This window comes from Pseudomonas sp. UF-293, assembly GCF_058245595.1.
Window position 1 is genome coordinate 1 of record NZ_JBSICA010000014.1, and the last position, 115,343, is coordinate 115,343.

The 115,343-nt window shown below is 58.7% G+C and carries 90 protein-coding genes and 3 pseudogenes (1 of these 93 running past the window's edge); 47 read left to right on the top strand and 46 right to left on the bottom strand.

Features of this window, described 5'->3' with window-relative positions; genetic code table 11:
• Positions 1 to 143 precede the first annotated feature (143 nt).
• The 7 genes from AC4IHP_RS16210 (at position 144) to AC4IHP_RS16240 (ending at position 8,191) form a co-directional block, all read left to right on the top strand.
• Positions 144 to 1,160: an AraC family transcriptional regulator gene (locus AC4IHP_RS16210; RefSeq protein WP_460119300.1), complete on the top strand. Its 1,017-nt coding sequence runs from the start codon at positions 144 to 146 to the stop codon at positions 1,158 to 1,160.
• Between the two features lie 285 nt (positions 1,161 to 1,445).
• Positions 1,446 to 3,110: an AMP-binding protein gene (locus tag AC4IHP_RS16215; protein ID WP_490832156.1), complete on the top strand. Its 1,665-nt coding sequence runs from the start codon at positions 1,446 to 1,448 to the stop codon at positions 3,108 to 3,110.
• A gap of 18 nt (positions 3,111 to 3,128) precedes the next feature.
• Positions 3,129 to 3,890, top strand: coding sequence for an SDR family NAD(P)-dependent oxidoreductase (locus AC4IHP_RS16220; protein WP_460119296.1), 762 nt, complete (start codon positions 3,129 to 3,131; stop codon positions 3,888 to 3,890).
• A 12-nt stretch (positions 3,891 to 3,902) separates the two neighbouring features.
• Entirely contained in the window at positions 3,903 to 5,096 is a 1,194-nt protein-coding gene (locus tag AC4IHP_RS16225) for an acetyl-CoA C-acyltransferase (RefSeq protein WP_490832157.1), read from the top strand.
• A 148-nt stretch (positions 5,097 to 5,244) separates the two neighbouring features.
• Positions 5,245 to 6,372 (top strand): acyl-CoA dehydrogenase, encoded by a 1,128-nt coding sequence (locus tag AC4IHP_RS16230; protein WP_217848704.1) that lies wholly within the window; start codon positions 5,245 to 5,247, stop codon positions 6,370 to 6,372.
• A gap of 15 nt (positions 6,373 to 6,387) precedes the next feature.
• A complete protein-coding gene (locus tag AC4IHP_RS16235; protein WP_460119291.1) occupies positions 6,388 to 7,161 on the top strand; it encodes an enoyl-CoA hydratase in 774 nt (257 codons plus the stop codon).
• A gap of 154 nt (positions 7,162 to 7,315) precedes the next feature.
• Positions 7,316 to 8,191, top strand: coding sequence for an NAD(P)-dependent oxidoreductase (locus AC4IHP_RS16240; protein ID WP_490832158.1), 876 nt, complete (start codon positions 7,316 to 7,318; stop codon positions 8,189 to 8,191).
• A 124-nt stretch (positions 8,192 to 8,315) separates the two neighbouring features.
• Here the strand turns inward: AC4IHP_RS16240 and AC4IHP_RS16245 are convergent, their stop codons facing one another.
• The 5 genes from AC4IHP_RS16245 to AC4IHP_RS16265 form a co-directional block, all read right to left on the bottom strand.
• Positions 8,316 to 9,467: an acyl-CoA dehydrogenase family protein gene (locus AC4IHP_RS16245; RefSeq protein WP_490832159.1), complete on the bottom strand. Its 1,152-nt coding sequence runs from the start codon at positions 9,465 to 9,467 to the stop codon at positions 8,316 to 8,318.
• Positions 9,468 to 9,470: 3 nt separating this feature from the next.
• Positions 9,471 to 10,577 carry an enoyl-CoA hydratase/isomerase family protein gene (locus AC4IHP_RS16250; RefSeq protein ID WP_490832160.1) on the bottom strand — a complete coding sequence of 369 codons (1,107 nt, stop codon included), beginning with the start codon at positions 10,575 to 10,577 and terminating at the stop codon, positions 9,471 to 9,473.
• Positions 10,578 to 10,821: 244 nt separating this feature from the next.
• On the bottom strand, positions 10,822 to 11,508 hold the full coding sequence (locus AC4IHP_RS16255; RefSeq protein WP_460119283.1) for an HPP family protein: 687 nt from the start codon (positions 11,506 to 11,508) through the stop codon (positions 10,822 to 10,824).
• Positions 11,509 to 11,664: 156 nt separating this feature from the next.
• A complete protein-coding gene (locus tag AC4IHP_RS16260) occupies positions 11,665 to 12,843 on the bottom strand; it encodes an MFS transporter (RefSeq protein ID WP_490832161.1) in 1,179 nt (392 codons plus the stop codon).
• Positions 12,844 to 13,086: 243 nt separating this feature from the next.
• On the bottom strand, positions 13,087 to 14,466 hold the full coding sequence (locus AC4IHP_RS16265) for a UDP-glucose dehydrogenase family protein (protein WP_490832162.1): 1,380 nt from the start codon (positions 14,464 to 14,466) through the stop codon (positions 13,087 to 13,089).
• Positions 14,467 to 14,709: 243 nt separating this feature from the next.
• Here AC4IHP_RS16265 and AC4IHP_RS16270 point away from each other — a divergent pair, with 243 nt between their 5' ends.
• Positions 14,710 to 15,648: a site-specific integrase gene (locus AC4IHP_RS16270; RefSeq protein WP_460119277.1), complete on the top strand. Its 939-nt coding sequence runs from the start codon at positions 14,710 to 14,712 to the stop codon at positions 15,646 to 15,648.
• Between the two features lie 6 nt (positions 15,649 to 15,654).
• On the opposite strand, the gene AC4IHP_RS16275 is transcribed toward AC4IHP_RS16270, so the two are convergent.
• From AC4IHP_RS16275 to AC4IHP_RS16295, 5 genes are all read right to left on the bottom strand, one after another.
• Positions 15,655 to 16,203 (bottom strand): PqiC family protein, encoded by a 549-nt coding sequence (locus AC4IHP_RS16275; protein WP_460119275.1) that lies wholly within the window; start codon positions 16,201 to 16,203, stop codon positions 15,655 to 15,657.
• Between the two features lie 17 nt (positions 16,204 to 16,220).
• Positions 16,221 to 17,876, bottom strand: a complete 1,656-nt coding sequence (locus tag AC4IHP_RS16280) for a PqiB family protein (RefSeq protein WP_252884214.1) — start codon at positions 17,874 to 17,876, stop codon at positions 16,221 to 16,223.
• A gap of 125 nt (positions 17,877 to 18,001) precedes the next feature.
• Positions 18,002 to 19,303, bottom strand: a complete 1,302-nt coding sequence (locus tag AC4IHP_RS16285) for an NAD(P)/FAD-dependent oxidoreductase (RefSeq protein ID WP_490832163.1) — start codon at positions 19,301 to 19,303, stop codon at positions 18,002 to 18,004.
• Positions 19,300 to 20,388, bottom strand: coding sequence for a polyamine ABC transporter substrate-binding protein (locus AC4IHP_RS16290; RefSeq protein ID WP_490832164.1), 1,089 nt, complete (start codon positions 20,386 to 20,388; stop codon positions 19,300 to 19,302). The genes AC4IHP_RS16285 and AC4IHP_RS16290 overlap by 4 nt, the downstream gene beginning before the upstream one ends.
• Positions 20,389 to 20,720: 332 nt before the next feature.
• The gene (locus AC4IHP_RS16295; protein ID WP_460119269.1) at positions 20,721 to 22,079 is read right to left on the bottom strand and encodes a glutamine synthetase family protein; all 1,359 of its coding nucleotides are present in this window, start codon (positions 22,077 to 22,079) and stop codon (positions 20,721 to 20,723) included.
• A 162-nt stretch (positions 22,080 to 22,241) separates the two neighbouring features.
• Here AC4IHP_RS16295 and AC4IHP_RS16300 point away from each other — a divergent pair, with 162 nt between their 5' ends.
• The 4 genes from AC4IHP_RS16300 to AC4IHP_RS16315 all read left to right on the top strand — a co-directional run bounded on the left by AC4IHP_RS16300 (position 22,242) and on the right by AC4IHP_RS16315 (position 27,149).
• On the top strand, positions 22,242 to 23,138 hold the full coding sequence (locus AC4IHP_RS16300; protein ID WP_490832165.1) for a helix-turn-helix domain-containing protein: 897 nt from the start codon (positions 22,242 to 22,244) through the stop codon (positions 23,136 to 23,138).
• An 81-nt stretch (positions 23,139 to 23,219) separates the two neighbouring features.
• A complete protein-coding gene (locus tag AC4IHP_RS16305; protein ID WP_490832166.1) occupies positions 23,220 to 23,729 on the top strand; it encodes a sigma-70 family RNA polymerase sigma factor in 510 nt (169 codons plus the stop codon).
• Positions 23,729 to 24,679: a DUF4880 domain-containing protein gene (locus AC4IHP_RS16310; protein WP_490832167.1), complete on the top strand. Its 951-nt coding sequence runs from the start codon at positions 23,729 to 23,731 to the stop codon at positions 24,677 to 24,679. The genes AC4IHP_RS16305 and AC4IHP_RS16310 overlap by 1 nt, the downstream gene beginning before the upstream one ends.
• A 67-nt stretch (positions 24,680 to 24,746) precedes the next feature.
• Positions 24,747 to 27,149: a TonB-dependent siderophore receptor gene (locus AC4IHP_RS16315; RefSeq protein ID WP_490832168.1), complete on the top strand. Its 2,403-nt coding sequence runs from the start codon at positions 24,747 to 24,749 to the stop codon at positions 27,147 to 27,149.
• Between the two features lie 69 nt (positions 27,150 to 27,218).
• Here the strand turns inward: AC4IHP_RS16315 and AC4IHP_RS16320 are convergent, their stop codons facing one another.
• From AC4IHP_RS16320 to AC4IHP_RS16330, 3 genes are all read right to left on the bottom strand, one after another.
• Positions 27,219 to 28,016 carry a SphA family protein gene (locus AC4IHP_RS16320; protein ID WP_460119259.1) on the bottom strand — a complete coding sequence of 266 codons (798 nt, stop codon included), beginning with the start codon at positions 28,014 to 28,016 and terminating at the stop codon, positions 27,219 to 27,221.
• Positions 28,017 to 28,268: 252 nt separating this feature from the next.
• The gene (locus AC4IHP_RS16325) at positions 28,269 to 29,843 is read right to left on the bottom strand and encodes an arylsulfatase (protein WP_490832169.1); all 1,575 of its coding nucleotides are present in this window, start codon (positions 29,841 to 29,843) and stop codon (positions 28,269 to 28,271) included.
• A 203-nt stretch (positions 29,844 to 30,046) separates the two neighbouring features.
• Positions 30,047 to 30,859 (bottom strand): transporter, encoded by an 813-nt coding sequence (locus AC4IHP_RS16330; protein WP_490832170.1) that lies wholly within the window; start codon positions 30,857 to 30,859, stop codon positions 30,047 to 30,049.
• 218 nt (positions 30,860 to 31,077) lie between these two features.
• Between AC4IHP_RS16330 and AC4IHP_RS16335 the strand changes: the two genes are divergently transcribed.
• A complete protein-coding gene (locus AC4IHP_RS16335) occupies positions 31,078 to 32,691 on the top strand; it encodes a mechanosensitive ion channel family protein (RefSeq protein WP_490832171.1) in 1,614 nt (537 codons plus the stop codon).
• Positions 32,692 to 32,715: 24 nt separating this feature from the next.
• Positions 32,716 to 34,407, top strand: coding sequence for an aspartate-alanine antiporter (aspT, locus tag AC4IHP_RS16340; protein ID WP_490832172.1), 1,692 nt, complete (start codon positions 32,716 to 32,718; stop codon positions 34,405 to 34,407).
• 9 nt (positions 34,408 to 34,416) lie between these two features.
• On the opposite strand, the gene AC4IHP_RS16345 is transcribed toward aspT, so the two are convergent.
• The 9 genes and pseudogenes from AC4IHP_RS16345 to AC4IHP_RS16385 all read right to left on the bottom strand — a co-directional run bounded on the left by AC4IHP_RS16345 (position 34,417) and on the right by AC4IHP_RS16385 (position 54,472).
• Positions 34,417 to 36,513 carry a site-2 protease family protein gene (locus AC4IHP_RS16345; protein WP_490832173.1) on the bottom strand — a complete coding sequence of 699 codons (2,097 nt, stop codon included), beginning with the start codon at positions 36,511 to 36,513 and terminating at the stop codon, positions 34,417 to 34,419.
• Entirely contained in the window at positions 36,513 to 37,859 is a 1,347-nt protein-coding gene (locus AC4IHP_RS16350) for an efflux RND transporter periplasmic adaptor subunit (protein ID WP_490832174.1), read from the bottom strand. Before AC4IHP_RS16350 ends, AC4IHP_RS16345 begins: the two co-directional genes overlap by 1 nt.
• On the bottom strand, positions 37,856 to 38,629 hold the full coding sequence (locus AC4IHP_RS16355; RefSeq protein ID WP_490832175.1) for an efflux RND transporter periplasmic adaptor subunit: 774 nt from the start codon (positions 38,627 to 38,629) through the stop codon (positions 37,856 to 37,858). The genes AC4IHP_RS16350 and AC4IHP_RS16355 overlap by 4 nt, the downstream gene beginning before the upstream one ends.
• The gene (locus AC4IHP_RS16360) at positions 38,610 to 40,148 is read right to left on the bottom strand and encodes a TolC family protein (protein ID WP_490832176.1); all 1,539 of its coding nucleotides are present in this window, start codon (positions 40,146 to 40,148) and stop codon (positions 38,610 to 38,612) included. The genes AC4IHP_RS16355 and AC4IHP_RS16360 overlap by 20 nt, the downstream gene beginning before the upstream one ends.
• A gap of 25 nt (positions 40,149 to 40,173) precedes the next feature.
• Complete coding sequence (locus AC4IHP_RS16365; protein ID WP_490832177.1) at positions 40,174 to 51,516, bottom strand: cadherin-like domain-containing protein; 11,343 nt, start codon at positions 51,514 to 51,516, stop codon at positions 40,174 to 40,176.
• 156 nt (positions 51,517 to 51,672) lie between these two features.
• A complete protein-coding gene (locus AC4IHP_RS16370; protein ID WP_490832178.1) occupies positions 51,673 to 53,067 on the bottom strand; it encodes an OmpP1/FadL family transporter in 1,395 nt (464 codons plus the stop codon).
• Positions 53,045 to 53,248, bottom strand: a pseudogene (locus tag AC4IHP_RS16375) (mammalian cell entry protein); the annotation flags it as partial. The gene AC4IHP_RS16370 and the pseudogene AC4IHP_RS16375, both read right to left, overlap by 23 nt.
• The gene (locus AC4IHP_RS16380; protein ID WP_460119257.1) at positions 53,229 to 53,879 is read right to left on the bottom strand and encodes a paraquat-inducible protein A; all 651 of its coding nucleotides are present in this window, start codon (positions 53,877 to 53,879) and stop codon (positions 53,229 to 53,231) included. The gene AC4IHP_RS16380 and the pseudogene AC4IHP_RS16375, both read right to left, overlap by 20 nt.
• Positions 53,876 to 54,472: a paraquat-inducible protein A gene (locus AC4IHP_RS16385; RefSeq protein ID WP_460119255.1), complete on the bottom strand. Its 597-nt coding sequence runs from the start codon at positions 54,470 to 54,472 to the stop codon at positions 53,876 to 53,878. The genes AC4IHP_RS16380 and AC4IHP_RS16385 overlap by 4 nt, the downstream gene beginning before the upstream one ends.
• A 249-nt stretch (positions 54,473 to 54,721) precedes the next feature.
• Between AC4IHP_RS16385 and AC4IHP_RS16390 the strand changes: the two genes are divergently transcribed.
• Entirely contained in the window at positions 54,722 to 55,393 is a 672-nt protein-coding gene (locus tag AC4IHP_RS16390) for a DUF3313 domain-containing protein (RefSeq protein ID WP_490832179.1), read from the top strand.
• An 82-nt stretch (positions 55,394 to 55,475) separates the two neighbouring features.
• On the opposite strand, the gene AC4IHP_RS16395 is transcribed toward AC4IHP_RS16390, so the two are convergent.
• The 12 genes from AC4IHP_RS16395 to AC4IHP_RS16450 form a co-directional block, all read right to left on the bottom strand.
• A complete protein-coding gene (locus tag AC4IHP_RS16395; protein WP_490832180.1) occupies positions 55,476 to 56,069 on the bottom strand; it encodes a DUF502 domain-containing protein in 594 nt (197 codons plus the stop codon).
• 90 nt (positions 56,070 to 56,159) lie between these two features.
• Positions 56,160 to 58,517, bottom strand: a complete 2,358-nt coding sequence (locus tag AC4IHP_RS16400) for a tetratricopeptide repeat protein (RefSeq protein WP_490832181.1) — start codon at positions 58,515 to 58,517, stop codon at positions 56,160 to 56,162.
• Between the two features lie 101 nt (positions 58,518 to 58,618).
• Entirely contained in the window at positions 58,619 to 61,123 is a 2,505-nt protein-coding gene (locus AC4IHP_RS16405) for a fused MFS/spermidine synthase (protein WP_490832182.1), read from the bottom strand.
• Between the two features lie 80 nt (positions 61,124 to 61,203).
• Complete coding sequence (locus tag AC4IHP_RS16410) at positions 61,204 to 62,220, bottom strand: HAD family hydrolase (protein ID WP_490832183.1); 1,017 nt, start codon at positions 62,218 to 62,220, stop codon at positions 61,204 to 61,206.
• Positions 62,217 to 63,533, bottom strand: a complete 1,317-nt coding sequence (locus AC4IHP_RS16415) for a BatD family protein (protein ID WP_490832184.1) — start codon at positions 63,531 to 63,533, stop codon at positions 62,217 to 62,219. Before AC4IHP_RS16415 ends, AC4IHP_RS16410 begins: the two co-directional genes overlap by 4 nt.
• Positions 63,530 to 65,110, bottom strand: coding sequence for a VWA domain-containing protein (locus AC4IHP_RS16420; RefSeq protein ID WP_490832185.1), 1,581 nt, complete (start codon positions 65,108 to 65,110; stop codon positions 63,530 to 63,532). Before AC4IHP_RS16420 ends, AC4IHP_RS16415 begins: the two co-directional genes overlap by 4 nt.
• A 1-nt stretch (position 65,111) precedes the next feature.
• Positions 65,112 to 66,104: a vWA domain-containing protein gene (locus tag AC4IHP_RS16425; protein ID WP_490832186.1), complete on the bottom strand. Its 993-nt coding sequence runs from the start codon at positions 66,102 to 66,104 to the stop codon at positions 65,112 to 65,114.
• Positions 66,091 to 66,597: a DUF4381 domain-containing protein gene (locus AC4IHP_RS16430; protein WP_490832187.1), complete on the bottom strand. Its 507-nt coding sequence runs from the start codon at positions 66,595 to 66,597 to the stop codon at positions 66,091 to 66,093. The genes AC4IHP_RS16425 and AC4IHP_RS16430 overlap by 14 nt, the downstream gene beginning before the upstream one ends.
• The gene (locus AC4IHP_RS16435) at positions 66,594 to 67,529 is read right to left on the bottom strand and encodes a DUF58 domain-containing protein (RefSeq protein WP_490832188.1); all 936 of its coding nucleotides are present in this window, start codon (positions 67,527 to 67,529) and stop codon (positions 66,594 to 66,596) included. The genes AC4IHP_RS16430 and AC4IHP_RS16435 overlap by 4 nt, the downstream gene beginning before the upstream one ends.
• On the bottom strand, positions 67,526 to 68,506 hold the full coding sequence (locus tag AC4IHP_RS16440) for an AAA family ATPase (protein WP_490832189.1): 981 nt from the start codon (positions 68,504 to 68,506) through the stop codon (positions 67,526 to 67,528). The genes AC4IHP_RS16435 and AC4IHP_RS16440 overlap by 4 nt, the downstream gene beginning before the upstream one ends.
• Positions 68,507 to 69,636: 1,130 nt before the next feature.
• Complete coding sequence (locus AC4IHP_RS16445; RefSeq protein WP_490832190.1) at positions 69,637 to 71,958, bottom strand: hypothetical protein; 2,322 nt, start codon at positions 71,956 to 71,958, stop codon at positions 69,637 to 69,639.
• Positions 71,959 to 72,226: 268 nt separating this feature from the next.
• On the bottom strand, positions 72,227 to 72,583 hold the full coding sequence (locus AC4IHP_RS16450; RefSeq protein WP_490832191.1) for a hypothetical protein: 357 nt from the start codon (positions 72,581 to 72,583) through the stop codon (positions 72,227 to 72,229).
• Between the two features lie 559 nt (positions 72,584 to 73,142).
• Here AC4IHP_RS16450 and AC4IHP_RS16455 point away from each other — a divergent pair.
• Both AC4IHP_RS16455 and AC4IHP_RS16460 read left to right on the top strand, forming a co-directional pair.
• Complete coding sequence (locus AC4IHP_RS16455) at positions 73,143 to 73,442, top strand: MafI family immunity protein (protein WP_016984859.1); 300 nt, start codon at positions 73,143 to 73,145, stop codon at positions 73,440 to 73,442.
• An 80-nt stretch (positions 73,443 to 73,522) separates the two neighbouring features.
• Entirely contained in the window at positions 73,523 to 73,990 is a 468-nt protein-coding gene (locus AC4IHP_RS16460; protein ID WP_490832192.1) for a metallophosphoesterase family protein, read from the top strand.
• Between the two features lie 142 nt (positions 73,991 to 74,132).
• On the opposite strand, the gene AC4IHP_RS16465 is transcribed toward AC4IHP_RS16460, so the two are convergent.
• A complete protein-coding gene (locus AC4IHP_RS16465; RefSeq protein WP_490832193.1) occupies positions 74,133 to 74,777 on the bottom strand; it encodes a dTMP kinase in 645 nt (214 codons plus the stop codon).
• A gap of 104 nt (positions 74,778 to 74,881) precedes the next feature.
• Here AC4IHP_RS16465 and AC4IHP_RS16470 point away from each other — a divergent pair, with 104 nt between their 5' ends.
• The 9 genes from AC4IHP_RS16470 (at position 74,882) to AC4IHP_RS16510 (ending at position 81,590) form a co-directional block, all read left to right on the top strand.
• On the top strand, positions 74,882 to 75,943 hold the full coding sequence (locus AC4IHP_RS16470) for an SDR family oxidoreductase (RefSeq protein ID WP_490832194.1): 1,062 nt from the start codon (positions 74,882 to 74,884) through the stop codon (positions 75,941 to 75,943).
• 377 nt (positions 75,944 to 76,320) lie between these two features.
• Entirely contained in the window at positions 76,321 to 76,836 is a 516-nt protein-coding gene (locus AC4IHP_RS16475; RefSeq protein WP_490832195.1) for an HvfX family Cu-binding RiPP maturation protein, read from the top strand.
• Between the two features lie 57 nt (positions 76,837 to 76,893).
• Entirely contained in the window at positions 76,894 to 77,313 is a 420-nt protein-coding gene (locus AC4IHP_RS16480) for an organic hydroperoxide resistance protein (RefSeq protein ID WP_016774739.1), read from the top strand.
• 111 nt (positions 77,314 to 77,424) lie between these two features.
• Positions 77,425 to 78,309: an HvfB family MNIO-type RiPP peptide maturase gene (locus AC4IHP_RS16485; protein WP_490832196.1), complete on the top strand. Its 885-nt coding sequence runs from the start codon at positions 77,425 to 77,427 to the stop codon at positions 78,307 to 78,309.
• The gene (locus tag AC4IHP_RS16490; protein ID WP_490832197.1) at positions 78,302 to 79,093 is read left to right on the top strand and encodes an HvfC family RiPP maturation protein; all 792 of its coding nucleotides are present in this window, start codon (positions 78,302 to 78,304) and stop codon (positions 79,091 to 79,093) included. The genes AC4IHP_RS16485 and AC4IHP_RS16490 overlap by 8 nt, the downstream gene beginning before the upstream one ends.
• A 252-nt stretch (positions 79,094 to 79,345) precedes the next feature.
• Positions 79,346 to 79,813, top strand: coding sequence for an HvfA family oxazolone/thioamide-modified RiPP metallophore (locus AC4IHP_RS16495; protein WP_336463989.1), 468 nt, complete (start codon positions 79,346 to 79,348; stop codon positions 79,811 to 79,813).
• A gap of 204 nt (positions 79,814 to 80,017) precedes the next feature.
• On the top strand, positions 80,018 to 80,233 hold the full coding sequence (locus AC4IHP_RS16500) for a tautomerase family protein (RefSeq protein ID WP_016774741.1): 216 nt from the start codon (positions 80,018 to 80,020) through the stop codon (positions 80,231 to 80,233).
• On the top strand, positions 80,230 to 80,886 hold the full coding sequence (locus AC4IHP_RS16505; protein ID WP_490832198.1) for a DsbA family oxidoreductase: 657 nt from the start codon (positions 80,230 to 80,232) through the stop codon (positions 80,884 to 80,886). Before AC4IHP_RS16500 ends, AC4IHP_RS16505 begins: the two co-directional genes overlap by 4 nt.
• Before the next feature lie 74 nt (positions 80,887 to 80,960).
• Positions 80,961 to 81,590, top strand: coding sequence for a cysteine hydrolase family protein (locus AC4IHP_RS16510; RefSeq protein ID WP_460119228.1), 630 nt, complete (start codon positions 80,961 to 80,963; stop codon positions 81,588 to 81,590).
• 183 nt (positions 81,591 to 81,773) lie between these two features.
• Here the strand turns inward: AC4IHP_RS16510 and AC4IHP_RS16515 are convergent, their stop codons facing one another.
• Positions 81,774 to 82,595, bottom strand: coding sequence for an outer membrane protein OmpK (locus AC4IHP_RS16515; protein ID WP_460119226.1), 822 nt, complete (start codon positions 82,593 to 82,595; stop codon positions 81,774 to 81,776).
• Between the two features lie 666 nt (positions 82,596 to 83,261).
• Here AC4IHP_RS16515 and AC4IHP_RS16520 point away from each other — a divergent pair.
• The 5 genes from AC4IHP_RS16520 (at position 83,262) to AC4IHP_RS16540 (ending at position 88,581) form a co-directional block, all read left to right on the top strand.
• Positions 83,262 to 84,284, top strand: coding sequence for an ABC transporter substrate-binding protein (locus AC4IHP_RS16520; protein ID WP_490832199.1), 1,023 nt, complete (start codon positions 83,262 to 83,264; stop codon positions 84,282 to 84,284).
• Positions 84,285 to 84,359: 75 nt separating this feature from the next.
• A complete protein-coding gene (locus tag AC4IHP_RS16525; protein ID WP_490832200.1) occupies positions 84,360 to 85,385 on the top strand; it encodes an aromatic ring-hydroxylating dioxygenase subunit alpha in 1,026 nt (341 codons plus the stop codon).
• Between the two features lie 60 nt (positions 85,386 to 85,445).
• Positions 85,446 to 86,288: an ABC transporter ATP-binding protein gene (locus tag AC4IHP_RS16530; RefSeq protein ID WP_122881105.1), complete on the top strand. Its 843-nt coding sequence runs from the start codon at positions 85,446 to 85,448 to the stop codon at positions 86,286 to 86,288.
• 19 nt (positions 86,289 to 86,307) lie between these two features.
• The gene (locus AC4IHP_RS16535; protein ID WP_490832201.1) at positions 86,308 to 87,111 is read left to right on the top strand and encodes an ABC transporter permease; all 804 of its coding nucleotides are present in this window, start codon (positions 86,308 to 86,310) and stop codon (positions 87,109 to 87,111) included.
• Between the two features lie 39 nt (positions 87,112 to 87,150).
• Positions 87,151 to 88,581, top strand: coding sequence for an amidohydrolase family protein (locus AC4IHP_RS16540; RefSeq protein ID WP_490832202.1), 1,431 nt, complete (start codon positions 87,151 to 87,153; stop codon positions 88,579 to 88,581).
• A gap of 152 nt (positions 88,582 to 88,733) precedes the next feature.
• Here the strand turns inward: AC4IHP_RS16540 and AC4IHP_RS16545 are convergent, their stop codons facing one another.
• On the bottom strand, positions 88,734 to 89,615 hold the full coding sequence (locus AC4IHP_RS16545) for a LysR family transcriptional regulator (RefSeq protein WP_490832203.1): 882 nt from the start codon (positions 89,613 to 89,615) through the stop codon (positions 88,734 to 88,736).
• Between the two features lie 108 nt (positions 89,616 to 89,723).
• Between AC4IHP_RS16545 and AC4IHP_RS16550 the strand changes: the two genes are divergently transcribed.
• Together AC4IHP_RS16550 and AC4IHP_RS16555 are read left to right on the top strand one after the other, a co-directional pair.
• Positions 89,724 to 90,725, top strand: a complete 1,002-nt coding sequence (locus AC4IHP_RS16550; protein ID WP_490832204.1) for a zinc-dependent alcohol dehydrogenase family protein — start codon at positions 89,724 to 89,726, stop codon at positions 90,723 to 90,725.
• A gap of 45 nt (positions 90,726 to 90,770) precedes the next feature.
• Positions 90,771 to 90,911: pseudogene (locus tag AC4IHP_RS16555) on the top strand (cysteine hydrolase); the annotation flags it as partial.
• 46 nt (positions 90,912 to 90,957) lie between these two features.
• On the opposite strand, the gene AC4IHP_RS16560 reads toward AC4IHP_RS16555, so the two are convergent.
• The 5 genes and pseudogenes from AC4IHP_RS16560 to AC4IHP_RS16580 form a co-directional block, all read right to left on the bottom strand.
• Positions 90,958 to 92,958, bottom strand: coding sequence for an amidohydrolase (locus tag AC4IHP_RS16560; RefSeq protein WP_490832205.1), 2,001 nt, complete (start codon positions 92,956 to 92,958; stop codon positions 90,958 to 90,960).
• Positions 92,959 to 93,153: 195 nt separating this feature from the next.
• Positions 93,154 to 93,771 (bottom strand): annotated as a pseudogene (locus AC4IHP_RS16565) (hydrolase); the annotation flags it as partial.
• Between the two features lie 169 nt (positions 93,772 to 93,940).
• Positions 93,941 to 94,519 (bottom strand): nuclear transport factor 2 family protein, encoded by a 579-nt coding sequence (locus AC4IHP_RS16570; protein ID WP_016774755.1) that lies wholly within the window; start codon positions 94,517 to 94,519, stop codon positions 93,941 to 93,943.
• 298 nt (positions 94,520 to 94,817) lie between these two features.
• Entirely contained in the window at positions 94,818 to 96,530 is a 1,713-nt protein-coding gene (locus AC4IHP_RS16575) for a sigma-54-dependent Fis family transcriptional regulator (RefSeq protein WP_256809819.1), read from the bottom strand.
• 382 nt (positions 96,531 to 96,912) lie between these two features.
• Positions 96,913 to 97,563: a hydrolase gene (locus AC4IHP_RS16580; protein ID WP_071172471.1), complete on the bottom strand. Its 651-nt coding sequence runs from the start codon at positions 97,561 to 97,563 to the stop codon at positions 96,913 to 96,915.
• A 503-nt stretch (positions 97,564 to 98,066) separates the two neighbouring features.
• Here AC4IHP_RS16580 and AC4IHP_RS16585 point away from each other — a divergent pair.
• The 7 genes from AC4IHP_RS16585 to AC4IHP_RS16615 all read left to right on the top strand — a co-directional run bounded on the left by AC4IHP_RS16585 (position 98,067) and on the right by AC4IHP_RS16615 (position 105,807).
• Positions 98,067 to 98,963 (top strand): LysR family transcriptional regulator, encoded by an 897-nt coding sequence (locus tag AC4IHP_RS16585; protein WP_490832206.1) that lies wholly within the window; start codon positions 98,067 to 98,069, stop codon positions 98,961 to 98,963.
• Positions 98,964 to 99,286: 323 nt separating this feature from the next.
• Positions 99,287 to 100,027, top strand: a complete 741-nt coding sequence (locus tag AC4IHP_RS16590) for an SDR family NAD(P)-dependent oxidoreductase (RefSeq protein WP_460119210.1) — start codon at positions 99,287 to 99,289, stop codon at positions 100,025 to 100,027.
• Between the two features lie 95 nt (positions 100,028 to 100,122).
• Positions 100,123 to 101,016, top strand: coding sequence for a LysR family transcriptional regulator (locus AC4IHP_RS16595; protein ID WP_490832207.1), 894 nt, complete (start codon positions 100,123 to 100,125; stop codon positions 101,014 to 101,016).
• Positions 101,017 to 101,201: 185 nt separating this feature from the next.
• On the top strand, positions 101,202 to 101,720 hold the full coding sequence (locus tag AC4IHP_RS16600) for a sigma-70 family RNA polymerase sigma factor (protein WP_051600722.1): 519 nt from the start codon (positions 101,202 to 101,204) through the stop codon (positions 101,718 to 101,720).
• Complete coding sequence (locus AC4IHP_RS16605; protein ID WP_490832208.1) at positions 101,707 to 102,687, top strand: DUF4880 domain-containing protein; 981 nt, start codon at positions 101,707 to 101,709, stop codon at positions 102,685 to 102,687. The genes AC4IHP_RS16600 and AC4IHP_RS16605 overlap by 14 nt, the downstream gene beginning before the upstream one ends.
• 121 nt (positions 102,688 to 102,808) lie before the next feature.
• Complete coding sequence (locus tag AC4IHP_RS16610) at positions 102,809 to 105,199, top strand: TonB-dependent siderophore receptor (RefSeq protein WP_490832209.1); 2,391 nt, start codon at positions 102,809 to 102,811, stop codon at positions 105,197 to 105,199.
• A gap of 122 nt (positions 105,200 to 105,321) precedes the next feature.
• Positions 105,322 to 105,807: a DUF6130 family protein gene (locus AC4IHP_RS16615; RefSeq protein ID WP_490832210.1), complete on the top strand. Its 486-nt coding sequence runs from the start codon at positions 105,322 to 105,324 to the stop codon at positions 105,805 to 105,807.
• 59 nt (positions 105,808 to 105,866) lie between these two features.
• Here the strand turns inward: AC4IHP_RS16615 and AC4IHP_RS16620 are convergent, their stop codons facing one another.
• Positions 105,867 to 107,321: a TrkH family potassium uptake protein gene (locus AC4IHP_RS16620; RefSeq protein ID WP_490832211.1), complete on the bottom strand. Its 1,455-nt coding sequence runs from the start codon at positions 107,319 to 107,321 to the stop codon at positions 105,867 to 105,869.
• Positions 107,322 to 107,553: 232 nt separating this feature from the next.
• Positions 107,554 to 108,309: a bestrophin-like domain gene (locus AC4IHP_RS16625; protein WP_490832212.1), complete on the bottom strand. Its 756-nt coding sequence runs from the start codon at positions 108,307 to 108,309 to the stop codon at positions 107,554 to 107,556.
• A gap of 311 nt (positions 108,310 to 108,620) precedes the next feature.
• Here AC4IHP_RS16625 and AC4IHP_RS16630 point away from each other — a divergent pair, with 311 nt between their 5' ends.
• On the top strand, positions 108,621 to 109,457 hold the full coding sequence (locus tag AC4IHP_RS16630) for an MliC family protein (RefSeq protein ID WP_490832213.1): 837 nt from the start codon (positions 108,621 to 108,623) through the stop codon (positions 109,455 to 109,457).
• Between the two features lie 168 nt (positions 109,458 to 109,625).
• Here the strand turns inward: AC4IHP_RS16630 and AC4IHP_RS16635 are convergent, their stop codons facing one another.
• The gene (locus AC4IHP_RS16635) at positions 109,626 to 109,883 is read right to left on the bottom strand and encodes a DUF3630 family protein (RefSeq protein WP_460119194.1); all 258 of its coding nucleotides are present in this window, start codon (positions 109,881 to 109,883) and stop codon (positions 109,626 to 109,628) included.
• 614 nt (positions 109,884 to 110,497) lie between these two features.
• On the opposite strand from AC4IHP_RS16635, the gene folE reads away from it, so the two are divergent.
• The 5 genes from folE to AC4IHP_RS16660 all read left to right on the top strand — a co-directional run bounded on the left by folE (position 110,498) and on the right by AC4IHP_RS16660 (position 113,600).
• Positions 110,498 to 111,055 (top strand): GTP cyclohydrolase I FolE, encoded by a 558-nt coding sequence (gene folE, locus AC4IHP_RS16640; RefSeq protein ID WP_460119192.1) that lies wholly within the window; start codon positions 110,498 to 110,500, stop codon positions 111,053 to 111,055.
• A gap of 45 nt (positions 111,056 to 111,100) precedes the next feature.
• Positions 111,101 to 111,643: a DUF3833 domain-containing protein gene (locus tag AC4IHP_RS16645; protein ID WP_460119190.1), complete on the top strand. Its 543-nt coding sequence runs from the start codon at positions 111,101 to 111,103 to the stop codon at positions 111,641 to 111,643.
• Positions 111,640 to 112,350, top strand: a complete 711-nt coding sequence (locus AC4IHP_RS16650; RefSeq protein WP_490832214.1) for an SDR family oxidoreductase — start codon at positions 111,640 to 111,642, stop codon at positions 112,348 to 112,350. Before AC4IHP_RS16645 ends, AC4IHP_RS16650 begins: the two co-directional genes overlap by 4 nt.
• Before the next feature lie 14 nt (positions 112,351 to 112,364).
• The gene (locus AC4IHP_RS16655) at positions 112,365 to 112,670 is read left to right on the top strand and encodes a DUF6482 family protein (RefSeq protein ID WP_016774774.1); all 306 of its coding nucleotides are present in this window, start codon (positions 112,365 to 112,367) and stop codon (positions 112,668 to 112,670) included.
• Between the two features lie 126 nt (positions 112,671 to 112,796).
• Positions 112,797 to 113,600 (top strand): DUF1206 domain-containing protein, encoded by an 804-nt coding sequence (locus AC4IHP_RS16660; RefSeq protein WP_460119186.1) that lies wholly within the window; start codon positions 112,797 to 112,799, stop codon positions 113,598 to 113,600.
• 42 nt (positions 113,601 to 113,642) lie between these two features.
• Here the strand turns inward: AC4IHP_RS16660 and AC4IHP_RS16665 are convergent, their stop codons facing one another.
• Entirely contained in the window at positions 113,643 to 114,935 is a 1,293-nt protein-coding gene (locus AC4IHP_RS16665) for an Nramp family divalent metal transporter (protein WP_370695140.1), read from the bottom strand.
• Positions 114,936 to 115,209: 274 nt separating this feature from the next.
• On the opposite strand from AC4IHP_RS16665, the gene AC4IHP_RS16670 reads away from it, so the two are divergent.
• Positions 115,210 to 115,343, top strand: the start of a protein-coding gene (locus AC4IHP_RS16670; RefSeq protein WP_490832215.1) for a lactonase family protein. It continues 1,000 nt past the right edge of the window; the window shows 134 of its 1,134 coding nt (coding positions 1–134); the start codon lies at positions 115,210 to 115,212; the stop codon falls past the right edge of the window.

Consider the following 115,343-nt stretch of genomic DNA (forward strand, 5'->3'; position numbering starts at 1 on the left):
CGCGAACGCGGTGTGCCTGTGAGGCATCTTCATCTGACACACCGCGTTCGCGAGCAGGCTCGCTCCCACATTGGCCCTGCGGTGAATTCAGCAGCTGGGTTAAGATGCCCACCACCCAAAAACAACAAGGCTTACCTCGCTCCATGGCGGAAAAAGACACCATTGCCATTCAACTGGTGCGCGAAGCGCTGCTGCAAAGTTGTGCCCCGGGCGCGGCGACCGATGAGGCGCTGAGCAAGGTCGGTATTGATCCGGCCCTGTTAACGGCCGACGAGGGCAGGGTGCCGGCCTCGCAATACGCCAAACTCTGGCGCCTGTTGGCACGGCGCTGTGATGACGAGTTCTTCGGCATGGACCCGCGCAAGCTCAAGTCCGGCAGTCTGGCGTTTCTGTGTCACAGCGCCATGGCACAGCCGACGCTGACGGCGGCGCTGGATAGCGGTCTGACGTTCCTGTCGCTGATGCTCGAAAAGCTGCCGGCGCAACTGGTGCGTCAGCAGAGTTTGGCCGAAATCGTCCTGCTCGAAGACGACGCCGAGCCGCGCCGCGCCTTCACCTATTTCACCTACTGGATGATCGTGCACGGCGTGGCGTGCTGGCTGGCCGGGCGGCGGATTCCGATTCTGGCGATTGAACTGCGCTGCGCGGAGCCGGATTTCACTGACGATTATCGGGTGATGTTTTCGGAAAACCTGCGTTTCGAGCGAGCACGGACACGGATGATTTTTTCCGCCGATTGCCTCGATCTGCCGATCAAGCGCAGCGCCGAAGAGCTGAAGCGTTTTCTCGCCCAGGCGCCGGCCAACATTCTGGTCAAGTACCGCGACCCCGACAGCCTCGCCAGCCGGATCAAGCAGGATCTGCGACAACTGCCCGCCGAGCAATGGCCGGAAACCGAAGCGCTGGCCCAGCAACTGTGCATGTCCGCCTCGACCCTGCGCCGGCGTCTGGCCGAGGAAGGGCAGACTTATCAGGGGCTCAAAGACAGCGTGCGAAAAGAGCTGGCGATCACCTGGCTGGCGGAACCTTCGATCAGTTTCGTCGAGATTGCTGCGCGGCTGGGCTTTGCTGATGCCAGTTCGTTCTACAAAGCGTTTCGCAAGTGGTCGGGGTCGAACCCGGGGCATTACCGCACACTGATCCTCAATGAGGTCGTCTGACCCGACGCCTTCGCGAGCAGGCTCGCTCCCACATTTTTGAAATGCGTTCCCCTGTAGGAGCTGCCGAAGGCTGCGATCTTTTGATCTGGATGGTGAAAGTCAAGATCAACAGATCGCAGCCTCGTTGCACTCGTCAGCTCCTACAGGGCATGCGGCTCCAACCTCTTGGCCAAACCAGTCAGCTACGTTGATAACTTTGACCATTGCCCCAGACCCCGCGCGGCGCGACTATCCCTGTGTTGTTTACGGTTCCCAGCCTAATAAAAACACCGAGGGATTCTGGCAATGCGCGATTACTTGTCTGCCACCGAACAGTTCGATTATCAGCACACCGTCGACGCGTCGCTCAGCGGCACGCTCGCTGCGCTCAACGCTTGCGTCGAATGCTGCGACCGCCATGCCTTGCCGGGGCGCATTGCGTTGTTCTGGGAAGGTCGCGACGGCTCAAGTGCGACTTACACCTTCACTGATCTGCAAGACAAAGCCGCGCGTTTCGCCAATTTCCTCCTCGCTCAAGGCGTGCAAAAGGGCGACAAGGTCGCCGGCCTGCTGCCGCGCAACGTCGAATTACTCATCACCGTGCTCGCCACCTGGCGCATCGGCGCGGTGTATCAGCCGCTATTCACCGCGTTCGGCCCCAAAGCCCTCGAACATCGCCTGAACAGTTCCGGGGCGAAAGTCGTGGTCACCGATGCGGTCAATCGCCCCAAGCTCAGTGAAGTCAGCGCCTGCCCGACCATCGTCACTGTTGGCGGTGTGAAAGGTCAGGGCATTGTCCGTGGTGATTTCAGCTTCTGGGCTGAGCTGGCCAACCATTCCAATGTTTGCGAACCGACGTTACTGACTGGCGAAGACCCGTTCCTGCTGATGTTCACCTCGGGCACCACGGGGCCTGCGAAAGCGCTGTCGGTGCCGCTCAAAGCCATCGTCGCCTTCCAGAGCTACACCCGCGATGCGGTAGACTTGCGCCCTGAAGATGCGTTCTGGAACGTCGCCGATCCGGGCTGGGCCTACGGCATTTATTTCGGCGTGACCGGGCCGTTGGCGCTGGGCCACCCGATTACCTTCTACGATGGCCCTTTCACCCTCGAAAGCACCTGCCGGGTGATCAACAAATACGGCATTACCAATCTCACCGGCTCACCCACGGCCTATCGACTGCTGATTGCAGGGGGAGAGGAATTTGCCAGATCGATCAAGGGCAAGCTGCGTATCGTCAGCAGCGCCGGTGAGCCACTCAATCCGGAAGTAATCCGCTGGTTCGCCGACAACCTCGATGTGGCCATCCATGATCACTACGGCCAGACCGAACTGGGCATGGTGCTGTGTAACCACCACGGCCTCGAGCACCCGGTGCATGTCGGCGCCGCCGGTTTCGCTTCGCCGGGCCATCGCATCGTCGTGCTCGATGAGCAATACAACGAACTTGGCATCGGCCAGCCGGGCATTCTTGCCATCGACCGCCCGCAGTCGCCGATGTGCTGGTTCGGCGGCTACGAAGGCGCGCCGACCAAGGCCTTCGTCGGCAACTACTACCTGAGCGGCGACACCGTGGAGTGGAACCCGGACGGCAGCATCAGCTTCGTCGGTCGTAGCGATGATGTGATTACCACTTCGGGCTACCGCGTCGGCCCGTTCGACGTGGAGAGCGCCCTGATCGAACACCCGGCCGTGGTCGAAGCGGCGGTCGTCGGCAAGCCCGACCCGGAGCGCACCGAACTGGTCAAAGCCTTCGTTGTGCTGAGTGCGCAGTACCGCGCTGCGCCGGAGTTGGCCGAAGAACTGCGCCAACACGTGCGCAAGCGTCTGGCCGCGCACTCGTACCCGCGTGAAATCGAATTTGTCAGCGAATTGCCCAAGACCCCGAGTGGCAAATTGCAGCGCTTTATCTTGCGCAACCAGGAAATCGCCAAGGCTCAAGAGGCCGCGGCGCACAACGTTTCAGCTTGAATCCAAGGAAACACCGTCATGCAGATCGAGAACAAGGTTTTTATCGTCACCGGCGGCGCGTCAGGCCTCGGTGCCGCCAGCGCTGAATTGCTGGTCAGTGCCGGCGCCAAAGTCATGCTGGTCGACATGAACGCCGAAGCCGTCGCCGCTCAGGCCCAGCGCCTCGGCGCGCAAAGTGTGGTTGCCGACATCAGCAATGAGGCGGCTGCCGAAGCGGCGGTGCAAGCCACGATCGCCGCGTTTGGCAGCCTCAATGGCCTGGTCAACTGCGCCGGTATCGTGCGTGGCGAGAAGATCCTCGGCAAGAACGGCCCGCACGCACTCAGCAGCTTCGCGCAGGTGATCAACGTCAACCTGATCGGCAGTTTCAACATGCTGCGTCTGGCCGCTGCGGCGATTGCCGAGAGCGAGGCCAATGCTGACGGTGAGCGTGGCGTGATCATCAACACAGCCTCGGTCGCAGCGTTCGACGGTCAGATCGGCCAGGCTGCGTACTCCGCATCCAAAGGCGCGATCGCCAGCCTGACCCTGCCGGCCGCCCGCGAACTGGCGCGCTTCGGCATCCGCGTGATGACCATCGCACCGGGCATCTTCGAAACGCCGATGATGGCCGGCATGACCCCGGAAGTGCGCGACTCGCTGGCCGCCGGCGTGCCATTCCCGCCGCGCCTGGGCAAGCCCGCCGAATACGCCGCGCTGGTGCGCCACATCATCGAAAACAGCATGCTCAACGGCGAGGTGATCCGTCTCGACGGCGCCTTGCGCATGGCCGCCAAGTAAAGAGGATTAGTCATGACTACTGCCAACGATCCGATTGTTATCGTCAGCGCCGTCCGCACCCCGATGGGCGGTTTTCAAGGTGAACTGAAAAGCCTCACCGCACCGCAACTCGGCGCGGCGGCGATCAAGGCTGCGGTCGAACGCGCCGGTGTCGCCAGCGACGCGGTTGATGAAGTGCTGTTTGGCTGCGTACTGCCCGCCGGCCTCGGCCAGGCGCCGGCACGCCAAGCTGCGCTGGGTGCCGGGCTGGATAAATCGACCCGCTGCACCACGGTCAACAAGATGTGCGGCTCGGGCATGCAGACCACCATCATGGCCCACGACATGCTGCTCGCCGGCAGTGCCGACGTGGTGATCGCCGGCGGCATGGAAAGCATGTCCAACTCGCCGTATCTGCTCGATCGTGCCCGCGCCGGCTATCGCATGGGCCATGGCCGCGTGCTCGACTCGATGTTCCTCGACGGCCTCGAAGACGCCTACGACAAGGGCCGCCTGATGGGCACCTTCGCCGAAGATTGCGCCGAGGCCAACGGCTTCAGCCGCGAAGCGCAGGACGCTTTCGCCATCGCTTCGACCACCCGCGCGCAACAGGCGATCAAGGACGGCAGCTTCAAGGACGAAATCGTCCCGCTGACGGTGACCGTCGGCAAAGAGCAGGTGGTTATCAGCAACGATGAACAGCCGCCAAAAGCCAAACTCGACAAGGTTGCCTCGCTGAAACCGGCGTTCCGCGAGGGCGGCACGGTCACGGCGGCCAACTCCAGCTCGATCTCCGACGGCGCGGCGGCGCTGGTGCTGATGCGCCAGTCCCACGCCCAGCAACTGGGCCTCAAGCCGCTGGCGGTGATTCATGGCCACGCGGCGTTCGCTGATACCCCTGGCCTGTTTCCCACCGCACCGATTGGCGCGATCAAGAAACTGGTGAAGAAGACCGGTTGGACGCTGGATCAGGTGGATCTGTTTGAAGTGAACGAAGCGTTTGCCGTAGTAGGCATGGCGGCGATGACGCACCTGGAGATTCCCCACGACAAGCTCAACGTGCACGGCGGCGCCTGCGCGCTGGGCCATCCGATCGGCGCCTCGGGGGCGCGGATTCTGGTGACGTTGCTCGCGGCTTTGCGGCAGAAACAGCTCAAGTGCGGCATTGCAGCGATCTGCATTGGCGGCGGCGAAGCCACGGCCATGGCTGTGGAATGCGTTTACTGACCGACACCGCCCCCTGTAGGAGCTGACGAGTGCAACGAGGCTGCGATCTCTTGATCTTGCTTTCACAATCAGGATCAAGATCAAAAGATCGCAGCCTTCGGCAGCTCCTACAGGGGACTGTTGTGCGACTGACATTCAAGGACTCACCATGATCCCCAATGAAGACCAAACCCAGATCCGCGACATGGCCCGGCAGTTTGCCGAGGAGCGGCTCAAGCCGTTCGCCGCCGAGTGGGATCGCGAGCACCGTTTCCCCAGGGAAGCCATCGCCGAGATGGCCGAGCTGGGCTTTTTCGGCATGCTCGTGCCGGAGCAGTGGGGCGGCTGTGACACCGGCTACCTCGCGTACGCCATGGCCCTGGAAGAAATCGCCGCCGGCGACGGTGCGTGCTCGACGATCATGAGCGTGCACAACTCGGTCGGCTGTGTGCCGATTCTCAAGTTCGGCAATGACGACCAGCGCGAGCGCTTCCTCAAACCATTGGCCAGCGGCGCCATGCTCGGCGCCTTCGCGCTGACCGAACCGCAGGCCGGTTCCGATGCCAGCAGCCTGAAAACCCGCGCGCGGCTGGACGGCGATCACTACGTGCTCAACGGCTGCAAACAGTTCATCACCTCCGGGCAGAACGCCGGCATCGTGATCGTGTTTGCCGTGACCGACCCGAGTGCGGGCAAGCGCGGGATCAGCGCGTTTATCGTGCCGACCGACTCGCCAGGCTACAAAGTCGCGCGGGTCGAAGACAAACTCGGCCAGCATGCCTCCGACACCTGCCAGATCCTCTTCGAAGATGTGAAAGTGCCGGTTGCCAACCGCCTTGGCGAGGAGGGCGAGGGCTACAAGATTGCCTTGGCCAACCTCGAAGGCGGCCGCGTCGGTATCGCCTCGCAAGCCGTCGGCATGGCCCGCGCCGCGTTCGAAGCCGCCCGTGATTACGCCCGTGAGCGTGACACCTTCGGCAAGCCGATCATCGAGCATCAGGCCGTGGCGTTCCGCCTGGCGGACATGGCCACGCAAATCGCCGTCGCCCGGCAGATGGTGCACTACGCCGCAGCCTTGCGTGACAGCGGCCAACCGGCGCTGGTCGAGGCGTCGATGGCCAAGCTGTTCGCCTCGGAAATGGCCGAGAAGGTCTGTTCCATGGCCTTGCAAACCCTCGGCGGTTACGGTTACCTCAACGACTTCCCGCTGGAACGCATCTACCGCGACGTGCGCGTCTGCCAGATCTACGAAGGCACCAGCGACATTCAGCGCATGGTCATTTCGCGCAATCTCTGACAAGGAATTTTATTCATGACTTACGAAACGATTCTGCTGGAAACCCGCGACCGCGTCGGCCTGATCACCCTCAACCGGCCGCAGGCGCTGAACGCGCTGAATGCGCAACTGGTCAGCGAAGTGAACCACGCGCTGGATACGCTGGAAGCCGATGCGCACATTGGTTGCATCGTCCTCACCGGTTCGAAAAAAGCCTTCGCCGCTGGCGCCGACATCAAGGAAATGGCCGAGCTGACCTATCCGCAGATCTATATGGACGATCTGTTCAGCGACAGCGATCGCGTCGCCAACCGGCGCAAACCGATCATCGCAGCGGTCAATGGTTTTGCCCTTGGCGGCGGTTGTGAACTGGCGCTGATGTGCGACTTCATCCTGGCTGGCGACAACGCCAGATTCGGCCAGCCGGAAATCAACCTCGGCGTGCTGCCGGGCATGGGCGGCACCCAGCGCCTGACCCGCGCCGTGGGCAAAGCCAAAGCCATGGAAATGTGCCTGAGCGGGCGCATGATCGATGCGCTGGAAGCCGAGCGCTGCGGCATCGTCGCGCGGATCGTGCCGAGTGATGAATTGCTTGATGAGGCGCTGAAAGTTGCAGCAGTGATCGCCGGCAAGTCGCTGCCAATTGCGATGATGATCAAGGAGAGCGTGAATCGTGCGTTCGAGGTGAACCTGACCGAAGGCGTGCGCTTTGAGCGGCGGGTGTTTCATGCCGCGTTTGCGACGCAGGATCAGAAGGAAGGGATGGCGGCGTTTATTGCCAAGCGTGAGGCTGCATTTCAGGGTAAATGATGCGGCGTCCGGGCGGACGCATTCGCGAGCAGGCCCGCTCCCACATTGGACGGTGGAGATCCCTGTGGGAGCGAGCCTGCTCGCGAAGCTTTTAAAGGCCCACTCACTAGCGCTAGTCTGTTGACCTTCTTGCACATCGAGAGCAGAGGTCAACATGCGTATCGGATTTATCGGGCTGGGTTCCATGGGCAAGGGCATGGCTGCCAACCTGCTCAAGGCCGGCCATGAACTGCGGGTGTGGAACCGCAGCCAGCCTGCTGTCGAACAACTGGTCAGGCAGGGCGCAACGGCCGCCAGCGATCCCGGCGAAGCCTTCGCTGCCGACGTGGTGATCAGCATGCTCGCCGACGACGCGGTGACGCGCGCCGTGCTGATCGACAGCGGCGCGTTGGCCTCAAGCAAACCGGGGCTGATTCACCTGAGCATGGCCACGCTGTCGGTCGAGTTCATCAAGGAACTGGCGCCGCTGCATGAAAGCGTCGGCGCCAGCTTGATTGCCGCCCCGGTGTTCGGGCGCAATGATCTGGCCGAGGCCGGCAAGCTCAACATCGCCGTCGGCGGCCCGGCCAGCGCGATTGCCCGGGTTCAGCCGCTGCTGGATGTGATGGGTCAGAAAACCTGGCCGATGGGCGAAGATCCGGTCAACGCCGCCATCCTCAAGATCGCCACCAACATGATGTTGATCAGCGCCATCGAAGCCACCGGCGAAGCGATGGCGTTGACCCAGAGTTATGGCGTGGGCAATCGCGATTTTGTCGAGTTCATCACCAACACCCTGTTCGCCGCGCCGGCTTATAAGGTCTATGGGCCGAAGATTGCCGAGCGTGAAACTGAAGGGGCAGGGTTTACCTTGCGTCTGGGTTTGAAGGATGTCGGCTTGGCGCTGAAAGCAGGCGAGCCGAATCATGTGCCGTTGCCGGTGGCCAGTGTGTTGCGCGACAACTTGCTCGATGCGGTGGCGTTGGGCGAGGGGGAGAGTGATCTGGCGGCGTTGGGAGTGAGGGCGATCAGGCGTTCTGGGCAGAATTGAAAAGGATCTAAAGATCGCAGCCGTCGGCAGCTCCTTGAAATGCGCTGTCCTGTAGGAGCTGCTGAAGGCTGCGATCTTTTGCACTGCAAGGCGCTATCCCCAGCCTGCCAGGGAAACTCTACCTTTAGAACTGATAGTTCTTCAAATCGCGCGCAATCACCATCCGCTGTATCTCGCTCGACCCTTCATAGATCTGCGTGATCCGCGCATCGCGGTAGTACTTCTCGACCGGGTAATCCTCCAGATAGCCATAGCCGCCATGGATCTGGATTGCCGACGAACAGACCTTCTCGGCCATTTCCGAAGCGAACAGCTTGGCCTGCGAAGCCTCGGACAAGCATGGTTTGCCCGCCGTCTTCAGACGCGCTGCATGCAGGATCAGCAACCGCGCGGCGTTGATCTGCAGGTGCATGTCCGCGAGCAGATTGGCGATGCTCTGGTGCTCAATGATCGGCTTGTCGAATTGCACGCGATCCTTGGAATACGCCAGTGCCGCTTCAAACGCCGCCCGAGCGATACCCAACGCCTGCGCCGCGATGCCGATGCGACCGCCCTCAAGGTTGGACAGGGCAATCGCCAGACCTTTGCCGCGCTCGCCGAGCAGGTTGGCTTCGGGAATGCTGCAGTTGTTCAGCGTCACCGCGCAGGTGTCGGAAGCGCGGATGCCCATTTTGTGTTCGGTGCGATCGACGATGAAACCCGGTGTATCGGTCGGTACCAGAAACGCCGAAAGGCCTTTCTTGCCCAGCTCCGGGTCGGTCACCGCAAAGACGATCGCCAGTTTCGCCCGTTTGCCATTGCTGACGAATTGCTTGGCGCCGTTGATCACCCACTGGCCGTCGCGCAGTTCGGCGCGGGTGCGCAGGTTGTGCGCTTCGGAACCGGCCTGCGGTTCGGTCAGACAGAAGCAACCGATGGTTTGCCCACTGGCCAGATCGGCGAGCCAGGTTTGTTTCTGCTCATTGCTGCCGTAGTTGAGCACCGGGCCGCAGCCGACCGAGTTGTGGATGCTCATGAACGCACCGGTGGCGCCATCGCCGGCGGAGATTTCCTCAACGGCCAGCGCATAGGCGACGTAATCGACGTAAGTGCCGCCCCATTCCTCAGGTACGACCATGCCGAGCAAGCCCAGCTCACCCATCTTCGCCACCAGAGCATCGTCGATCCAGCCGGCCTTTTCCCAGGCCTGGGCGTGCGGGGCGATTTCGCCACGGGCAAAGTCCCGGGCCATGTCGCGGATCATCACTTGTTCTTCAGTCAGTTCGAGATCGTGCATGGCTCAGCTCCCGCTCTCATCAAAACCATGGAAGAAACTTGCGACCTGCGCAGCGTCCAGCTCAGCGACGGTCGGCGGGTTCCAGCGCGGTGACTTGTCCTTGTCGATCAACAGGGCGCGAACGCCCTCGATCAGGTCGCCACGGGCAAACCACTGGCGATCCAGATGCAGCTCCAGAGCAAAGCAATTCTCCAGACTCAGGTGCCTGCCACGACGGAGCATTTCCAGGGTCACGGCCATGGCCAGCGGCGAGCGGGTTTCCAGCAGATCTGCCGTGGTGAGCGCCCATTCGTGGCTGTCGGCAACGGTGACGGCGCGCAATTGCTCGATCATGCTCGGCACATCGGGCAGGGCGAAGAAGTGGTCAATGGCCGGACGCAGCGCCTCGAGTGGCGCATCCGACAGGGTTTGCACGGCATGCTTGGCCAGCAGATTCTGCAGCGACTTGAGCGGCGTGTCCTGCCATTCCATCTGATCGAGTTTCTCATCGAGCAGGGCCAGTTTGCTGCTGTCCAGGTACCAGTCGGCGAGGCCGCAGTACAGCGCATCGGCCGCGCGAATCTGCACGCCGCTGACGCCCAGATAAATCCCCAGCTCACCGGGAATGCGCGGCAGGAAGTAGCTGCCGCCGACATCGGGAAAATAGCCGATGGCCACTTCCGGCATCGCCAGACGGCTCTTTTCGGTGATCACGCGCAGATCGGCGCCTTGCACCAGGCCCATGCCACCGCCGAGGACGAAACCATCCATCAAGGCCAGCACCGGTTTGCGGTAGTGATGAATGGTCAGGTCGAGGGCGTATTCCTCGACGAAGAAATCTTCGTGCAGCGTGTCGCCGCTTTTGTAGCTGTCGTACAGCGAACGGATATCACCGCCGGCGCAGAAAGCCTTTTCACCGGCACCGCGCAACACCACGGCGTGCACATCGGCGTCAGACGCCCAGGCATCGAGCTGCTGTTGCAGCAGACGCACCATGTCGAGGGTGATTGCATTGAGGCCCGCAGGGCGGTTGAGGGTCAGGTGGCCGATATGGTTGCGCACCTCGGCCAGCACGTCGTTTTGCATGGCATCCATGGACGGGGTCCGCCGGGATGAAGCCTGAGCTGTCATCAGTAACTCCCTGCTTTTATTGTCTTTATTCGAGAAGCCCGGGTGGGGGCGTTAGCGGATCGTAACAGTGCAAATTTGTCGTGTACAACGGGGATATGTGCAGGGGGAATCTGCGTTTTTCTCTCAGGGCCGCTTTCTGTGCGCGTAGGAGCTGACGAGTACAACGAGGCTGCGATCTCTGGATTTCAAGAAACAAGATCAAAAGATCGCAGCCTCGTTGCACTCGTCAGCTCCTACAAGGCGATCATCGGAAGGTTTCGGTAATGCTGCGGCGTTTGGCGTGCAGCTCGCTGGCATGGATCAGGCGTTCGAGGTCTTCGGGGGTGACGTCGATGAAGGCTTCCATGTCGGCGAGCGCCAGTTTCAGGTCTTCGACAGTAATCGCCTGGCTGTCGACCGGGACCACGGGCGGCGCAGGATCGGCAGGGCGTTTCGGGTAGCGGATGCGGGTCAGATTATTGTAGGCCAGCGCGCTGGCGAGCATGCACAGGGCGCCGAGCATCACCGGCTCCATGGCTTTCCAGTCCATGGCGATGGTCGCAGGGTCGGCCAGTACCAGCGTCAATGCCAAGGCACCGGCCGGTGGATGCAGGCAACGCAGCCAGCACATCAGAATCACCGCCATTCCGGCGGCGAGGCAGGCGCTGCCCAGCGTTCGCCCGAGCACATGGGCGACAAGCAAAGCGACCACGCCGGCGCATAAGTACCCGCCCAGAATCGACCATGGCTGAGCGAGGGCGCCGGACGACACGGCGAACAACAGCACCGCCGAAGCACCCAGCGGGCCGATCAGGTGAAAGGCAACGTCATGCCCGAATACCTGCGCGCACATCCACACGCTGAACAGCGTGCCCAGGCTCATGCCGATCGCGGCACGGCTCCATTCGGTGGGGCGAGTGTTGATGGCGGCGGGCAACCAGCGAGCAAGCATGTAGAACTGATCCTGTGCAAAATCCGGGGCAAAAAAAAGGACTTGTCCGGCATATCCGGAAAGCCCTCGAAACGTTCCAACATTGGGGGAGGAACGCGCGTAGTTTGCCGATCAAAATCGATGCTGACAAATTCATATAAATGCAGTTTTAGTGCACTATTTTTGCACTGAAGCGGTGCGGCGTGCGCTGACGAAACATAGATAACCGCCCAGTGCTGCCAGTCCGCTCAGGGCATAGAACATGCTCGGCGCGGGCGTATGCATCAGAAGAAACCCGCAAATCACCGGGCTCGCGCCGCCGCCGAGTGCCGCCAGGTTCTGCGCGCCGTAGTAGCTGCCGCGCAGTGTCTCCGGGGCGAGGGTGTCGACGAAGAGGAAGTCTGCCGGGTAAATGATCATTTCGCCCAAGGTGAAAATGAACATCGCCACGCACCAGCCAATCAGGTTGTCGGCCAGACTGAAACCGATCAGCCCGACGATGAACAGCGCGGTGCCGCCGGCAATCCAGTGACGCAGGTGTTCGCGGCTGAGCCAGCGACCGACCTGGTACTGCAGCAGAATCACCGTGATTGCGTTGCAGGCGAGCAGGGCGGCCATGGTGTCGAGCATTTGTTGCTGATTGTGGGTGACCAGCAGGTATTGCGACAGGTACAGGGTGAAACGTCCGTGCACCAATGTACTGAGCAGGCAGCCAAGGGTGAACAGCACCATGGTGCGATCGCTTTTCAGGATCATCAGCGTATTGAGGAAACTTTGCGGCGCACTGCCGGACGTTATCGGACTGGCATCCCTGGTCGCGCCGAGCAGCAGGAAAATACTGCCAATGGCGATCGCGCCGGCAACGATGAAAGGCGCGGCCGGCTGTACGCCGGCAATCACCACGCCAATCATCGGGCCAATCGCGTAACCGATGTTGGTCAGGGTGTAGTTGAGGGAAAACGCCTTCACCCGCTGGCCCACCGGCAGGTGTTCACTGAGGATTGCCTTGCTGGCGATGAGAAACAGCGCCGAGGCAGTTTCGCTGATGATCAGCACGACGGTCACCAGATATAGATTCTGCGCAAAGGTCAGCAGGATCAGGCCGATACCGCTGGAGAGCATGCTCAGGATCAGCAATCGGCGCTTGTCCAGCTTGTCGATGATGTAGCCGCCGTACAGCGACAGCAGCGTGGCGCTGAACACGGCGATGCCCAGCAGCAAGCCGACATCCTGCGGATTGAGGCCGAGCTTGTTGCTGAGGAACAGCGTCAGCAGCGGACTGACCAGGGCGCGGCTGATGACCACGGTCAGCGAGCTGAGCATCAACCGGCGGATGAAAGGCGAATAGATGGCCACGGAAGAGGAATGTCCTTATTCGGGAAGCCTGGGGCGAACGCCATCCTCTCTGGGCAGCCGCCACCGGTCAAGCTGATACACCAGCGTCCCTGGGAGCACATGATTTCCCTGTGGGAGCGAGCCTGCTCGCGAAGGCGGCGGATCAGTCACCTGCGATGTCGCTGACATACCGTATTCGCGAGCAGGCTCGCTCCCACAGGGTCTGTGTGCCTCACAATTACCAATGACTCCCACAGGGGCAGATCAAGCCACATCAGACGCCGCCGGCCTCTGCCGCATTGTGATCGGCAACCTGCACGATTCACCGCGCCCCATCGGGAAATACTGAAAGCCATTGCGCGCCAGACGCTCGGCGTCGTACAGGTTGCGCCCGTCAAAGATCACCGGGCTGTTGAGCCGTTGTTTGATCAGCTCGAAATCCGGGGCCTTGAACTGTTGCCATTCGGTGCAGATGATCAGCGCATCGGCGCCGGCCAGTACCGATTCCGGCGTGCCCATCAGCATCAGTTTTGATTCGTCCGGATAGAGACTCTGGGTTTGCAGCATGGCTTCCGGATCGAACGCACGCACGCTGGCGCCGGCAGCCCACAACGCGTCGAGCAGCACCCGACTCGGCGCGTCGCGCATGTCGTCGGTGTTGGGCTTGAAGGCCAGTCCCCACAGGGCAAAGGTCCTGCCGCGCAAGTCACCACGGTAGAACGCGTTGATGCGCGCAAAGAGCTTGTGCTTCTGCCGCTGGTTGATCGCCTCGACCGCTTGCAGCAGATCACTGGAGCAATGGGCCTGCTCGGCACTATGGATCAGCGCGCGCATGTCCTTGGGAAAACACGAGCCGCCGTAGCCGCAACCCGGATAGATGAAGTGATAGCCGATTCGCGTATCGGCACCGATGCCTTGGCGCACTGCTTCAATGTCCGCGCCCAGGTGTTCAGCGAGTTCGGCGATCTGGTTGATGAAACTGATCTTGGTCGCCAGCATGCAGTTGGCGGCGTATTTGGTCAGCTCGGCGCTGCGCAGGTCCATGAACAGGATGCGGTCGTGGTTGCGGTTGAACGGCGCGTACAGATCGCGCATGACATCGCGCACTTCAGTGCCTTCGCACCCGATAACAATGCGATCCGGCCGCCGACAATCGGCAACCGCCGAACCTTCCTTGAGAAATTCCGGGTTGGAAACAACATCGAATTGCAGCAGGCGGCCGACCTTGATCAGGGCCTTTTCGATGTGGCTGCGCAAGGCGTCACCTGTGCCCACCGGGACCGTGGATTTTTCCACCACGATCAACGGCTGCTCGCGATGCCGCGCGATCGCGTCGCCAACCGCCAACACGTAGCGCAGATCGGCCGAACCGTCCTCCCGTGACGGCGTGCCCACCGCGATGAACGCCACACGCCCGTGCACCACCGCGAGTCGTTCATCAGTGGTGAATTGCAGGCGTTGCGAATCCAGGCCCTCACGCACCAGACTGGCCAGCCCCGGTTCGAAAATACTGACGTGGCCCTGGCGTAACTGCTCGACCTTCTGTGCGTCGACATCCATGCACACGACCTCGTGACCGACCTCGGCCAGCACCGCCGCTTGCACCAGACCAACATAACCACTGCCAAACACCGTGATCTTCATGCCGCACTCCTGCTTGCAGTTCCCTGCATTGAACATAAGAGCGCGATGTTTCAGTTCGCCTACCGTGCTGATGAAGCAGCAAACAGACCGTTCGGGGAAAGCCCGATTGACTTTTACTGCCTCGAACGGCAGGTTGTCGGCCTTTCGCGGCAACCCCTGTCATCGAGTCATGCCGTTTTTTGCGTTTCAGTTCATGCATTTATTGTTTTTGTTGAATCGTTTTTTATTTCAAGGCCGTTTCGTTTGAGTGATTTGTCGAGTACCCATCCCGCACCGTCCAACACCAATCCGCTGACCGTTTACCTCGCGCGACTGGCGCCTTCCAGCCAGTTGACCATGCGCTATGTGCTGCAAGACGCCGCCGACCGCCTCGGTTTCGAGGACGTCGATATCGAAGACATCCCTTGGCACGGCCTGCAACCGGAAGACGTGGTAGCGCTGGTCGCCGCTTTGCGTGCCGACGGCTATGCACCGAACACCTCATCGCTGTACGTGAATGCCGTGCGCGGTGTGATGAACGAAGCGTGGCGCATGAGCCTGATCAGCCAGGATCACCTGCTGAAGATGCGCTCGGTCAAGGGCATCGCCGGCACACGGTTGTCCCAGGGACGCAATCTCAAGCGCACGCTGATTCACGAACTGATGGAAGTCTGCGCTGCCGACCCACGCCCGCAGGGCTTGCGTGATGCGGCGGTGATTGCGCTGCTGTACGGCACCGGCATGCGCAAGTCGGAATCGGTGGATCTGGATCTGAGTCAGGTCGATTTTCGCGAACGCAGCCTGACCGTGACTGGCAAGGGCAACAAGCAGTTGATCAAATACGCGCCGGCCTGGGCCTTTGCCAAGCTCGATGCCTGGCTGGAACTGCGTCGTTCACAGCTCAAGGAAGGCGAGAGCGACGATGCGTTTCTGTTCAACCGCATTCGCCGGGGCAGCCATATCACTCGCGAGCGCATTACCAAACACGCGATTTACTACATCGCCCGCCAGCGCGGTACGCAGGTTGGGGTGAAGATCATGCCCCATGATTTTCGGCGTTCGTTCATCACTCGGGTGATCGAAGAGCACGACCTGTCGATCGCACAGAAACTCGCGCATCACAGCAATATCCAGACGACCGCCAACTACGACGTGCGCGATGACAACGAGCGGCGGCGGGCGGTGGATCGCTTCGATTTGTAAACGGTGTCAGGTCTGCGGCGGGCAGCGCGACCCGCTGGCACCCTGCGCGATGTGCGCAGCGAGGCGTTTGATGTTGTTCTGTTGCGCGGTCACCAGTTCGTCGATGCTCGGCCCCGAAGGCGTCTGCAACACCGAGCGACAGTTCAGCAGCGCGGCGTCCGTCGCACCCAGCGGGCGCACTCGCCATTTCACGTCGATCAAGGCGTACTGCCCGGGGATCGAATCGAAGCGCTGTACATCGACGCGCACGGAGGCTCGCTGCTGACCGACGCCGCTGCTCAGCTGATCAGCCAGTGCACCGCGTAACTCATCGGCAAGGGTGGCGCTCCACCAATCGGTTTCCAGAATAGCCACGCCGCTGTTGCCTTGGCGGATGACAATTTGCGCGCGATCGACCTGCGGCGGCACGCTGATGCTTTCGATGGCGATATCGGCGCCGTTGCGACTGACACCCGGTTGCGCCGGGGTCAGCGTATGGAAGCTGATCGGGTCGCTCCGGCAGGCGGTCAGCAGCACGAGCGCAGCGAGCACGGTGATCTTCAACGGTAAAGCCATGGATTCAGCTCCTGTGCTCAATTGCGTGGCGGTCCTTTGAGGTCCAGCGGCGCGGCGTTGTCCGGCCGCCCGCGAATCAGCGACTCAGGGTGGCGACCGAGGTAATCCGACAATTCACGCAACGAGCGCGACATGCGTCCGAGCTCGTCGAGAGTCTCGGTCAGTTGCTCGCGTTGCGGTGAGTCCTCGGCCAAAGTCGAATTGGCGGACTGCAACGTCTTGCTGACGTCGGCGAGGGTGCTCTGTACGCTCGGCAGGGTCCTGGCATTGAACTGCTTCAGGCCTTTGCGTAGCTCGACCAGATTGCCGTCGAGGTTGCTGGCGATGCGTTCCACCGGCAGCGCGTTGATCTTGTTGACCATCGCCTCGAGTTTTTCCTGCAACTGTTCGAGGCTGCCAGGGACGGTCGGAATGGTGACCGGCCGCGCCGTAGGGTCGAACGCGACTTTCGGCGCTTTAGGGTAGAAATCCAGCGAGATATACAACTGACCGGTGAGCAGGTTGCCATTGCGGGCCTGGGCGCGCAGGCCGTTTTCGATGAACGTGCCGATCAGGCGCGCGCCGGTGGCCTCGTCGTTTTCGTCGCCATGGTAGGTCTTGAGAATCTTCGCGTGGGCACGGCCGAGTCGCTGCGGATAAATGACGATGCCGACATTCACCGGAAAGGTGCGCTTGACCTCGTCGAAGTCGAGATTGACCGCCACCACCCGGCCGATTTCGATACCGAGAAACTCCACAGGCGCATCAACCTTGAGCCCGCGCAAGGCCTGATCAAACCGCAGCGCCAGATACTGCGCCTTGCCGTCAGGCGGGGCGAGGGCGGCGGTCTGGTTGGCGAACAGCTCGAAACTCTTGTCGTCGCTGGCCGGCGTGTCGTTGGGGCTGTAGTCCGGGGCGCGAAAAGCGATGCCGCCCACCAGCAGGGTCGACAGCGATTCGGTTTTCACCGCAAAGCCGTTGGCGCCGACATTGATGTCGATGCCACTGGCGTTCCAGAAGCGGGTGTTTTCGGTAACGTAGGCATCATTGGGCGAATGCACGAAGACTTCGATATTGACGCCTTTGCCGTCCGGGTCCAGCGCGTAGGACACGACTTGGCCAACGGGAATCTTGCGGTAGTAGACGGGGGAACCGATGTCCAGCGAGCCGAGGTCGGCGGTGTGCAGAGTGAAGCGCTTGCCCGGCTCGCCGTAGGTGATCGGCGGCGGGTTCTCCAGGCCTTTGAAGGTTTTTGCCCGGGTGTTGGCCTGGCCGATGTCGGCACCGATATAGTCGCCTGACAGCAGCGTATCGATGCCCGAGACACCGCCGGCACCGATGCGCGGTCGCACCACCCAGAATTGCGAGTCCTCGCGGGTGAAGGCTTCGGCTTGCTTGGCCAGTTTGATCGTGGCGTTGACGTGTCTATGGTCGCTGGCCAGTTCGACCTCCGAGACATGGCCGATGACCACGTTGCGGTACCTGACTTCGGTCTTGTTGGCGGTCAGGCCATCACCGGTCTTGAAAGTGACGGTGATGACCGGGCCTTCTTGAAGGATGTTGTGAATCACCAGCGAAATGCCCACCAGCACCGCCACGATCGGCACGATCCATACCAGTGAAATACCGAAACGGCGGGTTTTGATCGGCGCTTGACCGGGTGCTCGCGGCTCGTCGCTGGTTGACGACTTCATCCATGTCCTCCTCAATTAATCGGGCACTGAGCGTCAGGAACGCAAAAGCACTTCATCAATATAGAAGTGCCTTGCGATAGAGCAAATCCGCAGCCGTTTTAACTTCATGAATGTGTAAGCGCCTGTTAACCGAGCATTTCGCGCAGGCGATACCAGAACATGCCCAGCGCCAGCAGCGGCGAACGCAACGCAGGGCCGCCGGGGAAGGTCATGTGGGGCACGCTGCTGAACACGTCCATGCCTTGGCTGTGCCCGGCGTGAATGGCTTCGCCCAACAATTTCGCGCACCAATGAGTAACGTTGAGGCCATGACCGGAATAGCCCTGCGCGTAAAACACGTTCGGGTGTTGTTGAAGCCGGCCAACCTGGGGAAAGCGATTGGCGGTGATGCCGATCTTGCCACCCCATTGGTAGTCGATGCGCACATCGGCCAGTTGCGGGAACACCTTGAGCATTTTCGGCCGCATATAGGCGCAGATATCCGCCGGATCGCGCCCCGAATAATGACAAGCGCCGCCGAACAGCAGACGTCGATCAGCCGAAAGCCGGTAATAATCCAGACCGACTTTTTGATCGCACAGCGCCAGGTTTTGTGGAATCAACTGCGCCGCGCGGCTTTCGTCCAGCGGCTCGGTGGCGATGATGTAACTGCCGGCGGGCAGCACCTTGCCGCTGAGTTTCGGCTCCAGGTCATCCAGATGCGCGTTGCAGCCGAGCACCAGGCTGCCAGCGCGTACTGAACCCGTGGCGCAGCGTACCTCGACGGTAGGGCCGTGGAGGATTTCCAGCACCGGGCTGTGCTCGAAGACACGCACGCCCAGCGATGCGGCAAGACGCGCCTCACCTTGCACCAGGTCCAGCGGATGCAAATGCCCCGAACCCATGTCGATCAATCCGCCGGCGTACACACCGGCGTCAACCACTTGCTGGCGGACCTGCTGCGGGCCGACCAGCCTGGTTTCGTGGGCATAGTCGAGTTCGGCGAGACTGTCCTGTTCCTGCTGGAACGCGGCGAATTGCGCGGCAGTGTTGGCCAGTTCGCAAAAGCCCCAGCGCAGATCACAGTCGATGGCGTTGTCAGTGATGCGCTGGCGCACCAGCTCCACCGAGTCGATGCCGGCACGCTGCAGATAACGCACGCCGTCCTGGCCAACGTAGCGAGTGAAACCCTCGACTTCATGGCCTATGCCGCGAATCAGCTGACCACCATTGCGCCCGCTGGCGCCCCAGCCGATGCGTCGCGCCTCGAGTAACACCACCGATAAACCGCGCTGCGCCAGTTCAATCGCCGTATTGACGCCGGTAAAGCCGCCCCCGATCACGCAGACGTCGGCAATCAGATCGCCGTCAAGCGACGGGTAGGGCGTGCTCGCCCGTGCAGAAGCTGCGTAATAGGAACGGGCGTGTTGTGGGCTGTGCTGAGTCATTTGTTCGACTTCACTTTGCTCCAAGACCGGGTCATCAGGCGCATGATCGCTTGGGGCGGGGTCGAGGAAATGTAGAGTTTGTCGAGTACCGACTGCGGCGGATAAACCTCAGGGTTGTTGACCAGCTCCTGATCCATGAATGGCTTGGCCGCCGGGTTCGGGTTGGCGTAGCCGACGGTGGCGCTGACCTTGGCGATCACCTGCGGATCGAGCAGGTAATTGATGAAGGCGTGGGCCTCTTTGGCGTTGCTCGCGTCGGCCGGAATCGCCAGCAGATCGAACCACAGGTTGGCGCCTTCCTTGGGAATGGCGTAGGCGATATTCACACCGTTCTTGGCTTCCCGGGCGCGATTGGCGGCCTGGAACACATCGCCGGAGTAACCGAACGCGACGCAGATGTCGCCATTGGCCAGGTCCGACACGTATTTGGATGAATGGAAATAGGTGATGTATGGGCGGATGCTCAGCAGCTTGGCTTCGGCTTTTTTGTAGTCCTCAGGGTTTTCACTGCGTGGGTCCATGCCCATGTAGTTGAGGATGGCGGGGAAGACTTCGTCAGCGGAGTCCATCATCGACACACCGCACTGGCTCAGCTTCTTCAGATTCTCGGGTTCGAACAGCACGGCCCAGGAATCGATGTGGTCGATGCCGAGCACTTGCTTGACCTTGTCGACGTTATAACCGATGCCGTTGGTGCCCCACAGGTAAGGCACCGAGTGCGCATTGCCGGGATCATTTTTCTCAAGTAATTCAAGCAGTTTCGGGTCCAAGTTCTTCCAGTTTGGTAACTGTGAACGATCGAGCTTCATGAACGCGCCGGCCTTTACCTGGCGGGCGAGGAAATGGTTGGACGGCACTACCACGTCGTATCCAGTGCGCCCGGCGAGGAGTTTGCCTTCCAGAGTTTCGTTGGAGTCGAAGACGTCGTAGATCACCTTGATCCCGGTCTTGCTCTGGAAGTCGGCGAGGGTGGTTTCGCCGATGTAGTCGGTCCAGTTGTAGACACTGACCTGGGGCTCGGCGTGGGCTGCTGCGCTGAACAGCACGCTCAGCGCGACCGGGAGTATGGATTTCAATGGACGCATATCGACACCTCTTGGACTTATTGGAATTCTCAAGCGCTGCACATTCTTCTGTGGTGTTTATCACTTCTGGGGTACATCACAGATCCCACAGGGTTCTGTGGTGGTATCACTTCTTGGGTACATCACAGATCCCAATGTGGGAGCGGGCTTGCTCGCGAAAGCGGTGTTTCAGTCGACATCCATGTTGAATCTGCCGGCGTCTTCGCGAGCAAGCCCGCTCCCACAGGGTTCTGTGGTGGTATCACCTCTTGGGTACATCACAGATCCCACAGGGTTCTGTGGTGTTATCACTTCTTGGGTACATCACAGATCCCACAGGGACAGGTACGCCGTCAGACGCTGAGCAGCAGGAACTCGCGCTCCCACGAGCTGATCACGCGCTTGAAGTTTTCGTGCTCGGCGCGCTTCACGGCGACGTACCCGCGAACGAATTTGCTGCCCAGGTATTCAGCGACTTTCGGGCACTCTTCCATCTGCGTCAGGGCTTCTTCGATGGTGATGGGCAGGCGCAGATTGCGCCGTTCGTAGGCCCGGCCTTCGACCGCCGCGCTTGGCTCGATCTTCTCGACCATGCCGATGTAGCCGCACAGCAGGCTCGCGGCAATCGCCAGATAAGGGTTGGCGTCGGCGCCGGGCAAGCGGTTCTCCACACGCATCGATTCCGGCCCCGATGTCGGCACACGCAGGCCCACCGTGCGGTTCTCTTCGCCCCATTCGACGTTGACCGGTGCCGAGGTGTCCGGCAGGAAGCGGCGGAACGAATTGACGTTCGGCGCGAACATCGGCAGGACTTTCGGGATGTACTTCTGCAGGCCACCGATGTGATGACGGAACAGCTCACTCATGCTGCCCTCGGCATCAGCAAAGATCGGCTTGCCGGTGGCGATCTCGACCACACTCTGGTGCAGGTGCATGGCGCTGCCGGGCTCGTCGCCGATCGGCTTGGCCATGAACGTCGCCGTCACGTTGTGCTTGAGCGCCGCTTCGCGCAGGGTGCGTTTGAACACGGTGATCTGGTCAGCCAGATCCAGCGCATCGCCGTGGCGGAAGTTGATTTCCATCTGCGCCGGGCCGTCTTCATGGATCAGTGTGTCGAGATCCAGGCCTTGCAGTTCGCACCAATCGTAGACGTCTTCGAACAGCGGATCGAATTCGTTGGCGGCATCGATCGAGAACGACTGGCGACCGCTTTCCGCGCGCCCGGAACGACCCAGTGGTGCCTTGAGCGGCAGGTCCGGATCTTCACAACGCTGGGTCAGGTAGAACTCCATTTCCGGCGCGACAATCGGCTTCCAGCCCTTGTCGGTGTAGAGCTGCAGGACTTTCTTCAGCACGTTGCGCGGCGACAGTTCGATCGGGTTGCCGAACTTGTCGAAGGTGTCGTGGATGACGATGGCGGTCGGCTCGATCGCCCACGGAATGACGTAGACGGCATCGGAAACCGGTTTGCAGACCATGTCGATGTCGGCCGGGTCGAGCAGGTCGTAGTAGATGTCGTCGTCGACAAAATCCCCGGTTACCGTTTGCAGCAGCACGCTCTCCGGCAGGCGCATGCCGCGCTCATGCAAGAACTTGTTGGTCGGTGCAATCTTGCCGCGGGCGATGCCGGTCAGGTCGCTGACCACGCATTCGACTTCGGTAATCTTGTGATCTTTCAGCCAGGTGAACAGCTGATCGAAAGGGGCGTTCATAAAGACCTCGTTATTGGTTTTGTAGACGCCGGGGAGGGCGGGTTTCATCTTCCGCCCCTTCCCCTATGGCGTGTTGGCGACTATCTTGGGCGCGGCTTGCGATTCCATCTATCCACTTTCAGCAGCACCAAAGCGCACCAAAAGAGTGCGCAAGGTCACCCCATGACAACGTGCAATCCGCTCCAGGTTCAAGCATTCAACACCGCCGATGTGGCCGAGCAAATCCGCGCCACACCGGGCTGGATCCAGCATTACCAGCAGATGTCGCCGGGACATTTTGCCGGGCAGATTCGTTATCTCGATCTGCAGGGCGTCGAGGTCTACGAAGAGCAGATGAACACCCGGGTCGAACAGAATTTCAGCGCGCCATCCGGGGCTCTGGCGTTCTGTTTCGATCGCAGTGACAACGCGCTGTATCTGCTCAACGAAGACAGCCGCAACATCTGGATCACCCCGGAGAACTACCGGGAAATTGCCGTGGTGTTCGGCCCGGATTTCGTCCGCGAGCACGGCCTGCAAGTGGCGAAACTCGAAGGTTTGTTCATGGCGCCGCTGAACTGCGGACAGAACGCCTTGTTCAGCGGCTGGTTAAGCTCGATTCTCACGAAGTTGTCGCAAACTGCTGATCCACTTGATAAAAATCGCCTGACGCAGCAGTTGCTTGAGGATTGCCTGTTCATCCTTGATAACGCTCACACCGGTCTGGATCGTGGCGGATTGCAGCGGCGCAACGACGAACGCCAAATCATGAAACGAGTCGGGGAGTGGGCGGCTGATTCGCCGGAAGACACGGTCAATCTGCTCGAACTTTCCCACGTTGCCGGCGTACCGCTGCGCCAGTTGCAACAGGCTTTCAAGGCCTACACCGGGATGACCCCGAGCCACTGGTTGCGCCTGAGGCGGCTGAACAGTGCGCACCGTGAGTTGCTCAAGCGCAGGCCCACAGAAACCACCGTTGCCGAAGTGGCGATGCGCTGGTCTTTCTGGCATCTGGGGCGGTTTTCCAGCAGTTACCGCGCACTGTTCAAGGAGCTGCCGAGCGAAACGCTCAAGCGCTGAACAGAAAAAGGCTTTGTGTCCTCGCTAAAGTTAAATAGAATCAGTCTCATTTGAATCTACCTTCGCGCAGGGTCTCTTGAGATGTTTGAAGCCACGTCACCGTCGGAGCAGAGCCTGCAACAGTTGTATCGCGAGCACCGTGGCTGGCTGGAAACCTGGCTGCGCCGGCGCATGGGCAATGCGTGGGATGCGGCGGACCTCAGCCAGGACACCTTTCTACGCGTCCTTTGCAATGCGCCGCCACTGGCCGAGTTGCGCGAGCCGCGCGCGTATTTACTCACTGTCGGCAAACGACTGCTGAGCAATTTCCACACGCGACGCCATCTGGAAAAAGCCTACCTCGACGCCTTGGCGCAATTGCCTGAAGCATGCGCAACGTCGCCGGAACAGCGCTGGTTGCTGCTGGAAACCTTGCAGGCGCTGGATGAATTGCTCGATGGCTTGCCGCGAGCGGTGCGTCGGGCATTTCTCTGGAGTCAACTCGAGGGCCTTGGCTATCGCGAGATCGCCGAGCGTCTACAGGTTTCTGAGCGCACGGTGAAACGTTACATGGCCCAGGCGTACGAGCATTGTTTGCTGGTGGAGCTGTGATGCGCGTTGTCCCGAGCGAGGAAACGCGGGAAGTAGCACGGGCAGCGGCGCAATGGCTGGCCTTGCTTGAATCCGGCGGTGCCAGCGATGAAGATCACGCGCGATTGCAGCATTGGCGCAACAGTGACAGTCGCCACGAGAACGCGTGGCAGAAAATCCAACAACTTCGCCAGCGTTTCGCAGGTCTGCCGCCGACGCTGGCCATGGCCACGCTGGACCGGCCGGATCCGGCGCGGCGGGCGGCGCTCAAGCGTGCCTTGGGGGTGGCAGCGCTGGTGCCGGCGGCGTGGTTGATCGGACGCGAACTGCCGCTGGAAGTCTGGCGCGCCGATTTGCACACCAGTACCGGTGAGCGGCGCAAAGTGCAGCTGGCGCAGGATTGTTCATTGCAGCTCAACACCGACAGCGCGGTGAATGTCGATCTGCCGGCACGTCAGTTGACGCTGATTCGTGGCGAACTGGGACTCAGCGTGGCGGGCGATGCAGCCTTTATCGTCAACGCGCCTTATGGGCGGATGATCGTTAGTCACAGCGACATCTCGGTGCGCCTGAATGCGCGCGATTGCCAAGTCTGCGTGCTGCGTGGTTCGGTGCAATTGCAGCCGCTGCACGGCTCGGCGCTGGTATTGAAGCAGGGCCAGCAAGTCAGCCTGCAAGCTTCAGGCGCGGGGGCGGTGACGGCGTTCGATACGTTGATGCCCGGTTGGCGCGACGGCGTGTTGATGGCGCAAAACCAGCCTCTGGGTGATTTCCTCCGCGAATTGAGTCGCTATCGCTCGGGCGTATTGCGCTGGGAACCGACGCTGGAATCGCTGCGCGTCACCGGCAGTTTCCGCCTCGACGACACCGATCAGGTGCTGTCACTGCTGGCAGCCAGTTTGCCCGTCGACGTGCATACGCGAACGCGATTTTGGGTGTCATTGGTGCCGCGCACAGAAAAAACTGGCTGAAGCCTGTCCCTTTTTTTCGCCTCGCTGGTCATTCCAGGCAAGTGAACAAAATCGAGAGCTTCTACCAATGCCCGCAGTATTCCCAGGTCGTTTGCGTCCGTTGTTGCAGTTGAGCCTTTTGCTGAGCCTGAGTGCGAGCCCCATGTTGATCCAATCGAGCTGGGCCGACGATGGCAGCCGCCGCAGTTATCAGGTGCCGTCCGGTAGTCTGAGTGCAGCGCTGACGCGTTTCGCCGGTCTCGCGGGCGTCAATCTGTCGGTGGATCCGGCACTGGTCAGCGGCCGCAACAGCAATGGTTTGTCCGGTGAATATGGCGTGGAGGAGGGGTTCAGCCGGTTGTTGCTGGGCTCTGGTTTGCAGCTGCAACCGGTCGGCGATCAGGCTTATACGCTGGTACCCGCAGCACAAGGCAGCACCTTGCAACTTGCGCCTACCTCCATTCTTGGCGCGAGCGGCTCGGCGGATGCCGACGTGTTTGCCGGCGGCCAGGTTGCACGGCGTGGCTCGCAAGGGCTGTTGGGCTCCAGGGATTTCATGGAAACCCCGTTCAGCATGACCACCTACACCAGCGAAACAGTGAAAAACCAACAGGCGCGCACGCTCGGCGATCTGATCGGCAGCGACCCTTCGGTACGCGCCACCAACCCGGCCGGTGGCCGCTATGAGCAATTCACCATTCGTGGTTTCAGCCTGTTCAACAGCGACGTTTCCTACAATGGCCTCTACGGAATCCTGCCGACGTACACCATCGACATGGAAATGGCTGATCGCGTCGACATCCTCAAGGGCCCAAGCCAGTTGATCAACGGTATTTCGCCACGGGGCAGTGTAGGAGGGGGGATCAACGTCGTGCCGAAACGTGCGACCGACAAGCCGATTACCTCGCTGACAGCCAATTACGCCTCGAACAACCAAGTCGGCGGCGCGGTGGATGTCGGACGGCGCTTTGGCGAAGACAATCAATTCGGGGTGCGCTTCAACGGGGTCAAACAGTCCGGCGATACCGAATGGGATCATCAGAGCGTCGATCGCGACATGGCGGTATTTGGCCTGGATTTCCGTGGCGAACGCTTGCGACTGTCCACTGATATCGGCCACACCGAACGCGACACCGACGCACCGCAGGAACGCGTGCAAGTCGCCGCCAATGCCAAGGTCCCGAACGCCAGTGATGTGCGCGATAACTACGCGCAACCCTGGAGCCAGGCGCGCACCAAAGACACTTTCGGCACGGTGAACGGCGAGTTCGATGTCAGTGATTCGGTGATGCTGTATGGCGCCGTCGGCGCCCGAAAAAGCAATCACGACTTTTTGCGTCATGCCGTTTCGGTGACCAACGACGCCGGTGACTTCAGCGTCCAGCCCCGAGATTTCACCCGCGACGAAAACGTCCGCACGGCTACCGCTGGGGTGCGCAACTGGTTCCAGACCGGACCGGTCAGCCATGAAGTGAACCTGGCGGCCAACTACTTTTATATGGACTTCGAAAACGGCGGCGCCCGATATGCCGCCGGGCGTAGCAATCTCTATGACCCGGTGGAAATCGCCAAGCCCGGCACGCCGACCCGCAATGACGCCAAGGTCTACACCGAAAATCGCTTCAGCGGCGTGGCGTTGTCCGACACGCTCGGTTTCTTCGATGATCGCCTGTTGCTGACTTTGGGGGCGCGCTGGCAGCGGGTCAAAGTCGATGACTGGAGCGATGGCATCAAGGGCGACACCGCCTACGATGAAGAAAAGGTCTCGCCGTCCGGCGGGATTCTGTTCAAGGCAACCGACAAACTCTCGCTGTACGCCAACTACATGGAAGGCCTCAGCCAAGGCAAGATCGCGCCATCAACGTCAATTAACGAAGACGAAATCTTCCCACCGTTCATCAGCCGCCAGATCGAAGTCGGCGCCAAGTACGACGCGGGCGCGTACGCGCTGACGGCAGCGGTGTTCCGCATCAAACAACCGGCGTACGAAACCAACGCCACCACGCGAGTCTTCGGCCCGAACGGCAAGCGCGAAAACAACGGCGCAGAACTGAGCGTATTTGGCGAACCGCTCAAGGGCTTCCGATTGCTCGGCGGTGTGATGTATATCGACAGCGAACTGACCCACACCACCAACGGCACATTCGACGGCAACCGTGCGCCGGCAACACCGAAATACAACGTCAACCTCGGCGCGGAGTGGGACGTGCCGACTGTGCAGGGCCTGACATTGACCAGCCGTGGAATCTATTCGAGTTCGCAGTATCTGGACCAGTCCAACGATAAGGAAATCGACTCCTGGGAACGGTTCGACGTCGGCACACGCTATGCTTTCAAGTTGGACGAGAAGACGATTACCTTGCGCGCAAATGTCGAAAACGTGCTGGATAAACGCTACTGGAGTTCAGCGGGCGCTTCGGATGACAGCGAGCCGGGATTGACGCTTTCGACTCCGCGAACGTATCTGCTGTCGGCGACGATGGACTTTTAGTAGAGCAGGATAAACTCGTCGAACGCGCGTAGTGTTCAGGTCGGATGAATTGGTTGGTGAGTCGGATGCTCAAAAGAAAGCCAGCGTCAAACTGACCGCCAAACCGCTACCTTCCGGCCTGTTTTTAGTATCGAACTCCGGCACCCAGCGAGCGCTGACATTCGCTTGAGCATCACTGAATTTACCCGCCCAGCCGACCACCGGACCGGCTCCCACGGAGCGACCGCGATAGCCGCCGAATGAATCAGCAGTCTGGCCTTTGTCGTCGGTAATCTGCTGCACATACCCACCGACGATGCCTGCGCTCCACCCGTTTCCGAACCCGTGCGTCCAGAGCGCATCAAAGGTGAAAATGTTGCCATTGCGATAATCGGTGGCTTCGTTCTCGGTATAGAACTCTAAGCCGGAGGACAGCGTCATTTCGCCACCCGAGCCGTCCAGGTGGGTGAAGGCGACGGTCGGCATGAACGTATAGTTGTTCTGGCCAGGGTTGGCCAGGCGATTATCGTTGTAGGCACCTGTCGGGAGGTAAACCGGAAGGGAAAAGGATATGTGGTTCTGCGCGTCGAAGTGATAACCGGCAGCGATGGGTGTGACCAGAATATCCGCAAACTGGGTACCCGTGTCTTCTGCCCCCAGCACGCGGCCCCGAGGTTGGGTAAGATCCACTGTTACATCGGTATATTGCACCGGCACGCCAATAGCCGATGCATAGTTCCATCGACCTTTGCCGGTATCCCAGACATGAGTGAAGTTGGCGATGGTATAGGACACTTTCATATCCAGATCTCCACCAACTCTACCGACAATGGGCACGCCCTTATTGCCCTTTAGATCACCGTCGTACCAGATGCTGGTCAGTGACATGATCCAGCCAGGTTCTGGTGGTACTACCCCTGCGTTGGAATATACCTGTTGGCCTGTAATCGGACGCCCAACGCCACCCTCGGCCGCAAGTAACACGGGACTCACTCCGAGCGCAGTGATGGATAACAAGAAGCTGGCGACTGAAGTCTTTCTTTCCACTGCTTTGCTTTCCTTTCATCCAGGATCAGTAGTGCAACTCGGTCCCAAAAGCAAAACGTCCGCCCTCGGGCGGACGCTTGGCAGCAGCTCCTGTTATTTTTGCTGTTTCATTTTCTCCTCGATTTTTTTGTCTACGTCAGCCCGAATCTGATCAATGCTGAAGCTGGCTGGACGTTGGCTAGGCGGGTAGTCGACAAAAGTCTGCAGGAACGCTGCTGCTTTGCGAATGCCATTGAATACCAGGAAGTCGTTCTTGGTCAGCCAGTCGTAATACTGGTCGGACACTACGTCGGCGCGCTCGTAAGGGTCCATGCGCAAGTTGAAAAGCTTTGGTACCCGCAGGCATGTGAAGGGTTCACTCCAGACCTTCAAGCCTCCTGGTGCGCGTTGTTCGCAGAACACCAGTTTCCAGTCGCCGTAACGCATGCTCACCAAGTCGCCGTCATCGCTGAAATAGTAGAACTCATCACGAGCACTCTTTTCGGTTTTCCCGGTGAGGTAATCGAGCTGGTTGAAGCCATCCAGATGGACTTTGAAGTTTTTGCCACCAACGTCGGCCCCCTTCAGCAGGCGTTCCTTGATATCGGTGTCGCCCGTAGCGGCAAGCAGTGTTGGAAACCAGTCAAGACCGGAGAGCATTTGCGTTGAAACCGAATCGGCCTTGATCTTGCCAGGCCAACGGATCATCGCCGGTACGCGGAAAGCACCTTCCCAGTTCGAGTTCTTCTCGTTGCGGAACGGGGTTGTTGCAGCGTCAGGCCAAGACCATTGGTTCGGACCGTTGTCGGTGGTGTAGACCACGATGGTGTTGTCGGCAATTTTCAGGTCATCAACGGCTTTGAGCAATTTGCCTACATCACCGTCGTGTTCCAGCATGCCGTCTGCATATTCATTACCCGGCATCCCGCTCTGGCCTTTCATCGATTCGCGCACATGAGTAAATGCGTGCATGCGCGTAGTGTTCATCCACACAAAAAACGGTTTGTCAGCCTTCGCTTGTTTATCCATGAAGTTGATGGCGGCCTGAGTGGTCTCGTCATCAATGGTTTCCATTCGTTTTTTGTTCAGCGGCCCGGTGTCTTCGATCTTGCCGTCGGCGAAGCTGTGGATCACGCCGCGAGGCGAGGCTGCCTTGACGAAACTCGCATCGTCTTTCGGCCACAGCTCGCGCTCGGGTTCTTCTTCGGCATTGAGGTGATAGAGGTTACCGAAGAATTCATCAAAGCCGTGGTTGGTGGGAAGGTATTCATCCTTGTCGCCCAAGTGGTTCTTGCCAAATTGTCCGGTCGCATAACCCTTGGATTTCAGCGCTTGGGCGATCGTCACATCCCTTGCTTGCAGACCGACTGGCACCCCCGGCATACCGACTTTAGAGAGCCCGGTACGCAGTGGTGATTGACCGGTGATGAATGTCGAACGCCCGGCGGTGCAGCTGTTCTCCGCATAGTAGTCGGTAAACATCATGCCTTCTTTGGCAATTCGATCGATGTTTGGCGTCTTATAGCCAACGACCCCATGTGAGTACGCACTGATGTTGGTCTGCCCAACGTCATCACCGAAGATCACAAGGATGTTGGGTTTGTCGGCGGCTGAAACGGTTGTCGATAAAGCAATGAGCGACGTCGCCAGGATGGCGAATTTGGGTAACCACTTGCGTACGCTAGTCATAAGACTGGCTCCTTGGCCGGTGGGTCGCACAAATGCGACTTCTATGTCAGATGCGGTCCTGTTAATGCTGCGAATGCGTTGAAAAAGTACGACTGTGCTCCGAAATGAACAGCGCAATTCGACAACCCTAAGGACGATAGACCACCACTGGATTTCTGCCCGGACTTGATGCTCGCTTTGGGATAAGCGGCACAAAGCAACAGTTAACGCGGAAACAAAAAGGTAATTGCCGCACGAAACCCCCAACCCTCAGGACCATTCCTGGCACTGTCAGCCCAGTAACGTGGTCCGGCCTGGACGGTAATCGGGTGTCCCCCAATCTTCATCAACTGGGTAACAGTAATGTTTATCGGGACAGACCACTCACTTGACCGCCAGTTATAGCTCGACTCGCTGTTAACTCCATATGTCGTCAATTGACTGGTCGTGTAGGAGAGGAACGGTTGCAGGAAGGTTTGATTGACCTTGTCCTTGTCATCTGGCGGGCTACCTTCAAGCCCCCAGAGATGATTGGCGAGAATGCCGTGCGTCCAGCCGTTGGCTTGCTTGAGCGCGACGATCGTGGGCCCGGCCGCCCATTGCTCGCTGCTCAGCAGTTCATCACTGCCGGTTGGAATCAGCAGAGCAGGGCCTGCGCCCACTATCCATCCGCTGTCGGTAGCTTTTTTTGGTGAAAAGAAAAAGCTTTGGGTGACGTCTCCCATGCCGGACTTGTCGGCCGCGCCACCTGCAGCAAAGCCGTGTTGATCGATCACTGGCAGGATTGTTCGGGAGATCAGATTCCAGTTTTCGTTCAGTGTGAACGGCAGCACCGGCTGAATGTTGGTGACGCTTTGTATTCCGTTTCGGCTGGGTCCTGCATGTTGATCCCAGTTGTATTGCACGGGCAGGCTATACATTGCGGCGACGGGGTTAAGCGCTTGTTTGGCAAGTTCGGCGGAGTCTGCTGCGTAGGTCACACCGCTGTGTAGTAACGCCAAGGTCAGCGGCAAAATCAATTGAGGCGGCTTGGACATTACGGTCTCCCTGGTAGGTGAAGTATCGACTTGTTTGCCCGATGTTTTTTATCTTCAGCCAGCATAGTGAGCGAATTCTTATTCGTCGCTTTTCACCGCATGTTGCGGGCGCTCCAAAGTTTTAAAGAGCTCGATCTTCTGATCTGACAACCTTTCATCGCTGAACTACGCTGGCTAACGAATCCACCTTCGACACTTGGGCGTAAGGAAACAGGCGCATGCGAAACAGGCTGCTGGCGGTATCGATGGTGGTGTGTTCAGCGCTATGGAGCGGGCTCGGCTGGGCCGCCGAAGAAGCGACAAAGTCTACCGACGAGGCGGTTGAGCTTAAGATTGCCAACCGCAGCATCATGCTGTTTCGCGCGACGATACTGGGTGAGGCGCCAGCCTCGCGGGTCAAGCGAGCGAAGATGGTCATCAATGAAGCGCTGGATGAGGCAGATGATCTGACGGTCACCGTTGACCCGATCCAGGACAGCTATTTGGTGCTGGTCGGCGCCAAACGTGCGTTTATCGTTGCCCCCAAGGATATTGACGCGCTGGCCTATTCCTCGGTGCAACAAGCCGCCGAAGGTGCCGCCGAGAAGTTGCGCCAGGTGGTCTACGAAACCCACGAGGCGCGTAGTCTCGACTTGATTCTGCGCTCGTTGGCACTGGCAGCTCTCGCCACGCTGATTTACCTCGCGCTGCTTTGGTGCCTGGCGTATTTGCGTCGAAAACTGCTGGCAAAACTGCCTGAACTGATGGATCGCCACACCCAGGCCCTGAAGGTCGGCCGGGTGCAACTGATCGACTCTAACTTCCTTTATCCACTGGTCAGCCGTTTCCTGTTGCTGCTGCGCTGGCTGGTGATTCTGCTGCTGACCTATGAGTGGCTGGGCTTTGTCCTGTCGCGGTTTCCCTACACCCGGCCATGGGGTGAAAGCCTCAACAACTACCTGTTCGAACTGGCCGGTTACTTACTGCAAGGCATTGTCGGGGCAATTCCCGGGCTGGGCGTGGCACTGGCGATTTTCTTTATCGCCCGTGGCGTCATCGCGTTTACCCGACGCATCCTGCGGCGCATGGCGATGCCGGGCACGTTCAGCTGGCTCACTCATGAAACCCTGCAACCGACCCAACGGCTGACGGCGCTGGCGGTCTGGCTGTTTGCCCTGGCGATGGCCTATCCGTATCTGCCAGGGGCCGGCACCGATGCATTCAAAGGCTTGTCGGTGCTGATCGGCCTGATGATTTCCCTCGGCGCGACCAGCGTTGTCGGACAGGCAGCCGCCGGCTTGATCCTGACCTACACGCGCACTTTGCGCCCCGGCGAGTTCGTCAGGATCGGCGAGTACGAAGGCACCGTCACCGATCTGGGCATGTTCACAACCCGGATTCGCACCGGCCTGGGTGAAGTGCTGACACTGCCCAATTCAATGATCACCGGTACCGTCACCAAAAACTACTCGCGCACCGTACAAGGCCCGGGTTATGTCGTCGACACGGTGGTGACGATCGGCTACGACACACCCTGGCGTCAGGTCGAAGCAATGCTGCTGGAAGCCGCGAAGCGCACACCGGGCATTCTCGAAGAGCCGCCGGCGCAGGTGTTCCAGACTGCTCTGTCGGATTTCTATCCCGAATACCGCCTGGTCGCCCAAGCGATCCCGAGCCAGCCACGTCCGCGCGCGGTGCTGCTGAGCATGCTTCACGCCAATATTCAGGACGTGTTCAACGAGTACGGCGTGCAGATCATGTCGCCGCACTATTTGGGCGATCCACAGAGCGAGAAAAGGGTGCCAAGGGAAAATTGGTACACGGCACCCGCGCAAAAACCGAAGGATCAGTGAACGCCGCTCAAAGGAGTCCGCCCCATGCTCGAATTCATCCTGCACGCCTTGCGCACCGATCCGGAAATCGCAGTGTTCCTGGCCATTGCCCTAGGCGTTTTTGTCGGTCGGATTCACATCGGCAGTTTTCACCTCGGCTCAGTGGCCGGCGCGTTGCTGATGGGCTTGCTGATCGGGCAGATCGGTCTGGAAGTGCCGGCGGGCCTGAAATCGGTGTTTTTCGTGATGTTCATCTATGCCGTCGGTTTCAAGAGTGGCCCGGAGTTTTTCGGCAGCCTCAATCGCGGCACTCTGAAACTGGTGCTGCTCTCGGTGGTGCTGTGTGCCACCGCGTTGGGGGCGATTCTGCTGATGTACTCGGTGTTCGATTTCGACGCCGGGTTTACCGCAGGCCTCGGTGCCGGTGCGCTGACCGACACGGCGATCATGGGCACCGCGACCAGCGCGATTAACCAACTGACGATTGATCCCGCAGCCAAGGCCGAACTCAACAGCCACATGGCAATTGCCTACGCCATTACCTATTTGTTCGGCACCATTGGCCTGATCGTGTTTGTCGGCAGTATTGCGCCGAAGCTGCTCGGGGTGAATCTGCGCGAATCGGCGCGTGAACTGGAGCTGGAACTGGGCATCGCCAAGGAAGAAGAGGCGATCACCGTGCCCTACACGCGCATGGTCGTGCGGGCTCACCAAGTGGCGAGCAATGGTCAGGCGGATGGCCAGCGCATCATCGATTTTGAAAAACTGCATGACTCATTGACCGTTGAGCGCGTGGTTCGGGCCGGGCAGATCATCGAACGCGATGAAAACCTGGTACTCATGGCCGGCGATATCCTTGGCGTATACGCGTTGCGCGATGCCGTGGGCACACTGAGCCATTGGGTCGGCCCGGAAATCGATCACCCCGAGTCGCTGTCATTCCCCACGCGGGAAGTGGACGTCGTCCTGACGTCGGCAGAGTTTGCCGGCAAGACCATCCATGAAGCGAAAACCCGGCTGGCCAGCGATGGACGCCTGGGCTGTTTCGTCAACACCATCTGCCGCCAGGGCTACGAACTGCCCCTGCTGCCCAACACCGTGCTGCGCCGGGGCGACGTATTGACGCTGACCGGGCGCACTGCCAGTGTCGAGGCGATTGCCAAACGCTTGGGGCGGATCCGCAAGAACAACTACAAAAGCGATATCGCCATGCACACGCTGGGCATGGTGCTTGGCTCACTGCTGGGATTGCTCTCGACCCATGTCGGCATGATTCCGGTGGAGCTGGGCATCGGCGGCGGGGTGCTGGTCGCCGCGCTGGTGATTGGCTGGTACAACTCGCGCCACCCGGAAATCGGCGCGTTGCCGCCGGCAGCGCAATGGGCGTTTTCCGAGTTTGGCCTGACGGCGTTTGGCGCCGTGGTCGGTTTGCTCGCCGGGCCGGCGGCGTTTGCCGCAATGAAAGAGCAGGGCCTGGCACTGTTGCTGTCCGGGGCCGTGGTGACGATTGTGCCGCCACTGGTGGCGCTGTACTTCGGTCGCTATGTGCTGCGCTTGCACCCGATGATCCTGTTTGGCGCCTTGGCGGGTGCGCAGACCGAGGCAGCGTCGATGAACAAGATCATCGAGCAGTCCGGGAGTAACACCCCGGTGATCGGGTTCACTGTGTGCTATGCGATTTCCAATGTGCTGCTGGCCGTGTGCGGGCCGATTATCGTATTTGTCGTTGCTGGCTAGACGGTATTGTCAGAAGCCGCTTTCGCGCATCAATACCGCCAGTACGTGCGTCGCACCGTCGGCGAGCACGCTGCGGCGCTCCCCCTCAATCTTCAGATGCCCACGGGTTTCGCGCAGGCTCGGTAGCGGCTCATCGAGCTGAATCAGCACCTGAAACAGCGCGTTGCTCGGAATCAGCGCAGGTTCGGCACTGGTCGTCGGCACGGGTCCGCCAAAACGTGATGACAACATGCGATGCGACAGCTGACTGGCGCGGGTGCTGCCGATCTGCACGACACGGCCGGACAGTGGCGTGGTCTGGCCATCCGCATAGAAACGAACGTGATCGCCGGTGGCCATGCGGTGCACCTGGTCCTGGGCGACATAAGCGTCGACCTGCCAACTGCGCGGATCAATCAGCATACCCAATGCCTCCTGACGGCCGACCCATTGCCCGGCTTTCCAGTCTGGATTGACGTCGAGCCATACCCCGGCAAACGGTGTCTGCAGGTTGAGTCGGGCGATCTCCGAGCGGGCAGCGCGAGCTTCTTCGAATTGCACGTTGAGGCGCTGGCGAGTCACGGCGTCTTCCGCCAGGCCGCCGGGATCGGCGATCAGCCCGGACAGCCGCGCCTCATAGCTGCGCGCACTGGCTTCGCTGGTATGCAGACGCGAGGCGATATCCGGCTCGTCCAGGGTGATCAGCGTTTCCCCAGCCTTGACCGGGCCCTGCGGGTGAATCGATTGCAGGCGCGCCGGGTAGGGCGCATACACGCGCAACTGGTGCTCGGCCCGGGCCACGCCGACTGCATCGATCTGTGTGCGCCATGGCATCGCCAGCCCCAGCAGTATCAACAGCAGCAGCGCGTAAAACGTCACCTTGCGCCGGCTGGGAATTGCCGCGCGGTTTTTCCACCAGTGTCCCAGTTCGCGCATCACCGGCATTGCGATAAACCACGACAGTTCGACCATGAACAGGAAAATCCCCAGCACCTTGAAAAAGAACAGATAGACCGCCAGCGCGATCCCCAGAAACAATACCAAGCGATATAACCAGGTGATGATCGCGAAAGTCACCAGCAAACGCCGCTGGCCGGTTGGAAACTCCTCCGGCCACTCCTCCTGCAAGCCCAGCAGATTGCGCCGCAGGGTTACGCGAGCCAGTGCCGAGGCGCGTTCGTGCAGGTTGGGGAAATCGAGCAGGTCGGAAAGAATGAAGTACCCGTCGAAGCGCATGAACGGGCTGGCATTCAGCGCCAGTGACAGCAACCAACTGGTGGTCGCCAGATAGAGCAGGGCGTTGCGCAAAGCACCGGGATCACACAAGGCCCAACCCAGCGTGGAGATTCCGGCCAGCGACAGTTCGGTCACAATCCCTGCCGAGGCAATCGCCAAGCGTTGCCGCGAGCGGCTGAGTTTCCAGCTCTCACCGGTGTCGGTGTAGAGCATCGGCCACATCACTACGAACGCAATGCCCATGTGCCCGACGCGCAAGCCCAAACGCGTGGCGACCAGTGCATGGCCAAGTTCATGCAGAGTTTTGGCGACGATCAACGCGAGGGCGAAACTGAACAGGCCTTCGGTGGAAAACGACTCGACCACGGCGCTGGTGAAAACGTCCCACTGCTGCAAGACCAGAATAATACCCAGCACGCTGAGACTCAGTACCAGCATCCCTGTCAGTGGATGAAACAACCAGCCCAATGCGCGCGCGAGATGCTGCAGTGGCTTCTGCGGGCGCAGCAACGGTATACGGAAAAACAGGTAGTGATGCAGCCACCAGCGCCAGGTCAGCCAGCCACCTTCTTCGCCTTTGGCTTTGAGGCGTTCCAGTGCCGCCGGGCCTGAGCGCAATAATTGATGCTGTTCGAGAAACTGGCGAAAATCCAGTACCTGCTCGACATCAGGCCGCAGCGCCGTGCCTTCGGCAATCTGCTCGCTGATCTTGCGCGGTGACTGGCCCCAGCGCAGCAGGCACTCGAACTCGAGCCAGCCGATGCGGTAAAAGCGGTTTATTACCGTGTCTTGAATCACCCACGCCGGTTCACCATTGCTGCCGTGGGCTGCTTCGCTCAGGCGCAAGTCTTCGCGCAGTGGCGGGACGGGCAGATCGGCCGGGTCGAGCATTACCAACCGCTCCAGGCGCGCAGCGTCGCCAAAGGCCGGCGCAGCAGGTAATAACCGAGCATGACTCGCCCGCCGTAGATTTTCGCCGTGCCGTGCAGGCCGAGGCGCGCGTGTTCCGGGGCGCCTTCGATGCTGGCGAGCAAGCGATAGGCGACCACGCCGTCATCGCCGGGACGCGCCTGATAACTGGTTTCGAGGATTTCGCCTTTGAGCGGCGTCAGCGGATACGCGGTCAGGAACAGCGTGACTTCGGCGCCCGGCTCCAGCGCGATAGCATCGGCCACCGCCAGTTGGATCAGCATCGCCGGTTGTGTCGGATCAGCCACTTGCATGATGCGTTCGCCAGTCACCACTGGTTTGCCCAGCCAGTCGTTGGGGTCGCTGAACACTGCGACGCCGCTGCGCGGAGACAAAACCTGTGTGCGCTTGAGCTGCGCCTGCACGGCGGCCAATTCCGCCCGGCGTTGCTGCGCGCGACCGGCCAGCAAGGTCAGTTCGCTTTTGCTTTGCGAGTTATCGAACGCCCGCTGACTGGCGGCCTGCAACTCGGCATCGGCCACCGCGACTTCCTTGCCGAGTACTTCGGCGCGGCTGCGCAGGGTGGTTTCGTCGAGCGAGAACAGCGGCGTGCCAGCGTCGACCGGTTGATTCGGCCGGACTTGAATTTTTTCAATTACACCGTCGATCGGCGAACTGATGATCTGCGCCTGGCGCGAGACGATTTCGGTTGGCGCCAACGCGGTTTGCCGCACCGGCAACAACAGCAGGGCGCCCATCACGATCAACGCCAGCAACAGCTGTTTGCGATTCGGCCGCCAGCGACTGAAACGCTTGCGCCGGGTCAGCGCCGACCAGCAATACGCCCAAGTGCTGACCAGCCCCTTGAGGTGTTGCCACAACACGGTCGGCGGTTCCTGCTCCAGCAAAATGATCAGCATTCCCAGCCGCTGGTCATCGCGATCCTGCACCGGCACGCACCATAGCCCGGCCGGCCACCATTCGTTCCAGCCTTCGGCGATATCGGCCGGTGGCTTAGCTGCTTCCTGCGAGAGCCAGACCGGTTCACCATCAGGCACCTGCGCCGCCACCCAGCGACTGGCGCGGCGTAACCACACCAGATACGGCGAGTCCTCGCTGGGCCGCGACAGGCCCGAGACGTTCAACAGTTCCAGTGATGATTCACGCTGGGCAAATACCAGTGCCTGATGAAACTGCAGCAACGGGTACAAGTCGTTGGCCATGCTGAACGCCAGCGCATTCAGCGAGTCGGCGGCCATGGCTTTGTCGCGCAGTGCATCAAGCTCCAGCAGCAGGTGAGGGTGAGGCAGCGGCTCGTTCATTGTCATGGGTGAGCAGCTTGATCGAACTGTGCAGTGCCGCTCATGCCGGCCATCAGATCCGGGTATTTGTTGTCGAGTCGCGCTTCCAGTTCGACGGTTTGCGCCACCGCATCGACGCGTGAGTTGATACCGCTGACGTGGGCCGGATAGGTCTTGCCGGTTTCATGGATGCTGACTTGCAGTGGCAGGCCAGGCTTGAGGTCTTTCAACAAATTGGACGGCACGTTGAGGCGCACTTTGAGCGCGCCGTCACTGACCAGATCAAATAGTGGAGTGCCCGCCGCTACGGTCTGGTAAGGCTTCACATACACTTTGGCGACGCGCCCGGAAAACGGCGCAAGTACCTGACAATAACTGCTCTGCGCCGCGCCCATCGCCCGCGCACCGTCAGCCTTCTGCACCTCGGTATTGGCCATCGATACTTCGATATCGCCAACGGCATTGAGCTGACGCAATTGTTGTTTCGCTTGCAGATTCTGTTTGGCCATCGCCAGTTCGGCGGCGGCGACTTTGGCGCGGGCTTCGGCTTCATTGCAGTTGAAGCGGGCGAGCACGGCGGACTTGGCGACCTGTTCACCAAAACCCGTTTTCAGTTCGCCCAACGTACCGGCCATCTGGCTGGACAGGGTGGTTTCAAGTTCGGCGGCGAGTAATACGCGTATTGCGCTGGCACTTTCCAGTATGGGAGCAGAAGGACTCTCTTCGGCGTGGACCGGCAGGATCAGACAGGCCAACAGCAGGGCCCCGAAACGGGACTCAAGGGCGATTTTGCGCATTCGGCGTTCCTTGCGAAGTGGCGGCGAGCAGGCGTTGCTGTTCTTGTTCATTCAAGGTGCGCTGGATTTCCCGGGCCAGGGTTTTGATGTCGTGTTGTTGAATTTCTTTGGGCAATACGTCGAGGCCCACCGAGTTGTACATCCGCCCCCATGCTGCCTGGGCGCTGGAAAACGCCGCTTCACGCTGATAACGCGAGAGCAGATAACGTCCCTCGGAGCGGATCACTTCCAGTTCCGAACCCAGCGCACCGGTCTTGGCGGCTTGCGCGTAGTCGAGCAGACTGCGGTCGACGCGCAGGCTGTCTTCGGCGAACTCGACTTCCTGACGCGCGAGTTGATAGCGCAGGGTGCCGACCCGCACTTGCGTGAGAATCGCCATCGACAGCGCCACGCGACGGGTGTCGTCGGTTTCGCTCTGGGATTTCTCGGCGGCGTTCAGCGAAGGCAATTGCAGCAGGCGGATCAGGTTCATCGACACTTGCAGGCCGGTGCTCATCCAGTCGTTGTTGTAGAGGTATTTGTTGGAGTCGTATTTGTAGCCGAAATCGACGCTGACATTCGGCCACAGCTGCGCTTTGGCGATCTCCAGATCCTTTTGGTTAACCCGTTTGCGATACCACTCTTCCATGATTTCCGGGCGGTTCTCCAGCGACAACTGTTCCAGTCGCGCCATGCTTTGCCGCACCTCTGGCAAAGCTGGATCAGCCGTGTCGGCGAGAATCATTTTCGAACCTGGCGGCAGCGACATCAGCGCCGACAGTTCGGCCTGGGCGAATTCCAGATCCTGGCGGCGCACGGTCAGCAGGTAGATCGAGTCGAGGAGGGCGCGTTGGTAAGCGAGGATTTCCTGACGCGGCAGCAGGCCACGGGTTTCGGCCTCACGAGCCGAAGTCAGCGCGGTGTGGGTGCGCATCAGCAATTTGTCGACTTCGGGCATCAGACGTTGGGCGCCAAGAGCACGCCAATAGGCATTGCGCACGTCCTGCAGAACATTCTGCGCAACCTTGCGCCGACGCTCTTCGGCCATCAGGATCTGATCGGATTTCTGCTGGGTGCGGTAATAAGCGACGCCGAAATCCAGCAGACTCCAGCTCAGACCCAAACCGTACACTTCTCGATAGCGCTCTTCGGAGGTCGACGGACGCAAGCTGACCTGGCGGTCTTCGATGCCGATCGAGGTGCCGCCGGAATCGTTGTCACGGCCAGCGTAACCGGCCGAGGCGACCAGGCGCGGGAGCATCTCGTGACTGGATACGTCGCGCAGGTCCGAGGCCAGGGCACTTTCCATCAGCTTCAGGCGGTAGTCGAGGTTGTATTTCAGTGCGCGGGCGGCGGCTTCGTAGAAAGTGATCGGTGCGGTAACCGGCTCCTGGCCGGAATACATGCGTGACTGGTCGGCAATGATCCGTTGGCGGTTTTCTTCGTCGGTGGAGGGTTTCGGCTCCGTTGACGAGCAAGCACTGAGCAACAGTGCAGAAGCGATGGCGGTACTGAGAAGCCGGGTCGCATGTAGTCGCATGTTCATTCCTTTGTATTCTTCGAATTTATTCTGTTCGACTGTTTGCACCGTCACGGTTTGCCGGCCGCATCCGCTGGGCCGCATCGCGCAATTGCGCGCTGAAACCTTTGGCTGACGGTTTTCCACTGTCTTTTTCAGACGGCACCGGCCCATCGGTCAGATCCGCCGGGATCAAGGTGAACAGCGATGGATCGCTCAACAAACCATCGGCACTCAGGCTGGTACGGCCCTGACGCCCCTGAATCCAGAGTAGGTCAAGTTCGCTGTCGAGACGGCTTTCGCGCACCGCCTGCGCAACGAATTGCCCTGGCACCAGCCCCAGGCCATTGGCCAGCGACTCACTCGGGAACTCACCCACCGATGCCAGACGCAGTCTGCTACCGTCCACCCCCATGGCCGTCATTTCGGATACGGCAGCCGCGCGCTCGACCACCGGGGTGACGAAAACCGCCGGTTGTGGATCGGGAATCAGCAGGTTACGGTTCTGACTGCTGTTATCTCGCTCGAAGAAATTGCCGCCGGGTGCAGGAATGAAGGGCGTGGCGATGTCGAGCGTGATCAGCAGTTCGGCCTGGTCACTGGCGCCGTTGCGGTCATTGATGGTGTAGGTGAACACGTCTCGCAGGATTTGCCCCAGGCCAGCGGCGGCCAGCACAGCCGGGTTGTTCTGGTCGATGGTGTAGGTGTAGCTACCATCGGCGTTCAACACCAGCGTGCCGTACAGACCGATGATCGGCTGACCAATGACGCCAGCACTGCCGGACTCCGCCTCGGCACCGGTGCGCACACCGACCACTACCAGGTTGTCATTGGCGTCGACGTCGCCATCGTTGGGCAGCACGTTGCCGGTGCTTTGCGGTGCGGGAGCCTGATCGCTGGCGAAACCGCTGTCGTTCTGCGCGACCGGCGCGTCGTTGGCACCCTGGATCACCACGGTCAGGCGCGCATCGGAGGTCGCGCCGGCGGTGTCGATCATGCGATAGGTGAAGGTTTCGCTGAGCGTTTCACCGGCAGTACGCAACGCCTGGACCAGCGGATTGTTGTTATCGATGACATAGGTGTAGCTACCGTCTGCGTTCAGCGTCAGTTGCCCGTACAAACCGATCAACACTTGCCCGGCGCCGGTCGACTGGCCGGCCTGATTGCTCACGCCCTGCACCTGTTTGCTTTCGCCATTGGCGATGCTGTCGACGTCCGTATCGTTGTCCAGCACATTGCCAATGGCATTGCTGCCCGCCGTGCCATTGTTGACGCCGCCGGCCTCAACGGCAGTCGCGTTGTCGTCGATGGCAACCGGGGTGTCGTTGCGGCCATCGACGGTGATGCGCAACTCGGCAATGCTGGTGTCGCCCCAGCGGTCGACGATGGTGTAGCTGAAGACTTCGTTGAGGGTCTGGCCACTTTGGCGCAGCGCCTGCACGACAGCGAGGCTGTTGTCGACGGTGTAGGTATAGCTGCCGTCGGCATTGATCAGCAGATCGCCGTACAAACCGCGCAATGATGTGCCGACGCTACCCACCGTGCCGATATTGTTGATGCTGTCGGTGCGGATGCCGATCACAGACAGCGGATCGCTTTCTGCATCGGTATCGTTGCTCAGGACATTGCCGCTTGGGTCGATCCCCGGCTCGGTATTGTTGCTGCCGCCAGCCTCGACCGCTGTTGCGGTGTCAGTGTTGGCCTCAGGCGCCAGGTTGCGGCCGCGGATGATGACGTTGATTTGCGCCAGATCGTTTTGCCCGCCCCGGTCGGTGACCTGATAGGTGAAGCGTTCGTTGAGAAACTGCAGTGGCCCCAGTGCCAGGACCGCCGCATTGCTGGAGTCGAGGTTGTAGGTGAAGCTGCCATCGGCGCCGATGATCAGTTGCCCGTAGAGCCCGTTGATCAGCGTGCCATTGCTGTTGTTGGTGCCGGCGTTGACCCCGGCCAGGGTGCCGCCGGCGGCTTCGGTACCGAAGCGAATACCGGTGACGGTCTTGCTGTCACCCTGATCGACGTCGGTGTCGTTGGGCAGCACATTGCTGCTCGGATTGACGCCATTGCCATTGCCGTTATCAGCCACGGCCAGCACGGTATCGTTGGCCGCCACTGGCGCATCCCATGCGCCGTCGATGCGAATACTTAACTGTGCGGTGTCGGTCGCACCGGCAATGTCGCGCATGCGATAGGTGAAGGTTTCCACCAGCGAGTCGCCGACTTTCAACGCCTGAACCGCCGCCAGCGTGTTGTTGATCACGTAGCTGTAGGTGCCGTCGGTATTGATGATCAGCGTGCCGTACAAACCGTTGAAGGTTTGCGCGCCACCGACGGTCGTGAACGTACCGCCAGCGGCTTCACCGCCGGTACGAATACCGGTCAACAGTTTGCCGTCATTGGCATCGACATCGGCGTCGTTGGTCAGGACATTGCCGCTCGGACTCACCCCCGGCGTGCCGTTGAAGGTGCCGCCCGCTTCGACCGCCACGGCACTGTCGTCGGCGGCGATCGGGTTGTCGTTGGCACCGCGAATAGTGATGGTCAGTGTTGCGGTGCTGGTCGCACCGGCGAGGTCGCGGATCTGATAAGTGAAGGTTTCTGTCAGGGTCTGGGCATTGGTGCGCAGCGCCTGGACCAGTGCGTTGCTGTTATCGACCAGATAGCTGTAGCTGCCGTCGGCGTTCAGGGTCAGTTGGCCATAAGCGCCGTTGAAGCCGCTGCCGATGACGCCGACCGAGGCGCCCTGATTGACGGCGATGACGCTGAGCGCTTCGCCGTTAGCGTCGACATCAGTGTCATTGCTCAGCACATTACCGCTCGGATTGGTGCCTGGCGTGGTGTTGTTCAGGCCTCCGGCTTCGGTCGCCGTGTTGATATCGTCTTGCGCGACCGGGGTGTCGTTGCGGCCTTGAATATTGATGTTCAGCGTAGCGCGATCGGTTGCCCCGGCCGCATCGATCACCTCGTAACAGAACGAGTCGAGCAGGCTGTTGCCGGCGCGCAAGGCCTGGACGGCCGCCATGCTGTTGTCGAGGCGATAGCTGTAGCTGCCGTCGGTATTCAGCGTCAGCCAGCCATAGGTGCCACGCAATTGCGCACCCAGCGTGCCGGCGGTTCCGCTGCCCGATTCGGTGCCGGTGCGCACCGACGACACCGCGCGGGTTTCGCCATAGGCCTGGTCGGGCAGATCAGCCGGAACTTCGCCGCCGTCCACGTCGGTGTCGTTGGTCAACACGTTGCCGGTGGGATCCTGGCCCGGCTGGCTGTTGTTCAAGCCACCGGCTTCGATCGCTGTGCCTGAGTCGTCACCCGCTACCGGGTTATCGTTTTGCCCGCGAATCAGCACGATGATTTCGGCAGTGTCGATTTCTGGCGTCGCATTGCCATCGCTCACCGTGTAGGTGAAGCGTTCCGAAAGCAGGTCGCTGCTGCGGCGCAATGCCTGCACATCGAGGTTGTTGTTGTCGACCACATAGGTGTAGCTGCCGTCGGGAAAAATCGTCAGCGTGCCATAGAGCCCGGCGATCACCGTGCCGCCGACATTCACTGCCACCGGCGTCCCCGGATCGCCAGTGGCTCCGGATCTGATCAGTGTGACTGTCAGCGGATCACCGTCGGGATCGGTGTCATTGGCTGTCACGTCGCCTGACGGATTGACGCCCGGCGTGGCGTTGCCAACACCGCCCTGTTCGGTAGCGATGGCAATTACGTTTTGCGCCACGGGTGGATCGTTGACGCCGCGCACGGTAATCACCAGTTGCGCAGTGTCGGTCAGCCCGGTGGTATCGGTGACACGATAAGTGAAGAACTCGGTCAGAGTCTGACCTGACGCCAATGCCTGAACCGCAGCGTTGGTACTGTCGACGTCATAGAAGAACGAGCCGTCGGCGCCGATGCGCAGAGTGCCATAGAGGCCGACCACCACGGTGCCGTTGGCCGACGTGGTGCCTGTGGCGACGCCGCTGAGCACATCGACAGCGGGGTTGTAGCTGGCTTCGCTTTTGTTGATCACGCCGTTGACCAGCAATTGGCTGCTGGGCTGGTCATTGGTATCGACGTCCTGATCGACGCCGTTGCCACCCGGTTGAGTGATCGTGCCGGGGCGACTCGGGAACTGCACGACGTTGCCGCTCGGATTGCTTTCCGAGGCATTACCGTTGGTGGAGGCTGCTTGCGCGGTAGCGGCGTCGTCGCTGGCCAGCGGATTGTCGTTGGCACCCTGAATCACAATGCGCAATTGCGCGACGTCGTTCAGGCCACCAGTGTCGGTGAGCCGATAGCTGAAAAACTCCACCAACTGCTGGCCGGCACTCAAGCGTTGCACGGTGTCGTTGGCGTTATTGACGACGTAGCGATAAGTGCCGTCGGGGTTGATCGTCAGCGTGCCATAGAGGCCCGACACCACAGTGGCGGCGCTGACATTGGTGAAGTCGCCAGTGCCTGCTTCAGCCACCGGCCGCACGCCGGTCACACTGCGGGTTTCGCCGTTGGCAGCGCTGTCGACGTCAGTGTCGTTGGTCAACACATTACCGGTGGCGTCGCTGCCCAGAGTGCCGTTGTTGACGCCACCAGCCTCAACCGCAACGCCGTCGTCATCGACCCCCTGCGGCGTGTCGTTGGCGCCTTGAATGGTCACGGTCAATGTGGCGGTCGAGCTCGCCCCGGCAAGGTCGGCGAGGACGTAGTTGAAGGTGTCCTGCAAGGTCTGGCCGGAAAGGCGCAGCGCCTGCACGGCCGCGTTGCTGTTATCGACCACATATTGGTAGGTGCCATTGCTGCTGATGACCAACTGACCGTAGAGCCCGTTGATCACGGTGACACCGGCCAGCGGTATCTGTGCGCCAGCGCCTGGGGCGACGGATACGACCAGCAGTTGATCGGCATTGGTGGCGATGTCGACGTCGGTGTCGTTGCTCAGCACATTGCCGCGTGGGTCGATGCCGGCGGAGGCATTGTTATTGCCGCCCGCTTCGAGCGCCGTGGCGGCGTCGTTGACGCCCACCGGAGTGTCGTTGACCGCCGCGAGGATGATTTGCAGGGTATCGTAGTCGGTCAGGGCATCGGCGCCAGTGCCGGGGATGCCGTCGCCATCGGCATCACCGTAGTTGCCAAGGTCATTGCTGAGCACTGTCAGGGTGTCGGTGCCGTTGAAGTTGGCGTTGCCCAGATAGCGCAGGCTGACCAGCGCCGTATTGATGTCGGCAAGGTTGCCGGTCAGTGTCAGGGTGGCGGTATTGGCGCCTGTGACGGTGACCCCGGGCACTGTCGCACCGAGGAACAACGTGCCTTGGGTGACTGTAAGGATGACACTGACCGCACGGTCGTTGACGTTCGGATCCCGGTCGGCATCAAGGTCGGCAACACTGATGCCACCGATACTCAGCACCACATCTTCCTGACCGTTCTGCGTGCCGGGGAGGGTGTTGACCGGTGCGTCGTTGAGCTCGACGTAACCGGCATTCGCGCTTTGCGTGTCGGCGTCACCGAGGGTGATGGTGATCTGACCGAGGGTGCCGGCATCGCTGTCGACCCGAACGCGCAAATCGCCCAGCGGTTGCGGATAACTGACCAGCCCGGCGGGTACGTCGATGCGGAATACGCCCAGCGGCAAAACGCCAAAGCGGTATTGGCCGTTGGCGTCGGTCACGGTGGTGAATTGCAGGTTGTCGGCGCTGGTGTCGAGCAAGCCGTCGGCGCCGGCCCAGGTCAGGGTCACGGTTTGCCCGGCCAGCCCGGCCCCGTCCGGCGTGGTGCTGGCGGTCGGGCTGGCGGTGTCGTTCCACAAGGTGCCGGTGATGACGCCGAGACCGGCGTTGTCACGCAAAATGTACTGGTTCGGGCCCACGGTGCTGCCGGTCCGTTCGCCCGTGGCGCTGCCGTCAACCCCGACGCTGTCGCCGCCCCAACTGGTGAAATCCTCGGGCAGGCTGCTCCAGGTCAGCGTCGCGTTGCTGCTGGCGACGATGCTTGAGTTGGGCAGATCGACCGAGTAACGCACCTGGATCTGCGCGCCGATATCCAGTTGGTCAAAGTTGACACTCAAACCGCCAGAGGTGCTGAAAGTGATCCCGGCCGGAAGGTTGCCCGGGCCATATGTGACGCCATTGATGCTCACGCTCAGCAGCATGTAATTACTGCCGCCGGCAAAGCTGTCGCTGACTTGCGCATCGAACGCCGGCAGACCGCCGTTTTGGGTAAAGCTCAATTGCACCGTGGCGTTGCCGGTCGTTCCGCTCGGGTTCGGATTGAACGTGACGATCTGTTTTTCGAGGCCGCTGAAGCTCGGTTCGACCACGCGCTCGAACACCGTGTCACTGACCGCACGCCCGGCACCGTTGACGATTTCCTGCGCAGTCACCGCCAGTTGCGCACCGGCAATATTGGCGGCGATGTTGGTCACCCGCACGTTGAATTCGATGGAAATGCCTTCGAGGTCGTCATCGTCGCCATTGCCGTTGACCACATTGCCGAGGTTGAACGTCACCACCTGGCTGCCGTCGGGGTTGGTAATGATGGTCAGTCGGTTTGGATCGAAAACGCCCTGCGGCGCCAGTCCGGAGAGATCCGAGGTGATCGGCAATGCCTCCGGGCTGTTCTCGTTACCGTTGATGTTGAGCGTGCCGCCGACGATGAGGTTGGCGTCACTGGTCAACCCGCCGTTGGAAATGAACGCGATGCGCAATGCGTTGACCAGCGCATCCGGCGAGATGAACTGCAAGCCGTTGGCCAGGGTGATCTGCACCTGATAATTGGGGTTGTTGCCCTCGGGCACCAGTACCACCACGCGATAGCGAATCACTTCGCCGACGGTCACTTGCTCGACCGCCCCCGTGGTCGGGTTGGGAGCAGCGGTGTCCGGCAGACCGCCGACACGGGAGATCTCGATGGCCTGGGCCACGGGAATCAGCAGGGTCGAGAGGTTACGGTAATCGTTGAGCGTGCCGCCATTGAGGGTGCCGTCGATACCGGTGCGTTCGCCGGCAATACCGCCGTCGAGGCTGGTCCACTGCACGCTGGCGACGTTGGCGATACTCGACAGCGCCGCCGCGCTGGCGTTGACCACGCCGCTCAGTTGCAGAACGATACTGCCGCCCTTGCTGATGTCGATATTGGCGCCAGTGGCGGTGCGCAACTGGCCCCCGACGATTTCGAAAGCGACGCCGCCGTTGTTGGTTGCACCATTCTGGTACAGCACGCCGACCAGCGTGACGTTACTCAACTGGGTGGGCAGGGTGTCGAGGAAACTGATGTCGAAGGCACTGAAATCACTGCTGCCATTGCCGTTGCTGATGGTGATATTGAACGTCACCGTGTCGCCTTCGTCATAACCACCAAGACCGGAGGTGGAGGTGATCACCTGATTGATTTGCAGGGTTGGCTCGCGCACGGTCACGGTTGGCTGGCCGCCGGTAAGGGCGACGTTGCGGTCGATGGCGACGACACCATTTGGCGTGTCGCTGTCAGGATCGCTGTAGACCAGTTGCGCGTTGTTTTGCAGCGAGACATTCGCCTGGTTGGCGATGACGTTGTTGGCCACCAGTTGCAGGCGAATCACGAACGTGTTGTTGCCGGTCTGGTTGTCCGCCGACACGCTGGAGACGCTGAACGTCCAGCGCCCGTCCACGCCATCGGCCCCTAGAGTGCCGCCAATCCCGGCGAAACCGCTGACCAGCACGTTGCCGGCGAAATCCGCGCCGAGCGCGCCGCTGCCGGTGCGGGTGGTGATGATCTGATAGCCCAGGCCGCCGTTGAAACTGGTATCCAGGCGCATGCCCGCTGGTATCAGGTCTTCGATGCGCAGGTTTTGTGTGGTGCCTTCCGGCAGGGTGATGACGATGTCGTAGCGCATGCTTTCGCCAATCACCAGATCGCTGCCGGTGGTGTGACTGGCGCTGGAATCGCCGGCATCCAGCGTGCCGTCGGCAAAGACCTTGTTGATCACTGGTGCGGCAACCAGTTGATTGGCCAGATCGGTGAGATCGGTAGGGGTGAAATCGTTGCCGCCGTTGACGCTGGCGTAATTGGTCAACGCAGCGCTGGTCTGCAAGTTGCGGCTGGCCTCGATAGTGGTGCTGACGACGACGTCATAACTGATGACCACTACATTGGCGCCGCTGGTATCGGCAGCCGTGCCGCTGCGCCCGGCGAGGAGGGAGGCCTGGCCGCCGGCATCGAGGAAGGTGATCTGGTTGCCGCTGACGCTGTAATCGGTGCCCGACACCAACAGGGTGCCGTCGCCGCGATAGATCTGCAGATTGGCCGCCGCCAGGCTGCCGCCGACAAAACTCAATCCGCCGGGCAGGGTAATGGTGGTGCTGACATCGAATGCGCCGCCGCCACCGGTATTCTCGATCGCAGTCACCAGGCGCAGTTGGTCAGCCCCGTCGATATTGCTGATATTGCCGTCCACGGCTGACAGATCGGTGATGCTGCCGTTGAACGGTACACCGCTGCTGCCCGGCGGATTCCAGCTGCCGGTGGTGCCAGTGACCGTGCCGTTGGAGCCGGACACTACGCCGTGCTTGATGCCCAGCACCGGTTCGGCCACGGAAACAATCGCCACCACGTCAGAGGAAATCAACGTGCGGTCGGAGAGGGTGGTCTGCTGTGTCGATTGGGCCAAAACGTCGAGGGATCGCTGATCGGCAAAGGGCTGATCGCCAACCCTCACGGTAAACCGGACGACGATCCGGCTGCCGGTGGTGGTGCTGGTCGCGAAGCTGCCGAAATCAAACACTATCGAGTTGCCATCGGCACTGGTCACGCTGATCACGCCGCCCGCATTGGTGTTGCCCGGGCCGAGCTGCCACTGGCCGACATCGCTGCCGGAACCCCAGGTCACCCCTGTGACATTGAACAGCGGCAATGGCAGATAAGCCGTGAGTTTGAATTGCTCGTAGTCGCCGGTGACCAGGTCATAGCTCAGTTCAAAGGTCACTTCATCGCCGGGCCGCAGCTCGCCGTTGCCCGGCGGTGTGCCGTTATTGACCTCGACCAGACTGATATCGACGTTGCTGGTGGGTACCACGCTGGTGGTCGCGGAGCCGTCGGTTTCGCTCTGCCCGGTGAGGTTGAACTGGTCAACCAGCAGCGTGCCGTCCACCGTGGCGGCGTTGCCCAGTTCATCGCCCTCGTTGATGTCCGGATGCGGATTGCCTGAAGGCGGTTTGTAGGTCTGGCCGACAATCGCCGAATAGCTCAGCACGGCAACTACTGCGCCTTGCAAAGTCTCATCGAAAGCCAGATCGCCGTTGAGCCAGCCCCGCCCATTGCTGAACGCATTGCGCAACGACTGGGCAATGTCGAACACCATCGAGGACGTGCCATCGGCATTGTTGACCACGCTGGTGACCAGTGTGATGGTCTGCACCACGCCGTTGATGGTCACGGTAAGCGTTGGGGTGCCGCTGAGGGTCTGACCGTCGCTGAGCTGATCGCGAATGACCAACTGGCCCTGATTGAAGAAGTCCTTGCCGAAGGCAAAGTAGTCGGAGATCGCCAGATTCAGGGTGTATTGCAGCGTATCGCCGGGGCTGATACCGGCGTGGCCGATGTCGGTCTGCATCGTCGCTGTTTTCAGCAGGGTGATCGACTTGGCGACGAACTGCGTGGTTTGACCGGTGCCGCTGAAATCAATGGTGGTGTTCGGCGCGGTGACATCGCGCGGGTCGAGTGGCACCCATTGCCCCGAAGCACTCGGCGCCCCAAGGGTCACGGTCACTGCATCGCCGGTTACCGGGTTAATGACGGGCTGGCCGTTGGCATCGACTTCGGGCACATAGAACGCCACCACCGTATCGGTCTTGCCGGAGAGGCTGGCGTACTCGACGGTAAACGAGTTGATGTAGACGTCGTTTGCCGCAATCAACACGGCGATTTGAGCCGCGCCCGTCACCACCGTGCCGTCGTGAAGGGTAATCGAAGTCACCCGCCCGCCGGCGCCAGGGGTGATGGAGTTGACCTGAATATTGTCTGGCAGCGGTTGGGTGATGACGACATTGGTCAGGGTCTGGCCCGGCGCCGGCGTCGCCGACAGGGTCAGCGTGCGCACGTAGTTGGGACCCGTGGCGGTTTCGCCCTCAGGGGCATTGATGATTTCGCTGACCGTGATGACTGTCGGATGCACCACGAATGCGGCGCTGCCTGCCTGAATCAGACTCGGGTCGTTGGTCGGGTTATCGAGCGCGTCATTGCCGAACTGGAAGCCACCGCTGGCGCGAATGGTCAGGTCAGGTGTGCCGTTGGAGAACGCCGTGTCAGCCAGGTTGCTCAGGCTGGCCGTGATCTGTACGCCAATCACCGGTTGTTGATTGGTAACGCTGGCGAATGGCAGGTCAATGACCACCAGTTTGTCGCCGGCGCGCAGGCCATAGGTCGCCGCGTTGATGATCAGAAAGTTGCCGTTGGCATCCTTCGCCAGCGGATGCGTGGCGTTGCCGTTGGCGTCGAAAGTAACCACGTGACTGGTCAGGGTTTGCCCGAGATACGTGGCGGAGATGAAATTGACGCCGTCATCGCCATCCCTGCCAGTCGATGGCATGGCCAGATTGATGAACGGGGCAAAACCGGTTTGTGTCGAGGTATTAGTGAAATTCACAGTGAATGTGAAGTTATCTCCCAACAGCACATCGCTGCCGCCGGTTGAGACCGCCGCAGTAGGTGCGGCATCGGCGAGCAAGCCGTTGAAACTCTCCATCGCAAGACCGCTGATGGCGATGCTCTTGTCGATATCGCCGACTCTGGTTTCCAGCGCCCAGTCGCCGCCGGCCTTACTACTGCCAGTGTCATTGCTGGAAGCGGCAACATCGGCGCCAGTCCACCGCGCCAGCTCACTGACCAGGGTTTGCCCGGCCGCACCGGCGCCAACATCGCAGCCATACAACTGGATATCGGCGTCCTGGGTAAGGTTGTTGCGCCATTGTTCAAGGGTTTTGCCCAGCGAGTCGATGTTGTCCGAGCTGATCGTGCGGTTGCCCAAAGTGAATTGCCCGGCCGCGCCGTGGGACATGACCTGAATCGAATCGACCTTGCCCAGTTGCGCGAGGGCGGCGGAGATTGCGGCGAGGCCATCCTCACCGACATTCACCACAATCGCGGTGACATTGCCGGGCAATTGCGCGAGCAACTGGTCACGGTTTTCGATGCGGCTGTCGATCACCAGCAGATTGCGCGCCGCCGAGGGCGCTTGTTCGGTGGCCGCTCGACCCTCGGTGGGCGTGGCGTGAGGGACTTGCGCTTCTACCGCAGCAGGCTGGGCGGCAGGGTCACTGTGATGCTGATCGACAGTCGCTGACGCCGCGGCCCCATCGAACAGGATTCTTGGCTCCAATGCCAACGACTGACGCTGCGGACGTAGATGTGCCCCGCTAAACCCACCCCGTGAACCATTCATGACCGGCCCTCGTACTACGTGCTGAATCATTCCATTGAATGCCGACGCAGCGCGGCGGACACGTCAAGCGTAGGAGTCGCTGGCGTTTTTGCCAAACCATCCGCGGTGATCTGTGCTTTTTTGGGACGTACGGCACAGCCTCTTTTGCCGGATGACTCAGAACCTCCAGACCAAACCACCACCTACCACATGCAGCGCTGCGTTCTTGTACTCGCCGGACACGGAGCCACCCGAACGGGACTTGGTCTGTTGTACCTCCATGTCTGCGAGGTAAATCAGCGTGTAGCTCATGTGCACGTCGAGGTTTTCCTGCAGCGCATAGTTGAAACCGGTTGCCAAGCGCCACGACTCGTTCATCGGGTTATCGACCGTGCGATCCTTGTCTTCGACGGCGGAGGAGTCATAGGCGACGCCGACATTCCAGCGCAGCTTTGGGTTGATCTGGTTTTGCGCGCCGAGCGAAACATGCCAGGTGTCCTTGTATTGCCGATCGGCAGTACGCGCGGTCGATGCAGCATCGGTGTCGACCTCGACACCCAACTTGCCGAAGTCACTCCAGTCTTGCCAGCCGAGGCTACCTAGTAACGTCCATTGAGGATCGAGCTGGTAGGAAATACTGGTGGTGACTGTTTGAGGAACATTCATGTCAATGCTCAGTTGATCGACGTCGACACGGTTCAGCGCGAATCGGAGCAGGGGATTGGTGATGTTTTTCAACTCGGGGCGGTCTTCGAATTCCAGCTTGACCTTGCTCGTCCAAGCGACGCCGAGTCTGGTCCGATCATTGAGGTTGTAGAGCAAGCCGATATTCGCGCCGGTGCCCCAGTCCGTGTCCTTGTAACGCAACTGGCCGTCGTCGGCGTTGCCCAGCCCTAGCACGTTGTTATTGACCGCTACTTCAGTGCGGAAGTAGCCCAACATGAAGCGAGGCCCGAAGCCGATCGATAAGTCATCGGAAATTTTATAAGCATAGGTCGGCTGGAATGACACACCGATAATGGCCGACTCCTGAGTGAAATATCGTCCTGCCCAGTCGTCGTCATAATCCAGTGCCAGACCGAAGTTGCCATACATACCGAAGCCGATCGTCGATCGATCATCAAGTTCATGGCTGATGAAAAAACTGCTGCCTGGCAGATATTTCAGTGCGTTGCCGCCTTCGTTGCCGCCGAAGGTATTGGCGCTGTCGCGGGAAAAACTCATGTCACCGAGGATCACTTGGGCATTGAAGTTGATCTGCGTGCCAGCCAACTGACTGATGCCGGCCGGATTGGTCATCAGCACACTCGGGTCCGTGGCCAGCACCGCCGAACCGGCGTTCGCGAGGCCCGTGCCCTCATGACCTGCTTCGTAAATCATGATGCCGCCCGCCTGGGCGGACAGACTGCTGACGAACAAACCTGTGGCTCCGAGTAATGACAAGGCTCCACGTACTGAGTTTCTGCTGGTGAACACCGATCCGGAGCGGCGCAAATCCGTGGCTGACATGAGGTCTCTCTCCTTACTGGGCGGCAGGGCAACCGTTACTGGAGTTGTTGGCAGTGAGTCCATCACCCGTCTTGAACGTCAGCGTGATGGTCGGTCCTTGCTGAAGAATGCTGTGCACCACCAGTGAAATGCCTACCAGCACTGCAATAATGGGGACTTTCCAGACCAGCGACACGCCGAATCGACGCGTCTTGAGCGGGGCTTGGCCCGGGGTGTGCGGCGTGTCATTGGTGGCTGACTTCATCCATGAGTTCCCTGTCTTGCCGGTTGTGTTGGTCCCAGATAAGACGCGGGTCGAAACTCATCGCCGAGAGCATGGTGAATACCACCACCAGGCCAAAAAACAGAATGCCGGCACGTGGCTCGATGTCGGCCAGTGCGTCGAACTTCACCAACGACGCGACCAATGCGACGACGATAACGTCGAGCATTGACCAGTAACCGATTACCTCAACGAACCGGTACAACCGCGAGCGTTCCTTGAGTGCCCATTGGCTGTCGCGCTGGACCGTGACCAGCAGCAGCGTGATTGCGACAAACTTGATACCGGGCACGGCGATACTGGCAATGAAGATGATCAGGGCGATATCCCACGCTCCGGCCTCCCAGAATTCGAGCACGCCGCTCATGATCGTACTGTCAGCGCCGTTGCCGACCATTTTCGTATTCATGACCGGCAACAGGTTGGCCGGGACATAGAACGCCAGCGCCGTGAACATATAGGCCCAGGTTCTCGTCAGCGAGTCGGGCTTGCGACGATGCAGGGGAGCCCCGCAGCGTTCGCACTCATGGGGCTCGCCCGTCATGTCACACGCTTCGCCGCAACTGTGGCAAAGACACAAGTTGAGGTCATTTGCATTGGGCGGCATGTTCATACGATGTCCCACAGTTCGCGGATATCGCGCCCGGCAATGCGGATCATCATCAGGCTCAACACTGCGAGGGCAAACAGGCCAATCCCCGGCAACACGTCCAGCAGCCCGGCAAGTTTGATCACCGCAACCATGGCTCCAAGGAGGCAGACCTCAAGCATGCTCCAAGGTCTGAGGGTTTCCAGCCAGCGCATGCAGAAGCGGAAACCGGGGGAACGACGCGATTTCAGAGCGAAGCCCAGCACCCAGGCCAGCAGCAGTAACTGGATGATTGGCGCAATGATCATGGCTACCGCAGCCACGAGTGCTATGAAGGTGATCGGTCCCAGGCTCAACGCCACGACAGAATCCCAAAGCGTTGCACTGTTTTTCAGACCTTTGAGGCTGATGCTCATCACTGGATAAAAATTGGCGAAAATCCAGACCACCAGCGCGGTGAGCGTCAGCGCCAGACGCTGCTCGATCGTCAGGCCGTTATAGCGCTGGAGTACGCCGCCGCAGCGCACGCATAAGGATTTCTGATTCTTCACGAGCACGCTACGCTCGTAAACGCCGTCGCAATGCTCGCAAATGATCCATCCCTTGTCATTTTCCATCGGATACGCTCGGCGGAGTTCAGAGACCGGAAAAACTTCAATGAGGATAGAAGCGCTTCACGGTTCAGCAACTTTTTTACTTCCGTATCTGATGAAAAGCTCGAAATCTACTTCGATTGGCGATCAGGGCGAAAAGCTGAGCTATAAATAAACGGCTCGTCTTTCGGCTCATCAAAGGCCCGGACGATCGCAGCCATGCATTGATCGAAATGGGTTTCGCGAAATTTCGCACACCAGGGAGATTCAAGAATGAGAGCAACGCTTTTGATGGGGTCGGTATGTCTCGCCACGCTAGCCATGACCGGATGTTCAAGCAAGCTGACTCAGCCTGATGAGTACTCGGGTTTCCTCAAGGACTACAGTCGTTTGAAAGAGGAGAAATCCCCCTCGGGTGCGGCCGTGATGCGCTGGGTTGATCCCAAACTCGATCTGAACAAGTACTCGAGCGTCTACGTAGAACCAAGCCAGCTCTACCCTAAACCACAACCTACAGACAAGATTCCGCAAAGCACACTCAATGGCATCACGTCCTACTACGATTCTGCACTCAAACGTGAACTGGGCAAATCGCTGCCTCTGGCCAATGGCCCAGGCCCGGGCACTATTGTCGTGCGCGCGGCGATTACGGCGGTCAGCAGCAAGACTGAAGGACTCAAGCCATACGAAGTGATCCCGATCGCGCTGGTCGCCGCAGCAGTGAGCACCGCGACGGGTATTCGTGACCAGGAAACCACGATTGCCACCGAAGCCGTATTTCTGGATGGCGGCAATAACGCGGTGATTGCTCAGGTTGTGCGAAAAGGTACTGGCCAGCCGCTGGAGAACGACAGCCAAGTGATGAAAGCCTCCGATGCGCGCAAAGTGTTGGACGGGTGGGCAGCAGATCTGCACCAGTCGTACCTGAAGCTTAAAAACAAGTAACGTCGCACGTCTTGCTAAGCCTTCTGCCCTGTCAGCCATGCTGAGGGGCAGGGCAGACAGGGTTGGCAATGGAATCCAGAACTCAGGCTTTTGGCAGCCACGGCTGCATAGCCTCCAAGAGACCACGACCTCCGCGTCGCAAATTGGTGAGCAGCGTTAGCCATGTCAGCCCGGTGATGATCACATGTGATGCGGGAATCAAACGCACTTCACCCGCAGTACCGCCAGCGGGACCACCATCAGGCATGTAGATCGTCAGGAATTCGCCGACACTTTCGAGCACCAGGCATACGCGCCACCCTTCACCCTCTGCGATTAATCCGACCTTCGAGCCGTCGTCATTTTCGAGCCCGGCCATTCGACTCGCAGCGTCCTTGACCAGTTGGTATCCAGGCAAATTGCCAAGCACCTTGTTTTCAATCGCATCGACAACATGCGACGCGGCGGTTGTCTTCGCCAGCAGACCAGCCAGAAAGCACAGCAGAATCAAACCCGCCAAGGTAGCCAGGCTCAGTAGTGTGACGCCGGCGATGTCATAGCCGGAGAACATTGGCAAAAGCTTCTGCACCGGGCCGCGCAGAAGGTGAATGGCTTTTTCGATCAGCACGAAGATGAGAACCAGCGGCAAGATAAAGATCAGGCCGCCGAGCACTGTGGTCTTGAAGAATTTGAACATCGATCCCTCCATCATGGCAGCGCGCATCAGTGATTGACTGGCCAGGGAAGGCCAGTCCCTTTCACCTTAGGCTACAACGCCTGAATGCACTCATTTCAATGCAGGATCCGCGATATTCATTTTCTTCCAGGACTGCAAGACTACCTGTGCCTTGGGTTCCTGCCCGCTGTTGAGATACCACTCGATCAGCGAGAGCCGCGCGTTGCGATTGGCAGGTTGCACCTTGAGCAAACGCTCCAGTTGCGCACACGCTTCATCCACTTTGCCGCTCTCGTGCAAGGCAACTGCCAGAACATAACCGTACTGCGCGTTCTGCGGCTCCAGTTGCGCAGCCTTGCTGAGGGATGGCATGGCTTCGGCGGTTTTACCCGCGCGGATCAAGGACAGTCCGCGAGTGTGGTGCAGCAACGCGGCGTCAGGGTGTTGTTTGAGGCTTTCATCAAGCAGGGCCTGGGCTTCCTGACTGCGGCCGTTGCCTTCCAGCCATTGCACAAGCGTGACCAGAGCGGGGTAGAAGTCCGGATCGCGCTTCATTGCTGTACGCAGTAGCCCCTCTACTTCGCTGGCGCGCCCATTGGCTTGATAGAGCATCGCCAGATTGAGGTTGGCTTCGGCGCGCTCCGCCAGACTCGTTTGCACGGCTTCGTACTCGGCAATTGCTGCGTCCCAGTTGGCCTGTGCCGGGCCCATACCGTTGCGAGCGACACTCAACAGGTCCCGAGCCGCCACGATGCGCACAGCCTTGACCGGATCGTCCAGCAGCGGCGTCAACAAAGACGCCCGCTCCGGCGGCGGTAGAAACGCGCTGACAGCGCGCACTGCGGCTTCACGAACTTGCGGGGCTGGATTTCCCAGATCCTGCGTTGCCAGTTTCAGCGCCTGTTCACTCGGATACAGCGGCAGTTCCGCCAATAATGTCGCTCGTTGTATCGCTGGCAGATTGTTGCGCTGCAACTGCTCGTATAACGCCTGCGCCGCGCCAGGCTGACCATTGCGAATCAGCAGGAGACTTTCGTCGTAACGCGGCGCCTGCGGGGCAGTCGGTCCGTTCCAGAGTTTGAATTGGGCGATGATCTTGTCCCCGGCCTTGCCTTGGTGACACGTCAAACAGGCGTCCTGGGTGCCGAGTTTCGTCGCGCGTTCCGGGTTGGGAATACTGAAGCTGTGGTCATGTCGGAAATCATTACCCATGTAGAACTTCCCGGGCATGTGGCAATCCACGCATTGCGAACCAGGCTGCCCCATAGCGTGGCGGGTGTGTTCGACAGAGTCGTAGTTTTTTGCCTGGAGGCCTTTGCCATCGACACCTTCGACGGCGGTCTTTCCAGCAGTGTTATGGCATTGCAGGCACACCGCGTTACCCGGTGCTTTGAGCTCGTTGCTGTGCGGGTTGTGGCAATTGCTGCAGCGCACACCTTTGTCGAACATTTTGCTTTGCAGGAACGAGCCGTGTTCGAACACTTCGTCCTTGATCTTGCCGTCCAGTGCATACAGCTCGCGAGTCAGGGCGCTTGGCAGGTAATCGTCCATCAAGCGCTTTCCGACGGTGTAGCCATCGCCCAACGGCGCGCGACGCGCGTGGCAACGGGCGCAGGTCTCGATTTCGACGGTGGCGTTCTTGTCCTTGAGGTCGACATCGAAACCGGCGTGGATCAGGTCGGTTTTCTTCGCCGTCCATTCCAGGTGGTTCGACGCCGGGCCATGACATGCCTGACAACCGACACCAAGGCTGTTCCAGTGACTGGAGAAAGTGTTGCTGGCCGCATCGAAGTTACGCTTGAAGCCGGTGGTGTGGCACTCGACGCACATGAAGTTGGCGTTCTGGCTCGGCTTGCTCCAGTGCAGCGGATTCTTGAAGTTCACACCTTGGCCGGCGTAAAGATGAAACCAGCGATGCTTCTCGGTATCCCAGGCGACACCCAGCGCCTGCAAGCGACCTTCGCCGACCTCAATCAGGTATTGCTGGAGCGGCGCGATGCCGAAGGTATAGGCGACTTTGAAATCGGCGTTCTTGCCGTCGAGCCCCGGCGCGTTGACCCAGAATTCGTTGCCCTTGCGCACGAAACGGGTGGTCTCGTTTTCGGCCTTGAAGGTGACGTTGTTGAAGTCACCAAGCATGGTTTCGGCAGTGGCCGGTTGCATGGCCAATTGGTGGTGTGAGCCTTGCCAATCCTTGACCTGTTCACTGTGGCAGCCTTGGCATTGCTGTTCATCGACCATCGTTGCCGGTTTGACGGCAACCACCGGTACAGGCTTGGCCGGTTGCGCCACGGGGGCGCTGACCTCCACAGACTTGCCCGGCGCGGGTGCCGGGCTCAGCAGAAACCAGCCGATTCCCGCCACGGCTGCCAGCAGCAGGCCGATAGTGACGGGAGACAGGTAGCGAGAGATCGAGGTTGGTGCGGCGTCAGGCTGGTTCGGTGCGGCTCTGTTTTTATGCTTGGGCATTGCGACTTCCGTAGTCCAGGTCCATGTGCCTTCAGGCGAATATTCGAGCTAATGCAGCTTTAGCCTGCGGGCCGCCGCGTGTCAAATGTTCAATGGGTGTCTCACTGGCCGACGAACCAGCGAAAATACGGATTACCTCCGTCACCACTCATCACTTCCCGGATGTCGCGTGCCCAAGCCTCCCGGTCACCGTCATAGGCATGCAGGCTGGCGCGGTAAAACTGCATCAAGCGTTGACGATGGACTTCCATACGCTGGGTAAAACCCTCATCTCCATTTACCAATGGAGGCGAAACGTGCAGGTCCAGCAATGCTGGGAGTACCCGGGTGATCTCCTTGGCGCGCACCCATGGCGCATATTCGATGCGCGGCTGATCGTCGGTTACGGCTGGCGCATCGGCGGCGAAACGCTCAAGACCGGCCCGGTCGGTAACCCAGGTTGACAGCAACGCTGCGGCCGAGCCAATGCCGACGTCCTGCAATGTCCCGCGCACAGAATCTTGCTGAAACCGCTGGCTGATTTTTGTTACGTCCAGTTCGATCGGCTCCATCGAACCCACTAACAACATTTCATGAAATTCGCTGGTCCAGACATTCGCATAAGGAAATACATCGAGAAAGCTGCGCACCAGTGAGCGCGAGTCTTCGATATTTTGTGTTGGCAAAGGCAACCATTGGGCGACCAGGCCATTTTTCTGCAAACGGCTGGCGGCCAATTGATAGAAGTCCCGGGAATATAAATTCACTACGCCGGCGGCGGAAGGCGGTGGTGGTTCGAGCGTAATCAAGTCGTAACTTTGCGCACTGCGCAGGAGTTCCTGACGGCCATCGCGCAAACGCACGTCGACACCGGGATCACTGGCCGCGTTGAAATTTCCTTTGAATAATGGTGCGGCCTTGATAACGGACGGCAGCAATTCGGCCACGACTCGATGCGCCAATCCGGGATATTTGAGCAGTGCACCGGCGGTGATCCCCGTACCGAAACCGATCACTAAAGCCGAGCGCGGCTCGCCATTGTGGATGAGCAGCGGCAGCAACGCCTGGATGCGCATGTAGCGCAGTGACGGCATCGCGTCGCCGGTGTTTGAAACCCCCTGGATGTAAAGACGCTGGAACGCGTTTTGCCCTTTACCTTGTGTGACCACCGCGACCGTACCGCCGCGACCCTCTTCGTAGAAGACCAGCGTTCCATTGCGAGCACCGGGTAACAGACTCGCCAGCTTATCGACCGGCGTTAACAGCGCGAGTGCTACTGATATCAGGCCGAGCGCAACCACAGCCTGGCGCCGTCCTTTTTTCACTCCGTGCCCTTTGCGTACAGCCAGGTAACCGATGCCGGCAGCAATGACCGCAAGCAGGCCCAAAGTACGCACCAGGCCAAGCAGGGGAATCAGTACGAATCCGCAAAGCAGCACCCCGATGATCCCGCCAAGGGTGTTGAAGGCGACCACCGCACCGACGTCTCGGCCAACTCGCTCACTGCCAACGCTCAGGCGTAACGCCAACGGAAATGCAGCCCCGAGCAGCAGGGTCGGCAGAAACACAATGCTCAATGCGGCAACGGCAAAACGGGCACTCATCCCCGCGAGTTCGCTGGCGCCCAATGCCAGCAACCAGATTTCGACCTGACTTTGCGCGATCACCAGCCAACGCCCGAGCAGCGTGATTTCCAGCAGCGCAATCAGCCCTGCGCCGACGATAAGCAAACCAAATATGCCCCACGGATCGCGGATCCGATCAACGCGGCGGGAGAGGAGGGCGCTCCCAAGAAACAGCCCGGCCAGATACGTCGCCAGCACTACGGCAAATGCGTAGGTACGGGTGCTCATGAATTGCACGATCGACTGCGACCACACCACTTCATAGCCCAGGGCCACACCACCGGCTACGGCATATAGCCACAAGGCTGTGCGGTCGGGGACTTGCTCAGCCTGGTGCTTGACCGCAGCATGCTTCATTGCCGGTTGCTGATACTGCCACCAGAGCGCGCCTGCGGCAGCCAGCAGATTGAACATGGCGGCGGCTAGCGCGCTGCCCCGAACGCCGAGGGTGGCAACCAATACAAACGCAGCAAGCAGAGTACCGACAATCGCGCCCAGGGTATTGGCTGCGTACAGCTGGCCGCCGGCCTTGCCCGGCGCGGATGCCAGCGATCGCACCAGCACGGGGAGCGTACCGCCCATCAGCAAGGCAGGGACGCCGACCAGCGCAAAGGGCAGCACCCATGCCAGCACGCCGACATACTGCTGCAGCCAGGCAAACACCGGTGCAGAAAGGCTAAGTGCGAACGTCGCGCCGACACCTAGTACGGCAACCAGCACTTCCAGAATGGCGTACAGCAGAGCGGGTTGATGCAGGCGATCCGCCCAGCGGCCGAACAGCCAGCCACCCAACGCCAGACCCGCGAAGAATGCGCTGATGCCCGTGGTGATGGCATAGACCTCAACACCCACCACCAATGACAACTGCTTGATCCAGAGCACTTGATAGATCAACGCCGCCGCACCGGATATGCACAGCAAAACCGCGGGAACGATCAGGGCGATACGAGAGGGGCCAGCAACAGACATATCCGGGATTTCGCCAGTAACTCGTGAAGACATTGCACGCCAGCCTTATTCCGATTCGAAGGTGCTTTAAAGTTGCTTGGGCTTCGCCGGGCGCCTGGGGGATAAAACGCTTGTCACTGGGCAGGCTGGCCGGCATCGACTGGATAGACGCGCTGCCATTCGCTCGCCATATCGACAACCGTCCAGCCCCGCTGCCTGGCCTCATCAAGTGCTTTGTCCAAACGACCAATCTGCGATTGGCGGTCATAGGCCCATTCGCGTTTGGCATCGGTGTGATGTACCAGACCCATAAAGCGTTTGCCAGCGCCGGCTGCAGTCCATTGGAGCATCTGCAGGTCGCCGTCTGAGTTGCCGAACGCCAGAATCGGACGCCGGCCGATAATATTGTCAATGCTCACGGGTTTGCCCGGACCGTCGTCGTTATGCACCAGCTTGGGGTTGCGGACAATGGATGCTTTACCGTCCTTGAACTGGTACGAGGTGTCGAACGTCGTGCCAATGACTTGCTCGGGCGGGATGCCATAAACCTTTTCGGCGAAGGCGCGCATGAAGCCTGTGTCACCACCGGAGACGATGTAGGTCTTGAAACCTTCGCTGCGAAGATAATCGAGCATCTCGAGCATCGGCTGGAAGATCATCTCGGTATAGGGTTTACCGGTTTTTGGATGTCGGGCCTGGGTCAGCCAAGTCTGGGCATAGTCATTGAATTGCTCTGTTGTCATGCCACTGTGCGTTGCACCGACGATTTTCAGCAAACCGTCCATGCCCGTCGCAGCCAGGGCCTTGTGGTCGTTTTCAAGCACAGCCTTGAACGGCTGAGTGGTTTTCCATTCGGGGTGCTGCGCCGCGGTGCGTTTGACCTCGTCGAATGCGAATAGCACTTCGAAATAGGCGGGCTGCTCGCTCCACAAAGTGCCGTCATTATCGAATACAGCAATGCGCTCGGCTGGCTTGACGAAGTCCTTGCTCGTCTGGTCGGTTACCGACTGGACGAATTCGATGATGCTCTTTTTGGAAGGACCATCATTCCATGAGGGCAGAGGTTCACTGGCCTGGACCAGCTCTGGCAGCATAATGAGCAACAACAGGAGCAGACCGAAACGACGGAAATGCAGATTCGGGTGACTCATGAGTAGTCCTTATCATGAACGGGGTTGAGCGGTTTCAGGGCTGGTTGGGGGGAGCCTTGCTTTTCTTTGGCCTGAATGTGCAGCTTAGCCAAGGATTGAGGAAGTTCACCCAATGCTTGATCTTTATTGGCCTTTTGGCCATAGAGAACGCCTAACAGCGTTTGCAGATGTGGGTCGAAAGGCGCCAGCTTCAAGCCGAGTCGACCTCTGCGCAGCCACAAATACAATGCGGTCAGTTGGGGAGGGCGACCTTCGATTTGCGGTTTGATTTGCTGCCAAGCGTATTCAGCCGATTGCAACCGCGTCTGACGGCGCGCTCGCTGGCGGACTCGCAAGGCACGGTAGCCACGAACCAGCATCGGGCGGCCGAACCAGACGACGGCGACCAGCAAGCTCAAGAGCGCTAGCCAACTGAGCCAGCGCGTGGATAGGTGCAGGCGGCTGTCTGCTCCGAGTTGCCGTAGGTCTTCTGCGATTGAAAACACAGGTTTGTAGGCATTGTTAGCCGTGGCCTCAAATGTGACCGCAGGAACTTGAGCCGTGCGCGCCTGATGGTTGCTGGAGTCCCACCATTTCACTTCGATGGCGGGCAAAGTGTGCGTGCCGGCGCTATCGATGCGGTAACTGGCGCTGTCGATCCGTTCGCCACCCAGGACAAAACCCCGACCATCATCAAGATTGCGTATCTGGGGCGTTTTGAGATAACGGCTCAGGCCACCGACTTTGCTCAACGGTGGCACCGGCAGGGTCATGGCCAGGGCATTGTCGGCTTGCAGGGTCAGCTGTCGAGTAACGGTGTCGCCGACTTTCAAAGGCGTGGCGGAATTGGTTATGCGTTGGCTCAATCTCAGGCCGGCCGCTACCAAAGGTATTTCGCCCGGCCCGAAGCCCGGCGGTCGGGCTGCGCTGAATTGCACTGTCTGGCTGGCGGCACTCTGTTCCTCTGTCGCTTGCCCAGGTGTAGCGCGTACCGTCAGCGGCGGGATAGTGAAGTCGCCCGCGACGTTGGGTGTGATCAGATATCGATAACGCATGCCGCTGAACGACTGGCCGTCGAGCGTCTGATTAAGGTGCTCAGCCTGGCCGTCGGGAGGTAATACTTGCGCGCCAACAAGCTCCAGGCCAGGCAGGGTGGGGGCGCTGGTGAACCAGGTGTCTGTCAGGATATCGAGCTGCAATTCCAGCAGCCCACCAACCATCGCACCATCGGCAGGCTGCAAATGCGTCCGGACCTTGAGCTGGGGTTCGGCCGCGTAGGCGCTTACGCTGCAAAGCAATAGACAGGTCAGCGCGAACGAAGCAGTGAGTCTCATGGCTTGGCTCCTGCTTGATCCTGCAAGCTGAATTTCTGCTTGAGGAACTTCGCCGGAGAGGTGGTCAGGTTTTGCAACCACAGCGCATCCGACGTTGCCTGTTCGGTTTCAATGGTCTTGCTCTGGCCTTTTCCCGGTGCCTTGTCGAATTTGACTTGGTCCGGCTTGGTATCGGGTGCATTCTGCTCGGCGCTTTCAGTGTCTTTCTGCAACGCCTGCGCCAGAGCGAGGTTGGCAGTGGCTTCCGGAAACTGCGGTTGCAGTTTCAGTGCCTGTGAGTAAGCAGCAATCGCCTCATCGAACTTGAATCGACGCACGTAAATGTTGCCCAGATAAAAAAACGCTTGAGGCGTATCGAGCCGGGCAAATGATGTCAGTGCCAAGTCGTAATCGGCCGCTTCATAGGCCGCAATACCTTTCCACAATGGGTCCGTAAACAGCGCTGCTGCCTGCGGGAAATGCTCATGTTCGAACGCCCACCGTCCTTGCTGATCCCGGGTAAAAAACGCATCTGTCAAAGCGTTGGCTTGAGCCGGAGCGCTCGGCCAGCCGAGGCCGATCGTCAGTAGCAGCGCCGGCATCCAGTTGACACTCCAACCCTTGTGAACGCTGAATAACGCCAGCAGTAAAAGCGGCCAGCACAACCAGTAACCGGCATCTTTCCATTGCAATACACGCTGTTCTTCACTGGCACTGCGAAAGTGTTGTTGCGCGTGTCCTTCGATCCAGTCCAGATCATCGTCATCAAGTGTCAGGCTGCCCAGGGGAGCGTCCAGGAGCGAAGCCAACTCCTTGAGCGCAGCCGGATCAAAACTGCCGAGAACAGGACGCCCATCAGTTGCGGTGTGCGGCTGGCCATTGCTGTCGAGAATTACACCACCATTTTCATTTCCGACCGCCAGTATCAGAACCTGCAGCGAGCTGCCCGCCAACTGCTTGCCAAGGCTGTCTGGTTGGGTGGAATCGGCACCGTCGGTGATCAACAACAGGGTGCCTGGGGTATTCTCAGCGTCCAGCAAGCGTTTCGCCTGAACGATCACCGCAGCAACGTCCTTGCCTGGCTTGTCGATCAGTCCGGTATCCAGCGCTTGGATGAACGTGTCCAGTAGCTCTGGGTCGTTCGTCGCAGGCAAGACCAGATGTGCGCTTCCTGCGTAGGCGATCAGTCCGGTGCGCGCGCCGGCTCTTCGCTGAATCAAGTCATGAAGTTTGTGTTTGACCGCTTCCAGCCGCGTTGGCTGGATATCATTGGCGTCCATCGAAGGTGAAAGATCGAGGGCGATGATCAACGGAGCACGGTTTTCGAGGAAATCCGGGCGATCCTGCTCCCAGGTCGGCCCGGCAACAGCCACTGCGCCGAGTACGAGCAGGGCACACAATACATGTACTGGCCGCAGCCGTTGCTGGTCTTGTGGTGTGACCAACAGATGGGGTAATAAATGCTCCGCAATCTTGCCACGCATACTGCGCTGAAGATCGCGACTTTGGTGCCAGATCCACGGCAGCAGTGCGCCGAACACGGCCAACAGAAGCCATGGCGGACGCAGAAAGTGAAAGTCGCCGAGGTTTATGTCCATCTCACACCTCCCGACGCTGGCTTGAGGTTACCAACCGTGGCCCGACCATGGCAGACAGGTGATACAGGGCCAACAACAAGAGCGCCGCACCCATCGGCCAGTAGAAAAACTCGTGCTGAGATTGATGGCTCAAGGTTTTTACCTGGTGCGGGGTGAGGCGGTCGAGTGTGCTGTACACCTGATCGAGTGCGGTGCGATCTTCGGCCCGAAAGAATTGGCCGCCCGTGGTTTTGGCAATACGCTCCAATTCGCTCAGGTTGACTTTGGATTCACCCGTAGCACCGGGGTCCCCGATGCCGATGGTGTGAATCACTACTCCCTTGGCACCGGCCATTTCAGCGGCATGATCCGGGGTAATCGCGCTACTGGTGTCGTTACCGTCGGTGAGCAGTACGAGGATTTTTTCCTGTTCCTGGGCTTTTTCCAGCATTTTGAGGCCTAGCCCGATGGCATCGCCAATGGCGGTATTGGGGCCCGCCATGCCAATGCCGGTGTCGTTCAGCAACAGTGACAGGCTAGCGTGATCGAGTGTCAGGGGCGACTGAGGGTAAGCGCCGCTGCCGAACACGATCAAACCGATACGATCCTCTTTGCGTTTATCGATAAACCCCTGCACGACGGCTTTGACTGCGGCCAGGCGATTGGTCTTTTTTCCATTGGCGTCGGTGAAGTCTTCGGTCTCCATTGACTGCGAAATATCGATCGCCAGCAGCAGATCCCGTACGGGTTGTTGCCGCTCGATAGGCTTTTCAATGAACACCGGACGAGCTGCGGCGACCAGTAGCAACGCCCATATCACCAGATTCAAAAGCAATTGCCAGCGATTGGCGCGACTGCCAGCGGACGACGGTGTCGCACCCACCGCACGGCTCATTGCGCTGAAAAACGGCACGCGCACGGCACTGCGAGCTTCACGGTAGGCGGGCAGGTACCGGTAAGTAACCCAAGGCAGCGGCAACAGAAACAGCAACCACGGATACTCAAGCTGCCACATGATGTCGCTCCACCCATAGTTTGCAGGTATCAAATAGTGCATCGCGGCGGGGAGGGGGGAGGGCGAGCAGGGTTGCGTCCGGGGCATAAGCCAGCGTCGCGAGCTGTTGCGCGAACTCGTCGGGGAGCTGTTGATCGACATGCGCTTGAAGGAAAGTCTGCCACTCAGCATTCCCCAACGCTGCAGCAGCGGCGCTGGAAGTGAGAAATGTTGGTCCCGGCATGGACAGTGCTACGCGCTTGAGCAGTCCAGGCAGTTCCCGCAGCGCATGCAGTTCGTCACTATTGGCGCGCAACTTTGCCAGGTGTGCCAGCGCCTCACGCCGATAGCGATCACGACGCCATTGAATGAAGCGCCTGGTGCCAATGATTGCGGCAGCCAGAAGCACAATCGCTAATAGAATCCACCAACCCCAGGTTTGCGGCGAATAGCTGACGGGCGCAGGCAGCGCCAACTCTTTGAGTTGCGCGATACTCGGGACGCTCACGCTCATCGTCGTCCCCCCGGTCGTTTGCCCAGCTCTGCGCGTAACTGAGTGAGCGACTCTTCGGCCGTACTGAACATCATCAACGGTACCCGGCTGCGGCGGAGCAGGGTGGCAACATCCTTGAGCCGTCCACCGAGGTAGTCCCCTAACGGTTGATACACCTGCCGACGGCCGACCGCCAACTCCACCTGTAACTCGCCTTGGGTCACTAACAATTTGCCGTCAGTGGGCAGATTGACCGCCATCGGGTCGTAGACTTGAATGGCAATCACATCATTGTGGGTCGCGAGTTGTCGCATCAATTGCAGCGTGCGTTCGCCCGCGCCAGCGAAGTCGCTGACAATGCATATCAAGTGGTCATGGCCGGCCAATGCCAGGCAACGCTGCAAAACCTTGTCGAGTTGATCGGCATCTTCAGCATCGGGATTGGCGGCATTTAGTGCCTGATTCTGAGCTGCGATGCGACTGCAAAATGCCTCCACGCGCTTACGGCTGCGCAAGGGTGCAATGCTGTCGATACGAGAATCGTTGAATACGAGACCACCCACCCGGTCACCGGCGTTGAACACCATCCAGGCAGCCAGCGCGCCGAGTTCGGCAGCGACGACTGACTTGAAGCTACGCTGCGAGCCAAAGAACATCGACATACGTTGATCGACCAGGATCAGCGCAGGGCGGTCGCGTTCTTCAGTGAACGTGCGCACCACAGGTTTGCCGGTACGCAACGAAGCCCGCCAATCGAGATGCCGTAAATCGTCGCCAGGCTGGTAGCGGCGCAACTCGTCAAAATTCAGGCCCCGGCCACGTAAGCGTGAAGCATGATTGCCGGCAAGAATGCTGCCTTGAGGTTGACGCGCAGCAAAGCTGAGCCCTCGAGCCGGAAACTCCATTGCCATCAATTGGCCGAGAGAAACGTAGACGTACCCGTCACTGGTCATGCCGGAATTGCTACCTTGTCCAGGATCCGGTCCAGCACTTGGTCAGCCGTCACTCCATCGGCCACTGCGTCATAGCTCAGCTGTATGCGATGGCGTAGCACTGGATGCACTACGGCGCGCACGTTGTCCGGCGAGACGAAATCCTGGCCTTGCAACCAGGCATCGGCGCGGGCGCAGCGATCAAGGCCTATGCCGCCACGCGGACTCGCGCCAATGTTGATCCAGCGACCCAGATCTTCGTCATAGTCGGCCGGATAGCGGGTGGCATTGATCAGGTCGATCAGATAACGGTCAATGGCGGGCGAAACATGTATGGCGCTGACCTCCTTGCGCGCTTCGAAAATTACGCTCTGCGCTAGCGCGAAATGGTTCTTGGACGCGGTGTTCGAACCTTGACTGAATTCTTCGTCACGCAACAGGCGCAGCACCTGACTCTCATTTTCAGCGCTGGGATAGTCGAGCAGAACTTTCATCAGAAAACGATCCATTTGCGCTTCGGGCAGCGGATAGGTGCCTTCCTGCTCAATCGGGTTTTGGGTCGCAACTACGATAAACAAGTCTGGCAAAGGATGACTGTTGCCAGCAACGGTGATCTGTCGTTCCTCCATGGCTTCAAGCAACGCAGCCTGGACTTTGGCCGGTGCGCGGTTGATTTCGTCTGCCAGAATCAGGTTGCCAAACAGCGGGCCGGGCTGGAAACGGATTTCATTGCGACCCTCGACTTGATGCAGGACCTCAGCACCAGTGATATCTGAAGGAAGCAGATCCGGCGTGAACTGGATGCGGCTCATCTTTGCATCAAGATGCTTGGATAGCGCCTTCACCGTGCGAGTCTTGGCCAATCCTGGAAGACTCTCCAACAGCAAATGCCCGTTAGCCAGCAAGCCAAGCAAAATCTGACGAATCACTTGATCCTGGCCGAGCACTGACTCAGCAATATTGGCCTGCAAGGCGTTGAGGTCGGTCAGTGCACTCATTCGAATTCCCTTATGAAATAGAGGCCCAAGGCTTGCTCATTAACTAATGTCGCAGACAAAGATAGGACAGAAAATTGCTCAGTGCCTGCGTATCGGGAAAAGTTGAAGCGAATCTTGATCCTGCCCGGCAGTAAGAAGGAGCTTTGGTAAATTGACGGATATGCTGCGTGCAGCGTCATCTGCACCCTCAACGCGCGAGAGCCGACCTGCAGTGAAAAAACGTGGAGCGGTTCGAGCCGTGACTCCCGCTAAGATATCGCGATAGTGGTTTAGGACTAGGTTGACCGAAGGGTGTAGGCGGGTAATGTTTATCTAATGCCAGGTAGGTGAAATGAATTGCTGCTCGTTAGGAAAGAGTTAGTCTGGAGTATTTCTTTATAACTCAACTAAATAGACGTTTAGTTTAGTTATAGCGTATTGTTATTAACGCATGGCGGCGTAAGTGTGACTTGAAATCACTTTCCAGCTGTTAAAGCAGCTCGGAATCCTTCCTATGAACGGCCATAAGATGCTGAGAAATATTGGTGAGGCAACGTTTGTCGGGTGGCATTCAGGCATTCGGTGGCAGACACCTCCATGCAGAAAGGAAGAGGCCTAGTCAGGCTTTAAATCTGACGTGACAGCCCTTTAGATCTGCGCAACATGTCCACGCGATACGGTCCAGATTTCACACAGCGGCGTGTTTTTGCATCGTAAGTGATGACACTCCCATTGCAGCGTGCGTACAAACATTCAGTTTTTCAAATGCTGTGCTCACAATTCCAGTTTTCAGATATCAAACGTTTTGGCTTTTGGCTTGCAAATGTTTCCTGCGATAAGTCCAGTTCCAGAGCCTTGGAAAAAATGACCGCCAATATTCGGTTTTGAAATGCCAAAAGGGAAAAAGATAAAAAGGACGATGTCACTGTGAAAGGAGAGCCTACGGTTCTGTTTTTTCAGGCGTTCCATTTTTCAGTGATGGAGACTTCAGTTTTTAATGGCGCTCACAGGCAACGACGCAGATTCGAATCTTGCGAGCAACGACGCTAGTCTTGTAATACTTTGTTACGTGTAATGTATATTATGTTAAATCATGGATGCGGATGGTCTCTGGCTTTTGATATCAGATCCACCACTCCTAACCTCTCAGTCTAAGCAACGCCATTCGTTTGCTGCTTCAACAACCAATGTCTCTCGGTAGTCCATCCGATAAAAACCTGAGCACCTTCGCTTGCTTGGCGAGCCTCGGTCAACGGTGCGCCAGAAGCCGCTACTCGCAATCCTCTAATCGCCGGCTGAAACCTTTCACGAAATGCACCAGGCTGAATCGCGAAATGAGCTTCGATCCGTTCAATCGCGTATCGCCTTTCTGTCTCATCGAGCATCGCTAGATAAAACACCATCTGCCGCCAGGCGTACGCTGTATTTTTGATCACTACCAGGCTGGAGTGATAAAACCTCAACTTCATCTGCTGGCGTTTGCATATCCATCTGAAGCATTCCTCGGCCATCGAAGCCAGGCGATGCTGCAACAGCGCCTTCAACCCAAGCTCACCAAATAAGAGCGAGAGGTTTTGTGTCGTCAGGATCTGTTGTTGCTCGATGATTTTCCCGTTAGTCGCCGGCCGCCATGTACCCAAGCGCTCATCAGCCCTCTGGGCGCACAGTCTGGCCAATGCATCCCTTGAACTTGTGTTGGGCCTGGAAAACCTTTTGCGCCTGGATTTCGGTTGATCAGGAAGCATCGCCAATAGGCTTGCGTCAATATCGTAGTAATTGGCGTATAGCGTGCCACCGATCAACGATACCGCCTGCCTGGCAGCTCTTATGTACTTGTTGGAGAAAGCGCCCATGAAAATGTCCGAAGCGACTTCTTCAACAAAAGACAGATCCAGCTTGGCCATCGCAGCAAGCGCAGCAAATTCCTGAATAAGTTTGTTGGGCAGGATCGCTTGAGGAAAAGCGCAAAGAGTCATTGCTGCGGATTCGATCAGGAACTGTTTCGCTGTTTCAGCGACCACCGCGTCCGTTTCTCGCTGGTCTTCAACAGCCGCCACCCACGGCAATTCATTCATTTTGACCTGGGTTTGCAGATCCAACAGCAACAATGATCGGCGTCGTCGAAAGGCACGATAGGTGGCGACAGACAGAATCCGCAGCGGCGTATCGCGAAATCCTGCGCTGTAGATCTCAGCCGTTATCGCTGGCAGCAGCCGCGCCACGGTGTCGCCAGACGTAATCAAACCCTTCTCGATCAACTCCTCAACCGTGCCGTTTTGACACCGCTCGACGCGTCGACGAACGGCCGGAGGGATGCCAGCACCTGTTACCAGCGAATATTCGGCCGCTTCTTCGCTGGTAATGGATTGCAACAGAGATGAAAAGTCTGAAACTCCATCCGATTCCGAATATCTGTTCAGGCGTTCGGCAACGGCTTTAGCAATCAGATGGTGCCCGGATGCAGACACGTGAGTGCGCTGAGTTTCTCTGCTCTTTACATGAGATTCAGATTCGGGATGACCATGCTTGCGTACGAAATCATCGACGATCCTGCGAATTCGTCCGACTTGTCGCCCAGTGAGCGACGCCGCATCGCTGGCGCAAAGCCCCAAGAGTGCAAACAACTCCCCTGCCCGATCCCTTGAGTTCTCAGCTTCATGTTGAGCGATGGGGCAGGAAGCATCGAACTTCCGCTTCAGAGTACTCGCCTGCTCAAACCATCCCTCGGGATACCGACGACAAGGCCAATCATCCTGATACGTCAAAAGGAAGAGCGACACCGCCGAATCGTAGAGCGGCAAGCGAGTCTCAACGACATGTTTTTGCAATGCAAAGTGCTTCTGTGCTGGGCGATTTGAAAGCACGGTTCTGATATCACCGACAGTACAAACCTGCACTTGCCCTGCCGAAAGCGGCAAACCGTCGGACGCCATCGGAAAGAATCGCAGCTGTACAAAGAAAGGCGCTATCGCTTCAACCAGATCCCATGCGTTATTTATGCGGTTCTGCCCCAGCAACCACGCCACTGTCAGCAGTGCAGCCTCCTCTGGCACCTCGACCCGATAATCACCGCTCGCGAGTTTGGCTTGCAGTACCTCGATCCCCTCCTCCGTGAGGTGCCAGGAGTTGAGATCGAGTCGTTCGAAGCCCGGACGGATACCTTGGATCGAGGCAGCCAGCCTTCGCTCATATTCAGTCAGTTCACCACCGGCCATGAACTGTCCAGTCGCAAAACCACCCGTGGCGACTTCCAACGTTACCCACCCAGGCACATCCGCGACTGGCGTTCGTGAGCCATACGATGCGGATTCGTCGGATATGTGTTTGATCACATTACGCCAGCGCTCGACGCGTTTGCTCGTCTGGCCATTATTGTCGAGGCCCGCTGCAGCGAGTGCCCGAGACAGTTGAAAGGCTGCATAGCCCGCGCCTATGCCGGCATTTGCATTCGATTTCCTATCGTTCCCGGGCATGAGTCCGTCCGTGCCTGCGATGTTGTGGGGCCGGGGGCTGGATTCGAACCAGCGCCCACCCGGTAGGAGCCGAGTGTTCTACCGCTGAACTACCCCGGAACAGAGCGCGGATTGTCCGCCAGCGCTGAACGATTGTGAAGATCGAAAACATTGCCGATTGTGAACCTGAACGGTCGCACCGGCGTAGCGAACCAATACGTCGGGAGCCGAAGACTTTATTTCGGGTTGCGGGATTGTCAGCGAGTTTAGCGCTACTGTGCGCAATCGATTACTTCGCCGTTCCAGTAGCAATTGCACGCGCCGGAGCGACCGCGATTGGTATTGCACTCAGAATTCGTTTGAGCTTGATTCCCAGTGCCTCACCTTCTGATTCTGCACTGATTTGCCAGGCTCCGACCCCATAGTCCGCATGATAAGTCGGGCTGACAAGCGCCGTTACTTCGTCTGCCCTAGGTATCAGCAGCAATGAAACGTCAGGCTTGATGCCCTTCCACTGGAGACTGTCGTGATAAATGTGCGCTGACTCCATTGCATTCAGGACGCTGGCACGGGCGCTGCGATACTTCGCGTCGAAAACCAAGAAGCGCTTCGCCGAAGGCGAGTCTAAGGAGATCGAAGAGAACAAGTCCAATGGCCTGATTGGCCGGATTGTCCTCTTCCTCGTAAGATTTGCTGACCTCAAAGCGTACAGGGTTCAAGGCCGGACGCTGAGTACTAGCAGGATGCAACACAGTGGGCCGGAATGGGCGCATCGTAATGTCCGAATTTGCTTTCCCGGCCAATCAAATGCATGGGCTCTGGTGTACCCGCTTCAGAATGCCAGTGCCCTGTACTTTGACTTCATGTATATCCACAAAGAGCCTCCTCAGGAAGTGCTGTCCGCACTGCTAAGGAAGTATCCACAGTGTTCCGTCATCGACTGGTCGCCCGGACGCTTGGCCTGCATCGAAGCTTAGGGGGTAATGTTGAGACGCTCGCTGAAATTATTCGGGATCTAGCTGAAGCTGCTTGGGATGAGCACATCACATTTGTCGATGCTTCGTACGAGGAAATGGGTAAAGCGTGACCTCAGAGCGGACGGTCGACCTTAGCTTCCCAAGCGCGTGCTCAAAGACCATGTCTTTGGCAACAATCGACCAGACGGGAACGGAACGCAGGTCACCATAATCGAAGGAATGTTTATTATGAGCCACCTTAACAACGACTTGAGGGCCGATTTCGTTGAGGCACTTGAGGAAATCTCGACGCTGATGTCCATTGCATACGACCAGCTTGGCCCTGTACCGGAAGACCATGCATTAGCTCAGGCAGGTTTAGAGAATGGTGGTGAAATAGTTCTGGATTATGTCGATCACAACGAGGCTGGAGTAGCATTCGAACACCTGCTTTACATGATTGACGAACCACCGCTCGTTGTTTCTGAAAAATGCATAAAAATTTTAGCTCGGATCGCAAAGTCCTTGAAGATGCCATTCACGAGGTGAAAAGAAATTTACCCATCTGAAGGTCAGCTTTGGGCCGAAAACAGTCACTCCTACCCGAAACGTCCACGGAGAATTGGCCCATGAAAACCGCCGTGATATCCGATACTCACAATCTCCTCCGCTCCGAAGCCATCAGCGCGCTCCAAGGCTGTGACCTGATCATCCACGCCGGCGACATCGGCAACCCTGACATTCTCGCCCAATTGTCCGAAATCGCTCCCGTCCACGCCGTGCGCGGTAACAATGACCTCAGCAGCCCATGGGCCAAAGACCTCCCCGACTTTCTGACCTGCACTCTCAACGGCTGGCACACTCTCCTTATCCACGACATCGTCGACGTCCCCGCCGATCTAGATCCAGACATAAAGCTCATCATCACCGGCCATTCCCACAAACCGCGCATAGAATGGCGCGGCGATCGTCTATACGTGAACCCTGGTAGCGCCGGCCCTCGGCGTTTCAAATTGCCGGTCACGCTGGCAATTCTCGAGATACAACTCGACAGCATTGAGCCGCGCCTGATTTCCCTGCTGGATCCCCCCGCCTGAAATCGCTACGGTTACTGCGATCCAGAACCTGGAAGCGCCACCTCCTACCAGGCCCGACCTATCTCGCGGCGAACCGATCCTCAACGCCGCCGAGCGTGCTATCAAGTGACAGGACAGCGGGTTTAGATCCGATCCGCGCCGCTCAGCATAGCGGACTGACACTTCCGACATGGAGGCGTCTAATCACCCGATTAATCTCCCCTACCACCCGCCCCGTCGCCTCCTCGATCGTTCCCTCATTCCGACACAAAAACCAACCCTGATCGGCAGCGGCCACCTCAAACGCCTCAGTACAAGCGACATGCTCCTCAAGACCGCGAAGCACAGTACTGCTCAAGCCACGCCGTCGTGCCCCCGCCCTCGCCCACGAAATGTCCGCCGCTGTAACCACCCCGACATGCAGGTCTGGCACCTGAACGTTGCGGTCAATGTTCAACTGCAGGATTTCCGCAAACGGGACTATCCGGCGAAACGCGGCATCGGACGGGTACCAGCGATCGATGAGGATGATGCTGTCGGCGGGTTGTTTGGTCAGCACGTGCTGGGAAATCCAGCGGCGGCTGTCAGCCAGGCGTTGGCAAACCTCGAGTTCCAGATCCCGGTCAGGATGGCGGACGAGTCGGTTCACCAAGTGCATTGTCTCGCCCCTGAACGGATCGCTTTTTTTCTCGCACAGTCGGATGACTTTCTGGTTGTCTGCCCTCAGGACTTCAGTGATGGCCTCCAACAGCGAGGTTTTGCCGACGCCTTTGGGGCCATCCAGAGCGACAAACAGCGGACGAGTCATTTTTCTCACAGGCTTTAACGGGGAGTAGCGCGCACTCTAACGGATTTTCAGGTTGAACCTCTGCTGCTCAGCAGGACTCCCAAACTCAAATCCAGGAGAAACCTATGACCCAGACAGCTCTAGTCGTGGGCGCCAGCGGCATTGTCGGCAGCGCCATCACCCAGTTACTCATCGACAACCAGTGGCAAGTCGCCGCGCTGTCGAGGCATCCATCGCAAGCGCACGGCGTGATCCCTGTCGCGGCAGACCTTCAGGATCCTGCTTCTCTGGAAAAAGCGCTGAAGGATGTGAAACCCACGCATGTGTTCATTACCACATGGTCGCGGCAAGCCACTGAGGCCGAAAACATTCGCGTCAATGCAGCCATGGTGCGCAATGTGCTAGCCGCCATTCGTCCAGCCAAAAGCGTCAAGCACGTAGCACTGGTTACCGGCCTGAAACACTACCTCGGCCCGTTCGAAGCCTACGGTAAGGGCAGTCTGCCGCAGACGCCGTTTCGCGAAGAACAGGGTCGTCTCGATGTCGAGAATTTCTATTACGCCCAGGAAGACGAACTCTTCGCCGCAGCTGAACAGGACGGTTTCACATGGAGCGTGCATCGCCCGCATACCGTCACTGGGGTGGCCGTGGGCAACGCGATGAACATGGCAACCACCCTCGCCGTCTATGCCTCGATTTGCAAAAAAACCAATCGCCCGTTTGTGTTTCCCGGATCAAGGGTGCAATGGGACAGCCTCACCGACATGACCGATGCGCGGCAGTTGGCGAAACAGCAACTGTGGGCGGCTATTACGCCGGCTGCGGCTAACCAGGCATTCAATATCACCAATGGTGATGTATTCCGCTGGAAATGGATGTGGAGCCGAATTGCCGAATACTTCGACCTGCCTGCTGCTGACTATCCTGCGTCACCTTCGCCTCTAGAGAAGCAGATGGCGGACGATCAAGCCGTTTGGACGCAAATAGTCGCCGAACACGATTTGAAAGAATCCGATATCGGTCGCCTGATTTCCCCATGGCATACCGATGCCGACCTTGGCCGCCCAATCGAAGTGGTCACGGACATGTCGAAAAGCCGCCTGATGGGCTTCACTGCCTACCAAGCGAGCGATCAGGCATTTTTTGACGTGTTCGACAGGCTGCGGGAGATGCGCTTGATACCTTAGGCGTTTCCAGACAGATAAGGTGGGCACCTGGCGTGCCCCCCTCATTCAACAGTACTTTCCACGCCCTCGCCCCTCCCCTCATCTGCGACGTTCGTTTGCCCTGCGAAATCCTCCCGCCAGTCACCGGCAGAACGCAGCCGATCGTATATCCCAACTCCAAAATAGCGCCTTCAACAGGTATCGCTCTGTATCCAAGTGTGTACGGACGCAAACACGTTACACAACATTGATCTTCCCGCGCCCTCAGACACAAGCGAGATACACCAGCACGATGAACTGCGCTCACGGCCAGCGCAGTGCTCCTGTGCCTGACACCTGTCATTGGGAGCACCTGAACGGCTTCCACTTTCTTGACGACAAGTCGGAGGATTAAACCCATGCATACAAACGCGTCATCGGTCTTGAATCGGCTGCAACTTAATCTCGATCGCGCTGGGGACTGGATCGCCCCTTTGAGCCTGCGCGTTTTTCTGGCCTGGGAGTTTTTTGAAGCGGGATGGGAAAAGTGGAACGGTGAGAACTGGTTCCCGAGCATTCAAGGGGCCTTTCCTTTTCCGTTCAATCAGCTGCCGGCTACGTTCAATTGGCAGTTATCCATGTGGGCAGAACTGCTCTGTTCCATTGCTTTGCTTGTAGGCCTGGGCACACGGCTCTCGGCACTGATCCTCATCGTAGTCACCGTCGTGGCAACTGCCGCAGTTCACTGGCCAGCAGAGTGGTCGACGTTGAGCGAACTGGCTATGGGGTACTCCATCAGCAACAAAGGCTACGGCAATTTCAAGCTGCCGTTGATCTATCTCGTAGCACTTCTACCACTGGTATTCACAGGCGCCGGCAAGCTGAGCCTGGATGCATTCATCGGTCGGTATCTCAAGCATTTGAATGCACGCTGAGTGTTATCGCGTCACCAAGGTATCGCTCTCAATCCACTAGTAATCAGGAGTTTCATCATGACCCATATTGATAAAGTGCTGTACACCGGCAAAGTCCATACCTCTTCGGGTGGACGCAATGGCACCGCCCTCAGTGACGACGGCCGACTGGATATAAAGCTGTCGTCGCCTGGCACCTCTGGCGCCGGTACCAACCCAGAGCAGTTGTTCGCCGCAGGTTGGTCGGCTTGTTTTATCGGTGCAATGGGGCTTGCGGCGAGCAAGCTGAAAGTCACTCTCCCGGTTGACCTTGCCGTCGACGCCGAAGTGGATTTAGGCACAACCGATGGCGCGTATTTCCTCCAGGCTCGCCTCAACGTCTCCCTTCCCGGGCTGGATCGCAACGTCGCTCAAGAGCTGATCGATACCGCGCACCAGACATGCCCGTACTCCAAAGCGACGCGGAACAACATCAACGTGGTGATCAATCTGGTTTGAGCAGAACCGTAGCGGGTTTCAATCGCCCGATTCACACCCTCGGCTGCCAAAGGTGACCGTGTAGCTGTTGTGGATCGGGGATTTCAGACGTCGAATCGGAGTATTGAGATCATGCAAACGAACATTTCATCATCAGTGCATTCAGATCCACAGCCCCCGCTTGAAGCGACCGTCGGGCTCGGATTGCGCCGTGCGCTGCTCAACACGCTTCGTGACGCTCCCGTTGGGGATTTCGATTTTCTTGAGGTTGCTCCAGAGAATTGGATCGGCATCGGTGGCGCTTATGGTGAGGCCCTGCAGTTGCTCGCTGAACGCTATCCGCTGTCATGCCATGGTCTGTCACTCTCGCTGGGTGGCAGTGCACCGCTGGACGAACCTTTTCTTGAGCAAGTCCGAGGGTTTCTCGATCGCTTCAACGTGCCGTTCTATAGCGAACACCTGAGTTACTGCAGTGACGATGGCCATTTATATGACCTGTTGCCGCTGCCATTCACTGAGGAGGCCGTTCATCACGTTGCTGCGCGCATCCGCCGTGCACAGGACATTCTCGGTCGTCGTCTTGCTGTAGAGAACGTTTCTTACTACGCCGCTGCTCATCAGGACATGGACGAACTGACGTTCACCAATGCAGTGCTCCGCGAGGCCGATTGCGACCTGTTGCTCGATGTTAACAATGTGTACGTCAACTCAGTGAACCATCGATTTGATCCGGCGATTTTCCTGGCCGGCCTGGAACCAGAACGCGTAGTCGCCATGCATGTGGCTGGGCATTACGACGAAGCCGAGGACCTGATCATCGACACCCATGGTGCGTCGGTCAAACCGGTAGTCTGGTCATTGCTGGGCCAGGCTTATGGCCTCTTTGGCGTGAAGCCAACCCTGCTGGAACGCGATTTCAATTTTCCGCCTTACGACGAACTGGTGGCGGAGCTGAATACCATCAGGCAATTGCAGCGCGACGCGGCTGCTTTGGTGCGGGTGACTGTCGATGGCTGACTCCCCTTCAAGTTTGCACAGTCAGCAACTCGCGCTGACCCGTTACCTGCGTGACCCGGACGCTTATGCGCCGCCTGCGCAGATGAATCCTGCAAGAGCGCAGGTCTATCTCAACTTGGTGTTCAACAATCTGTTGGGGTTGCTGGGTGGGACGTTTCCGGTGCTGGTTGCCGTGCTGGGTGATGCCGGTTGGCGTGCGCTGGTACGACGTTTTTTGCGTGACTACCGCGCGCAAACGCCACGCTTCGGAGAAATTGCTCGTGAGTTTGTAGACTTCGTAGCGAGCCTGGAAGACTCGCCCGGTCTCGAACACCCCTGGTACCCGTTCTTGCCTGAATTGGCCCATTACGAGTGGGTGGAGATGGCGCTGCAACAGTTGGACGCTGCGCCGTTAAAAGTCAGTGATGCAGAACAGCTACTCGATCGTCCCCTCAGGTTTTCCCCGCTCGTCTGGCCGCTGGCTTACACCTGGGCCGTACATCGTCTCGGGCCAGGTCATCTGCCTTCTGAACCGCCAGAACAACCAACGTTGCTGCTGATCAGCCGTGTGCCGAGCGGCCAGGTGCAATTCTCCCAGGTCAGCCCTCTCGCGTTCCGTTTGTTGCAGCGGATCGAGCAGTTCCCTGACATGAATGGACGAGCACAGTTGCACGCTTTGGCTGCGGAGGCTGGTGCTTCAGACGTGACCGGCTTCGTCGCTGACGCACTGGTGCTGCTGCGCCAGCTGCATGCGCAAGCTGCCATCGGCGTAGCCGCGACACCCGTTTTAAAGCTGTTGTCCTGACTGACGAGCGAAGGCTGAAGTCGGTTTTTGTATCTCTATGTACCCAAACGCGAAGTCTTGGGATTGGCTTACAAATGCTCCGCTCGCCGATACATCGCCGATACATGACTCCCGCTAAATAGGCCTACCCGAACAAGGACGCTCTGTCGAAGTGGACGACGCTTGCGCCCTTCGCCTCGAGCTTCCTTGAGGGTCTATCCGCCCTGTGGCATGAACCGCGGCCTGGCCGCGCAAAGCATCTGGAGAAGCACTATGTACCGTAAACCAATGTCGAACAAAACCAGTCTTGGCCTGGCCGCTATTGCTTTAGCCGGTGGCATGAGCCTGGCATCGTCTGCGGCTTTTGCTGTTGAGCCTTTGTCTCAAGGCTACCAACTGGCATCGGCCGATAAAACCGGCGAAGGCAAGTGTGGCGAGGGCAAATGCGGGGCCAGCGAAGCCAGCGACAAGTCCGCTACTGCCGAAGGCAAGTGCGGTGAAGGCAAGTGTGGCGACGACTCTTTCGCTCGCACAGACACCGACCATGATGGCCTCGTCTCTCTTAAAGAACTGCTGGCTGTAGCGCCTCAGGGCGGTGAAGAATTCAAAGCGATGGACACCAACCACGATGGTTTCCTTTCGGAAGGTGAGGTCTACAAGTTCAGAACCAACCAGTACATTTCCAACGGCAAGAAAGTACCCACCGAGCTATTTACCCGCATGAGCAAAGCGCAGAACTGATTCCTCCCGCCGTAGCATTCGCCCTCCCCGCGTCTGCAGCCAGGGAGGGCGATTTACCTTCTGCAAAGCCCCCAGTTGTATTGATTACACCACGTCATAAGTGAAGTTCTCCGCCCCTGATTTATCCCCTGAACGCAACACTCTAAAGTCCATCCCACTGCTCCCCTCATCATGTCGATGGGGCGCCTACTGGAGACTTATCCCATGCCTTTCATCAGCGTTCGTATCACTCGCGACGGCGTTACCAAAGAACAGAAATCTCAAGTCATCGCCGAGATAACCAAAACCATGCAAACCGTCCTCAACAAGGACCCGCACCTCACCCATATCGTTATTGAAGAGGTCGACACCGACAACTGGGGCTATGCCGGAATCACCACCACTGAGTATCGCCAACAACTGACGGAGTCGAAGAAATGACTTTTCCCGTCAGTATCGACTTTGTGTCGGATGTCGTGTGCCCCTGGTGCGCACTCGGCGCCACAGCGCTGGAACAAGCCATCGCGAATGTTGCCGGCGAAGTTGCTGTGGAGTTGACCTTCAAGCCTTTCGAACTGAACCCGGACATGCCGGCCGAGGGCGAGCCCGCCATCAAGCACATGATGCGCAAATACGGGCGCAGCGCCGAAGAAGTCGCCTCGCGCAATGAAATGATCGTCGCGCGTGGCAAGGCCATCGGTTTTCACTTCGACCTGGAAAAGCGCAGCCATTTCTACAACACTTTCGACGCCCATCGCCTTCTGCTCTGGGCCGTGCGGGAGGGCCGCCAGGTCGCGCTGAAAAAAATCCTGATCGAGGCTTATTTCACCAATGGCGAGAACCCCAGCGACCACGAAACACTGGTGCGCTTGGCCGGTGAAGCGGGACTTTCAACCACCCGCGCCCGAGAGATTTTGGCCAGCGAGGCGTTCGCTCTCGAGGTCCGTGAACTTGAGAGTTTTTACCTTGAGCGCGGGATTAATTCGGTCCCGGCCATGGTGCTGAACGGTCGTCAGTTGGTGTCCGGATCGCTATCCGTCAAGGAATACGAACAAATCCTCAGGCAAGTGGCACGAGAGTCCGCCCCGGCCTGACAAAGCGATTTACCAGCACGATGCCTGGGCAAGCCCACGGCATCGGTCACTCAACTTTTGCGGAGTACATCGTCATGTCGAACGCCCCTTATCCGCTGAACCGCACCGCTTATCTGCTGGTCGATCCGTACAACGATTTTCTCTCGGACAACGGCAAGGTCTTCCCCTTGATCAAGCCGATTGCCGAACAGGTCGGGCTGCTCGACAACCTGCGAGCCCTCGATGGCGCCGTACGAGCGCAGAACATTCCGGTGGTCATCGTGCCGCACCACCGCTGGGAACACGGCGACTATGAAGGCTGGGACCATCCAACACCGACCCAGTGCAAAATCATGCACATGCACCACTTCGCACGCGGTGAATGGGGCGGCGAATGGCATCCCGATTTCGCGCCGAAGGACGGCGACATTGTCGTGCAGGAACATTGGGGCGCCAGCGGCTTTGCCAATACCGACCTTGATTTTCGCCTGAAGCAGAAAGGCATCACCCACGTCATCATCGTCGGCCTGCTCGCCAACACCTGCATCGAAGCGACCGCCCGCTACGCCTCGGAATTGGGCTACCACGTCACGCTGGTGCGCGATGCGACCGCCGCTTTCCGCGCGGAAATGATGCACGCCGCCCACGAGTTGAACGGGCCGACTTTCGCTCACTCAATCGTCACCACCCAGGAACTGATTGAGGCGTTGGCAGCGCAGGAGTAATGGCGATCAACCTCAGCGATTTCGCCAGTTTGCCGAGGTGGTGCGTCAAGGCCGCTTTCTGCAATTGGCGATCAGCCCAGCGCAACCTGAGCGTCAGCCGCGCCCGGGCAGGTTCGAGCAGCTCCTGCTGAAACCGGGGCACCACGGGCCCCGCTTCCACGTGCAACAGCTCTCTCTTTCCTGTCAAAAATGCACCTTGAGCAAGAGACTCAACGCGTTCTGGTCGGTAGGGAATCCGCTCGTGTCTTCAATCCCGTATTTATTCGACCAGTAATCCCATTCAAGTCCCGCATAAAAACGTTTTTGCTGTTGCCCCAGCGCCTTGCCCACGTCGTATTTGACTTGTGGGTTGAAGTGAAAGCTCCTGGCCACATAGTTGGAGGTGCCTTTGTTGCCGACGTCGTTGACGTACCACTCCAGATAGCCGTCGAAAAGAATGTCGGAGCGACCCACCGGGAGGGTCATGGACCAGGTCGGGTTGATCTGCCATTGACCTGAGGCCTTACCGGTGATGCCGTCGGGTTTGCGGTAGTAGGTATTCAGGGAAAAGCGATCGAAGCCTGGAAGCACGAGGTCGACAGCGGGGCCCAGCAGGTATTTGCGATTGCGGTTTTCACCGCGCTCGTAGGTGGCGGCGATGAGGACGTCCTTGACGATGCCATAGCTCAGGGAGCGGTCACTGATTTTGCCCAGCGACAGCCGTGGGGAGAATTCACCGTAGTAGGAATGGCCGTCGGCACCCGAGAGTCCACTGGACCATTTGTTGTCGACGAACATGAAGATATCGCCCCACGTCCAGCCGCTGGCGTGTTCGAAGCTCAGCGTTTGCTGAGTATCGTCGCCAGTGCCGTCGACTTTGAAATGCTGGCCGTAGAGGTAGCTCAAGCTGTTGTCGTTCCACAACAGAGGGCCAGCTTCGGCGCCGGCGCTGGCCAGAGCTAACAGCGGCGCCAGGCTGCGACGCAGCAGTGAAGGTGCAAGTAATGGAGTACGCGATGCGTTCATGGGCTGCCCTTGTCAGGTGATTGGCGGATATCACCGGCAAGGCATGCCCGAGCTGCGGATCAAGCAGCTGCTCTGGCCCTCAAATTCACGAGGGGCGCCCCTTGCCGGGTGCGCGGCGTAATGCCGCCAGAGCAATGCCCTGCACCTTGGGTCCTGTTGAGAGCCCTCTGTGCTGACCGCTTCTACTCGATTCCGGACTAAGCAGGGGTTGTGCCAACTGAGCGAATACAATCTTTAACCCTCATTCAGCACAATCCCTACGTAAAACTGAATACTTTGCAGCCATCGGTTGCGCACCAGATTGAGGCGCGCCCACTTGAATTCGCACCGTTGCGAATCGCCTGCCCACCTCCTGCTGATTGCCTCGCCCGCCGGATCCCATGAAGGCGGGCCTGCTACGGCTTGGCACACTTTTGGCTATTACCACTTTCGAGTAGAAGCGGTCAGTGCCAGCAATGGCACCGGGCATTGCTCTTGCGCCCTTCCCTGTGGGCGTACGTCCGATTGGATGCTTGAACGCGGCGCCAGCGCCCCGGGCAAGAGAGAAGTGTCAGCCGTGTAACTACGCATACGCGCCCTCTCTCCTCCCTTGTTCTCTCCAATCGGTCCCGCGCTGGCGTGCCGATTGGCGCGCGGCGGTTTTCGAATCGTTGTGGAGAACACATCATGAAAATTCGCTTTGCCTTGGGTCAACCGCTTCGCTCGCTACTGGCCATGGCGCTTGTGCCCGCCGCCCTGATCGCCTCTCCACTGGCTTTGGCCAATGACAAGGTGGTGCTGCTCACTTCCTGGTATGCCCAAGCTGAACAGGGCGGTTTCTACCAGGCCCTGGCGGATGGACTGTATGAAAAAGAAGGCCTGGACGTGACCATCCGCATGGGTGGGCCCCAGGTCAATGGCATGCAGTTACTGCTCAACAAGCAGGCCGATTTCATCGTCAACTACGACTTGCAGATTCTCAAAAGTGTGGAGCAAGGCCTGCCGGTGGTGGCCGTGGCCGCGCCCTTTCAGGGTGATCCTCAGGGTCTGCTGACGCATGCCGATGTGAGCGGCCTGGATGCGTTGCAGAACAAACAGGTGCTGGTGTCCACCTCGGGCCAGCAAACGTGGTGGCCGTGGCTCAAGGAAAAATATCAGCTCAAGGACAGCCAGGCCCGCCCCTACACCTTCAACCTGCAACCCTTCCTCGCGAACGCCAACACCACGCAGCAGGCCTATGCCAGCTCCGAGTTGTTCCAGGCGTTGAAGGCCGGGGAGAAAGCCAACTTCTTCCTGTTTGCCGACGCCGGTTACCCGCCCTACGGCTCGACCCTGGCCACTCGCCAGGACGTGATCGATCAGCATCCGGAGCGAGTCCAGCGCTTTGTTCGCGCCTCGATGGAGGGCTGGAAGCGCTACCTCGACAACCCGAGCGCCAACCACCTGATCAAGGCCGACAACCCGAACATGAGCGATGAATTGCTCGCCTGGGGCTTGTCGACGCTCAAGCAATATCGCCTGGTCACCGGTGGTGATGCCGCCACCCAAGGCATCGGCGTGATGAGCGATGCGCGCTGGCAGGCCACCCGAAACTTCATGGTCGACGCCGGCCTGCTCGGTGCCGATGCGCCTTGGCAGAAGGCCTACACCACGCGCTTCGTCGAGGACTTGAAGGTACTGCCTGGCGCCGACCAGTCCGCCAGCCGCTGAGCCTGATTGCAAGACTGCTGAACCCAGAGCCCGAGCCCAAGAGCCGGCTGAACGATTACCGTGAGGACACTTGTTATGTTGGTCACCAAACAACCTGTATTGCGCCGCTTCTGGTATGCCCTGCTGCCCATGACCGCGCTGGATGCCGGCCCGCAGTCCTTCACTTTACTGGGTGAGGCGCTGGTGCTGTGGAAGCGCCCCGACGGCACCCCGGTGGCCATGCGCGACCGTTGCTGCCACCGCACCGCCAAGCTCTCGAAAGGTTTTGTCAGCGAGGACGGCAACATCGCCTGCGGCTATCACGGCTGGGAATACGACTGCACCGGCACCTGCGTGAAGATCCCGCAAAACCCCGCTGGCATGATTCCGCCGGGCGCCTCGGTCCAGGCCTTTCACTGCCAGGAAAAATACGGCTACGCCTGGGTCGCCCTCGACGATCCTCTGCAACCAATCCCTGAGTTTCCCGAGGATGGCGCCCCGGGCTACCGGCGCATCTTCCAGTTTTATGAAGAGTGGAAAACCAGCCCGCTGCGGGTCATGGAAAACTCCTTTGACAACTCGCATTTTTCCTTCGTCCACAAAGCCAATTTCGGCCTTTTCGACCAGCCCGCGCCGGCCGGCTACGAGTTTCGCGAAACCGACTACGGCTTCGAGGCGGAGACTCGGGTGCCGATCCGCAATCCTGAGGAGAGCTATCGCATCACCGGCACCCGCGAGCCGATCACCCAGCGCCACCTGATCAACCGCTATTACCTGCCCTTCTCCCGGCGCTTTGGCTGCATGTACCCGGACAGCGGCATCCACCACATCATCTACAACTGCGCGACGCCCATGGAAGACGGGCGCCTGATGCTGGTCCAGTGGTTGTATCGCAATGACAGCGAAGAGCAATGCTCGACCCAGGAACTTATCGATTGGGACGCAGCGATCACCGCCGAAGACCGCGACATCCTCGAAGCCACCGATTACGACGCCTGTGTCGACACCCGCCGGCGAGTGGAACTGCACATGCCGTCGGACAAGCCTGGCCTGGTGATTCGCCGGCAACTGCTGGGCCTGCTCGAAGCCCATGGTGAAAGTGAAGTTTTCCTCAGCCGTTGAAGTCAGCGCCCCGGTGTGCCGGGGCTTTACCGCACGCTCATGACCCAAGGGGAGAGCGCTATGTTGATGCAAACCATAACTGGGGCCAACGCCCTGCCACAGGCATTGCCACGGGGCGACAGCGTCGGCGTGCAAACACCGCTGTTCGCCAATCAGGTGGAAAAAACCTACAGCAACGGCACCCAGGCCTTGAGCCGGGTGAAGCTGGCCATTCAGCGCGGCGAGTTCGTTTCATTGCTCGGCCCTTCGGGCTGCGGCAAGAGCACCCTGTTGAAAATGTTCGCCGGCCTCGAAAAACCCTCCGCCGGCCACGTGCGCTGGTGGGGCAAAGACAGCCCGGCGAGCCCGACCCAAGGGCAAAGCCTGGCGATGGTGTTCCAGGAGGCGACCCTGATGCCTTGGGCGAAGGTCAGCGACAACGTGCGCCTGCCGCTGGACCTGGCCAATGTGCCCAAAACCCAGAGCCAGCCAAAAGTCGACGCAGCCCTTGCTCTTGTCGGCTTGGACCGCTTCAGCCAGGTGTACCCGCGGGAACTGTCCGGCGGCATGCAAATGCGCGCGTCCATCGCCCGGGCCTTGGCCACCGAGCCCAATCTGCTGCTGATGGACGAGCCCTTCGGCGCCCTGGATGAGTTCACCCGCAACAAGCTCGACAGCGACCTGCGTCAGCTGTGGGCTAGCCGCGACCTGACCGTGGTGTTCGTCACCCACAGCATTTTCGAGGCCGTCTACCTGTCATCGCGGGTGGTGGTGATGGGGGCGCGCCCGGGCCGAGTAATCGCCGACATCGAAATCGACGGCCCGTTGGAACGAGACGAGGCCTACCGCACCTCCCCGGCCTTTATCGCGCAGTGCGCACGTCTGTCCCGGCTCCTGGCCGAGGCCAATGGCGATCCTTGCTGACTTCACTGAGAGCCCGATCATGAACCCGACCTTTACTCCCTGGTTACGTCACCCCACGGTGTTGCGCATCGTCTCGCCGCTGCTGCTCGGCGCGGTATTGCTGGGTCTGTGGCAATTGGCATGTGTGGCCTGGAAGGTCCCGGTGTATCTGGTGCCCTCCCCGGTCGATATCGGCCGCACCCTGATCAGCGATGGCCCGATGCTGTTCGGTGCATTGTGGATGACCTTGAAGATCACTTTTTTCTCGTTTGCCCTGGCGGTGCTTATCGGCACCTTGGCGGCCTTTGTGTTTGTGCAGAGCCGCGTGCTGGAAGCCAGCCTGTTTCCCTACGCCATCCTGTTGCAGGTGACGCCGGTGGTGGCCGTGGCGCCGCTGATCATCATCTGGTGCAGCAACACCACGCTGGCATTGATTATTTGCGCGACTCTGGTGGCGATTTTCCCGATCATCGCCAACACCGTACTCGGCTTGCGCAGCGTCAACCCCGGCCTGCTCAATCTGTTCCGTCTGAACCGCGCCAGCCGCTGGCAGGTGCTGTTGCGCCTGCGCATTCCCAGCGCCCTGCCGTGTTTTTTTGCCGGGCTACGCATTGCCAGCGGGCTGGCGTTGATCGGCGCGGTGGTGGCGGAGTTCGTCGCCGGCACCGGGGGCACCGGTGCAGGGCTGGCGTATCAGATTCTCCAGGCCGGCTTTCAACTGAATATTCCAAGGCTGTTCGCTGCCCTGCTGCTGATCGCGTTGACCGGTGTCGCGTTATTCAGCCTGATGGCCGTGCTGGCCCGGTTGAGCCTGCGCAACTGGCACGAAAGCGAACTCGGCTGACCCTTGAATCCGCCGCAGGTGCGGCGTATGGAGCCTCACATGAAGATTCAAAATAGCTGGCTGGTACGTAACGCCAGCGCCATCCTCACCGGTTTGTCCGGCGCGGCGGCGCGCCACGCCGGGCCTGATATCCGTATCGTCGACGGCCACATCAGCGCCATCGGCGCCCTGCAACCCCAGCCCGGCGAGCGAGTGCTGGATGCCACCGATTGCGTGGTCTACCCGGCGTGGGTCAATACCCACCATCACCTGTTTCAGTCGCTGCTCAAAGGCATTCCCGCAGGTATCGACCAGAGCCTGGGAGCCTGGCTGGGTGCCGTGCCCTATCGCTATCGCGGCGCGTTTGACGAGCAAAGCTTTCGCCTCGCCGCGCGCATTGGCCTGGTCGAATTGGCACGATCCGGCTGCGCCACCGTCGCAGACCATCATTACCTGTACTTGCCGGGCATGGACTTTGACAGTGCCGAGGTGCTGTTCGAGGAAGCCGAACGGCTGGGGCTGCGGTTTGTCCTCTGCCGTGGCGGCGCCACTCAAGCACGGCAAGCCGAAGGCAAGTCCGTGGCTGGGCCGGAGACCCTGGAACAATACCTGGACGACGTCGAGCGTCTGGTACGGCGCTACCACGACCCGGCCGCCGATGCCTGGCGGCGGGTGGTGATGGCGCCCACCAGCCCGCCCTACTCCATGCCTGCCGAACACCTGCGCGAAACCGCCCGGGTCGCCCGGCGACTGGGCATTCGCCTGCACAGTCATCTGAGCGAAACCGTCGAATATCAAAATGAGGTGCAGCAACGCCACGGCATGTCTCCAGTGGCGTTCTGTGCCGAACACGAGTGGCTGGGGCCGGACGTGTGGTTCGCGCATTTGGTGAAACTCGACGCCGAGGAAATCCGCATGCTGGGGGCCAGCGGTACGGGCATTGCCCATTGCCCGCAAAGCAATGGCCGCCTGGGCAGTGGCATTGCCGATGTGGTGGCCATGGAGGCTGCGGGAATGCCAGTGTCGATTGGCGTGGATGGCGCCGCCTCCAACGAGGCCTGCGACATGATCAGCGAAACCCACGCCGCGTGGCTGATGCAACGGGCCAGACTTGGCGAACGGACCCGCCCGCGTTATGCCGGCGGTGACGAGGAAGGCGGTGCCAGCGCGGCCACGGTGGAAGACGTGGTGCGCTGGGGTACGTCTGGCGGGGCTCGGGTGCTGGGGCTGGACGCCGTGGGCAGCGTGCAAGTGGGCATGGCGGCCGACCTGGCGATCTACCGCCTGGACCAGCCGCGATACTTCGGCCTGCATGACCCGGCGATCGGGCCGGTGGTGGGCGGAGGACGCCCGACGTTGCGCGCCTTGCTGGTCGGTGGGCGGTTGACCGTACACGACGACCAGTTGCCTGACGTCGACCTGGCCGAACTCGGCGCCCAGGCCCGGGACGCGGTGCGACGGTTGCAGCAGGCCGCAGGCGTACGCTCATGAGCTGATCTCCCCGGCACGTGCTGCCGTGCCAATACTCGGCCGCATCAAATGTCTGGTAGATGGAAAAATACGGCAGTAATCGACTTGGGACTGTCATCAGCCAGTTTTAGGGGCCCGGAAGAAAGCAGCGGACGGCGTGTCACAAGGCGCTGCTACAACAATTGCTCGCGTAGAAAATTGATGAACGCCATCGTCCGCGCTGAACGTCGGCGCTCGCGGCTGAGTACCGCGCTGACAGGCAGCGCGCTGGTCTGATAGTTGTCGAGTACGGTACTTACCCTGCCCTGCTCGACGTCAGCTGTGAACAGCCATTGCGGTGAGAGGGAAATACCCAGGCCGGAGAGCACCATTTCGCGGATGGCCTCGCTGCTGTTGCTGGTGACGTTACCCTGGATAACTACATCGAACGCCTGGCCAAGGTGCGTAAAGTGCCAACGGTCGTAATGCTCCAGCAACGTGAAGCCGATGCAGTTGTGATCGGACAGTTCGCTGGGCTCACGTGGCACGCCGTGCAGAGCCAGGTAACCGGGCGCGGCATAGACACGCCGTGGGCTATTGCCCAGTGGCAGTGCCACCAATCCCTCGCTCTTCACCGCGCCAATGCGAATAGCCAGATCGATGTTTTCCTTGAGCAGGTCTTCATTGTGGTCACTCAGCCGCAGGTCAATCCGCACGTCAGGATGGCGTTGCAGGAAAGTCCCTATGAGCGGTGCGATGCATAACCTTCCATAACTGACTGGGGCGGCGACTCGTAAAGGGCCGGCGATCTGCTCCTGGCCACTGGTGAAGCTTCGCGTGGCAGTTTCGACGTGGCCGAGAATTTCCTGGCAGTGGTCGTAGAAGCGTTGACCTTGGTCGGTCAGGGCCAAATGCCGAGTGCTGCGTGCGAACAGTGGCCCACCCAGATACTGCTCCAGCGCGCGCACTTGCTTACTCACTGCCGGCTGCCCCATGTTCAGTTCACGGGCGACCGCCGAGAAAGACCCGCGCTCCACGACGCGAACAAAGACATGCATGCTGTCGAACAGATCCATCGACGATTGGTTCTCTTTGGGGAATAAGTCATATGCAAATTGGGTTTCTTATCGGAATGATTAAAGCGCGGCAATCTGTAAGCGTCCATCCCAACACAGGTTCCCGTCATGAAACATTCCATGCTTGCCGCCATCGCCGAGTCCGCTCAATCCCCGCTGGTCATCCGTTACATCGACCGCCCTGTTCCCGGTAAGGGGCAAGTACTGGTCAAGGTTCACGCCGCAGGGGTCAATCCGCTCGATACCAAAATTGCCGCCGGCGCAGGCGCTCACGCCCGCCAAACGCTGCCGGCGGTGCTCGGCCTTGATCTTGCCGGTACGGTGGTCGAAGTGGGCGAAGCGGTCGAGGGGTTCACCCAGGGCCAGGAAGTCTTCGGCATGCCCGGCGGGATCGGCGGAGCCCAAGGCACCATCGCCGAGTACATTGCCGTGGATGCCCGCCTTATCGCGGTCAAGCCACACACCTTCAGCATGCGTGAGGCGGCTGCATTGCCTCTGGTATTCATCACCGCGTGGGAAGGTCTGGTCGATCACGCCAATGTCCGCTCCGGTCAGCGTGTCCTGATTCATGGGGGCGCGGGTGGGGTCGGCCAAGTGGCTGTGCAACTGGCCAAGGCACGCGGTGCCGATGTGTACGCCACCGGTTCGGCGGGCAGTCTGGACTTCATACGCTCGCTGGGGGCTACAGCGATCGACTATCAGGCACAGAGCGTTGAGGATTATGTCGAGCACTACACCGCCGGCGAAGGGTTCGACATTGCCTATGACACCGTCGGCGGCAGCACGCTGGATGCATCATTCAAAGCCGTGAAAGCCTATACCGGGCACGTGCTGAGCTGCCTGGGTTGGGGCCAGCACAGCCTGGCACCGTTGTCGTTCAAAAGTGCCACCTACTCGGGCGTCTTCACCCTGGCGCCACTGCTCACCGGCAAAGGACGCGAACACCACGGCGCCATCCTGCGCGAGGCCGCTGCGTTGGCCAATGCGGGTCAACTGACAATCCGCGTGGATCAACAGCACTTTGCGCCGCAAGACGTCAACGAGGCATTTCGCCAAGTCGCCGAAGGCCGCGGCAAGGGCAAGACGGTCATCGAGTTTGTGGGTGCATAGTTCCTTGTGATCTCTTTAGAGCGCACTCGGCCAAAAGCGTGCGCAATGGTCCGCAACGTCCTCGCCGCCATTCTCCCAGCCAAAAGCGTCAAACACGTAGCACCCCACGAGTTGAACGGGCCGACCTTCGCTCATTCAATCGTGACCACCCAAGAATTGATTGACGCGCTGGCAGTGCAGGAGTAATGGCCGATGACCCTCATAGGATAGCTGATCGATCACCGGCCCATTTCTACACGGCCCAACAGGAGCAGCCCAAGGCACCAAAAAAACTTCGGGGGTCCGATACTGGAGCATTGGATCCCCATGCACCGGCATGATCGTGACCGTGCAGGCCGCAAAAGCTTGCGCAGCCGCACGAGGCCGCGACTTGGGCGCGCAGCGGAGCCAGCGAGTTTCTGCCTGCTCCGTCTGGGTCTCCCCAGGCGCCATAACCTTTAAAGGTACGCGTCGGCGACCAGTCAGGCATGGCGGGCGGTAGCGGGTTGTCGTCAAACCTGGCGAATTGGCCGGCCCCGTAAACCACGCGCCCGCCAACCACGGTCATATCGGCGGTAAGAAATGAAATCTCCTCTTCAGGCACAGAGAAGTAGTCCTTACTTGGCACAATCAGGTCAGCAAAGTGACCGGTCTGGATGCGACCACGTTTGCCCTCTTCGTTAGAAAACCAGGCGACATTCTCTGTCCACATCCGCAACGCCGCTTCGCGATCAAGCAGGTTTCGTTGAGGGTACAGATTCAGACCGCCCACCGTTTTACCGGTTACCATCCAGGATAGCGAAACCCAGGGGTTGTAGGAGGCAACCCGGGTGGCATCGGTGCCTGCAGACACTTTCACCCCTTTTTCCAGTATGCGCGCTACGGGCGGGGTCGCTTGCGCCGCACGGGCGCCGTAGCGCTCGACGAAGTACTCCCCCTGATAAGCCATACGATGTTGTACAGCGATGCCACCGCCGAGCGCGGCGATACGGTCGATCGATTTGTCCGAGATGGTTTCGGCATGATCAAAGAACCAATTGATGCCAGCGAGGGGGATGTCCTCGTTGACCTTCTCAAATACATCCAGCGCTCGGGTAATGGTTTCGTCGTAGGTGGCATGCAACCGCCACGGCCATCGGTTCTCTGCGAGGATGCGCACAACTTCCTCCAGTTCTCCCTCCATCTCGGGCTGCAGGTCCGGTCGCGGCTGGCGAAAATCTTCGAAGTCGGCAGCGGAAAACACCAACATTTCGCCCGCGCCGTTGTGACGGAAGTAGTCGTTTCCTTGCTTGTACTTAACGCTGGAGGTCCACTTGAGGAAATCCTCCTTCTCTTCCTTGGGTTTCTGAGTGAACAGGTTGTAAGCCAACCTGACCGTCATTTGCCCATCGTTGTCCAACTTCTGGATCACTGCGTAATCGTCGGGATAGTTTTGGAAACCGCCGCCCGCATCAATAAGCCCTGTCACACCCAAGCGATTGAGCTCGCGCATGAAATGGCGAGTGGAGTTGACCTGATAGTCGAAGGGCAACTTCGGTCCCTTGGCCAACGTGGCGTAAAGGATCGTCGCGTTGGGCGTGGCCAACAGCAGGCCCGTAGGCGCACCATTGGCATCGCGGTAAATTTTCCCGCCTGGTGGCTCGGGGGTATCTCGGGTGTAGCCGACCGCGCGCAAGGCCGCACCATTGAGCAAGGTCCGGTCATAGAGATGCAGAAGAAATACAGGTGTATCGGGCGCGATCGCATTGATCTCGGCTATGGTTGGCAAACGCTTTTCAACGAACTGGTGTTCAGTGAAGCCACCTACCACGCGCACCCACTGCGGTGCTGGTGTGTTAGCCACTTGGCGCTTGAGCATGTCCATGGCGTCAGCCAGTGAACGCACACCGTCCCAGCGCAATTCCAGATTGTAGTTAAGGCCGCCGCGGACCATGTGGGTATGGTTATCGACTAAGCCAGGGAGCACACAACGGCGCTTGAGGTCGACAACTTTTGTGGCTGAGCCAGCCAGCGCCATGACTTCCTGGTCTGACCCTACAGCCAGAAACTTGCCGTCTTTGATTGCAACGGCGTGGGCGACTGGGTTGGCGCGATCCAGTGTAGTGATCTCGCCATTGTGGAAAATGATGTCCGGAATGGAATCGGTCATATCGGGCCCTTCCCTACTTAGAGTTTCGGAAAAAGCGCTGCGTCCAAAGACACCCCCTAACGCTAAGGTGGAGGCGGCCTGGAGAAGTTTTCGGCGCGATGTCATAGGTAGAGGCCTCACAGATATAAAGCCCGTTTCCAGGGCCTTCAGGGAATAGCGAACCTTGAGAACCGGTTACTCACGTCTGACTGGACTTTTTAAACTGCATACATCCTCATGCTCCACCTCGTGTTTTGGACAATAACGCCGATGGGTGGAGCTATCGCGTCAGCGCTGCGCGACAGCTCTTGCATAACGGATTTATTTAGCAGGGTTTGGACCGATGTGCTCGCCATGTTGCACCCGCTCAGGCGCCTTATGCACCATGGTGTAGGCATAATCCACACCCATCCCGTAGGCGCCGGAATGTTCCTGCACGATCCCCATCACGGCTTCATAGGTCTCCTTGCGCGCCCAATCCCGCTGCCATTCGAGCAGCACCTGTTGCCAGGTAACCGGTACGATACCGGCCTGAATCATGCGGTCCATGGCGTAGTTGTGCGCGTCGATCGAGGTGCCACCCGAGGCGTCGGCAACCATATAGATTTCATAGTCTGTATCGCGCAGGCAGGACAGTGCGAAGGTCGTGTTGCAGACCTCGGTCCACAGGCCGGATACGACGATCTTCTTACGGCCGGCAATGGCGGACTCTGCCAGGGCATCACGAACGTTTTGGTCATCCCAGGAGTTCATTGAAGTACGTTCGAGGATTTTGTTCTGCGGATATACCGCTAGCAACTCGGGGTATGTATTACCAGAGAAACCCTCGGTTTCCACAGTCGTGATGGTGGTAGGTATGCCGAACGCTTTGGCAGCCTTGGCCAACCCCACGACATTATTTTTCAGCACCTGCCGATCTATCGACTGCACACCAAAGGAACGCGACCCGTCCTGGTAGGGCTAAAAGCCACTTTCCGGACGAGTTCAGGGGTGCCGAAAAGCCCCTTGAATTTACGAATGCAGCATTGTTCAGCCGCGTTCGCGGGGTTCAGTTAAATGCCCGAAAAACGCTTGCCAAGCTGCTTTTGCAAGTGCACATCATCTGCGGCTAATTCGCTCCCACCTTGAAGGGAAGTGCATCTTTGGATGTCTTCACGGTCCATGAACCGGACTGCCGGAACGAACTGGCAGACGCGTAGGTATCTTCCATGAACTGGAAATAGGTCATCTTTCCATCCTGAACTTTCGCATGGATGGAAAACGGTGATGTGAACAGATGTCCGACCGCCACGGAGCGGTAGGTGAACTTACCGAAAATCGCGACATCTTCGCCGGAAGCGATTTTGGTAGTAATCGTAAAGTCTTCGATTTTCCAGTAGTTTGAGACCTGCAAAAACAAAGAGCTAAAGGCTTTGGGACCTTTGTTTGTGCCGGTCCACGGCATGATTTTTCTGAGTTCTGGATTGTCAAAGTTTAGAGAAACATAGGTGGCGTCTGGAGCTGCCAACCTCATTGCCGCGGCTTCGACTTTATCGGGTGCGGTATTGGCCAGGAATTCCACGACAACCGCTAGTGAAGCAGCAGATTGCGCTTCAGTAGCTGACTGCGCCGACGCTGGAGTGATTGTTACTAACCATGAGGCGAGCGCCATTGCTGCAGTGATCAATTTGATGCTTCGAGTATTCATGAACTCTCCATTTATGAGTACGATTTTGCGATTCGCGGTCATCCAACCCATGTTGCAAATTGCTACGCGTCGAAAAGCGACAATTGGTACTGGAGCAAGGGCTATGCCAATTTTATAAAACTTATATAAATCGATATTTATCAATGACATATAACTTAATGTGATGTCGCGAGTATCGGGCTCGGAGTTTATCGAAGGGCTTGTTTGATCATTTGATGAAGTCTCGGCGAGGTTTTGTTGATTTGATCAATCCAGCTCAAGCGTGGTCCACGGTGAAGCGCCAGGCGGCCACGCAAAGTCACTCAAGACTCTCGTCATGCAACAAGCCGCTTTTCTTCAGGCGATAGGCCAGTGCCGGCCGGGTCAAGCCGAGCATGCGAGCGGCTTGCGAGACGTTTTGGTGTGAAAGCTCCATGGCGCGGCGCATCAGCCGTTCTTCCACAGCATCCAGGCTGATGTTTTTATCAAAGATCTGCGTAACCCAATCGGGACAAAGTTCTTCACCGCCAGCCTGAACCAACGCGCCATCAGAGTTGAGACGATCACCGTGCGAATCGTCTGTTTTTGGGAAGACTGCAAAGAGTGCATCCTGGCCTATGGTCTCGTTGCTGTCGGTCAGGATGACGCCACGCTCAATCGTATTTTCCAATTCGCGAATATTCCCCGGCCAGGCGTAGCGGCGACACAATTCAAGAGCTTTGTCTGATAAACCCAGCGTTCGCTTGTGATATTGCAAGTGAAATTTGCTTATAAAGTGCTCGGCCAGCAGTGGCAGATCTTCAAGTCGCTCGCGCAGTGGGGGAATCTGCACCGGAAACACATTCAAGCGGTAATAAAGATCGGCGCGAAACCGGCCGGCTTCGACGGCGTCGGCGAGGCTTTCATTGGTAGCAGCGATGACTCGCACATTGATCTTGCGGGTTCGGGAATCGCCTACCCGTTCCAGTTCACCCTCTTGCAGTACCCGAAGTAATGTCGCCTGCGCTCTGGGCGTCAGCTCCACCACCTCGTCTAGAAAAATCGTCCCTCCGTTGGCCCGTTCAAAGCGTCCTGGGCGGGTTTGATTGGCGCCGGTAAAAGCGCCTTTCTCAACACCAAACAATTCGGCTTCAATCAGGTCCTGAGGAATGGCAGCGCAGTTCACTGCGACAAACGCTTGCTCGGCGCGATCACTGCGCAGATGCACGCTCCGTGCGATGACCTCCTTGCCGACGCCAGTTTCTCCGAGCAGTAGGACGGAAATTTTTCCTTTGGCAGCCTTGTCGATCATCTTGCATACCTTCAAATAGGCAGGCGAGCGCCCTACTCCATAGAATTGAGCTTCCTGCTTCTCCAGGCTTCTACGCAGAGAGCTGATCTGTGATTGCAGTTCATACAGCTCCTCGATGATTGGGTCGGCTTGAAAGTACTGTCTGAATTCTGCGGCGTTCTCCCATTCCTCGGCAGGTTTACCAATAATGATGCAGCGCTCATCCCCGCATCCGCGACAGGTGGTTTCTTGGATGATGATTTCGCGTTTCATGAATGAAGAACTGTACGCACAGGCGTAGCCCAACAAAGACCAACAGACTGGTTCCTCCATCAGGCCGACTTCAGTCAGGCAAGTCTCGACCTCAAAGGAGTCAATCCATTCGAGCTCGCAATAAAAATGGCCGCTCTCCTGATCCAGCTCTAACTGAATGGGTTTCGCATTGACCATACCTTTGAGGGAATGCAGTTGCGGGCCGACCAGAAACATCTGCAACTGCGGACTGTCTGGTCTGAGCTTGCGGGCCATTTCCGCATCCTTGAGTCCAGACTGGTAGCCAAGGCGCAAGAAGAACCCCTTGGCGCGGTCGACGCCGAGGCTATTGATGAGTTCACGGCGAAAATTAGCCATCGCCGATACCTGCATCAACAACATGCGCTGCTCGCCAAACCAGATCTTGCCTTCCGTGCTTTGAAAACGAACCTGGTCGCTCAGGTCGTGAAAGCCGGAATAGTGGAGCTCAGGGTTGTAACTGACAGCCATTGAGAGAGACCTCGATTATTGTTTTGAGCGGTCTTGATCAAGCTGTGGCGCCGAGTGAAAGCACCGAAACAATCGATCGCGATATGAAGGGATTTTAGTGCATTGCTACGCAGAGCCAGCGGGCCTCCCGATGCAAAGACATGACGGTGCACGGGCTTCGCGGGCAGATGAAGGCAGTTACCAAGCGCCAAAGTCACAGCCAGGCTTAATGTTGGTGATCTGGCCCGAGCCGGCCATGTGCTGTGTTGGACTAGGTATTGGTCATTCGCAATATCCCAGCAGATTGCGAATGCACGCCTTCAGTATCGGCCGTCGATGAACGCGGGAATGGGGCGCCTCCCTGGCAAAGCGGTACTTCATTGGCCCCTCACTCCCGTGCTGATCAACCTTCAGCGGGTACCGGCGTGTCGAGCAATTGCTGCTCCCACAGATAAGCAATCCCGCTACCTGCAGCATGCTGGAGAAGCACATCGGTTACAGCGCCTGCCGTATCGAGGCGTGCCCAGTCGCGTTGCCATTCAGCCATGACTGCCAACCAGGTCATGACATTTGCCCCGGCGCCGACCATGCGTTGGATGGCGACTTGATGGGCTTCGACCGAAACGCCACCGCACGCGTCGGTGACCACGGTTACGTCCCAGCCCTCGCCTAGTGCTTGAATCGCTGGCATGGCGACGCAGACCTCAGTCCACAGGCCAGCCAGGACCAATTGCTTGCGGCCTGTTGCCTTGACCGCGTCCACTACTTTCTTGTCTTCCCAAGTATTGATGAGCGTTCGGTCAATCACCTCCTGACCGGGGAAAACGTCGGTGATTTGCGGAAAGATCCAACCGCCACGCTCGGCAATCACACTGGTCAGAATGGTCGGGACGTTAAACGCCTTCGCAGCCTTCGCCAATGCTGTCGCACAGTTGACCGCTGCGTGCGGATCGTGGCTATTGAGATTGGTGAGTTGAAAAGGCTGGTGGTCGATCAACACAAGTACGGAGTCTTCTGGACGAAGAAGCGAAGCAAGACCGTTACGAAAAGCCATTAATCCATCCTCTTGTTGCCGTGGGTTGGCACGTTTATTTGCGGGATCAGTTTCCGTGCAGCGCGCCTTATGAGCGGCGATGCCTCATGCACTGTGCAGCGCCCTCAAACCTTCGGGTAGTAGCAGCGAATGACTAACTGTGTCGCGGAATGAGGAACGCCACGGTTTTTGCTGCCATTCTCTGGCGATGGCTTCACGGCTTCATGACGACGCGCCCCAGCGGTTTGCTTCGCTCCGCGAAGTCATGCGCAGCAGCCTGCGATAGGGTAAAGGCCCGTTCAATGACAACCCGTATACGCCCCCGCAATACATCCTGTAGCAGCTTGTCGACACTCGCACGCACTGCCGGCCGCTCGAAAAGCGGCCCCATGTACGCACAGATCAGGACGTCCCCGGGAACCGCTATTGGCGCCAAGGCGCGAACTCCGTAATGTGCAGTTCAGATGTACGTTCTGGTAGTCGCATTCCGTGCGTAGCTGCGTGACAAAAAAAGGAACGTGGAAATGGATATAGAAGAGCTTGAAACCTTTGTAGAAGTGGCCGATGCCGGCGGCATTTCCCGTGCGGCAACGCGCCTGGGCACGTCGAAATCTATCGTCAGTCGCCGGCTTGCCCGCCTGGAAGCAGAGCTGGGCGTGCAACTGATGGCGCGTACCACCCGCGGTGCGGCCCTTACCGAAGCTGGGGCGACCTTCCGCGACTACGCCGCCAGAATATGCGCTGAGGCCGAGTCGGCACGCGATGCGATCTTGCCTTCCGGCGAGCTTTGTGGCCGCCTGCGGATCGCCGCGCCCCTGACTTTGGGGCCAATACATTTCGCGCCGATCCTCGCGGAAATGGCCAGGCGTCACCCACAGCTTCATGTGCAAACGAACTACACCGATCGTTTCGTTGACCTCATCGCCGAGGGGTATGACTGCGCGATACGGGTGGGCTACCTGCCCGATTCCAACATGATCGCCCGGTGTATCGGACCGATCTTTGGCCAATTGGTGGCAAGCCCCGTCTATATCAAGGCGCATGGAGCGCCCGAAACACCCGACGAAGTCGTCAGCCACCAAGCACTGATGCAAGGCAATGAATCGTGGTCATTCATGGATGGTGACACGATGGTTACGGTGCGCCCGCAGGGAACGTTCAAAGCCGACAATGGCACCGCATTGCTGGCCGCAGCTTTGGCCGGCATCGGCATTGCCTGGTTACCTGACTGGGTCACGCATGAGCATTTGGCGAGCGGCGCACTTGTAGCGATCATGACGGATTATCCGCCGCCTCCAGCAGGCGCTTATGTAGTTCGACCGCCAGGCCAGCACCCTGCGCGAAAGATAAGGGTGCTCACCGAATTGCTGCTTGAATACTGCGACCAGGCGGCACATATTCCTGAGTCGCAACAGAGCTGAAAGACCCGATTGCAAGCTCCCTTCGAGTGAGTCCTGAAAGCAAAGTATGGATACCAGGCTTACTTATTGATCCATCAGAGCTATCGCGGCTAATACGTCCAGTCCTGATCAGCGCACCCGAATATTTCTCCAAAGTTTCATTCCTCACTCGCGAATAACGCCAACACCCGGTTGGATGTTCCGATTTGTGCGACACAGTAATACAACCCACGAGACTACAAACCAAGGAACTGGATCCCTAATATCCGCCCCCGTATCGGCACGCTTGCACCATCCCTGGTGAATGCGCGCGGCCAAATAACTGCATGCCAGACAGGTGAGTAATGATCGATTTGGAAGGAAAACGTGCGTTGGTGACGGGAGGAGCTCGCGGGATCGGCGCCGCTATCGCAGTGGCACTGGCAGAGAATGGCGCCGATGTTGCGTTCACCTACCAGCAGTCGACGGAAAAAGCTGAGGCAGTGGCCAAATTCATCGCTGATAAAGGGCGTCGTGCTATCGCGATTCAAGCCGACAGTGCCAACCCGCAAGCCATTGAATGCGCAGTCGCGCAGGCCATCTCGACGCTGGGCGGCCTCGATATTCTCGTCAATAGCGCGGCTATCGGCTTGAACGGAATGATCGCCGACATTGATGTAGACGACTATCAAGCACTGATGGATATCAACGTGCGAGGCCCCGTCCTGTTCGCAAAGGCGGTCATCCCGCATCTGCCCGCTGGCGGAAGAATCATCACAATTGGCTCGGGACTGGCAGAGCGGGTGCCCTTTGCGGGTGTAACAGCCTATGCAATGTCCAAGTCGGCGTTGCTCGCATTCACCCGGGGTTTGTCACGTGAACTCGGCCACACCGGCATAACCGTTAATCTTGTTCAGCCGGGATCGGTCGACACCGACGCAAATCCAGCCGACGGCCCCGCCGGCGACTTTCAGCGGAGCCTGTCGTCCTTGGGACGTTTTGGCGAGCCTCGCGAGGTTGCGAGTGCGGTGGTCTATCTGGCCAGTCCTGCCGCGAGCCTGATCACTGGCGCCATCCTGACCGTGGACGGCGGTGCGATCGCTTGACTAACGCTCAGGCAGCTGTCCGCAGTGGACGGCAGCCATGGACTGTTGGTCAGGGGTTGAAACGCACTAATGGCCATTTGCAGAGGCAGGAAGCATTGGATATTGATGATCTTCGAACCTTCGTCGAGGTAGCCGACGCGGGCGGTGTTTCGTCGGCGGCCCGGCGACTGGGTGTTGCGAAATCGATAATAAGCCGCAGGCTTCTGAAGATGGAAACCCAACTGGGTGTGCAGCTATTGGCCAGGACAACCCGTGGTGCTGCTGTCACCGAAGCGGGAGCCGCCTTGCGAGAGTATGCGGCGCGGATCGTCGCTGAGTTTGACGCGGCAAGGGACGCCATTGTTCCAGATGGAGACCTTCGAGGCCGCTTCCGGATCGCAGCACCGATCTCGTACGGCCCGACACATATTGCCCCCGTGCTTGCTGAAATGGGGCGACGCCACCCTCTCCTGCACATTCATGCAAGTTACAGCGATCGTATCGTCGATCTGATTGGCGAGGGCTTCGATTGTGCTATTCGGGTCGGCCATTTACAGAGCTCCAATTTCATCGCAAAGCGTGTGGGCAGCATTCACGGCAAACTCGTGGCAAGCCCAGGCTATGTGAATACACATGGAGCGCCAGAGGCTCCCCACGAGATTCTTACGCATGAATCTCTTATGCAAGGTGCGGAAACCTGGCGGTTTATGGATGGCCAAAAGTCCATCATGGTTAATCCCCAAGGGCGCTTCAAGGCTGACAATCCTGTCGCGCTCGCCGTGGCAGCCGTTGCAGGTCTGGGTCTAGGGTACCTTTCTGACAGCGTCATCGACGAGCACATCAAATCTGGCGCATTGGTGTCCGTCATGCACAGATATCCCCCTGTTCCGGCGGGTATTTACATTGTTCGCCCCCAAAGCCAGCACCCTGCGCGAAAGATACGGGTGCTGACGGACATGCTGGTCGATTGGTTCGCAGATGTGAGCCCGGGCAACGTCCTCTCCCTTTAGAAGGCAAGCCACTCGGGACGGCGAGCGTTCAATCTATCCAATTGCCGGACGCATCTTCCACTCGTAGTTCCTGCACAACCATGCCATTCGCCTGCATGCAGGCGCTGAGCTGCGCATGTTTGCCTAAGATCAATCGCCTGAGTAGAATGCGATTCATTATCAATCATGTATGTCCCGGGATGCCGATGCGTAGCGACGAAACACTAGGTACTGCAGATCCAGGGCTGCTCTATCGCACCCACTTCTCGTGGTTACAGGGCTGGCTGATCCGGCGCATCGGCTGTCGCGACAACGCCGCAGATCTGGCGCAGGACACTTTCGTCCGTGTGCTCAAACACCGTCACCAGTCCGGCGCCCTGCGCGAGCCACGCGCCTATTTGAGCAGCATTGCCCGCGGTCTGATGATTGATCAGTATCGTCGTCGCGAACTCGAACGTGCCTACCTGGAAAGCATCACCTTGCTGCCGCAACACGAGGTTCCATCGGAAGAAAGCCGGCTGATGATTCTCGATGCGCTCGAGCGCATAGACCGTCTGCTCGACTCGCTCAAACCAAGAGTACGCCAGGCGTTTTTATTTGCCCGACTCGACGGTCTGACCTGCGCGCAAATCGCCGAAAAGCTCGGAGTTTCCCGCGCGACGGTGGAACGCGACCTGGCCACAGCCCTGCAACATTGCTATCGCTTGCGTTATGTCGAGGCCTGAGCCCGAAGCGCTGGATCCGGCCATTGTCGACCAGGCGATCCAATGGCTGGTGCGCCTTCGCTTCAATCAAGCCGATGAACAGACACAGCGCACGTTTGAGCACTGGCTGCAGCAGCGCCCGGAGCATGCGTTGGCGTGGCAGCGTGTGGAAACGCTTGGCGATGAATTCGAAGGCGTGCCAGCTCATCTGGCTCGACAAACCCTTAAGGGCGCCCAGCATGGAATGCGCCGGCGGGAAAGCCTGAAGCTATTGGGCGTATTGGCGACGGTCGGCACGGCAGCCTGGCTCGGCCGCGACTACACCCCCCTGCCCTCCATGCTTGCACAGCAGCGCAGCAGCACCGGCGAACAACGACGTTTCCAACTCGACGATGGCAGCCTTATCCAGCTCAATAGCGATAGCGCCGTCGACAGCGATTTCGACGCCCAGCGACGCCTGATCATCCTGCGCCGTGGTGAAATCATCGTGAATGTCGGTGCGGATCAACACTCGCCGCAAGCGCGACCGTTGTGGGTGCAATCACGCGACGGGATCATGCGAGCCCACAGCTCGCGCTTTCTGGTCCGCGAGCGTAACGACGGTACTCTGGTCGCAGCCCAGGAAGGATCAGTCACGGTTTTCCCCGGTTCCGGTCAAGCGTCTGCGAGCCGCAACGTCCTGGCAGGAAACCAACTGCTGTTCACCTCAGGTGACACCCGAACGTTCAGGGACAACGGCCTTGATCTATGGGCTTGGGGTGACGGTGTGATCAGTGCGAACCATATGCGCCTTGGTGACTTCATCGCAGAGTTGTCGCGTTATCGCCCAGGAGTCTTGCGCTGCGCCGAAGAGGTCGCTGATCGTCGCGTTTCCGGCACTTTCCAGCTCGCCGACAACGATCGGGTCCTGGCATTGATCGCGCAGTCACTGCGCCTGCACATTGATTACCGAACCCGTTATTGGGTCACCGTAACCGCTGCCACCTGACTCCACCCGAATATTTTTTCGCTACCTGAAAAATAATGAGGTGGTTTCTCATTCTCGTTCGACCTGTAAGGAAGGCCGGAATACAGGCCAGTCTGCCGATGTCCTTTCTTGGAGCGAGAAAATGAGTTCGTCCCCGGTTTCACAGCGCCATCCATTAAGTCGTGCCATGCACGGTGCGATCTTGGGTTTGATCGTGAGCAGCTACACATTGCCATCGCTGGCGCAAACCTCGGGCGCTGATCACAGCAATCAAGTCAAACAGTGGAATATCGCCCCCGGCCCCCTGGCGCCGGCGCTTGACCGCTTTGCGCGCGAAGCTGGCATCAGCCTCTCCTTCGACGCCTCGAGTGTGGCGAACCGCACCACGGCTGGCGTGAATGGCACGCTCGATACATCGGCAGCGCTGTCATCGTTGCTCCAGGGCAGCGAATTGCAGATCGAACAGCAAGGCCCGAATGCTTACCTGCTGACCCCTCAAGCAAAAACCGCCGGCCCGCTGGAACTCGACGCAACGGCTGTTGAGGATTACCGCCTCGCCCCACTCATCATCAATGCCAAGGTCCGGGTCAGTGCCGACGACGACGCCAACTCGGTGGTTGCCAAGGAACTCTGGGTTGGCGGCAAGGTGGCAACCAGCATTCTCAATACACCGGCATCGGTGTCGGTGGTGACCAACAAGGAAATGCAGCAACGCAGCGTCAGCACCACGGAAGAAGCGCTGCAATACACGCCGGGCGTGGTCAGTGACTTTTATGGTACGGACGATCGCAACGACTATTTCCAGATTCGCGGCTTCCAGGCCACCACCTACCGTGACGGCTTGACCCTCAGCTCGATGCGCGGCGTACGCGAAGACCCATTCGCCTATGAGCGCATCGAGATTCTGCGTGGCGCCAACTCCACCCTGTTTGGCCCTGCGGACCCGGGCGGTTCGGTAAATTTCGTGACCAAACAGCCGCGCTTCGAGAAGTTTGGCCAAGGCTATGTGACCTACGGTTCGTTTGACCATGTCGAGACCGGCATCGATGTCGGCGATGCGCTGAACGACGAAAAAACCCTGGCCGGCCGCTTTACTGCCAAAGGCCAGAACAGCGACCGCGAGTACGATCACTCGCAGGACGACAACCAGTTGTTTATGGGTGGCCTGACCTGGGCACCGACGGATTACACGTCGGCCACGATGATTCTGGACTACCTGAAAACCGAGAGTTCGCCCAACAGCGGCGGCTATCCACTGGATCGGGAATACGACCGCAGCAAGTTTTATGGCGAGCCCAGCTACAACTTCCACGATGTCGAGCGCACCAGCCTCAGCGGTAACGTCACCCATGATTTCGACAACGGTTTCGTGCTGCGCAGCAATCTGCGTTACAGCAAGTTGACCGATGATTTTGGCTACGTGTACCTCAGCGACAGCGCCGCACGTGTCGGTACCACAGTCGATCGATACCTGTTTGGAACCGACACTGACGCCGACCAGTTCAACGGCAATCTGATGCTGCAATACGATGCCCGCTTCGAGAACATCGACAGCAGCAGCCTGGTGGGCGTGGAGTACCTCGATTCGACCACCAAGGAAAGCTCGGTCTACGCCCTGACGACCCCGATCGATATTGCCAACCCTGTGTTTACTGGCGTTCCACGCTCAATCGCGCCGTATGCCGTCAACAAACGAGACGCGACCACCAAGGCCGTCTTCCTTCAGCAAAACCTGTCGTTCTACGAGCGTTTCATCGTCACCGGGGGCGTGCGCAACGACTCGATGGACCTGACCAGCAAAGGCTTGCAATCCACCGAGAAAGACAACTTCTCCGAAACCTCCTACCGAGGTGCGTTGACCTATATCGTCAACGATGAGGTGTCCACCTACGTGAGCATGGTCGAATCCGTCTCGCCGCCGCAGGTTGGCGTAACACCGCAGACAGGCAGGCAGTACGAAGTGGGCGTGAAGTATGCGCCGATGGGGATGGACGCACTGTTCTCCGCCGCCGTGTATGACCTGACCCAGGAAAACGTCACCATCGCCGTGGTGCTGCCGAGCGGCATCATCGAGCAGCAGACCGTAGGCGAATCGCGGGCGCGTGGCCTCGACCTGGAAGCCAAGGCGCAGGTAACGCAGAACCTCAGCCTGATCGGCGGCTATTCCTATATGGAGTCCGAAGTATTGCGTGGTTCGTTGTTCGACGGCAGCTCGCTGAAGGGTAACGAGTTCGCCACGGCACCTAAGCATTCCGCTTCGCTCTGGAGTTACTACGACGTACCCGCCACCGATGTCAGCGTGGGCCTGGGTGCACGCTACGTCGGCGCTTATTATTTCGATGCAGCCAACTCCGGCAAAAGCGATGGCACCACCCTGTTCGACGCCGCCTTCAACTACAACATCGCCAAGGGCACCGACCTCGCGGTGAACGTCAGCAACCTGCTGGACGAGCAGCACGTGGTCGGCTCCGGCACCGCGAACTTCTACAACCCGGGCCGCGAGATTACTGCCAAGCTGAGCTACAACTGGTAACCCGGCGGGTAAGCGTTTTTCCCCGTTCAGGAAACGGTGCCCGCGTTACGGCGGGCATCGTCAACTACGGGCAATACCCAGGTTGATCTACGCTTGAATGAAATCACGCGGAGTAACAGATCATGTCCCTCGCTCCCGGAAGAATATTGGCCCTGGCTTTGGGTGTCGTCTTCTGCACATCCGTGCTCGGACAAGGGGCAGCAGACAGCGATTCTCCACCGGCAATACTGCCATTGGCATCCGAGAGCGCGCCGAGACTCATTGCCTACCCGCCGATTGCCGAGCCGCTCGCCCGTGGAGTGGTCATCATCCAGTTTCGAACAGAGCACGCCAGGATCATGCCGGTGTTTGGCAAGGTGGCTGCCGAGGTATCACCACGTTTAGGTCACCTTCACGTGACCGTCGATGATTGGAAAGGTACATGGGCGCACACCAGTGAAGACCCGATTATCCTGGTCGGGCTAACGCCCGGTCCTCACAAGGTTCTCTTGGAAGTGGCCGATCCGACGCACCAGATCATCACCAGTACGACAGTGAGTTTTACAGTGCCGGAGAAGAAACCGATGGACGCTCCCCGTATTGACGATCATCACGCGGCAAAACCATGACTGCCCTGCTATTCACCGAAACAGGCAATGATCGGCGTCGCTGCCAGCGACTGATTGGCTCAATATCTCCAGAAAACCGGGGTCACGAGCACCAACACCGTCAGGATTTCCAACCGGCCCAGAAGCATGCCGACAGTCAGTAGCCATTTGGCTGCATCCGGCAGTGACGAGAAATTACCTGCCGGCCCGATGATTGTGCCCAGGCCGGGGCCGACGTTACACACCGCCGTAGCGGCACCGCTCAGTGCGGTTATCCAATCAAGCCCGATCAGCGCCAGGCCCAAAGCAATGGCGGCAATCGTGATGGTGAAAAAAAACGAGAAGGTCAGCAGCGAGCGGACGATTTCCTCGTCGATGGGATGACCGTTGTATTTTTTCTGAATCACGGCCCGAGGGTGAATCAACTGCTTCAAGCTGCTGACCAGAAGCGCGGCGGCCACCTGAAAACGGAAGATTTTCAGCCCGCCTGCCGTTGAGCCGGAGCAACCACCGACGAAGGTCAAATAGAAAAACAGCAACACAGCGAAGCTGCCCCACAAGGTGTAGTCGCCGACTGCAATTCCGGTGGTCGTGACGACCGAGGTCACATTGACCGCCACGATACGAAATGCGTCCCACCATCCGTAGTCGCTGTGCAAATACAGCCAGGTACCTACAGCCAGCGATGTGACGAGCAAGAATCCAATAAACCCGCGTACCTGGTGATCCCTGATCAGCGCACGCCGATTGCCCCGACATGTCGCGACGTACAAGGTAAATGGCAGGCTGCCCAGGATCATGATGACTACCGCCACCCAGTGAATTGCTGGTTGCTCCCAATGCCCGAGGGAGGAGTCCGACGTCGAGAACCCACCGGTAGAGATCAACGACATTGCGTGGTTGATCGCTTCGAATGGGGTCATTCCTGCGAACCAGAGCGCCAAAGTGCCGATACCCGTCAGGCCCAGATAGAGCAAAAGGATGTACTTGGCTGCGACATGAGAACGTGGTGTCACTTTCTCCGACCAATCCGAGGATTCTGTCTGGAAAAGACGCATGCCGCCGACTCGCAAGAGCGGAAGAATCGCGACAGCCATGCCAATAAAACCGATGCCGCCTAACCAGTGCAGCATGGAACGCCAGATCAACAAGCCGGGAGAGGCGCTATCCAGACCGGTGAGTACCGTCGAGCCAGTGGTTGTGATGCCCGACATCGTTTCAAAGAACGCATCGGTGTAGCTGATATCGCTGATGAAAACCATTGGTAAAGCTGCGAAGGCGCACACAACAACCCAGCTCGCGGTAGTCAGCAGGTACATGTCCCTGGGCCGAAGATTGCCAGTCTCGGGACGACCTCGCACGATCAATAGCAGACCACAGATGAAGGTAATCAGACTCGACCAGAGAAAGGCCGAAAGATCGTCGCTATGCTCATAGACCACCAGCGTCATCATGGGTATAGCCATGCTTACCGCCAGGGTGATCAGAAAAATACCCAAGATGAAGCCGATAAGCCGAATTGCTGCGAGGGACATCACGATAGCGTTCCAAATTAGCGCCGCGCAGTATCGGGTGCCCTCAATAAAGACTGCGTAAATTCTCCGTAAAATTTTTACCTGCAGTCAGTCAGGCTGCGGGAGTCAAAGCGTGGCTAGGAGTCAATTACGGTCCTTCGCAACAGGCAGGAAGTCGCTATCCGGCCAAAAGCGGATTTCGATTTGATCGGCGTCGAGGCCGAGACTCTGATCGCTAGCGCGCCACTCGCCCCTAGAGCTGCATTACGGCAAGCGCCCTGCGCAGGGGTTCATCGGATATCTGAATTGGACCGTGAAATGGCACGTCCATATCCAAAACAAGGTAAACGGAAGCGGCAATGAGAAATGACGAGATGATGAACATTCCCATCACCATCGAGTTACGGGGAGCGCGGTATCCAAAACTGGCGAAAATGAGCGTCAACCAGGCAACAAGCATTCCAATAAGCGGGCCAGGAATCGCTCCCTCGGACTGCTCGACGATCCTCCAGCGTTGCTCAATGAGCGAATGATATTGCTGACGAATATCCTGAAGCATCGTTTCATGGTAGCGGTCCAGAGGCTTTATGAGAGCCAAGGATTTTCCTATGTTATCCAAGTATCTAGCCGCCTCGCTGTTACGATGCTGTAGCGCCTCGTCTCCCCGATACGGGGTCTCGATAGCGCGCTCAAGATAGGTGATCAAATGATTTCGTGTGTCTTGCGCCGCATCGCCATAGCCCCGAAGTGTTCGATCAAAAATGATCATGCTGGTTGCATATCCATGGAAGTTTGCATCAATAGACTCGAAGGTGTTTTTGGCGGAATTGATCATCAAGCCAAAGACCAGCGAAGTCATCACCACAAAAATATTGGCTACAAGACGAATTACGGAGTTGGTTTCGTCGTCCCTGTGTTGGGCGGCCAGCTTTGGGTAACAATGCATCATGAGAAGCGAGGCAGCAACGAGGAACACAAAAATGCCCAGTGCGATCCAGAAAGCGTTCATACATCAGTGCCCCAATCAATTTGAGTCAAGTGTTGAAGGATAGACCGTAGACTGCTCGACGATTCGGCTCGGACGATACCGCTCTTGCAATCCGGAAATGCCCCCCAGCAGATGTTTGAACGTCAGTTCTGGTCATGGTTGGAAATTGGTCGAGCTCTGCCAGTCGTTGAGGCAACAAATCTCCCTCCATCTATTTATGGCCGATTGATGAGGCTCATCAGGTGCTGCAATCGACTATGACTCACCGATCGCGCGGGTGAAAACGACTAAGATGAGTGGTTGGCGACTGCGTAAATTCAAGGAAACTGCACATGCGCAAATATTTGGTCTTACTACTGATTGGCGTCACAGGCGTTGCCAATGCGCAATCCCAATGTTCAAACACGTGGTATCAATCGGTCGATAAGGTTTTGCATACGGCTGACATGCAAGGGCACGGACCGGATTTAGGTTCTGACGAATGGAAGTCAGTCATCGAGACAAAGTTGGGGGTTCAAGATGGGTCAGATGTCCCTGAGCGAAGCTCCGAGCAGTGGTGCAATTACATTGAACAGCAAATCGATGCGATACAGTCGAATGGGGTGCGCACGGGAACATCGTCGGCTATCAATTCGTCACTTGGTCCATCTTACGATTGCTCAAAGGCGGAGCCTGGCGGTATCGAAGCATTAATATGTGAAGACAAGGAATTATCTGCCCTTGATCGCAAACTCTCGGCAGTGTATGCCAGTGCGAGTATCAAGGCCGGCAACGAGCATCCTCCAATGCTCAAAACAGAGCAGCGGGGGTGGATTAAGGGCCGAGACGATTGCTGGAAGAGTAATGACGTCGGTGCATGCTTGCGCATGGAATACCATAACCGCATCGCTGAGTTACAAGCACGGTACCGACTGATCTCTGGCACTGGGCCTGTCTTTTACGAATGCAACGGCAACCCTGCGAACGAGGTGACCGTCATGTTCTTCGAAACTGATCCGCCGACATTAATAGCCGAGCGTGGCGACAGCGCATCGCTGATGTACCAGCAACCCAATGGCGTTGGCATCAAGTACGTCGGACGTAATGAATCGCTTTGGGAACATAAGGCCGAAGCCATCATCACTTGGGGATATGGTGCGCCCGAAGAGCAATGCAAAAGAAAACCTTGAGCAGCGATTTTATTCAGGCTAGTCAAATACAAATGGGTGAAAGGCAGCAATTGAACGATAGCTGCCAACCGGGATCGGTAGCTATCGGCCAGAAGCTGACGGTAGCTACAGGCAGAAATCGACTCACAGCTGCCTTCTAAATCAGTTGGGATCTTTGTTAGAGCGGGCTTACCCGCAAGGAGGCTGCTTAAGCAACGCACATACTCTTCGAGCGATGTCATCTGCGCTATCGGGAATGACCACTGAAATGCCTAAATAGTGTTCAAGGTGTAGGGTAAGCGTGTGTTCACCCACCAACAGATCCCAATAGCGCTGGTCCAGGCCATCGAGCCTCTCTTTCCAGCAACCGCCCAGCCCTTGCTCAATAACCCGGGCCACGTCCTCGAAAAGCTTCCAGTCGGCTTCTTCTGATACTTCAATCCTCACTATGCGTCACCTCACCACCAACAGTCCTCTGATTCTGGTGGCTCCTGTGAATGGCCGCAATGGGTCGACACCTAACGGTGGAGGATGACCGCTTTTAGCCGTTAGCGGTCATTCGTGAGCGGCGGATTCCGGCCAGAAGCTGCCTCTCAGGCAGCTAACCGTGAATGGCCACTCGTCAAACAAGGTCCAGCCATGGCAAATGCCAGCAAAGTCTTTTGCCGTGAAAAATAATGTCAGTTCCTCTGGGTCAAACTCTTTGGCGAGCCAATGCCCAAGAATCGGGCCTCTCGTTATCGCGTATTCCAAGCGGTATTTTTGAAGAGGTCAAAAACTGAAGGAGCGTGAATTCAACTCAGACCTGTCACCTCTGTTGAGCGCCCATGGCTTTTCAACAAGGCAGTCATCAAGTAGCACATCGGCCCCAAGCAAGCCACGCAACAAACCTATTCCAGGTTTGTCCTGCCTGAAATCCCAAACCCGCACAAAAAATTCACCGATTAATTGTCAGTTGATCCTTTTCAGCCTATCTTCAATAAAACCTATACAGCCAACCAGTGCGCGTACAACCTTTCACCCTGCAGTGTCCCTAACCCGCACCGCCACGAGTAACCCGAATGAGCCCACTATTAGCCAGCCATTACCGTGAAATCCTCGTTGGCGTCGGTGAAAATCCTGAGCGTGAGGGGCTGCTGGATACGCCCCAGCGTGCCGCCAAGGCGATGCAATACCTGTGCAACGGTTACGCGATGAGCCTGGAAGACGTCACCAATGGCGCCCTCTTCGAGTCGCAGAGCGATGAGATGGTGATTGTCAGCGACATCGAGCTTTATTCGCTATGCGAGCACCATATGCTGCCGTTTATCGGCAAGGCGCATGTGGCGTACATCCCTACTGGCCGGGTGCTGGGGCTGTCGAAGGTGGCGCGAGTGGTCGACATGTTCGCGCGGCGCCTGCAGATTCAGGAAAACCTCACTCAGCAGATTGCTCAAGCCATCCAGCAGATCACCGGTGCCGCCGGTGTCGCGGTGGTCATTGAGGCGCGGCACATGTGCATGATGATGCGCGGTGTCGCGAAGCAGAATTCGATCATGACCTCCTCTGTCATGCTCGGTGCCTTTCGCGACAGCGCGACAACGCGGCAGGAATTTCTCCAGCTCATCGGCCGGCGTTAGGCCTATACACAGCCTGTTAACTGTACAAGCTTAAGGAGAAGGAAGATGACCCGATTTCTGCTGCTGTTAGGACTGGCGCTCAGCATTGCAAGCTGCGGCAGTGTCGATGTTGCTCGTTATGCGGATCAGCAACCGGCATTGAGTCTGGAGCAGTTTTTCAGTCAGCCCGTCAAAGCCTGGGGGATGTTTCAGAAGCGCAACGGCGAAGTGGTCAAGCGGTTTGAGGTCGATATCGCCAGCCGTCGTGAAGGTGAAAACCTGATCCTCGACGAGCGCTTCCTCTACAGCGACGGCACCCGTGAACGCCGAGTCTGGACCCTCACTCCCGGGGGCAATGGTCAGTGGAGTGGTCGAGCGCATGATGTGGTCGGCGTTGCGCAGGGCCAGATTGCTGGAAACACTTTCCACTGGCGTTATCGCCTGAACCTGCCAGTCGACGACTCGACCTACGAGATGAGCATGGACGACTGGATGTACCTGGTTGACGAAGACACGTTGATCAACCGCACCCGTATGTCCAAGTGGGGTTTCGAAGTCGGCCAGGTGACGGTGTTTTTCCGTCGTCAGAGCGCTGGTGCCACTCCATGAGCAGCGGGTTGACCCTGGCCTCCTTCGGCGACGGATATCGCGCCTTGGTGATCGGCGCCAGTGGCGCCCTCGGCACGGCGTTTTGCCAACATCTGAACCAGGATCCACGCTGCGCCAGCGTCCGTGCGCTGGGGCGCAAATCTGTGCCGAAGCTCGACCTCGAGCAACCCGAAACGATCGCCAGCGCCGCCGCTGAACTGGCAGGCGAAGCGCCCTATCACCTGATCATTCACGCAGCCGGCCTCCTCCATCGCAACCAAATCAAACCGGAAAAAAGCTACAGCGCGATCAACGCCGAGTCGCTGCAGGCCGTGTTCCAGGTCAACACGCTGGGGCCGGCATTGCTGCTGCGCGACTTTCTGCCATTGCTCGCGCCTCAAGGCGCGATGGCGATGCTTTCGGCAAAAGTCGGCAGCATCGGCGACAACCGTTTGGGCGGCTGGTACGCCTATCGCGCCTCCAAGGCTGCGCTGAACATGCTGATCAAGACCGCCGCGATCGAGCTTTCGCGCACTCGGCCGCAGAGCCGCTTGCTCAGCCTGCACCCGGGCACGGTGGTGTCGCCGTTGTCGCAACCTTTTCGCGGAGCCTCAAGCGCCCGCCCGGCAGACATTGCCGCTGCGCAATTACTGAGTCTGATTGACACGCTGACGCCGGCCGATAGCGGCCATTTCTTCGCCTACGATGGAGAACGCCTGCCCTGGTAGGCAAGGAGTGAAGCATGAATCTGCAAACCCTCACCGAGCGTGCGGCCAACAGTGAAGTTCGCGAACTGGAGCTGCTGTCACTTGAAGGTGGTTTTTATCTGGCGAGAATTCGCGTGGATCAGGGCCAGTTCACCTTGCTCGATGACGCGGCCAAGCCAATGCACCTGCGCTCGATCACTCACCTGCGCGACTTGCTGCAGACCGTGCCGGCGTTTCCCTGCGTGCTGGTGCAGCAATGCGTGCACGATGAAATGTGCGGCCGGGATTCCGGGCCGGTCGAAGAGCTGCGCATTCCGTTTTCGCTGACCACGCCGTTATGACGCCGAAGCGAGGCGAGCGCTGAATGGCAGGCTGATAAAGCGCGCGTCGCCCACCGGCGACGCATTTATCGAACCCCTGCCCCGTCCACGGGTCTGCTTCACATCGATTCCCTGGAAGTAACCCCCATGTCCACTCAACACACGCTTGTCCTGCTTGCCCGAGGCGGATACGCCGCGCGCGGCGTTCTGTATCTGATCATCGGCATCTTCGCGCTATTGGCAGCGCACGACTCCACCAAACCGAAAGACAGCCACAAAAGCCTTGAAGCATTGCTCAGCCAGCCATTCGGCTACGTGCTGATCGGTGTTGTGGTCGCCGGCCTGCTGGCTTTCGCCGCCTGGCGTGCGCTGCAAGCGATCCGCGATGTCGACCACCACGGCACCAAGTTCAAGGGCCTGGTCATTCGCGCAGGTTTGCTTGCTGGCGGTCTGGTTAACGCGGCGCTGGCCTTCTTTGCCTTGGGCCTGTTGGTGAGTGGCCTCAGGAGTTCGGGCGGTTCCGGCGACGGCAAGACCAAGGATCTGCTCGCGCAGCTGCTGTCGTTCGAGCACTCGAACCTGTTGATTTACCTGATCGCGCTGATCCCGCTCGGCGTCGGTATCGCCCACATCATCAAAGGCTGGAAGGCCACGTTCGAGAAATACTTCGAAGCGGATGACGAAGTGATGCGCTACGTGCGCCCGGTGTCGCGCTTTGGCTTGATCGCCCGAGGCGTGGTGTTTATCGAGATTGCAGTGTTGATGGCAGTCAGCGGCTCGGTTTACCAAGCGACCAATCCACCCGGCATGAAGGAAGCGCTGGATGCTTTGCAGAATCTGCCGGCAGGCGGCGTGCTGTTGATGCTGATGGCGTTGGGGCTGATCGCCTTTTCGGTGTACAGCTTTTCCGAAGCGGCCTGGCGCCGCATCGAAATGGATGTGCGGTTGTAAGCGGCGATTCGAGGGGGCGCTTGCCCCCTCGACTGCTCGTCATCAGGTAAACAAATCAACACCCAGCTGGAAGGCTACCCACAGCGCCAGACCTGTAGCAAACAACAGCGCGATGTTTTCGAACAGGTTGTTGCGGTACTGCTTGTCCAGCAGCGACTTCTGGTTGGACATGATCAGCAAGCCCAGAGAAATCACCGGCAAACCAATGATGTTCAACGCGCTGACGCCAATGGTCAGGGTGACGAAATCCGGCATGCCCGGCATCGACCAGATTAGCGGCGTGACCAGGATGAACAGCATGAACCACTTGTGCATCGGGTCATGATGGAACTCTTTGCCGTACTTCTCGCGACGCTCAGGGCGAACATGCTGGAAGGCATCGGTGATCAGCATCGGAAACGCCGTGGTCTTGCCTGAAATACTGGCGAACAGCGTCGCGAACACACCGATGAAGAACACGTACCAGCCGATCGGGCCGAAGAAGATTTCCAGCGCCTTGCCCAGATCGCCCAAGGTTTTCACCTCGATGCCATTGGGACGCAGAATTTCCGCGCCAACAATCCAGATCGCCAGGTTGATGATGATCCCGACGAACACCGCAAACAGCAGATCGTTACGTTGAATGCGCTTGTGCTGCGGCCCGGTCCAGCCTTTCTGGCGCATGACATAGGGATGCACGAAGTTGGCAATCGAACCGGCAACCGCGCCGATCACCGAAACCGCGACCAGCAACGCGCCATGCACGCCTTCGTCCGGCGGAATGCTGAAGCCGATGGTGCCTTTGATGATGCCGCTGACATCCGGACCGGACATCACCGCCAGGGCGATGAACGCCAGCGTCATGATCGCCAGCAGCAGCTTCATCACACCCTCGATCATCGTGTAGATGTTGCGCCCGACCAGCATCCAGACCGCCAACACCACCGCCACCGAGCACAGCAATGGCTGATCGATCTTGAACAGCATCGCCAGCGACTCCCCTGCCCCCTTGATCATGTAGGCGTTCATCAAGTGCCCCATCAACAAGGCATAAACCAGCATGAACCAGGCGAACACCGGGTTGAGCTGGGCATAGCCCTGCAGAATGGTCATGCCCTGGTTATTGCACAACTGGAAACGGGCAATGATGTTGACGATCAGGTATCTGAGCAACAACGAGACGGCCAGCACCCACATCATGGCGTAGCCGTAGTTCGCACCGGCCACTGAAGACGTGATGAGATCGCCCGCACCGAGCCACGACAGGACGGCGATAATGCCGGGGCCGAGCAGTTTCAGCGTTCGCAGGAACAGGTTTTGCGGTTTCGCAGCGGCCTGATGATCGAGTGGAGCCATGCTCGTCATAGGGGTATCTCCGTTATTGTTTTTGTGAGAGTTGTTGCACTGCGCACATTAGGTAGGATGTCGTACAACAACGCTAATGGGAGAGTATGTAAAAATGTGTCAAAGCTCAATCACGACTACCTTCTCCGATCATTTCTGCTGATCAAAATCATCTATTACGCGCCTATCAAATAAGCATGGCGACTTTGCAGGCTTACCAAAAAGCCATTGATGCCCCAGTAAATCACTCATAGGATGACTGATCACAACAACAATAAGGCTGGAAATGATGAAAAGAACCCTCTTGTTCGCTGCGCTCGCCTCCACGTTGAGCGTGACGGCTAACGCCGCTACTTACGCTTACATCTCAAGCCCCGGCGACGGTCTGATCTCGCAATACCGTCTCGATCAGAACAACGG

Bases quoted from the DNA above. Each gene is read 5' to 3' on its own strand.
- AC4IHP_RS16210 (WP_460119300.1), top strand. From the start codon at position 144: ATGGCGGAAAAAGACACCATTGCCATTCAACTGGTGCGCGAAGCGCTG.
- AC4IHP_RS16215 (WP_490832156.1), top strand. From the start codon at position 1,446: ATGCGCGATTACTTGTCTGCCACCGAACAGTTCGATTATCAGCACACC.
- AC4IHP_RS16220 (WP_460119296.1), top strand. From the start codon at position 3,129: ATGCAGATCGAGAACAAGGTTTTTATCGTCACCGGCGGCGCGTCAGGC.
- AC4IHP_RS16225 (WP_490832157.1), top strand. From the start codon at position 3,903: ATGACTACTGCCAACGATCCGATTGTTATCGTCAGCGCCGTCCGCACC.
- AC4IHP_RS16230 (WP_217848704.1), top strand. From the start codon at position 5,245: ATGATCCCCAATGAAGACCAAACCCAGATCCGCGACATGGCCCGGCAG.
- AC4IHP_RS16235 (WP_460119291.1), top strand. From the start codon at position 6,388: ATGACTTACGAAACGATTCTGCTGGAAACCCGCGACCGCGTCGGCCTG.
- AC4IHP_RS16240 (WP_490832158.1), top strand. From the start codon at position 7,316: ATGCGTATCGGATTTATCGGGCTGGGTTCCATGGGCAAGGGCATGGCT.
- AC4IHP_RS16245 (WP_490832159.1), bottom strand. From the start codon at position 9,467: ATGCACGATCTCGAACTGACTGAAGAACAAGTGATGATCCGCGACATG.
- AC4IHP_RS16250 (WP_490832160.1), bottom strand. From the start codon at position 10,577: ATGACAGCTCAGGCTTCATCCCGGCGGACCCCGTCCATGGATGCCATG.
- AC4IHP_RS16255 (WP_460119283.1), bottom strand. From the start codon at position 11,508: ATGCTTGCTCGCTGGTTGCCCGCCGCCATCAACACTCGCCCCACCGAA.
- AC4IHP_RS16265 (WP_490832162.1), bottom strand. From the start codon at position 14,466: ATGAAGATCACGGTGTTTGGCAGTGGTTATGTTGGTCTGGTGCAAGCG.
- AC4IHP_RS16275 (WP_460119275.1), bottom strand. From the start codon at position 16,203: ATGGCTTTACCGTTGAAGATCACCGTGCTCGCTGCGCTCGTGCTGCTG.
- AC4IHP_RS16280 (WP_252884214.1), bottom strand. From the start codon at position 17,876: ATGAAGTCGTCAACCAGCGACGAGCCGCGAGCACCCGGTCAAGCGCCG.
- AC4IHP_RS16285 (WP_490832163.1), bottom strand. From the start codon at position 19,303: ATGACTCAGCACAGCCCACAACACGCCCGTTCCTATTACGCAGCTTCT.
- AC4IHP_RS16290 (WP_490832164.1), bottom strand. From the start codon at position 20,388: ATGCGTCCATTGAAATCCATACTCCCGGTCGCGCTGAGCGTGCTGTTC.
- AC4IHP_RS16295 (WP_460119269.1), bottom strand. From the start codon at position 22,079: ATGAACGCCCCTTTCGATCAGCTGTTCACCTGGCTGAAAGATCACAAG.
- AC4IHP_RS16300 (WP_490832165.1), top strand. From the start codon at position 22,242: ATGACAACGTGCAATCCGCTCCAGGTTCAAGCATTCAACACCGCCGAT.
- AC4IHP_RS16305 (WP_490832166.1), top strand. From the start codon at position 23,220: ATGTTTGAAGCCACGTCACCGTCGGAGCAGAGCCTGCAACAGTTGTAT.
- AC4IHP_RS16310 (WP_490832167.1), top strand. From the start codon at position 23,729: ATGCGCGTTGTCCCGAGCGAGGAAACGCGGGAAGTAGCACGGGCAGCG.
- AC4IHP_RS16315 (WP_490832168.1), top strand. From the start codon at position 24,747: ATGCCCGCAGTATTCCCAGGTCGTTTGCGTCCGTTGTTGCAGTTGAGC.
- AC4IHP_RS16320 (WP_460119259.1), bottom strand. From the start codon at position 28,016: ATGTCACTGACCAGCATCTGGTACGACGGTGATCTAAAGGGCAATAAG.
- AC4IHP_RS16325 (WP_490832169.1), bottom strand. From the start codon at position 29,843: ATGACTAGCGTACGCAAGTGGTTACCCAAATTCGCCATCCTGGCGACG.
- AC4IHP_RS16330 (WP_490832170.1), bottom strand. From the start codon at position 30,859: ATGTCCAAGCCGCCTCAATTGATTTTGCCGCTGACCTTGGCGTTACTA.
- AC4IHP_RS16335 (WP_490832171.1), top strand. From the start codon at position 31,078: ATGCGAAACAGGCTGCTGGCGGTATCGATGGTGGTGTGTTCAGCGCTA.
- aspT (WP_490832172.1), top strand. From the start codon at position 32,716: ATGCTCGAATTCATCCTGCACGCCTTGCGCACCGATCCGGAAATCGCA.
- AC4IHP_RS16345 (WP_490832173.1), bottom strand. From the start codon at position 36,513: ATGCTCGACCCGGCCGATCTGCCCGTCCCGCCACTGCGCGAAGACTTG.
- AC4IHP_RS16350 (WP_490832174.1), bottom strand. From the start codon at position 37,859: ATGACAATGAACGAGCCGCTGCCTCACCCTCACCTGCTGCTGGAGCTT.
- AC4IHP_RS16355 (WP_490832175.1), bottom strand. From the start codon at position 38,629: ATGCGCAAAATCGCCCTTGAGTCCCGTTTCGGGGCCCTGCTGTTGGCC.
- AC4IHP_RS16360 (WP_490832176.1), bottom strand. From the start codon at position 40,148: ATGCGACTACATGCGACCCGGCTTCTCAGTACCGCCATCGCTTCTGCA.
- AC4IHP_RS16365 (WP_490832177.1), bottom strand. From the start codon at position 51,516: ATGAATGGTTCACGGGGTGGGTTTAGCGGGGCACATCTACGTCCGCAG.
- AC4IHP_RS16370 (WP_490832178.1), bottom strand. From the start codon at position 53,067: ATGGACTCACTGCCAACAACTCCAGTAACGGTTGCCCTGCCGCCCAGT.
- AC4IHP_RS16380 (WP_460119257.1), bottom strand. From the start codon at position 53,879: ATGAACATGCCGCCCAATGCAAATGACCTCAACTTGTGTCTTTGCCAC.
- AC4IHP_RS16385 (WP_460119255.1), bottom strand. From the start codon at position 54,472: ATGGAAAATGACAAGGGATGGATCATTTGCGAGCATTGCGACGGCGTT.
- AC4IHP_RS16390 (WP_490832179.1), top strand. From the start codon at position 54,722: ATGAGAGCAACGCTTTTGATGGGGTCGGTATGTCTCGCCACGCTAGCC.
- AC4IHP_RS16395 (WP_490832180.1), bottom strand. From the start codon at position 56,069: ATGTTCAAATTCTTCAAGACCACAGTGCTCGGCGGCCTGATCTTTATC.
- AC4IHP_RS16400 (WP_490832181.1), bottom strand. From the start codon at position 58,517: ATGCCCAAGCATAAAAACAGAGCCGCACCGAACCAGCCTGACGCCGCA.
- AC4IHP_RS16405 (WP_490832182.1), bottom strand. From the start codon at position 61,123: ATGTCTTCACGAGTTACTGGCGAAATCCCGGATATGTCTGTTGCTGGC.
- AC4IHP_RS16410 (WP_490832183.1), bottom strand. From the start codon at position 62,220: ATGAGTCACCCGAATCTGCATTTCCGTCGTTTCGGTCTGCTCCTGTTG.
- AC4IHP_RS16415 (WP_490832184.1), bottom strand. From the start codon at position 63,533: ATGAGACTCACTGCTTCGTTCGCGCTGACCTGTCTATTGCTTTGCAGC.
- AC4IHP_RS16420 (WP_490832185.1), bottom strand. From the start codon at position 65,110: ATGGACATAAACCTCGGCGACTTTCACTTTCTGCGTCCGCCATGGCTT.
- AC4IHP_RS16425 (WP_490832186.1), bottom strand. From the start codon at position 66,104: ATGTGGCAGCTTGAGTATCCGTGGTTGCTGTTTCTGTTGCCGCTGCCT.
- AC4IHP_RS16430 (WP_490832187.1), bottom strand. From the start codon at position 66,597: ATGAGCGTGAGCGTCCCGAGTATCGCGCAACTCAAAGAGTTGGCGCTG.
- AC4IHP_RS16435 (WP_490832188.1), bottom strand. From the start codon at position 67,529: ATGACCAGTGACGGGTACGTCTACGTTTCTCTCGGCCAATTGATGGCA.
- AC4IHP_RS16440 (WP_490832189.1), bottom strand. From the start codon at position 68,506: ATGAGTGCACTGACCGACCTCAACGCCTTGCAGGCCAATATTGCTGAG.
- AC4IHP_RS16445 (WP_490832190.1), bottom strand. From the start codon at position 71,958: ATGCCCGGGAACGATAGGAAATCGAATGCAAATGCCGGCATAGGCGCG.
- AC4IHP_RS16455 (WP_016984859.1), top strand. From the start codon at position 73,143: ATGAGCCACCTTAACAACGACTTGAGGGCCGATTTCGTTGAGGCACTT.
- AC4IHP_RS16460 (WP_490832192.1), top strand. From the start codon at position 73,523: ATGAAAACCGCCGTGATATCCGATACTCACAATCTCCTCCGCTCCGAA.
- AC4IHP_RS16465 (WP_490832193.1), bottom strand. From the start codon at position 74,777: ATGACTCGTCCGCTGTTTGTCGCTCTGGATGGCCCCAAAGGCGTCGGC.
- AC4IHP_RS16470 (WP_490832194.1), top strand. From the start codon at position 74,882: ATGACCCAGACAGCTCTAGTCGTGGGCGCCAGCGGCATTGTCGGCAGC.
- AC4IHP_RS16475 (WP_490832195.1), top strand. From the start codon at position 76,321: ATGCATACAAACGCGTCATCGGTCTTGAATCGGCTGCAACTTAATCTC.
- AC4IHP_RS16480 (WP_016774739.1), top strand. From the start codon at position 76,894: ATGACCCATATTGATAAAGTGCTGTACACCGGCAAAGTCCATACCTCT.
- AC4IHP_RS16485 (WP_490832196.1), top strand. From the start codon at position 77,425: ATGCAAACGAACATTTCATCATCAGTGCATTCAGATCCACAGCCCCCG.
- AC4IHP_RS16490 (WP_490832197.1), top strand. From the start codon at position 78,302: ATGGCTGACTCCCCTTCAAGTTTGCACAGTCAGCAACTCGCGCTGACC.
- AC4IHP_RS16495 (WP_336463989.1), top strand. From the start codon at position 79,346: ATGTACCGTAAACCAATGTCGAACAAAACCAGTCTTGGCCTGGCCGCT.
- AC4IHP_RS16500 (WP_016774741.1), top strand. From the start codon at position 80,018: ATGCCTTTCATCAGCGTTCGTATCACTCGCGACGGCGTTACCAAAGAA.
- AC4IHP_RS16505 (WP_490832198.1), top strand. From the start codon at position 80,230: ATGACTTTTCCCGTCAGTATCGACTTTGTGTCGGATGTCGTGTGCCCC.
- AC4IHP_RS16510 (WP_460119228.1), top strand. From the start codon at position 80,961: ATGTCGAACGCCCCTTATCCGCTGAACCGCACCGCTTATCTGCTGGTC.
- AC4IHP_RS16515 (WP_460119226.1), bottom strand. From the start codon at position 82,595: ATGAACGCATCGCGTACTCCATTACTTGCACCTTCACTGCTGCGTCGC.
- AC4IHP_RS16520 (WP_490832199.1), top strand. From the start codon at position 83,262: ATGAAAATTCGCTTTGCCTTGGGTCAACCGCTTCGCTCGCTACTGGCC.
- AC4IHP_RS16525 (WP_490832200.1), top strand. From the start codon at position 84,360: ATGTTGGTCACCAAACAACCTGTATTGCGCCGCTTCTGGTATGCCCTG.
- AC4IHP_RS16530 (WP_122881105.1), top strand. From the start codon at position 85,446: ATGTTGATGCAAACCATAACTGGGGCCAACGCCCTGCCACAGGCATTG.
- AC4IHP_RS16535 (WP_490832201.1), top strand. From the start codon at position 86,308: ATGAACCCGACCTTTACTCCCTGGTTACGTCACCCCACGGTGTTGCGC.
- AC4IHP_RS16540 (WP_490832202.1), top strand. From the start codon at position 87,151: ATGAAGATTCAAAATAGCTGGCTGGTACGTAACGCCAGCGCCATCCTC.
- AC4IHP_RS16545 (WP_490832203.1), bottom strand. From the start codon at position 89,615: ATGGATCTGTTCGACAGCATGCATGTCTTTGTTCGCGTCGTGGAGCGC.
- AC4IHP_RS16550 (WP_490832204.1), top strand. From the start codon at position 89,724: ATGAAACATTCCATGCTTGCCGCCATCGCCGAGTCCGCTCAATCCCCG.
- AC4IHP_RS16560 (WP_490832205.1), bottom strand. From the start codon at position 92,958: ATGACATCGCGCCGAAAACTTCTCCAGGCCGCCTCCACCTTAGCGTTA.
- AC4IHP_RS16570 (WP_016774755.1), bottom strand. From the start codon at position 94,519: ATGAATACTCGAAGCATCAAATTGATCACTGCAGCAATGGCGCTCGCC.
- AC4IHP_RS16575 (WP_256809819.1), bottom strand. From the start codon at position 96,530: ATGGCTGTCAGTTACAACCCTGAGCTCCACTATTCCGGCTTTCACGAC.
- AC4IHP_RS16580 (WP_071172471.1), bottom strand. From the start codon at position 97,563: ATGGCTTTTCGTAACGGTCTTGCTTCGCTTCTTCGTCCAGAAGACTCC.
- AC4IHP_RS16585 (WP_490832206.1), top strand. From the start codon at position 98,067: ATGGATATAGAAGAGCTTGAAACCTTTGTAGAAGTGGCCGATGCCGGC.
- AC4IHP_RS16590 (WP_460119210.1), top strand. From the start codon at position 99,287: ATGATCGATTTGGAAGGAAAACGTGCGTTGGTGACGGGAGGAGCTCGC.
- AC4IHP_RS16600 (WP_051600722.1), top strand. From the start codon at position 101,202: ATGCGTAGCGACGAAACACTAGGTACTGCAGATCCAGGGCTGCTCTAT.
- AC4IHP_RS16605 (WP_490832208.1), top strand. From the start codon at position 101,707: ATGTCGAGGCCTGAGCCCGAAGCGCTGGATCCGGCCATTGTCGACCAG.
- AC4IHP_RS16610 (WP_490832209.1), top strand. From the start codon at position 102,809: ATGAGTTCGTCCCCGGTTTCACAGCGCCATCCATTAAGTCGTGCCATG.
- AC4IHP_RS16615 (WP_490832210.1), top strand. From the start codon at position 105,322: ATGTCCCTCGCTCCCGGAAGAATATTGGCCCTGGCTTTGGGTGTCGTC.
- AC4IHP_RS16620 (WP_490832211.1), bottom strand. From the start codon at position 107,321: ATGTCCCTCGCAGCAATTCGGCTTATCGGCTTCATCTTGGGTATTTTT.
- AC4IHP_RS16625 (WP_490832212.1), bottom strand. From the start codon at position 108,309: ATGAACGCTTTCTGGATCGCACTGGGCATTTTTGTGTTCCTCGTTGCT.
- AC4IHP_RS16630 (WP_490832213.1), top strand. From the start codon at position 108,621: ATGCGCAAATATTTGGTCTTACTACTGATTGGCGTCACAGGCGTTGCC.
- folE (WP_460119192.1), top strand. From the start codon at position 110,498: ATGAGCCCACTATTAGCCAGCCATTACCGTGAAATCCTCGTTGGCGTC.
- AC4IHP_RS16645 (WP_460119190.1), top strand. From the start codon at position 111,101: ATGACCCGATTTCTGCTGCTGTTAGGACTGGCGCTCAGCATTGCAAGC.
- AC4IHP_RS16650 (WP_490832214.1), top strand. From the start codon at position 111,640: ATGAGCAGCGGGTTGACCCTGGCCTCCTTCGGCGACGGATATCGCGCC.
- AC4IHP_RS16655 (WP_016774774.1), top strand. From the start codon at position 112,365: ATGAATCTGCAAACCCTCACCGAGCGTGCGGCCAACAGTGAAGTTCGC.
- AC4IHP_RS16660 (WP_460119186.1), top strand. From the start codon at position 112,797: ATGTCCACTCAACACACGCTTGTCCTGCTTGCCCGAGGCGGATACGCC.
- AC4IHP_RS16665 (WP_370695140.1), bottom strand. From the start codon at position 114,935: ATGGCTCCACTCGATCATCAGGCCGCTGCGAAACCGCAAAACCTGTTC.